Here is a 115,343-nt window from a genome sequence, read left to right as displayed (position 1 = left end):
TACCTGAAAAACGGAAACGCAAAGGGTGCTGAAGACCAGCTGAACGCTGTTTTTGAAGATTACCCAGAGGAAGCATTCTACGCGCTCATGAACTTGATGGGGTCGCATGATACACCTCGTGCAGCATTCGTGCTAGGGAACGGAACAGATTCCTATGAGCGTGCTGAACTAGATCCGAACTACAACCACGAGCTTGGCGAGAAGCGTCTGAAGCTTGCGGCAATTTTACAGATGGGTTATGCCGGAGCGCCGACCGTTTATTACGGTGATGAAGCAGGGGTAACAGGCTCTAAAGATCCAGATGACCGCAGAACATATCCGTGGGGTTCTGAAGATAAGGATCTTGTGAAGCATTACCAAGCAATCGGAAAAGTGCGTGCTGACTATCACGATCTGTTCAGCTATGGCGAACTGACTCATCTGTATGCTGAAAAAGATGTGCTGGCTTACACGCGTACGGATAAAAAGAACGCAGCGGTCGTAATCACAAACCGCGGCAGTGAAGAAAAAACAGTGGAGTTGGATGTGAAGAAGCTGATCGTAAACAACGTGAAGCTGACAGATCAGCTTGATAAAAAATACAGAGCAACCGTGAAAGACGGAAAGCTTACTGTTACGGTTCCAGCGATGACGGGACGCATGCTCGTGTCTGACAAGGGACAGAACTTAAAGAGTCCTGAAGCTGTAACGAATGTGAAGGCAACGGAAGCTAGCCATTCTGTATCTCTTTCTTGGGAAGGTGACGCTAGAAGTTATGCCGTCTATCAAACAACCATTTCTGGTGCTTTTTATGAAAAGGTAGCTGAGATAAAAGGCAACTCTATCAAAATTGATAGCTTAGATAACGGCCGCAAGTACTATTTCGCAGTAGTGGCGATCGACAAGAACAATAATGAATCTGTGAAAACAGAATCGGATGCGGCAATCCCGCATGTTGCATTAAAAGACGGTAACTATGAAATCGCGAATGTAACAGAGCTCCAAGACGGTGTGATTGATCTTTCCAAAGCACAAAATGTTTCAGCTGAAATTTTTATTAAAGGTGAAACAGAGAGTGACTCAGCAGAAGGTCTGCAAGCAGAACTTCAAGTGAAGGAACCAGGCAAGGACACATGGACTTCACATCCAGCTAGTTACACAACGCAAAATGGCGAGTTCAACAGTTTCAGCGGTACATTCCTGCCGTTTAACGAAGGAACGTACGAATACCGCTACGCGTTCTCTACTGATTTAGGAAGAACATGGGTAACGAGTGAAACGAAATCCGTAACGTTCACAAAAGGTGACGATACAACCGCTCCGGCATCTTCTGTTACACTGGAGCAGCCAGCTCAAGAATCTGGCCAAGTAAACTTGAATTGGTCAGTTGAAGGAGCGGACGAGCCATACCTGTTCACAATTGTACGTGACGGAGAAGTGATCGATCAGATCCTGGATACAAACGCAACGACGTACAAAGACATGAACGTAACAAACGGCAAAACGTATTCATACGAAGTTCATATCTACGACAAAGCGGGTAACAGTGTGAAGTCAAACGCGGTAACGGTAACACCTGACCTTGTCATGGTAAAAGTGACGATGAAAGTGAACGCACCAGCGTACACTCCACAGGGCGTGGACATTACGATGCCGGGCAGCAAGAACGGCTGGAACACAGGTGCGTGGAAGATGACGCGCGGCGGCGCGGTAACAAACGACTATGAGTACACGTTCGAAGCCCAAGAAGGTGAAGTAATCACGTATAAGTACGTGAAGAACAGCTCGTGGGATCAAGAAGGGCTTGCTGACCACACACCTGCTAACCCGAACGATGATGACGAGAGCTACTACGGCTATGGCGCACCAGGAACGGACTTGAGCTTTGTTGTCACAAACCAAGGCGGCAACGAGATGATCGTTCAAGACAAGATCCTGCGCTGGATAGACATGCCGGTAGTTGTGACATCTCATACAGATGGTCAAACTGTTACCTCTGACACCATCACGCTAAAAGGTAATGCGATTAAAGAAGGCGTGATGACGATTAACGGAGAGCCTGTTGTGATTAATGACGACATGACGTTCTCGCATACGGTGAACTTGACTGAAGGTGAGAACAAGCTAAACATCCATATTGAACCGTCAGAAGAGAATAAATCTACCATCTTTAAAAACGATGGCGGGGCAATTGGGAAGAACACGAAAGATATTACATTAACTATTAATAAAAACTAGTAAAAGAAGAGGTGCCGCTGGACTAGAGTTCCAGCGGCATCTTTTTTTATTTTTTATACCTCTCCAAAATCGACTTCGTTACCGACTCCACATTCCCATTACTCTTTTTCGCCTCAGCATACCTCTCATAATCCTCAGCAGAAACCTCCAACAAAAAGCTCTTCGGAAAGATATAAGGCTTTCCTTGATCCTGTTCGTCCAAGTTGTTCACCACTTCCAGCTCATCTTCGTTTTCACGGTTTTGATCAGGATCATAAACAAACATTTTCCCATATTCTTCTTCAACACTTTTATTAACGTTAATAAAATACTTCATTTCAGAACACTCCTGTTTTTTTGATTATGTAAATGGTATTCCCTAGACACGTAATAATCAGACATAAAATGGTTCGGAAAGGGAAAATAACTTATAAAAATTGTACAAGCAGGACTCGGCATAATTCGAACTTTGTCCCGATAAGATGTAGAGAGGGCCTGGCACGGCGGGCTTATCAAACGGAAAGGGAGTTGAAAGAAATGAAAACTGCGGGTTCCTGGTCTCATTCCTTAAAATTTCTTTTGTTCAGTGCAGTTGGTATTTTCATGTTCTTCATTCCGATTACGGTCAAAGGAAAGTCGTCCATTCCGCTCGATCACCTTGTGACCTGGGTAAGGGATAAAGCAGGTGAAGCAGTACCACTCTATGCATTGCTCGTCATTCTCCTTGGAGCGGTTTATCCCTTCTACAAGAAAACGTGGAACAAAGACCGAGTAACAACCACGTTCTCCCTGTTAAAAGTTGTGGGTTTGATCGCAGCTGTCCTACTTTATTTTGAATGGGGACCAGGCTGGCTGAGCGATCCGAACATGGGGCCGTTTTTATTCGAAAAACTCGTGATTCCGGTTGGGTTGCTCGTTCCGCTAGGAGCGGTGTTCTTAGCGTTTATCGTTGGTTATGGTCTGATGGAGTTCATCGGAGTTCTAGTACAAAAAATCATGCGGCCGATCTGGAAAACACCGGGCAGGTCAGCGGTTGATGCGGTTGCTTCATTCGTAGGCAGCTATTCGATCGGCTTGCTCATCACGAACCGTGTTTTTAAAGAAGGGAAGTATACGGTAAAAGAAGCGGCTATTATCGCGACAGGGTTTTCTACCGTTTCTGCAACGTTCATGATCGTTGTGGCAAACACGCTCGGTCTGATGGAAATGTGGAACACGTACTTCTGGACGACGCTAGTTGTGACATTCCTCGTAACTGCGATCACTGTTCGAATCCGTCCGTTAAGCAGAATGGATGATACGTATTCAGGTGGGGAAGGTCAGCCGGAGGAAGTAGTAAGCGAAAAATATCTCCAAACCGCATGGAGAAGCGCGATAGATTCATCACAAAATGCACCTGCATTTTTGACGAACATTTGGTCCAACTTAAAAGACGGCTTCGTGATGGCGATGAGCATACTGCCTTCCATTATGAGCGTCGGTCTGATCGGACTTTTATTAGCAGAATACACGCCTGTTTTTGACTGGATCGGCTACGTGTTCTATCCAATCACATGGGCGCTGCAGCTTCCGGATGCGATGCTCGCAGCAAAAGCAGCTTCAATCGGTGTTGCTGAGATGTTCCTGCCGGCATTGCTTGTTGCTGAAGCGGCACTCGTTACGAAGTTTGTAATCGGGGTCGTTTCTGTAGCTTCTATCCTGTTCTTTTCAGCAAGCATTCCGTGTGTACTGTCTACAGAAATTCCGGTGAGTTTGCCGAAGCTTGTGCTGATCTGGTTCCAGCGGACGGTGCTGGCGTTAATTTTAGCGACACCACTCGCTTATCTGCTTCTATAAAAAAATAGATTAGTAAGGGTGCTGCTGAAGTGTTTCGGCAGCACCTTTTTTATGTTGTTTAGTAAGCTAGAACTATTTTCTAAAATTATCAAAATATATCTTTATTTTTCCAGTAATTATTGTATGATAATGAAGCAGTAATTTTGAATGGAATGGGGAGAAGAAAGAGTTGAAAAGGAAATTCAGTTCATTATTTTTAATGGCAGTATTAATGTTTAGTATTTTTCCTTTTACTAGTTTTGCAAACGAAGACTATCCGATTTATGAAAGCTTATCGGTAAGTCCGCAAGAAGCGAAAATAAACGAACAAGTCTGGTTTGATCTTTACGCACTGGATTCGGCTTATTTTATGCTAGAAGCACGCCTTACGTATTTATCTCCGAATGGGGATAAGCGGGTAGTCGAACTATCTGGTCCGGATCATTGGACAGGCCATTTTACAGCTACTTCATTTGACGAAGTTGGAACGTGGCAGCTTCAAAGCATTTATTTATACGATGACAGCTACAACAGCAGTACTTTTACGCGTGAACAAATCGATCAGCCTGAGAATTATGATTTTACGATATTGAATGAAGTGAAAGAAGTAGATGTAACAGCTCCGACTGTGGATGCTATTACTTTTGAAAAAGAACAAGTTCAAGCAGGCGATTTTACAAAAATTACAGTTTCAGCGAGTGATGATACAGGAGTAGAGTGGATTACACTCGGCTTATACAATACAGCAGGACGTGGCTACGATTACGTGACTGATTTTGTGAAAACAGAAGATGGAACGTTTGAAGCCACATGGTGGGTCCCGCAATACACAGATCCAGGTGAGTGGAAAGTGGACTGGGTCTATGCAGGTGATGTTGCAGGAAATCAATATAACTGGGATGACTATATGGGTGAATACCCTGATTCCTTTGGCACTATTCAAGTTCTAAACGACAGCCCTGATACAACACCCCCAACAATTTCTGGTATACAGTTTTTAAATGAAAGTGTGAATACGGGCCAAGAAAACACAATCCTTATAAAGGCTGAAGATGATCTATCTGGTATTAACATCTTGTACGTTGGTTTAACGAACGAGTTTGGACAAACCTTTAGTGTAGATAGCAGTTATCAGAATGAAGATGGAACTTGGACAGGCAGTTTCGTTATTCCTTCGTATATAAAGAATTCAACATTTAAAGTGTTAAATGTAATTACACAAGATCATGCGGGAAATTCAGATCAATTGTTTTATGAAGAAGAATATCCTTCTGAATTTGGTACATTTAACGTTGTGAATGATAACGAAGATGCGATTCCTCCTGTTGTTCAAAGTGTTATGTTTGAAAGAGATTTAGTAATGGCTGAAGAGTCAAATGTGGTTAGAATCGAAGCGACGGATGAAAACAGCGGAGTAGAGAGTATTGAAATCTTCTTGACCAGTCCAACTGGTAAAGGAAAAACCAATTCATATCTGTATCCTGATGAAGAAGGTAATTTTGTAGGTGAGGTCTACATTCCACCATTCACAGAACCAGGTGAATGGAGAGTTTCTCAAATCATCGCAAAAGACTTTGCAGGAAATGTTTTAGATGCTGCTTATTCGGCTGAAAACTATCCTGAGTCATTTGATACATTTATGGTTGAAAATTCGGTCTTTGACGAAACACCTGCAACAATTGATAAAGTAGTTTTCCAAAAGGCTGAGGTAAAAGGGAACGAAGAAGCGCAATTAACGGTCTATGCAGAAGATACTCAAACTGTACCGGCGTTTGTTGAGGTGGAGCTTGTAAGTCCAAGCGGAGAACAAACATTGGCGGGAAGCACCGATTATTTAGATGAGAGCGGATTAATGCATATTACAATCCCGGTTCCTGATGATGCAGAGCACGGAGAATGGATAGTTAAACGGATTTGGATTTTCGATTTAGCTGGAAACGAAGCAACGTACACTTACAGCGCAGATGACTACCCAGCAGATTTCGGCAAGTTGTTAGTGAATAACGATACTGTTGCACCGAATGCACCATTTGTTGATGAAGTTAGTGATAAAGATACAATGGTAAATGGAACAGCGGAACCACTTTCAACGGTTGCTATATCTGTAAACGGTGAATGGCTGGCAGAGGGGCAAGCGGCTGAAAATGGGATTTTTACAGTTGAAATTCCAGTTCAAAAAGCTGGAACTGAACTTGAGGTAACAGCTACTGATGTTGCTGGCAACCAATCTGAAGCGACAGCTGTAACTGTAACAGACAAAACGGCTCCTGAAGCACCAGTTGTGACGAAAGTGACGAAGGAAACTGTTGCTGGAACGGCAGAGGCTGGATCAATCGTGTATATAAAAGATGCTGACGGGAATGTAGTTGCCTCCGCTGCAGCAGATAAAAAAGGGAACTTCCTAGTAAATATGGAAAAACAGAAAAATCATGCTGTTATTTATGTAAGTGCAGCTGATTTAGCTAGGAATGAAAGTGAAAAAGTTGAGATTTTTGTGAAAGAAGCACGATAAATAATAAAAAACCAGCGGGAGTGAGAGTGCTCCTGCTGGTTTTGCTTTTTTAACTAATAATAGATTATTTTTATATCCCGTACTGTTCTTTCCTTCTGATCCGCCGAGCCCTAATCTCCTCAACAGCACCAGATCCTAATAGAACCCCTGAAATGATAAGCAAAAAGCCTAATATGTGCTGAAATCCGATTTTTTCATTTAAGAATAAAGAGGCACCGACTAGTGCAAAGAATGGATTTAAGTTAATGAAGATGGATGCCTCGGATGCTCCGATTTTCCCGATTGCCTCGTTATAAAGCATGTGCCCGACGGCTGTTGCAATACAGGCAGAAGCAAAGTAAATCAGCCATAATGACACTGTTGAATTTGCAGCCACTCCTGCAAACCCTTCAGGTTCTTCGAATAAGCCGATCACAATCAAGAACAGCGAGCCAATGACCATCATGTAGCCGGTCATCAAGCGGGGATCGAGCGTGTGCGCCACACGTTTGATCAGAATGAAACTTACCGCTTGAGTAAGTACTGATAAAAGAATGTAAGCATCGCCGAACGAAATCCCTGTAACCTCACTGCCTTCAAGGACGATGAAAGCCACGCCGGTGAACCCTAGCAGGAGGCCAATTCCTCTTAGTGGCGTTAAAGGTGTACCGATAAAAAGGATAGCCAGAATCGTCGTAAGGAGCGGCGACATTCCCATGATTAATCCGCCGTTGGTCGCAGTTGTTCCTGTTAGACCGATCGACAAGTAATAGTGATGGGCAACAACATTAAAAAAGGAGGCGACAAAAACGTACCAGAATTCCTTTTTAGTCAGCCGTCGAACTTTTTTTATTAAAAAAAGAAGCAGAAATACGGTTAATCCAGCGGTTAACACACGGATTCCCGTGATGGTAACAGGCAAAAAGTTCGTAACAAGAATTTTGGTCGCCGATACGTTCAAACCCCACGCGATCATAACAAAGAATAATATCAAATACGTTCGGTATGGTTTCATCATGTCATCTTCTTTCTTCTGCTTTTACTTAACGAAGTAAAGTATTAAAATGATTTTAGTATCAATTGTACCTTATTGGAAGAATTTTTAAAGAGAAAAAGCTTGGAATTTTAAGATTAAGGCGAATTGACTAATTTTACTAAAGATAAGCAGAACGATTACCGCTATTATTCAAAAATTGATATAGTGGGAGGAATAAAATAGATTTGTCGAAAGACCTATATATTTTCATTTAGACCTAATTAGTCTCTAAGAAGACTTAATTAATTCTAAATAGACCTAATTTATTCGTATTAGACCTTATTGCACGCTAAATAGACTTAATCTACAGAAAAGCGGTGAGTTCAACGATGAAAAAAGTGAATCCATACGTACTGCTAGTGGTAGCTACTTTAATATGGGGAGGCAATTTCGTGATTGGACGGGCGATTACAAGCAGTTTGCCGCCTGTTTCACTGTCCTTTTTGCGGTGGTGCACGGCTTTCCTTATCTTTCTGCCGTTCGTGTGGCCATTGCTTAAAAAAGAATGGCCGACAGTGAAAAAGAAGTGGCCGATTGTACTCCTTATGGCGCTTACGGGGATTGCTGGGTTTAACACGCTCTTATATATTGCTCTTCATTACACGACTTCCATAAACGCATCACTTGTGAATACTTCAACACCGATTATTATCTATATACTATCCTTTTTCATGTTGGGCGAACGGTTGAACCGGAACCAGATCATCGGAACCGTGCTGTCTTTGGCGGGGCTTCTTATTATAATTTCTCAAGGTTCACTTGATGTCTTGCTGAAGTTTTCATTTAACGCAGGGGATATGATTGTGATTGCTGCTGTTATCTGCTGGAGCATTTATTCACTATTGGTAAAACAAAACGCTGGAAAATTACCAGGATATAGTACCTTTGCAGTCTCGATGGTTCTTGGTATATTTATTCTGCTTCCTTTCTTTATACAGGAGGCGAGAACGACTGAAATTGTGTGGTCTGCAGGATCCATTTTAACAATCCTTTATACAGGTGTTTTTGCCTCTATTGTTGCATTTATGTCATGGAACACGGCTGTAGAACGAGTGGGGCCAAATAAAGCCGGAATATTTCTTAACTTGATTCCGGTGTTCGCAGCGATTTTTGCGGTATTGTTTATTGATGAAAAACTCGCCTGGTACCAAGCGTTAGGCGGAGTGTTTGTCATTTTGGGTGTCTTTATATCAACTAGATTAACTAAACTAGAACAGCAGAAAAAAATGACCGCATAGGGGTGGGGGTAGGGGTCAGACCCCTACCCCCACCCCTATAATTGGGTTTATTTACAAATTTATGAAACCATTGTACGTTCATATGCGTATCTATTATTGCAGGATATGTTAGAGGGATAGGATAGGAGGAACTATGACGACACATACGCTAGAACTCAAAAATTTAACGAAAAAGATTAAGAGCAAAACGATCGTTGATGATTTATCTTTCTCTGTCAGAGAAGGCGAGATCTTTGGATTGCTCGGGCCAAACGGTGCAGGGAAGACCACTACGATTCGTATGATTGTAGGCCTGATTTCGATCACGGACGGTGATGTTTTTATAAACGGCACCAATGTCCGCGGAAACTATGAAAAAGCGATGGAGCAAGTTGGGGCGATCGTTGAAAACCCGCAGCTCTATGATTTTATGTCAGGCTACAAAAACTTGATGCAGTATGCGAGAATCATGCCTGGCGTTACGAAGGAAAGAATTGATGAAGTAATTAAGCTTGTAGACCTGGAGTATGCGATTCACGACAAAGTAAAGACGTATTCACTCGGGATGAGGCAGCGCCTTGGTGTAGCGCAGGCACTTTTACATAAGCCGAACGTGCTGATTCTGGATGAGCCAACAAATGGACTTGACCCACAAGGAATTTATGATTTGAGAAACTATTTGCGTCTGCTGGCAAACAACGGGACGTCCGTTATCGTTTCCTCTCATATGCTTGCTGAGATGCAGATGATGTGTGACCGCGTTGCCATCATTCAGCACGGTAAACTCGTTCGAATTGATGAAATCACGAACCAGGAAGATGAAGCAGATGTGAAGGTTCACTTCCAGATCGAAGGCGATGTTCATGAGGCGAAGAAGGTTCTTTCAGATATGAATCCTGAGCTGGATGTGACGGAAAGTGGAAACGAACTGATCGTTCAGGTAGCGGATTTGAAATCGATCGCCGGATTAAACAAACAGCTCGTTTTAGCGGGAGTTCTCGTTGTAGGTATCCAACGCAAAACGAAGACGCTTGAAGAGCGATTCTTAGAGATGACCAAGAAAGGGGGCGATCTGAATGAAGTGGCTGTCCCTGTTAACGAATGAGTGGATTAAGATCTTTAGCAGAATCAGAACATGGATTTTTATCGCACTTCCTATTTTAATAATTATCGGTGTCGCGGTTTACGATAAGGTGGCGACTGATACTGAAGTGAACGAAAACTGGAAGCAAGACATAACTCGGACGCTTGAAGATGACAAGAAAGCGTTGGAAGATGCTAAAAAAAATAACGAGAATGAAATTTATATCGATATGCTTGAATCCAATATCAAGCAGAACGAATATGCCATTGAGAATGACATCTCACCATATGAAAAAACCACATGGAAGTTCATGAAAGAGATGGCGCCAATCTCATCTTTAATCGGGTTGTTCGTAATCGTTGTTGCGAGTGATATCGTTTCAAGCGAGTTCTCAAAAGGAACAATTAAGATGCTGCTGATCCGTCCGTACAGCAGATGGAAGATTTTATTGTCGAAGTTTTTAGCTACTCTAGGATTTGCATTTGTGATGTGGCTTGTGGTGATTGCAACAACTTGGCTCGTCGGCGGTCTCGCCTATGGATTTGGCGGAATCGACCAAACATACCTCGTCGTAACAGACACTCAGGAAGTAAGAGAACGAACAGTTGTCGAATATGTATTTGCGAACATTGGTGTGGAATTTATTGAACTGACCGCACTTGTCGCACTGTCGTTCATGATCTCCACGCTCTTCATGAGTAACTCGGTCGCGATCGGTGTTGCAATGTTTACGATGTTTGCAGGAAACACGATCGTGATGCTGCTCGCTACAAAAGACTGGATCATCTACACGCTGTTTGCAAACATGGACCTCAGCACTCTGATTGATGGGCAAAACCAGCTTATTGAAGACTTAACTCTGCCGTTTTCCATCAGCATGCTAGCGATTTATACAGCGGTGATGCTCGCCATCACGTTCACCGTCTTCCAAAAGCGCGATGTGAAGGCGTAATAGTAAAATAGTAGGGGACAGACCCGGGTCTGTCCCCTTCAAATTTGTAAAAACCTGAAAAGGACAGGAGCCACTCGACTCCTGTCCTTTATTTATATTTCTCCTATCCACTTATTCTATCTATATAACAGGTTAGGCTTCTTGCTGTTGAAATTGATCTTCTTCTGTAGATCCTTTCAATGCTGTTGTAGATGCAGTACCACCGGAAACGAGCTGTGTTACTTCATCAAAGTAGCCTGTTCCTACTTCACGCTGGTGGCGTGTTGCTGTATAGCCATCCACTTCACTATCAAACTCCCGCTGTTGCAGCTCGGAATATGCACCCATTCCACGAGCTTTGTAGCCTTTTGCCAATTCAAACATGCTGTGGTTTAGCGCGTGGAAGCCAGCCAAAGTTACGAACTGGAACTTGTAGCCCATAGCCGCAAGCTGCTGTTGGAATGTTTCGATCGTCGCATTATCCAGCTTCTTTTTCCAATTGAAAGACGGCGAGCAGTTGTAGGCTAATAGTTTGCCAGGGAACTGTTCATGAATCGCATCTGCAAACTTTTGAGCCTGCTCCAGGTTTGGTTCAGATGTCTCGCACCAGATCAAATCTGCATATGGCGCATAAGCCAAACCGCGCGCGATCGCTTGATCCAGGCCAGCTTTAGTGCGATAAAAGCCTTCAGCTGTACGCTCGCCTGTAATAAACTCTTGATCAACCGGATCAATGTCGCTTGTAATTAAGTCAGCCGCATCAGCGTCCGTACGGGCGATCAGCACAGTCGGAACACCCATCACGTCAGCTGCCAATCTAGCAGAAATCAAATTTCGAACCGCCGTTTGCGTCGGCAGCAACACTTTTCCGCCAAGATGACCGCATTTTTTCTCAGAAGACAGCTGATCTTCAAAGTGAACAGCGGAAGCGCCTGACTCGATCATGCCTTTCATTAATTCGAACACATTCAGTTGCCCGCCAAACCCGGCTTCGGCGTCCGCTATAATTGGCAAGAAGTAATCCACTTCATTTCCGCCTTCTAGATGCTGAATCTGATCTGCGCGCTGAAGAGCAGAGTTAATGCGTTTTACCACGTGTGGCACAGAGTTCGCCGGATACAAACTTTGGTCCGGATACATGTTTCCAGAAAGGTTGGCGTCTGCTGCGACCTGCCAACCGCTTAAGTATACGGCTTTCAGACCTGCCTTTGCCTGCTGAACCGCCTGATTCCCCGTTAAAGCCCCTAAAGCGTTTACATATGTTTCATTTTGAAGCATGTTCCAGAATTTTTCGGATCCATGTTTTGCAAGGGTATGTTCAATATCGATCGATCCGCGCAAACGGATAACCTCTTCCGCTGTATAAGGGCGGCTTACCCCTTGCCAGCGCTCCTCATTTTTCCACATTTCCTTAAGCTTCTCCACACGTGAATTAATCATTAGTCCCTCTCCTTAATGGTTTTATTTTTGGCTGTTATTTAAAAGTTTGCTTACATTTTCTTCAATGACAAGTTGATTGTAGTGAAAGGTGCGAGACTCCTGCGGGATCAGTGGGACAGGTGAGCATCTTAATGGTGCATAGCGCCAAGGAGGCTCACCGCACACCCCGCGGAAAGCGAGCACCTGTAACGGAAATCAACTTCTTTCAAAAGCCACGAAGCATATGATTTATAAAATGTCATAACCTCTGTTAGTAAGAAAATCTTGAAACTCATCTTCACGTATCAGTTCATCAAACAGTCCGACTGCTTCCATAAATCGACCTTTATTGAATGAATCCTCACTCACTTGCTGCTTCAATTTTTGAACTTCTTCTAACTTTAGTTCCTCTACCAGCTCGAAAGTAACTTTACGGCCATCGCTTAGAACGCCTTTCGGATGGCGGATCCATTGCCACACTTGGGCTCTTGAGATTTCGGCCGTAGCTGCGTCTTCCATAAGGTGATTGATCGGGGCTGCGCCTTTACCTCTCAGCCATGAAGCGATGTATTGAATGCCCACACTTATGTTGACGCGCAATCCTTCTTCCGTAATCTCACCTTCTGGCACTGCCACTAAATCGTCAGCTGTTACAACGACATCCTCACGTTTGCGGTCGATCTGATTCGGCTCTGGCATGATACGGTCGAATACTTCCATCGCAACCGGTACGAGTCCCGGATGGGCAACCCATGTCCCGTCATGGCCGTCAGTTGCCTCGCGTTCTTTATCAGCACGCACTTTTTCAAAAGCAGCCGCATTTGCTTTCTCATCATTTTTTATCGGAATCTGTGCCGCCATCCCACCGATTGCAGGTGCATTCCGCTTGTGGCAAGTCTTGATCGCAAGAAGTGAATACGACCGCATGAATGGTACAGTCATCGTAACAAGCGAACGGTCAGGCAAAATTACGTGTGGCTGATTGCGGAACTTCTTAATATAGCTGAAAATATAATCCCAACGGCCGCAGTTCACGCCAGCTGAATGGTCGCGCAATTCATATAAAATCTCATCCATTTCAAACGCTGCAACAATCGTCTCGATTAGTACAGTTGCTTTAATTGTTCCTCTTGGAATGCCCAGTTGTTCCTGCGCGTAGATGAACACATCATTCCAGAGGCGTGCTTCCAAGTGGCTTTCCATTTTAGGAAGATAGAAGTAAGGGCCAGAACCGTTTTCGATCAGCGTTTTTGCATTGTGATAAAAATAAAGTCCAAAATCTACTAAACTCCCAGACATCGGTTCACCATCGACAACGATATGTTTTTCTTCTAAATGCCAGCCGCGGGGACGAACGATTAGTACAGCTGGATTTGGTCCAAGCTCGTATTTTTTCCCGTTAGCTCCTTCAAAAGAAATTGTACGGTTGACCGCGTCCTTAAGGTTAATCTGACCCTCAATTGTATTTTCCCAAGTCGGTGAGTTGGAGTCTTCTAAGTCAGCCATGAAAACTTTTGCACCGGAATTCAGAGCGTTAATGATCATCTTTCTGTCAACAGGTCCAGTAATTTCAACCCGGCGGTCTTGAAGATCCTGAGGAAGTGGAGCGATCGTCCAATTACCGTTGCGGATATGCTCTGTTTCACTCAGAAAGGCGGGGAATACCCCAGAATCAATTTCCTGTTGTTTGATCTTGCGCTTTTTCAAAAGTTCTTTTCGAGTTAAATTGAATTGCAGATGCAGTGATTTTAAAAAGAGAATTGCACCAGGTGTTAAGATCTTTTCATATTCGGGCGGGGTATTTCCTGTTACATGAAGACTTGACGTGTCAATTTTCACTTTTAGCGACATTCCTTTCTGATTATGTTATTGAACAGATGAAACAGATATTAATTGTTGTATAACAGTATGTGTAAAAAAAATTTACCTTTCGTGTTTACCGATACAGCGTTCGCACTCATAAAGATAAGATTCATGCTGCTCCTCGATTACACACCCACACTCTGTACAAGTCTTCTTTGGAATATTGAAGTGAAGCTCAAGATAGTTTTTCATTTTAAATTCCTCCTGTTTTTTTGTTTGATTTGATTATAATGCATTGTATTATAACAGATTATATTTTGCAACTACTGTTTTATAACATTTTTCGGTTTTTTCACAAAATAAGTCATCCTCCCTAGGTTTTTATTGGCTTTTATCCATATTTTTATAAAAAACAGAGCCTTTAAAACTGTTGTAGCACAGCTGGGTGCATCGGATGCTGGGAACCCTATTTGAATTTTTAGAAAATAACGCTTACAATGAATTCATTCAAAGTAAACGTGGTGATTTTATTGAAAATAGATGATATAGATCGAAAAATATTAGAGCTGCTGACTCAAGATGGAAGAATGTCTTATGCAGAAATCGGAAAAGAGCTGAACCTTTCACGGGTTTCCGTTCGTGAACGAGTAAACCAGATGAGAAAAGCAGGTGTTATTGAAAAGTTCAGCGTCGTTATAGATTCAGAAGCGGCTGGTAAAACAGTTTCAGCGTTTTTCGAAGTAGACTGTGAACCGGCATACCTCGTAAAAGTAGCTGAAAAACTTGTGAATAATCCAAGTGTGGCCAGCTGCTATCAGATGACAGGACCGAGTACTTTACATATGCACGTATTAGTAGAAGACTTTCCGTCACTGGAGAAATTCATAAACAATGAACTCTATGGAATCAAAGGGATTTCCAGAGTGGAATCGCATATTCTTTTAAGAAGATTTAAGAGCCGTTCAGGATTAAAACTATAATAAAAGAATGATAGAAAAAAGTGAGACTGCATGCTAGTAATTTTTAGCGTGCGGTCTTTTTTTATGGCTGTTGATTCTTCGGAAAGTCTATAAGTAAAGAATTACAGCTTAAAAATCAATCGCTCTGCTTTCAAACCCCTCACTGAACCCTATCAATCTCCCTCTCAACGTCTTTTATAAGCAGAAATAACTACATATTTCGTTCTGCTAGTACAAATTCCGCACACTCTATCAAAATTTGTAAGAACATAGTCGTGATTTTATTTTGTTTATAAAAACGTCTAGAAAATATTCAGAATATATTTTATAATCAGAAACAATATTAAAACCGTTTGTTAATTTAAAACTAACTTTAGGCTAACAAACGGAATGTAAACGAACGTAATACAATCGAAAGGTTGAAAAAAGGGGAGAGGTGAAGAGTAAATGGCAGGGTTGATTGTAAGGCGGGTTTTTCAGCTGGTGCTTTTATTAATAGGGATTTCATTTATCGTTTTTATGAGTATGCACATTGCACCTGGAGATCCTGCAAGTATCATAGGCGGACCAACCGCAACCCAGGAAGATGTAGAAGCAATAAGAGAAAACCTTGGTTTGAACGAACCGTTGCTTACCCAGTATTTTGATTATTTGCGAGGCATCTTTACAGGCGACTTAGGATTTTCCTATCAAACGAAACAAGCGGTGTCAGAAGCAATCATCGATCGATTTCCAAACACACTGAATCTAGCGATCGCAAGTATAATCGTTGCAATCGTAATCGGAGTAACAACAGGCATTATATCTGCACTAAAACATAACACATGGTTTGACGGATTAAGCACGGTCATCGCATTAGGGGGCATCTCCATACCTAACTTTTGGCTAGGTGCTATATTGATCCTTATTTTCGCCGTCAACCTGCAGTGGTTCCCGGTAGGGGGGCTTACCGAACCGTTCTGGACGATTGAAGGGATGAAACAGCTTGCACTTCCAGCCATCACACTTGGTACAGGATCAGCTGCAATGATCGCTCGAATGAGCCGATCCGCGATGCTCGAAGTTATTCGGGCCGATTATGTAAGAACAGCCAGAGCAAAAGGTGTTCGCGAAAAAACAGTCATCATGATGCACTGTCTAAGAAATGCCATGATACCAGTCATTACGGTAATCGGCTTAAACTTCGGCTTCCTGCTTGGAGGCACCATCATTACAGAATCTGTTTTTGCCATTAATGGAGTTGGAAGGCTCATGATTGAATCGATCGCCGCCCGAGACTTTCCGATGGTTCAAGGTTCGGTTCTTCTTGTAGCGACACTTTTTGTTTTAGTAAATCTGATTGTCGATATCGTCTATGCCTTTATCGATCCGAGGATCAGTTACGAATAAAAGGGAAGGGGGGATAACATGTCAACGGAAGTGGTTACACAGCAAATGCCCGCTCATAAGAAAAAGAAAGAATTTGCATTGTTAAAAACATGGAAACGGCTCATTAAAAACAAGATGGCAATCGTCGGCCTAGTTATTATCGCATTACAACTATTCATGGCTCTTGCAGCACCTGCCATCGTAGGGGTTGATCCGAACAAACAGAACCTGGAACTGAGTGAATTGCCGATTGGTACAGAAGGGCACTGGCTAGGAACGGATAATTACGGACGGGATATTTGGAGCAGGATCGTGTACGGCGCAAGAATCTCGCTCTTAGTCGGAATCGGCGCTGTAAGTCTAGGACTGGTCGGCGGCGTGATCCTCGGACTTCTATCAGGTTATTATAGAAGGCTAGATGGCATCATTATGAGATTTGTAGATTTAATGTTTGCGTTTCCTGGTATTCTACTAGCTATGTTAGTTATCGCCATCTTAGGGACAAGCCTTGTAAATGTCGTCATTGCGATCAGTATTTGGTCCATTCCAACTTGTGCAAGGATTGTAAGAGGAAGTGTTCTTTCTATTAAAAAACAAGAATACATCATTGCCATGAAATCTCTTGGAGCGAGCGATCTTCGCATCATGTTCAAGCATGTACTGCCGAACTGTGCAGCACCGATCATCGTTTTTGCCACTATGAGAATGGCGACAGCGATTCTATCGACCGCATCATTAAGTTTCCTAGGCTTAGGTGCACAGCCGCCCACTCCTGAATGGGGAGCGATGATCGCTGCAGGACAAGAGTATATGTGGACATCGCCTCATATGATCGTTGTTCCGGGTATAGCTATCATGCTCGTTGTATTTGCTTTTAATGTTGTGGGTGACGCTCTTCGCGACGCTTTAGATCAAGGAATGAGTTTGGATAAATAAAAGGGGGAGATTACAAATGGGAAAAAAGTGGTTTAGTAGTTTACTAGCGGTTCTTTTTGTATTGTCTTTGGCTTTAACGGGTTGCAGCAGCAGTTCTTCATCGGGCGGAAGTACTGGTGATGCTAAACAAGAGCTAACGTATGCAACAACCTCGAAAGTTGTAGGACTTTCTCCAATTCTCACAAACGATTCTGTATCCTCTACGGTTATCGAGCAAATCTATGAAACACTCTTTGTCCGCGATAACAAAGGAGAAATTGTTCCTCACCTTGCAGAATCCTATGAAAATCCTGATGAAAATACATGGGTGATCAAGCTAAAGAAAGACATCAAGTTCCATGACGGGACACCTTTTAACGCAGAATCAGTGAAATACACGTTCGATAAGCTAAAAGATCCTGCAACTGCTGCACCGCGTGCCTCTCTTTTAGCACCGGTTTCATCCATCGAAGTTCAGGACGAGCACACAGTGGTTTTAAAAACAGAAAAGCCGTACGGTCCGATGCTTGCTGCTCTAACGCACTCAAATGCTGCCATCGTTTCACCGACAGCTGACAAAAAGCAGGATCTTATGAAAGACCCTGTTGGAACAGGACCATTTAAGTTCTCTGAAAAAGTAAACGGTGATGACATTGTACTTGTAAAGAATGAAGATTACTGGCAAAAGCCTGCTAAGCTGGAGAAGATTACGTTCACGGTTGTTCCAGAGGTATCAACAGCGATCTCTATGCTACAGACTGGAAAGGTTCAATTGATTGATGCGTTAGCACCTGAACTTATGCCTCGCCTGGAAAAAATCAAGAATGTCGAAACACAAAAGGTGGACGGAACACCTGTTTATTACTTGGCATTCAACATGGAAAAAGCGCCAATGAACGATCTAAAATTCAGACAGGCAGTATCACATGCCATCAACCGTGAAGGCTATCTGAAAAAGCTAAATGGACTAGGCGTCTACTCCAACTCGTTCATCGGACCTGAAGTTTTCGGACATACGAAAGACGATAAAGGACCTAAGTTTGATCAAGAAAAAGCAAAAGAACTTGTAAAGGCGAACGGATTTGATAAAAAAGAAGTCAAGATGCTTGTTGCGAACACAGCATCATACATGAACATGGCAGAAGTTATTCAAGCTCAGTTAAAAGAAGCCGGGATTCCAGCCAAGATTGAAACGCTTGAATGGGGCACATATCTCGATGTATCCAAGACAGGTGACTTTGATATTACGATTGCCGGCTGGTCGAACGTAACAGGTGATGGAAGTGAACTATTGTTCCCGCGTCTGCATTCAGCAAACATTGATGCAACAAACTTAAGCCGCTATAAGGATGCTGAACTCGATAAGCTGATCGATCAGTCACGTTCAGTTGTTGATCAGGAACAGCGCCAGGAAATTTTAACTAAAGCGGATGAATACGTAATGACACAGCTGCCAGTACTGCCGATCTACCATGGCATCGCATCAGCTGCTTACGATAAATCTGTTAAAGGCTTTAAGATGGAACCTACAGGACAGTGGTCACTATACAGCGTTCATAGAGAGTAGGGATAACGATGAAAGATACTGTGTTAGAAGTGACAAATCTAGTAACAAAGTTTAAGTCTGCGGACGGACTTTTGCCGGCTGTCCGCGGCGCCTCTTTTTCGGTAAAAAAAGGAGAAACGCTCTGCATCGTTGGAGAATCAGGCTGTGGTAAAAGTATCACAGCCCTTTCCATCATGGGGCTTCTGCCTTCAAACGGACGTATAACAGATGGTTCAATCTCGTTTAATAATAAGAACTTAGCTTCCATGTCTCCAAAAGAAATGCAGAAGCTGCGCGGAAACGATGTTTCGATGATCTTTCAGGAACCAATGACAGCCTTAAATCCAGTATTTACAGTAGGATTTCAAATTCGTGAACCATTGATGATCCATCAGAAACTATCAAAGAAACAAGCGCATGCAAGAGGGATCGAACTTTTGAAGATGGTTGGCATTCCGTCACCAGCAGAACGGATGAACCAATTTCCGCATGAATTAAGCGGCGGGATGAGACAGCGGGTCATGATCGCGATCGCCTTATCCTGTAATCCCTCCCTGCTGATTGCAGATGAACCAACAACTGCATTGGATGTAACCATTCAGGCGCAGATTATTGATTTGCTGAACGATTTGAAAGAAAAGTTAGATATGAGCATGATCATGATCACGCATGACATGGGTGTTGTTGCTGAGATCGCCGACCGTGTCATCGTTATGTATGCAGGAGAAGTGATAGAAGAAGGACGGGTAGAAGAAATCTTTGAAAACCCGCAGCATCCTTACACAAAGGGACTTCTATCTTCTGTGCCAAATGTAGATGATCCTGATTTTGAATTGAAACCAATAGCGGGATCGATGCCGATGTTGAATGAAAAGATCAGCGGATGCCGTTTTCATCCGAGATGTCCGCATGCTTTTGACAAATGTTTCAGTGAATCACCAAAAACTTTTTCCGTAACAGATAAACAGAACGTACGATGCTGGCTGCAAGAGGAGGTAGGACAGAATGGCGGTAGACGAGCAAGTTCTCTATAGCGTAAAAAATGTAAAGAAGCATTTTCCCATAAAAGGCGGTTTGCTTCAGCGGGTAAAAAGCCATGTGAAGGCAGTCGATGGAATAACCCTCGATATTTATAAAGGAGAAACATTGGGTGTCGTTGGTGAATCGGGCTGCGGAAAATCAACACTGGGGCGAACGATCCTTGGACTTGAGTCTCTGACAGAAGGAGAACTTGTCTTTAACGGGAAAAACATCAGTAAGTATTCAGCACGCCAGTTAAAGCCGTTCAAAAAAGAGATGCAGATGATCTTTCAGGATCCGTACGCTTCACTTAACCCAAAACAGCGGATTGGCGATGCTCTAGAGGAAGCACTAATTATTCATACCCAGTTGTCAGCTCAGGCAAGACGAGAGAAAGTGATCAAGCTTTTAAATGAAGTAGGCTTAAAAGAAGAGCATTATGAGCGTTATCCGCATGAGTTCAGCGGCGGTCAGAGGCAGCGCATCGGTATCGCCCGTGCGATCTCGATCAATCCTTCTTTTATCGTATGTGATGAGCCGGTTTCTGCACTCGACGTTTCTGTTCAAGCCCAAGTTATTAAACTATTAAAAGATCTGCAGGAAAAGCATGCATTGACGTATTTGTTCGTTTCGCATGATCTGGGAGTCGTCCGGCACCTTTGTAACAGGGTGCTCGTTATGTATTTAGGACAGATGGTCGAACTCGCGCCTGTTGAGAAATTATACGAAAATCCTACCCATCCTTATACAGAAGCGTTGTTGTCCGCTATTCCAAGACCAGTTGTGGGGCGAAAAAGAGAACGGATTCGTCTAACAGGCGATCTGCCGAGTCCATCCAATCCGCCGACTGGCTGTCCGTTTCATACACGTTGTCCCATCGCAAAAGATCATTGCGCAACAGAAAAACCGGTGTGGCGTCAAATTGATGACGGCCATTTTATCGCCTGCCATGAAAGATAAATACGAGAGGTGAAGAAGATGAATCAGACGAATCAAACATTACCACATAAAAAACAAAACCTAACGTACAATGCATTGAACAACCCTTATTCTTCTCAAAGGATGACCGTTTACGCAAAAAAGGGGATGGTCGCAACGAGCCAGCCGCTAGCGGCACAAGCGGGTCTTGATATTTTGAAAAAAGGCGGGAACGCGGTTGATGCAGCGATCGCCACGGCGGCTTGCCTCACTGTTGTAGAACCGACATCAAACGGAATCGGGGGCGATGCTTTTGCACTCGTCTGGGTGAATGGTGAACTGCACGGCTTGAATTCAAGCGGTCCTGCACCAAGGGGAATTTCCATAGAAGAAGTGAAGAAGGCTGGGTTTGACACGATGCCAAAGTTTGGCTGGCTGCCCGTTACAGTTCCTGGAGCACCGGCAGCATGGGCAGAACTCTCCAGCCGGTTTGGAAAACTTTCATTAAAAGAAGTACTCGAACCCGCGATTTCATATGCAGAAGAAGGCTACCCGCTGACTCCGATTCTCGGGAAGTACTGGAAAAGAGCTTATGAAACCTACAAACGGGAATTAAAAGATAAAGAATTTGAAAACTGGTTCAAAACTTTTGCGCCTAATGGACGTGCTCCTGAAGTTGGCGAGATTTGGCGTTCGCCTGACCATGCACAGACTTTACGGGAGATCGCGGAAACAAACGGCGAATCCTTTTACAGAGGTGCTCTCGCACAAAGAATAGCCGAAGCTTCTGAAACTCAAGGCGGATTTCTGCGAAGTGAGGATCTGGCTAGGTTTTATCCAGAGTGGGTAGATCCCATTAAAGTGAACTATAGAGGATATGACGTGTGGGAGATTCCGCCGAACGGGCAAGGAATCGTGGCACTCATGGCACTCAACACGTTAAAAGGCTTTGATTTTACAGAAAAAGAATCAGCGGAAACGTACCATAAACAAATTGAAGCCATTAAACTCGGCTTTGCGGATGCTAAAAAATATGTAACCGACCGATCAAGAATGAGAGTCTCTGTTGAAGGGTTATTGTCTGAAGAGTATGCGGGAGCGAGACGTGAGCTGATTGGGGATGAAGCTCTTCAGCCGGAGCCTGGAATCCCGCCAAGCGGTGGAACGGTCTATTTAGCAACAGCAGATGACGATGGAAACATGGTCTCGTTTATCCAAAGCAATTATATGGGCTTCGGATCAGGCGTCGTTGTTCCTGGAACAGGGATCGGACTTCAGAACAGAGGCCACGATTTTTCATTAGATCCTGACCACGATAACGCACTCGAACCTGGTAAAAAAACGTATCATACGATCATTCCTGGATTTTTAACAAAAGACGGGGAAGCAGTCGGTTCGTTTGGTGTGATGGGCGGATATATGCAGCCACAAGGTCACGTACAGGTCGTGATGAACACGATAGATTTCCATTTGAATCCTCAAGCTTCACTTGATGCACCACGCTGGCAATGGATGGAGGATAAAAAAGTACTCGTTGAACGTTCATTGCCTGCTCATATTGCAGACGAATTGGCAAGAAGGGGACACGATGTACAGGTTGCGATGGATTCGGGGAACTTCGGCCGCGGCCAGATCATATGGAGAGATCCAGAAACAGGCGTGCTCGCGGGAGGTACAGAAGGAAGAACAGATGGCTCGATTGCCGCTTGGTAAAAAGACCGTCAAAAAACAACCCAGAATAAAGGACTTGATAACATGACTTATCTCAATTTGTTTCTTGCCTTTTTCCGGTCAGGCATGCTTGGATACGGGGGAGGACCTTCTTCTATTCCCTTAGTCCATAAAGAAGTAGTCGGAAAATACAAATGGATGAACGATGAAGAGTTCGGCGATGTGCTGGCGCTTGGAAATACACTGCCGGGACCGATCGCTACCAAGATGGCAGGCTATATCGGCTATCGTGTAGCGGGGTTTTTGGGTCTCGCCATCGCACTCCTGGCTACGATTCTGCCAACCATTATTCTCATGATCCTATTGTTGACCTCTTTAAGAGAATATAATGACCAGTCATGGGTTCAAGGCATGACAAAAGGCGTTATACCAGTAGTTGCTGTCATGCTGGCCGTTTTAACTTGGCAGTTCGTTGATGCTTCGAAAAAGAGCCTCGGACTAAAGATTAGCTTGATTCACATATTTGCTGGTGTCTTGCTTTTACAGTTTCTTGGTGTGCATCCAGGCATCGTAATTGGACTATTACTCGCATACGCTTTATTTGGTCCAGTTAAAGAAAAGAAGGAAAACGTCGTACGCGTGCGGGAAGGAGAAAAAACAGGATGACATACTGGCACATCTTTCTCGCGTTTTTCATACCAGGTATTTTAGGTTATGGCGGCGGCCCTGCTTCCATTCCCTTGATTGAAAATGAAGTGGTAGATCGCTACGAGTGGCTTTCTGTTACTGAATTTACAGAAGTATTAGCACTTGGCAACGCGCTTCCGGGACCGATTGCTACGAAAATGGCAGGCTATATCGGATTTCAGGAAGGTGGATGGCTCGGCGCATTAGTCGGTGTTTTTGCCACAGTTGCCCCTTCGCTATTATTGATGGTAGCCTTCCTCGGACTCGTTTATAAATTTAAAGATTCCCCAAGAGTAAAGAATATGAGTGCGTATGTGAAGCCAACAATCGCTGTACTGCTCGGCATCATGGCGTATCAATTCTTTTTCGAATCCTTTACGGGTGTCGGCTGGATGCATACACTGTTCTTGGCCGTATTGAGCTTTTTCCTGATGGAGAAAGTGAAGGTATCTCCTGTGTTCGTGATTATTGGATCACTTGGATATGGAGCAGTATTTTTAGCTTGATGGAAGGCGGAACCCGGATGTGGGTTTCGTCTTTTTTGTGTTTAGTAGTTAAAAAGATGGGCGAAGTAAAATAAATGGACAATTCAGTGGGATGATCATCCTCTACCTACTTTTTCTGTAAAAAACTCAGGTCAAAAGCCTAGTGTGAGAGGTTGGCATATAGGAAACAGTATACCTAACTATTGAAAAATCTAGGAAATAGGAGGGATGTACATGTTTGGATTTGAGGATATGTGGAAGTTTTTCTTTTCGTTTTTTCTTGTATTACCGATTGTGACCTTCATACACGAAGCAGGTCATCTCTTTTTTGGAAAAGTAACGGGCGGGAAAGTGCACATCCATATAGGAAGCGGCAACAGATTGTTTAAGATCGGCCCATGTCATATCCGAAAGCTATACTTTTGGGACGGCTGGTGTGAATATGAAAATTTGAAAAACCATACAAGAAGGCATTTGGTAGCGGTTTATCTTGGCGGTCCTTTGTTTACGATCTTAAGCATGCTGATCGTTAATGGGCTCATTCATATGGAAATCATAAAAGCTGGCATCTTCACCTATCAATTTGTGTATTTTTCCTTCTACTTTGTATTCTTTTCCTTGATTCCGATTAACCACAACGGATATCCAACAGATGGAAAAGCGGCATGGGATGTAATGAAACAGAGAACTATAGAGAAGAATCCTTTGGGTTAAAACGAGTGGAACGTTTGGATGAAAAATTCCAGGCGTTTTTTGTTGAACTCAAAGACTCTTGAGGGCATCACGTATTTTATTTTCTAACTCATTAGTTTTAGGTAAATAATTCATAAAGATTACTAGTATATTTTTGTGTTCAAGATAGATTGGAAAATGAGCAATGTCGATCAGCTGTGTTTGTTCTTCAATGAGTTTAGAACCTCGGATTCTTTCATCAGCAGTAGGAAATTCATAAATATAGATTTGGTCTTTACTAACGGAATTAAAAGCAGCCTGATTCACATTCTCTAATTTAAATTGCGAAACCATTTCTCCTGTTGTAAGTTTCATATCTTTATCAGTAAATGCTTGTTTCACTTCTGTTAAAGTGAAGGTGTTTGCCTCTGTCTTAACTTCACCTTTTAGTTTCTTGAACTGAACAGGCACTTATCAGTATGAGCAATATAGCCAAAAATATTTTTTTCATTTTGCAGCTCCTTTTATCAATTAAACAATCATTCTTCTATGGTAAAATAAATTCAACATTTTCAGGTCTGATTCCTATAGACATGATGGACAAAACAAATGAATACTTTTTAGGGAAGCGGGGGTCATCAGGATGAAACCAATATTGTTGGGAATTGCTGCCGCCTTTTTCTTTGGCGTCACATTTATATTGAACCGGTCGATGGATTTAACAGGTGGAAGCTGGCACTGGAGTGCATCGCTTCGCTTTTTTTACATGGTTCCGTTATTGTGGATCATCGTATGGATGCGCGGAAACATCAAGCCGGTTTTTCAGGAACTAAGAGCGCGATTTGGAACATGGTTTTTGTGGAGTTCAGTCGGATTTGTTCTGTTTTATGCACCGATTACCTATGCAGCAGGATTTGGAGAAGCATGGCTTGTTGCGGCAACTTGGCAGATCACGATTGTCGCGGGATCACTGCTCGTTCCGTTTTTTTATGAAAGAGAAGGAAAGAACAAAGGATCTCGGCAAAAAATTCCGTTTAAAGGTCTGGGTTTTTCTGTGCTTATTTTAGCAGGTGTCGGCCTTGTTCAAATTCAAGAAGCGGACGGGGTGAACGGAGCGGCTTGGCTGCATGTTGTTTTGCCGGTTCTCATTGCGGCAATCGCCTATCCGCTCGGAAACCGAAAGATGATGATCGTTACGAATAAAAGACTTGATGCGTTTCAGCGGGCGTTCGGTATGACCATCGCATCTCTTCCATGGTGGATTGTGCTTGCGGCAGTCGGCTGGTTTCAAGGCGGAGCACCGACAACAGACCAGCTTTGGCAAAGCTTTTTAGTCGCGATCTCATCAGGCGTTATCGCAACCGTACTCTTTTTCCAAGCAACTGATCTTTGTTCGAACAACCCTGTGAAACTAGCAGGTGTCGAAGCGACGCAATCCGCTGAAATTATTTTCGTATTGGCAGGCGAAATGTGGCTGTTGTCGATTGCGACGCCAACAATGCTGTCATTATTTGGAGTTCTCGTCATCATGCTGGGCATGTTTCTACACAGTTATTACGGAAAAACCGAAGTTGTTCAAAAAAAATCTATCAAACTTGCAAAATGATGAATAAAAAAATGTGAGTTGGGAATAGTAGTACTACCCCCCCTTTTATATAGTAACTTTTGAACAGCCGTTGCCCGTAGCAGCGGTTGTTTTTTGTGGAAAAAAGGATTTTTCTTGATACAGAGAAATCCGTTAGAATGGATACATAGATTGTCGGGTGGCTAGCAAGATTTCCAGCTATCCTTATTGGTGAAAGGAGGGTTTTGATGTGGATTCGCTTAAACGTTTGAATGATGGGATTCAGTATTTGGAGGAAAACCTAGAGTATGAGATTGATATGGGGGAAGTGGCAAAACGCGCTTGGTGCTCGGAGTACCATTTTAAGCGGATGTTTTCTTTTCTCGCAGGTGTCCCGTTATCTGAATATGTTCGCAGGAGAAGGTTGACGCTTGCGGCTTTTGAACTCGTACATGGTGATGCAAAGATTATTGATGTAGCTATAAAATTCGGGTACAGCTCACCTGATGCTTTTACAAAAGCGTTTCAGCAGCTGCATGGTGTGACGCCATCAGAAGCGAGGAAGAATGATCATTCATTAAAAGCTTATCCACGCATGACCTTCCAATTATCGATAAAAGGAGGAAGTGAAATGAACTATCGGATCGTCGAAAAAGACGCATTTCACATTGTGGGAATGAAGAAAAGAGTGCCACTGATCTATGAGGGAGTAAATCCTGAGATTGCGGCTATGTGGCAGAGTTTGAATATGGATCTGATCAACGAGTTGAAGAGTTTATCGAACGTCGAGCCAAAAGGGTTGATTAGTGCATCAACAAACTTTTCAGAGAGGCTAGCTGAGAACAGTGAGCTGGATCATTATATTGGTGCGGCGACAACGGAGGAATGTCCGGGTCATTTGGAGAAACTGGAGGTTGCAGCCTCGGATTGGGCAGTTTTTGAAGCGGTCGGACCGTTTCCTGAAACGCTGCAGAATGTATGGGGACGAATTTACTCTGAGTGGTTTCCTTCTTCGTCTTATGAACAGACGGAAGGACCGGAGATTTTATGGAACGCAGATAAAGATACCACTTCGCCAACATTTCGGAGTGAGATCTGGCTACCTGTTAAAAAGAAATAATGGATAAAAGAAAGCATCGGCATAGGGACCGATGCTTTTTGTATTTACTGCTCTACAATTTCCTTCAGCTTGCTTTGCCACTTGTCGTCATCCAAGATGATCTGAAAAGAGATGCGGCGATTCTTTTGGAGTGCATCAGCTGAATTTCCTTTTGCGATCGGCTTATATTCGCTGTAGCCTGTTGCAGCCAAGTACTGTGCATACTCTTTTTTAGCGAGTTTCGGGTTCGCTTTTCCGAGATAGTCAACGACCGCAACCGCACGTTGAGTGGAGAGCGACCAGTTATCATAAGGAACCGAGTCGGTGTGGCCTTCGATTAAGATGATGTAGAGGTACTGACTCATGTCTTTCTCTTCGATGATCGCAGCAAGCGCATCGGCTAACGGGTCGAGAACCTGCTTTCCTTTTTCAGATATATCCGCACTTCCGGTATCGAAGAGGATGTTTCCTTCGACTGAGATTGTGTTGTTCGGACCGCGTATGATCTTATCTTTACCTACGTTCTCCTCAAGCTGTTTTTGGATGAGATCAGAGATATGCTTCTTCACCTCAGCCACCTGACCGAGCTCACGCTTAATCTGCGCCTGATCATACGCGTTGTAGATGCTCTGCACATAAGCAAGTATGGCGATGAACACCATGACGAGCACCATCATCGCCATCATATCGGTAAAACTCGGCCAGAAAATTTCTTTCATCTCCTGATCGTCGCTGTTGTAGTACGATTTACGCGCCTTCATACCGGTCACCGTCTCCTAAAATTCTGCTGCGAGATCTCAGGCATCCGTTCATCATCAACGTATTCAGGCTGGCGGGGAATTCTAGTCTCATAGACGACCTGATTCGATTGATTCATGGCAGTTTGATAGATTCTCTGCATGAGGTGATACATATCAGAAAGGGTACGGTTGTTGTCAGTGATGCTGCGGTTTAGGCCCTGGTGCAGATTCTCAAGCGTACGGGCGAGTTCACGCATATCGTCATCACGGCCGTGCTGGTTTTGCGAGTTATTTAAGAGGGACGCGAGTTGGCGGCTCTGGCTATCCATGATGTTGCGGACTTGGTCTGTAAAATCTCGTTTGATATGTTCAACCGCAGAATAAAAGCTTTTTTCAAGCTGGCCGACAGATGATGCGAAGTCCGCTGAAGCTCTGCCGTATTCGCCTTGTTTTTCAGAATAGCGGTAATGCCACTCATCCTGCTTTTGAGCAAGGCGGTTTTCGAGCGCGTCATGCTGGTTTTGGTAGTGCTGAAGCTGTTCCTGCATGCCGCGAAGCATCTGTTGTGCATGTTCTTCTGCCCGGCGCTGAGCTTCCTGAAGCATTTTATCAGAACGCTGGATAAGCTGTTCGAATTTTTGCTGACCTTGTGTGTGCCGATCGTTGCTCGTTTTAAGCTGCTGCTCGAACGAGGAGATATTTTTAGCGAGCGCGTTGATACTTGTATCGACTGTCTTTTGGATCGTACCAAGCTCTTTAGTTGTTTCGTTAAAACGCTGGCCGAACTCATCAAGCTGTGTGGTGGAAGCGGCAAAACGTTCAGAATGCTTGCGCTGCGCTTCGAAAATACCGTTCACGTCTTCCATCGCTTTTTGCAGACCAGCTGTAAAATTCACCATCTGTGAAGCGAACTCTCCAAGTGTTTTATCGAATGAAGATTCCACTCTTGAGGCAAGACGGTCAAGCAGGCGCTCAACAGAATCCTGAGGCTTGTCGTTGATGAGCACACTGTTCACGTGGTGATCAAGATAGACTTCACAATCTGCTAAAAGCTTGTTTTGCATATAAGAAAGGGAAGTTCCTTGTGAAAAAAAGCCAGATTGAATCAGGTTGAGAAAAAGCGCGGCCCCAATCCCAGCGATACTCGTAAAAAAGGCAACACTCATGCCTTCAAAAGGTGCAGTGAGTGATGAGATGATTGAGTTCAAAGTAAGATTCGAATCCGCTGGCTGTGTGCCAAGCGTCATTAATGTATCTTGCATGGATAAAAGGGAGAGTGTCAGTCCGATAAAAGTCCCGAGTACACCAAGGATGATGGTGAAAGACGGAAGCTGGCTCAGCAATTTTTGAATGTTGCCGACAGGAACACGGAAAATACCGAGCAACGGAATTCGTTCGTTATATAAATGTTTTTCGATGAGCGCTTGTGTGTTGAGCTGAGGCACACCGGCGAGATGGAACTGTTTGTAATCAGTTGTGACACGCTGAATCCAATGTGAGTAAGCCTGCTGCTCTGCGTTCGTTTCTAGCTGCTGCAGTTCTTTGTTCCATTTTCGAAAATGATAGGCAGTCTGTGTATATCCAACGATACCTAGAAAAATGAGAAACCCAATGACCCCGACGACGATTAACGTAAGCTGATCCATAATGCCACCCCTTAGATGTCTTGTCTTCTTTACTGATAGATATGTCCTAGCTGCGGGAAATATTTAGGGAAATGGGGTCTGACCCCAAACAAATACAAAAAGCCCGGAATTGTCCATCTCGAATGGACAATTCCGGGGTTTTCTTAATCTAAAGTTATTATTTCTTTAAGCTACACTTCTTCACCGCTCTGTTTTTTTACTAATTCATTATAAAATGCTGCATTAGACGCACTTAGGTAAGGAGATAGCCAGATAAATCCGATTCCTAAAGTGATTAAGCTTAAGAGAATCCAGCCAATAAAACTCAGCTGCAGGAGGAAATACTTCCACTTATAGCCGTGCATCAGCTTGCGGCTTTTTGTTATCGCGGTGTTAATCCCGATATCAGGGTTATCTTTTAACACAAAATAGGTTTGTGAATAAGCAAATGCTTTAATAACACCTGGAATGATTAAAAGAAGGAACCATAAGAACATATAAACCATCATAAGAAGGTACGTTCCAAGGATTTTCAAGTACATGCTGATCTCTGAGAATGCTTGTAAGAGACCCGATAACTTAATTTTTTCTCCTGTACGAATGACAGATAAGAATGTCCATAAATATCCGATATACAATGGGAGCAGTACGAGCGTAATTACGAAAGTACTTGCGGTAGCACCGCTAGTAGCATCAGTTGATATCCAATTTTCAAAGCCGCCGCTCAAATTTATTTCAATCATCAATGGAATTACGTAATATATAGCACCGAAAAGCAGGGTGAATAACGCTGCTTGTCTCCATTGTCCTTTTAACTGCTGTTTAGCTTCTTTCTTAAACGCTTTAATTTTCATTCCTCTTCACCTTTCCTAAACTCTCAGTTGATTATACTACGATATTATAGTGAATAGTACGAATTTATGGCTACACTATAATTTTGTTTAATTACAGATTAGAAGTAAAATAGAATTAGCGATTAAATAGACTGGAGGGATACAAATGAGTGATCTTGAACGAGGATATCAGCCTGTTCTTCTCTTTGACGGAGTATGCAATCTCTGTAATTCCAGTGTGAAATTCATATTAAAAAACGAGAAGAAACACGATCTTAAGTTCGCTGCCATTCAGTCTGAAGCAGGGGAGAAACTGCTGACTCACTATAGAATTGATCCCAACGAGACAAACTCAGTCATTCTGATATCCGGTGATCATGTATATACGGCATCTGACGCCGTATTGAAAGTAACGCATCTTCTAAAGTTTCCATACAGCATAGGGAAAATTTTAGTCGTTGTACCAAAAACAATCCGTGATTTTTTTTATAAGAGGGTCGCTCAAAACCGGTACAACTGGTTTGGTAAGCGTGAGAGCTGTATGATTCCAACACCACAGCTCCGGAAAAGATTTTTAGAATAGTTTTTAATGACAAATTTCATAAAAAAACAGGCCTCTTAATAGGATAGAAGAAAAACCTAAAAGGGGTTTTTATTATGGGGCAAAAAGTCTTGTTCTTTGGGGATGTTGGAATTGATGACACCATAGCTTTGACTTACGCATATTTAAATGATGAAATCGATATAGTTGGCGTCGTTTCAGACTATGGAAATGTTTCCAGGGAGAAGACGATTGCTAATGTTCATTATATTGCTAAAATGTTCAACTTTCCTGGAGAAGTAAAAATCATTGGTGGAGCAGAGGTTCCGATGACAGGGGAACAGCCGACATTTTATCCTGAAGTACATGGAGAATACGGGTTAGGTCCGATCGAACCGGGAACGTACGAAGGAGTTATTGAAAACTTTTTCGAGATTGTAAATTTAATCAATCAATATGAAAATGAACTGATAATCGTTAACGTTGGCAGACTTACCTCTCTAGCAACGATGTTTATTTTGTTTCAATCTTTGATGAAGAAAGTGAAGGCTTACTATATTATGGGTGGAGCGTTCTGGGTCCCGGGCAACGTAACGGCTGTTTCTGAAGCGAATTTTCATGGTGATCCGATCGCGGTTAGAATTGTCCTGACTTACGCTAATAATTTAACCATCATACCTTTGAACGTGACAGACCGCGCTTTAGTCACGCCAGAGATGGTGAACTACATTGACTACAAAGGAAAAGCTCCTCTTGTAAAACCATTGCTGGAATTCTATTATAAGTTTTATAAAAATAACAACCCTCTGATTCAAGGAAGTCCAGTACACGATGCGATAACACTGATGGCGAGTATTCGAGAAGATATGTTCAGCTACAAAACACTCCCGGTACATATCGTCCTAAGAGATGAAATGATTGCTAGAGGTCAAAGTATTGCCGATATCAGGCCATATATCCAGTTCGGGGAACAAGAGAAAAAGCACCGGATTGCTTTTGACTTTAATTACAATTACTTTTTCAATGACTTTATGAGCGTGATGACAGGGGAAGAGTTTAAATAAGTGCTTAATATGTAGTTTGTTTTAAATCAATTTTCTCCTTATTAAAGAAAACCTCGATATGCTCAGGAAATGATTGTACTTGGAACTCTAGTAATAAGGTGTCCGTTACTTCAGAGTCATTAAGAGCATCTTGCTCTTTAATATGTATACGCATTTTATTGTTATTAACAGAGACCTTCGCAGTTGGAAAGCTGTATAATTGCCTATTATTGTTACGGTTAAAATAAAAATATACAGCATTTGCCGATTTATTAAGGTTATCTGGCAGAAATAGATAACTCATATTATTACTCTTTTTCGTAATGTTTATTTGGTGCTGGATATTACTAGATAAGTCAGTTACCTGCTTCTCTTTGAAGTCTATTGAGTCAGGTTTCAATATGTAAAATCCTAAATAAATAGTTGTAAAAACAGAAAGTATGATTAGTAGTTTTGCTTTCACAGTATAATCTCCACTCTGTATTTTAAAATGTTAAATATAAACGAACAATAAAAAACCGGCTTCCTATCAATGCAGACATGGACACCGGTAAAATTCGCAGTTATATTATGATGTTAATTAAGCACAATCTCTAATTTGATCAAGTTTGTTTAGTTTTTCATCTAGAATTTGACTCAACTGAACAAGCAGCGGATCTGCTAGATTGTTCACTTTTTTGCTTACCTCATACATGGTCGTGCGAATGGCGTCTATCTCTGTAGTTAAGACAAGAGCATTGCTTCGGCTCATGGTCCATTCCCCCTCAAATATAATAACCACTTCTGCTTCTGCACCATTAAAATCGGTAAATCTTGTAATAATTATATACCATATTTTGTGTCTAGTCTATTATTTTTTTACACATATAGGGGGACAGACCCCGGTCAAATACACTTTAGCCGAAAATGTCTTTCTTGAAAATACATTTCCGTTTTTTTTGTTAAATAATTTGTTACATCCTGTCGATATACTTTTTGCTGCCTAGAAAAAGTACATACATGGAGGAAGAAAATGATTAAGAAAAGTCTGCAAAGGCAAATTCTAGTGCCTTTTTTATTGTTGATAATTATGACAGGTTTAATAGTAAGCGGAGTGAGCTACTTTTTTAGTGTGAAATCAACTGTTGATAACTCGTCGGAAGATGCTTCAGCCAGAATGGACGATCTGAATGAATCACTGAATCGATTTTTAGAAGATAACGCTGATTTTGTCTCAGCTTATGCGGATTCAATGGGAATAAAACTTTTTAGAGAAGGTGATAGCCCTGATTTTATTATTTCCAAATTTGAAGACTATCATCTATCAAACGAAGCGATCATGAATAGTTATTTTATTTCCGAAACAAAAGAAGCTATCATATATCCAATACCTTCAGAACAGGTAAAGGACCAGACGCTCACATCCTGGTATAAGCAAGCTAAAAAAGATCCGAAACAAGTCATTTGGACAGATCCCTTTATTGACCCTGCAACAGACCGTCCAGTTGTCAAAGCGGTTAAAGCGGTCGAATATAACGAAACTATTATAGGGGTTGCAGCTATTGATATTGCGGTTAATGACATTCTGACACTCATGCAAAATGTGAAAATTGGAAGCACAGGATATGCAATTCTTCTTGATAACTCTGGTAATTATATGGTGCATCCTCAGGCAAAAAAGCTTGGTAAAACGGCAACGAACGAGCCCTATTATAAAAAGATTAAAGAAAACGAAGGTGTAGTGATAACAGAAATGAATGATCAGGATCGGGTCTTCAGCTACACAAAAAATGAAATGACCGGTTGGAAACTAGTGGGCACAGTTGCCTTAAGCGAATTTGAGAAAAAAGCGTCTATCATTCTCTTGCCCATCGGAATAGCTCTATTAATAACTCTAGTAGTGGCTGCAATTATCTCCATATATATATCCAGAAGAGTTACAAAACCGGTGAAACAACTCTCAAAAGCTATGCATGAAATGAAAAATGGGAATTTGCAAGCAAGTGTATCCATCGATAGAGAAGATGAGATCGGCCAATTGTCAGATAGTTTTATAGAAATGTCAGAACAAATGCGTATGTTAATAAGTGAGATGTCTCAAATTACCGAGCATGTTACAGATGCATCTCAAACTGTAGTAGCCAGTGCTGAAGAAAATTCTGCTTCAGCACAGGAAGTTTCAACGACCATGCAGCAAATTGCAGCCGGATCATCACATCAGGCAGAATTGATGGAGGGAAATGCAAAAGCCGCAAATGTTCTCGCAGATCGCATTATTCAAGTTCAAAAACAAGGAGAAGCTATAGAAAAAGCTACTGAACAAATGAATCAAGCTTCGTTATCTGGAGTTGAGAAAGTAAGCTTCCTAAAAGAAAAATCTTTACTAACAACTGAAATGACAAAAGAAATGATCACATCTATTAAAAAGCTTGATGAGTCGTCAGGGAGTGTTCAGGAAATTGTTCACACCATTAGCGATATAGCCAATCAAACAAACTTGTTGGCGTTGAACGCGGCAATCGAAGCTGCTCGCGCTGGAGAATCAGGCAGAGGATTTGCTGTTGTCGCTGACGAAGTTCGAAAACTTGCTGAGCAAACAGAAGGATCATTAAAAGAAATCAGCCATTTAATTTCTGAAATGCAAATGGTTACTCAAACTACTGTCGGACAAGTCCAAGAAGCAGCGGCACTCATTCTATCTCAAGGTGAAGCTGTGGAAGAAACAGAAAATTCCTTCTCAGCTATTTCAGATGCAGTGCGAGGTAACTCAGAAAAATTAAGAGATGTCATTGTCTCCGTTGAAGAAATGACTAAGCAAAAAGAATTACTGCTAGACAATGCATCACATATATTAGCTATTACTCAGGAAACAGCTGCAGGAACAGAGGAAGTTTCTGCATCTGCAGAGCAGCAAGCAGCCTCTATGGAGCAATTGAATCACCTTGCTGAACAACTAGAACAATATTCTGAACAAATGCGAGTTCATGTAAGAAAATTCAAGTTCTAGAGGGGGACAGACCCCAGTCAAATACACTTTTGCCGGTTTTGTCTTCGTGAGAAGAACATAACCGGCTTTTCCTTTCCATGACAGACTTTATTTTTCATAGAGATGTATAAAACGATGTTAAAGTTCTGCTACCGGTGAGGTCCTGCTTTCTACGTAATCACGATATTGAGCTTTTGAATTTTGAAATTGTTCTAGTATTATTGAGGTTTCCACGAAGGGACATACCGACTGAGTAACATAGTAACGGTAACTGCTCCACGGATATTCAAGAGGAAACATGACGAGATCTGCTGCTACCGGATTCATGTGAATGTATCGGCTCGTGTCTAAAAGATAGGAACGATCTTCAATCAACTCTGCACCATAACGGCCTTGAAATACATGACCGGTAAGCTCGTATTTTTTGTTGAAATACATGGCGTATGTTTCGTTTAATTCTTTCATGAAATCTCCGGGTGGGGACTTGCTGCACTGAATTTGAAGATGAGTGTGGTTGGACATGAGGCAATAAGAGAATAAATCAACGGAATACTTTTTTACGCAGTGACTTAAAATCTTGAGATACCGATGGAAATCCAAGTGGGAATAGAAGAGAGGCTCCCTGCGATTTCCACGTGTAGTCACATGGTAGACAGCATCAGGGTACCAAATGCGCCGGGTTCTAGGAATAGATATCACCTCCTTTCGGTTGTTCTATTATTTTACTATGAATGCTGTCAAATTGGGAAATGGGGACTGTCCCCAAACAATTTATTTCCCTTAATGTTTTCGAGTAAAACACCTAAGAGAAATAGAAATACAAACGGTACCATTTTGTTAATTATAGAATGTTAATTAATCCTTCACATTTTGTCGAGTGCTGTATTTTCTCCTCAGATTCTATCAAATTTCCCCGGAAATACTCATATTCAATTTATACTCAAGAACGATGTCTAGTGCGAATAAAGAATGTTAACGTTTATTTATGAGAAACCAAACAAGGAATCTATGTAACCTTATAGAAGTTATTAAGTCGAAAGAACTCGACAAGAGTATGTGAATTTGCCATAGTAATGGAGGAGCTTTTATTCATTTTTATGGTAAGTCCAGGAGGTTGAACGATGAAAAAAGGGAACGACTGGCGATACCGGATCTCTAATAAAGAAGCGATTATGGGTACGGTGCTGGCAATTTTGAATTTTATTTGGTGGTATGCTTTTGCGTATGGACTAGGTGGCCAGCCGGTTAAGGAGTATACATACATACTAGGTTTTCCTGCATGGTTTTTTTATAGCTGTATCGTAGGGTTTATTGTTTTTACAATTTTAGTTTTTATAATGGTGAAATTCTTCTTTAAAGAAGTTCCTTTTGACTCAGATGACAATGAAGGTGAGGGGAGCTCTCGATGAATTGGGACGTAATTCTTCCTTTAGCTTTCTTTTTAATACTAGTTTTTTTAGTTGGTATTTATACATCAAGGCATATTAAGAGCGGACCTTCTTTTTTGCAAGACTACTTTTTAGCGGGACGTGAGCTTGGCGGATTTGTTCTTGCGATGACGATGGTCGCCACATACGGAAGCGCTTCGAGTTTTATCGGGGGCCCTGGTGCAGCATACCAGCTTGGCCTTGGCTGGGTTCTTCTCGCGATGGCACAGCTTGTAACAGGTTATTTTACACTCGCTGTTTTAGGAAAAAAGTTTGCGATCGTAGCCCGAAAGATTAATGCTGTAACTCTTATTGATTTTCTTAAAGCCCGATATGAAAGCAAGTGGGTAGTAATTTTATCAGCGTTAAGCATTGTGATCTTTCTGTTTTCAGCGATGGCTGCACAATGGGTTGGCGGCGGAAGGCTGATCGAGTCGTTTACAGGTGTATCGTACACCACAGCATTGTTCATTTTCTCATGTTCTGTATTAGTGTACGTAATAGCGGGTGGATTCAGAGCGGTTGTTATTACGGATGCCATTCAAGGTGTCGTAATGGTAATAGGTACAATTATTATATTAGCCGGAACCATTGTGGCCGGTGGCGGAATTGAAAACATCATGGGTGAACTAAGAGCGGAAAATCCTAATCTAATATCGCCGTTTGGTTCCGATGAATCGCTTACACCTTTATTTGTATCGTCCTTCTGGATATTAGTCGGAGTAGGTGTAGTGGGATTACCGCAGATATCGGTACGCGCTATGAGCTATCGAAATTCGAAAGCGATGCACCGTGCCATGATCATCGGAACGTTTGTGGTGGGATTTATCATGTTAGGGATGCATTTGGCAGGGGTGTTCGGAAGAGTAATTCTGCCAGGCATTGAAGTGCCTGATAAAGTTATGCCATTACTTGCATTAGAAGTACTGCCTGGATGGTTAGCGGGTATCGTCCTTGCCGCACCACTCGCTGCGGTGATGTCTACTGTTGACTCCGTACTTTTACTCGTAAGTTCAGCAATCATTAAAGACGTTTATATCAATTACATAAAACCTGATGCTGAAGAACGTTTTGTAAAAAGATTAAGCTTTGGCATAACAGCAGTAGTAGGGTTGAGTGTATTTGCGATGGCGATCAACCCACCCGATCTATTAATCTGGTTGAACCTTTTTGCTTTCGGCGGATTAGAAGCAGCTTTCATCTGGCCGATTGTGATGGGTCTCTATTGGAAGCGAGGAAATGCAAATGGCGCAATAGCCTCTATTGTAGTCGGGGTAGGTTCATACATGTGGCTTCACCTGAATTATCCTAACCTTTGGGGAATGCACACAGTAGTCATGCCGATTGCACTTTCTTTCTTTGCATACATTGTGGGGAGTTTCACAAAGGGGGACAGTCCCCAGACAAATACATTTTAGGCGATATTGTCCACTTCGGGTGGACGATATCGCTTTTTTTTTTGCAGTATATGTTTTCACTAAGATTTGTAACCCATGTAAAAATTATTAAATATATATTTACAGTAATATCCTCTAATGGTAATTTAATATTAGAATATAATTAAATAAGTGTGGAGCATTGAAGGTCATTCTGTATGTGGGCGCTTGGAGTGATCAGAGCTAGTAGCGCAACCGACCGCTTCTTTTTTCGTTCTATTAGATTAAGGAAGGGGTATTTTTTATGGAAATCTCAAGAAAAGAAAAGTTTGGTGCAAAGAAGAAGGCAACCAAGAAATGGCCGAAAGTAGTTTTGGCAACAACGTTTGCAATGAGTATCGGAACAACTTCGGTATTTGCAGCTAAGCCAGAGCTTGCTGATGCTTTATACACAAAGATTCTAGAGTACACATTTAAAACTGAGATTGATAGTGAACTTAACAAAGAGAAAGAATCACTATTAAAAAATGTAAGTGCAACAATTAGTGGGATTATTAATAGTACTAACAAAGAGCTACAAGACAAAAAAGACAAGATTGTAAATGATAAAAAAGCAGAACTTCAACAACATTATACTGATGAAATTGCTAATGTTACGGCAAGAAAAAACGAAGCTATAGAAAAAAAGACAGCTGAGATGGAACAAGAAGCAACTAAAACAACTGGTGCAATCAAAACGGATATCACAAAGGAAATTGAACAAGAAATTAAAAATGCAGATATTAATAAAAAGTAGTTATAAAGAGCGGAACTCAAAACTCCGCTCTTTTTCTTTTTCCTATATACTAGAAGGTAGAATCTAACAATCGGAGCGGAATCTATGAAAAAAATCTTTCTATCACTTAGCATTATTTTCTTTGTATATGCAGTTGCTATGCTCGTTCAAACGACCAACATGGACATGGGTCTTGCGGTTTTCTTCTTATTAGGAGCTGTCTTTTTATTTCTTTTTTACAAATACGAAGCGGCACTCTATTTTTATAAAAAGTACAAGAAGACGACTCTGATATTTGTTATAACTCTTTTTCTCTTTGCAGCAACCTTAGAAACTCTTATTCTTGCATCTGCCAACACCGATCCACAGAAGGTTTCTGGAAAAATTGATACCATCCTTGTACTTGGAGGCGGTACGAAGAACAATCGTCCCGGTGCCGTCTTAAAGGGCAGGCTTGATCAAGCTTTAGCATACGCGGAGAAACATCCTGACGTTACTTTTATCGTAAGCGGCGGACTTGGTTTCGGGAAAACGATCAGTGAAGGCACCATTATGAAAAATTATCTGATGGAGAACGGAATACACCCCGAACGTATAACCATTGAAGAAAAAGCGACGAGTACTTACGAAAATCTTTTATATACGAAAAAAATGATTCAGTCTGACGACCAGGTGCTAATCGTGACAAGTGACTTTCATCTTTTTCGGACAAAAATGATTGCAGAGCGTGTCGGAGTTGAAGCGGAAGGGCTCGGTTCACCGCTTAGGATTTCATCTGTTCCCCAAGCTCATGTGAGAGAATATATGGCAATCATTAAAAGCTACTTCACGGACCGGTAAAAGGAAGTGACTCTTATGAAGACAAATAAGTACCATTGTTGCGCCACGTGCGTGAATTTCAAGCCTCAGAAAACGGACCAAGGAATGTATTACTATTGCACACGACTTGGGTATGAAACGAAACCGGATTATACCTTCAACTGCTGGGAGCCGAAACCGCATATAATCGAACTTATGAAAAAGGATAAAGACGTTTAGGTCGCTGTGGCGAACTAAGCGTTTTTTAATAAAATTCTACAGACTTGCCTTGAAAAAGCTTACAATGTTACATTGTGTAAGGATTTATGTAACGGAATTACTGGAAATACTGTAGATAGTGGATAGATGAAAGAAAGGATTTTTTATAATGAACCTTCAAATCCCGATTGAGATAAAAGAAAAGCTGCAGAATGAGGCGGCTCAACGAATAGAGAAATTACCGGAAGTGTATAAAGAATTGATAGGAAAGCCTGGCTACACAGCACCTGATGCGTCACTTGTAGAAGATGCGGTGATCGCACTTGCATTAGGTAAAAACGTTTTGCTGAAAGGCCCGACAGGATCAGGTAAAACAAAGCTCGCAGAGTTGCTGTCGAATTTATTCGGACAGCCGCTGCACCAGGTAAATGCTTCAGTTGACCTCGATGCTGAAGCGCTTCTCGGTCATAAAACGTTAAGCTACAAAGACGGCAAACAAGAGATTGAATTCATCCCTGGTCCTGTAACAAAAGCGGCGAACAACGGTCACTTTTTGTATATTGATGAAATCAACATCGCTAAGCCTGAAACGTTGCCGATTTTAAACGGTATGCTGGACTATCGCCGTACGATCGCAAACCCATTTACAGGAGAAGTGGTAAAAGCTGAACCTGGCTTTAATGTGATTGCTGCAATCAACGAAGGATATATCGGAACGGTGCCGTTAAATGAAGCGCTGAAAAATCGTTTCGTTGTAATCGAGGTGCCTTATATTCAGGGAGAGACGTTAAAAGAAATGCTTAAAGCTCAGTCTCAGCAAACAGACGAAACGGTGCTTGATAAGTTTGTACAGCTTTCGTCAGACCTGATCGGCCAAGCGAAAGCAGGCCATTTGTCAGAGGACGCCGCATCCATCCGTGCACTGCTGGATGCTGCTGATCTCTCCGTTTACTTGCCGGCAAAACGTGCAATTCAGCGTGCAATCGCTGATAAGCTAGAAGATGCCCGCGAACGAGTACTCGTTGCCAACGTAGCTGCGACGCTGTTTGTGTAAGCTGGGAAATGGGGTCAGACCCCCTACAATTTATTTCCCACGATGATTTTGGAGGTTTCGCCTAGATGAAATTCCTTGTTTTTGCGAATACAAAGATCGATTCTTTCATTCATATGCAGCTGATTGACCTTGCGCGCTCTCTCTCAAAGGTGGAAAAGATGGACGTTTCTTTCTCATACCATTCTAACCTCGAGAGAAAGAAGGGGATTACACATGTCAGTCAATTTTGGAACCCATACCCGCGGGAGATCCGGCTTGAAGGCTGGAAATCCGACGTTTATTTGCGAAGCTTTGGCACACAGTTTCATACCGATGATAATGTGATCTGGAACACACTCGTTGAACTGAAAGCACACCCTCACCGTGAGTTCTTAAAACAGATGCTGCTCTTTGCGGAAGACTTCCGATTGGAACAGATCTGCATAGAAAAAAGACCTGGGATGACTCATGCGTTCAAGCTCCGGAAAGACACGTTCCAAGTCCATTACAATCGTGAATATAGAAAGCATATCCAGCAAAAACGCATTCTTGACGCTTTATTTTGTCATGTTATTCTTTTAGCGAATAAACGGTTTGTTGCGGTGCCGTCTGAAACTCAAGAACTCTATCAGGAACTGCGCCCAATGCTCTCGCAGCTCACAACTGCTCAATCCACACAAGATATTGCAGCTCTCGTAATCCAAATGGCGGAGATCACAAAGCATCGCTCAGAATTCGAGGACATGAAAACAGCCTACCGCAGTTTTAGTGATAAGCCGAAAATGGATGATGCCGGAAGCGAGGATCAAACGTTCGACGACCTAACCCGCAACACGGAGACAAAAACGAAAAAAACCATCAAAAAAGACGACGATAAAGATGAGAAGAAAGATGAGCAGGAGAAAGAAGAGTATTCATCCTGGCATGATGAGACGTCTGACCCGCAGGATTCCTTTTTGCAAATGGACCTGGATCAAGGAACAAACACTGATCTATTAGGAGAAGCGGCAAGAGAAGCGGATAGTGGTGACGCCGTATTTGGATCTGTCCAAACGAGCGCGCAAACGACTGACAACAACGACTTTAACTCTCAGAACGAACATGAGGCAGAAACCGACAGCAACCAAACCGGCTCTGACTCAGCGAATCACTACCGATACGGTGAAGTGAACAAAAACGTTACAGAGCATGTCCTACCTGCTAAACCTGCAACACCTGAAGAGTTCGCTCAATACCAGCTCTTTGAACAAGAAATCGCGCCATTTGTCACACAGCTCAAACAGAATTTCCTAAAAACGATGGAGCATAAGCGAACAGCGCCAAGGGAAGACCTGCACTTTGGAAGACTAGGAAAGAAGCTTACAAGACTTGCTACAGACAAGAACCCGAGACTTTTTAGAAAAAAACAAGAGTCGCAGCATGAACTCGATACGACGTTCACGCTTCTTGTTGACTGCTCAGCGTCCATGTTCAACAAGATGGAAGAGACACAAAAAGGGATTGTTCTTTTTCATGAAACGCTAAAAGCTCTCAGAATCCCTCACTCAGTCGTAGGTTTCTGGGAAGATGCAGCCGACGCGACAACAGATGATCAGCCGAACTATTTTCATGAAGTAATCTCATACAGAAATTCGCTTCATCAGCCGGGGGCTTCGATCATGCAATTAGAACCCCAGGAAGACAACCGCGACGGCTACTCCATCCGCCGAATGGGCGAAGAACTGGCAAAACGTCCGGAACAGCAAAAAGTTCTGCTCGTTTTCTCTGACGGTGAACCTGCGGCTTTTGATTATGAATCGCATGGAGTACTCGATACACACGAAGCTGTTACCCGTACACGAAAGCTTGGAATCGAAACGATCGGCATGTTCATCGCGAACGGTGAAATAACCGAAGAAGAAGAGAGACTTATGCAGAATATCTATGGCCCGCAAAACGTTGTCGTGCCAAGCGCTGCTAAACTTGTCGACTACCTCATGCCGGTCCTTAGAAAGCTCCTTTTTAAATCTATATAAACGTTAAAACGCCCAGTGGCCATCATGACCACGGGCGTTTTCTGTATGTATGTAAGTATTAATATTCCAAAAGCTTCAACCAAGCAAAAACGACTCCCAAGAACCCTGCATAACTGAATATTTTAACAGACCACTCTGGTAAGGCTGTTCGAAGCAGGCTAGATAAAATTCCGACTACAATGAAAGCTGCGAGCAAGATGTAAATTGAAAAGATGTCAAACGGAATTCGAAAAGAAAGCCATTGTTCCATCGCCAAACCTCCCCTAATATCTTTTATATCGGTCGAAATGCCTATTCATTCAATAAACAATTGACGAAAAAACAAAATTATTGCTGCCAAAAACAATTGTAAATACAAATAGGCAAAAGCACCGTAACTAGGGCAAACGCATATTGTATTAAAAAGCAGGAGTGAAGGGGTGAATGGCTTGAACCAACGTGTGGTAGACGTCGTTTTGGAAACAGCAGAAGAAGAATTTTTGGCAAACAACAAAGATGCAACTACATTCGCAGCAGAGCTTGCCCTGTTTGCGTCAGCTCTTACCACAGTCGCAGACTTTCTTGCCACAGTAAGTGCTGCCATTGCACTTAGACAAATTTACATTGATCAAATTCAAGAACAGAAAGATCAGCAAGAACAAGAAACTCAAATGAAAGACATCCAAGATCAGCTGAACGCACTCAAAAAAGAAATCAAAGCGCTTCGGGGGAAGTGACGAACAACCTCCGGAGCGTCTTTTAGTTAATCTTATTTTTAACTCTTCAAATCAAAATTCGACACATTCTGCCGCAGTCCTTCTACATAGAACGACTATTTTTTCATAAAAAAAGCCCTCTTATAATTAAGAGGGTTGCTTCACAGAATCAAGTAAACTCTTTCGAAATGCCCAGGTATAATAACACTGCACCAAATATAGCTGTTCCGATTAAAAAGAAATACACGATCTTTTCTTCTGCTTCTTTTTCTGTTTGTTTTTTTTCTGCATCAGTAGACTGAACTTGTGTTCCATCTTCCTTACCTTGCTCATGCTTTTTCTTTTTTCCAAAACCAAACACATCAATTCCTCCGCTCTTACCTTAACCTTTTTATCAGTGTTTCAAAAAGCGGCGAATTTTAAACAAAAAGCCCCCGAAACAGTGAGTCCCGGAGGCTATAAAACATCTATTTATTGCTGAACAGCTTTTGCTGCGTTAACACGTCCGTTTTGGAACAGCGTGCCTGTACCCGTAACAGGATCAGCTGTATCTTCAAGTGCCGCTCGGATTTGTGAAGCATTTTTACCTTGAGCAGCGAGAAGCCCTGCTACACCTGCAACAACCGGTGATGCCATGGAAGTTCCAGAGAAACTCGCATATTGATTATTTGGTGTCGTAGAATAAATATCTACACCAGGTGCTGCAATATCAACCCACGTGCCGAAGTTTGAAAAAGATGCTTTCTGGTCGTTTTGATCAGTAGCAGCTACCGCGATCGAATTTGAGTAATAAGCCGGGTAGCTTGGCAGAGCAACGCCAGAGTTGCCAGCTGCTGCAACGACGACAGAACCTTTATTCCAAGCGTAGTTAACCGCATCTTGAAGTGTTTTTGATCCGATTGAACCGCCAAGACTTAAATTGATAACTTGAGCACCTTGATCAGCTGCATATCGAATTCCTTGAGCAACATCGTCTAGAGATCCGCTGCCATCAGCATCCAAAACACGAACTGCTAGAATAGAAGCTTTAGGAGCAAGACCAGCGATACCAACACCGTTATTCGTGTTAGCCGCAGCAATACCAGCGACGTGAGTACCGTGTTCGTTTTCGTCGATCGGATCGTTATCGTCATCAACAAAATCTGCACCTTTGATTACTTTGCCTGCTAAATCAGGGTGGTTGTAATCAACGCCTGTATCGATTACCGCAATTTTAATGTTGGAAGAACTTTGGGCTGTATCCCAAGCTTGTTCAGCACTTACTTTCTGAGGAGCATATTGTTTCGTTTTATAATCAGGATCATTCGGCACATAGCTTGCGTGTAAAGTAGTATTCGGTTCTGCGTATTCTACAGAATCAAGACTTTCAAACTTCTTAACAGCATCTTCTACTTTGCCGCTTACCTTTACAACAGTAAAATCTTCAGTTGTATCGACAACCTCACCAAACTTTGAAGCACCATTTTTTGCTGAAGCAACAGAAACTGAATCTTTATAATGAACGATGATTTCCTGTGGTGCAGCCTGCTGTTTAGCAGCCGATGTAAATGAAGCCTCCTGTACTTCGGGCTCAGCAGCCGAAGCCGGGAGAGCTAAAGATATCAATAGTGGTAAAGACGCGGCGCCTGCCACGAAACGCTTTAACATAAAATCACTCCTCTGATGTATTTACCAAGCAAGCTTGGCTGGGTTGCTAAAGGATTCAACAATTTTCAACAAAACCCTTTAACATTATCTAAAGATAATGATAATTTACCACGTCACAGTGATGAACGAGTCTATGTGACTATGTATAAAGCGTAACACGTAAGACTTAACTATTATCTTAAGATAGAGTTACGATAGTAAACATTACATAACACGAATGTGAAAACTATATTTGAATATTTTACAAAGCAGAAAGATAGGAAAATGAAAGATTGTATCGTAATCTAAAAACAAGAAGAAATGTATTTTAAAAGGAGGCTAAAATAATGGCACGACTGCCAGAAGTAAATGTAGAAGGTACACCTTTTAAAAAAGCTCTTGCGAATGCTCCCGAAATTCTGGATGCATTTCAGCAAATGGACAAGGCACTCAACAACATCCTTGAACCTGAGCTGATGGAAATGCTTCGTTTGCGATCCGCATCAAACAACGGCTGCGACTACTGACAAAACATGGACTACGGGACTCTGGATGAGTCTTCAAGACAAACAGCCATGAAAAAAGGAGAAGCAGAACTGTCCAAACGCCACAAATTGGCCCTGGAATTAGCCGATCACATCATGGCCTATCATGGACAGCTGCCTGATGAAATGTATAACAGATTAACGGAACACTTTACCCGTGAAGAAATCATTGCGCTCTTTTTCCAAATTGGAAGCAAGAACGGAGCCAACTGGTTTATCATCGCGATGGGGATTGAAAGTAAATAAACAGTGAGGGAGATGGCCATAAGGTTGGCCGTCTTTTTTTATGAGCTGTTTTAAAAGTAATAGAAAGGAATTATTAAAGAGTTAATTGAATATAAAACAGAAAAAACACAAAAGGGCAGTTAATATGAAAAAAACACTAATAAAGTGGATAGTTATTTGTGTACTTGTTATAGGAGTTCTATGGGCATTTCGTTATTTTAGTCATGAGGGTGAGTTTGAGAAGTATAGCCATGTCACGATCGGAAAGGAAACCCTTAAAGAAGGAAAACCAGTTTACTTAGGCTATCATTTACAGTGGGAAGGCATAGGGACTCCTGAGCTTCAAAAGGTTGAATTTATTAAAAGTGATGGAACAATTGTTGCGAAAGATGATGATCAAATGCGAATCAAATCCTATATAACTAAGGTGGATTTCGGATCATATTATGAGGAAGATGTAATAAAAGAAGGGATTGTTAACAAATTACTTCCTGTAAAGGGGTTCAAAGCCGATGATGATTTTTCTTTAGTATTACAAGTTGAACCGAACGATTTTGAGTGGGATAGCGATATAAAAACAGTCAGAGTGATGTACAAGAAGTTTGGTCAAACACAGTTCCAAAACATTTCTTTCGATGATGGCATCATTAGTAATGAATAAAAGCTTAAAGGATCAAGCTGCCACAATAGGCGGCTTTTTTAAATGTTCAAAAATGAAACTTCATCTGGAAAAAACCGTATGAAAGGATAAAGGGAGGTAGATTGATGTTTTACGAAAATCGCCCCAAATTAAAAATCCCACGAACATTTCTTGAGAACATTTTAGATATATCGGCAATTATTTTGTTTATCGCGGGTGCCACAAACTTAATCATACAGTGGAGTACAATACCCGGAACGGTACCGATTCATTTTAACGGAGCAGGAGAACCGGACGGCTGGGGAAGTAAAAATAATTTATGGATTTTATTAGTGATAGGGTTCTTGATGTGGGTGCTTTTAACGGTCCTTGAAAAATATCCACATGTGTATAACTATCTGTTTTTAACAGATGAAAATGCGGAAAGACAATATAAAAACGGACGGCTGATGCTGAATGTTATAAAAAATGAGATTCTCCTTTTCTTCGTATATATGAGCTGGGTAAGTACTGGAGTTGCAAAAGGGCAATCAGATGGACTGGGACTGTGGATCCTGCCGATTTTCATTATCGCCATAACCGCATCAATCGCATTTTTTATCGTGAGATCGATTAAACTCAAATAAAAACACTTGGGGCATTGAAGGAATCCCAAGTGTTTTTTGCAGTTTATTGATCTTGATGATTTCGAGCGCGTGCCTCATCAGGACTTTCCATTTTTGCAGCACCTGAATACTTCAAGCTTTGATCTCGGTCCGACTCAACACGTCCTGATTCTCTAAGTTTTTTCTCTTGTCTGTCTTTTCCCATTTTAACAACCTCCTTCTTACATGATTTCCCTCTAGTATGCGGAAAAATTGTCTTTTTTATGTAGAATGCGTTTCATTCTAATGAACAAAATTATGCAAGAAATTTTAGTACAGTCATTATTTACCGGCGCATTAGAACGTTTATCATTCATATAAAAGGGAAATCCGTAGTTACAAGAGATTAAATCTTAGAGGAGGAATTAACATGGCACAGCATTTAAATTCTGGAGATATGTATCAAGACGAATTTTATCAAAATGACTCAGTACGAAATGATTTATACGAAAACGGACAGAACAGCAAGCTTCTAAAGGGTATTGTCATTGGCGGGCTAGTTGGCGGAGCTTTGGCACTGATTGACTACAATACGAGAACAAAAGTAAAGAACACGGCGGTGGGCTTGAAAGATTCATCAAGCAAAATGATCACAGAGGTGAAACAAAATCCAGGTGATGTGAAAGATCAAATGATCAGCCAATTCAAAACGGCTTCAAACACACTAAAAGAAGCGATTACTGATGCGCAACAACTGTATGAACGCTTGAACAAAGATGTCTTTGGTAACATCAACACGTTAAAAGAAATATCGAATGATGTATTTGCCACAACAAAGGAAGCGAGAGGTGACCTTAATAATATTACTTCTAAGCTTAAAGATGCCGGAACGGAAATAACGGAAAACCCTATAGATACAAATAAAAGATCACAAAACGAAAGCTTGAGCAACTACAACACAGGCTTCCCATCAAAAAATGCTAATGATCCTGTTTCGTCAGGTACGAATAAATCGAGTAATTATTAAGTCCAGGATTAAAAATTCCCCATTCTTAATGAATCGGGGAATTTTTTTATATGATTTAGGCTTTGTTTTTTAAAGTATCGATATGTAATTTCCTGATTTTTTCCTCAGCTATATTTGCCTGTGCAATAAGAGCGTAACATTCTTTAATCTCATCATTTGACATTAAAGGTATAGGATTTTTTAATTTAATTATTGCTTCTTTTCTCTTAATCGTTTCAGTTAGTTCTACATCATAAATGATTAATTCTGAAGACTGGATTTTTCTATAAGATAAATCTGTCTTAAAAGTACATCTCTTCGTAAAGGAAACAATTGATACGAATGCATCTTTAAACTTAGGACCAACCAACGTTTTTATACATTCGATATGTCCATAATTTTGAACAAAGGGATTCATAAATTTAAACTTTCCATTAATAAGCCATTTTTTGTAAGCTGGAGAGCCATAGATAGTACCTTGAAAATTTTTCGTCTCAATAACAAAGATGCCATAAGGGGAAAGTACAATGTGATCGATCTGGGAGTACCCTGACTTTGCTTTTGGGTTTGGCAAAAGGATGTCATTCAACACCATATATTCTTTTGAAAGCTGTGATAATTGAATCATAATTTTGTATTCGCCAAGCTCTCCCTTCCGAACAGAGAGATGTTCATTAGCTGTGTTGTTATATGTTGCTTTGACTGGAGAAGTTTGAACGGGCTTTTTCTTTTTTGAAAAAAAATCTTGAAAAAAACATGAGTGACCTCTAATTTCTTCTTGAATTTATACTTTCTTTCTATCGTCATTTTTAAAAAAATATAAATAAAACAGCCCAATTTATTCACTGGGCTGTTTTCTGTGTATAATTTTCAGCTATTAACTACTTGTCTAATATCGTTTAATCGGACTACTTGTTTTGCATCTTCAAAATGTTCTTCGTAGTTTTCTGTTACGGAAAAGTCCACAACAGCGGTGTTGGTTAATAAAGATGTAATTTCTCCTTTTAATCCGTCAAACGTTTCAATGATATCACCGATTTTAAATTCCATGCCTTTTCCTCCAACTTCATCTTGTTTGTCCTATTTTACCATAATTGTTATAAATTTTCCTTTTATTTATGAAAAACTTCTGTTTGTTAAGCAATTATAGCGAAAACAATAAATTATTGCCATTGAAGCGCTTTTAATGTTAACTTAAAATAGATATTAGTTAACATAAATACAACGAGGTGTTTACATGAAAACAAAAGAAATGACGTATGTAGCTTTATTTGCTGCAATTATGATCGTATTAGGGTTCCTGCCTCCAATCGTTTTACCTTTTACGCCAGTTCCAATTACTGCACAAACTCTTGGTGTAATGCTTGCAGGTGTGGTGCTTGGTGCCAGACTAGGCGGATTAAGTATGATTGTTTTCTTACTAGTCATTGCAGCCGGTGTTCCAGGGTTAGCAGGTGGACGAGGCGGTGCAGGTGTTTTTGTAGGACCGAGTGCAGGCTATCTATTAAGCTGGCCGTTATCAGCGTTCTTGATCGGACTTCTTGTTGAAAAAGCGAGACAGCCACTTCAAGTGTGGAAAGTCTTTTTATATAATTTCGTTGCAGGGATTGTCTTTGTTTACCTTTGCGGCATTCCAGTTGTTGCTTTTGTAATGGACATTAGTCTGGAGACAGCGGCAGTTTCAGGATTAGCTTACTTGCCGGGCGATTTATTAAAAGCTGTTATCGCAGCAACACTTGGTGTTAAAATAAGACAAAGATTATTTAAGAATCAGACTGCTCTTACTCAAAATAGAACGATCAGCCAATAAGATTGCCCCCGGGCAGTCTTTTTCTATAGGAGGAATTCGTGTGCTTATAACCGATACAATCCAAAATAGCGCTCTTTTATATCCTGAAAAAACTGCGATTCAAATGGGTGACGAAAGAATTTCTTATCAAGAGTTGAACAAAAACGTTAAAAAAATCGCTTCTTTTTTTAGAAAGCAACCCTTTGAAGAATCTCAAGGAAAAGCAGCGTTATATCTGCCGAACGGAATTGATTTTCTACAATACTTCTTAGGAGCTATTTCTGCAGGCTGGATTTCCATTCCTCTTGATTTAAAAATGAAAGAAAGGGAACTGGAAGAAAGGCTTAAGCAAAGTAAGCCTGATTTGATTATTACGACACAAGAATTGCAAAGCAAAATAAATCATAAGGGCACAAAGTTAACTCTAGTTTCAACAATCGATGATTCAATACCAACAGAAGAATTCAAAAGTACTACTACTGATGAAACTCTGTTTTATATGGGATTTACTTCTGGTTCAACGGGGATCCCAAAATGTTTTGTACGCTCTCATCGTTCTTGGGTTAAAAGCTTTGCTTGCAGTAAAAAAGATTTTGGACTAATTGAGATTGACACAGTACTTGTGCCTGGACCACTCGTGCATTCTTTGTTTTTATATGCAGCGATCAGCACGCTTTATTTAGGTGGAACGGTTAAGCTGTTACCTAAGTTTTCAGCTGCTCAAACTTTAAAAGAGATCGAGATAGACGAGATTTCAGCTCTTTATGCTGTTCCTACTATGCTTGCTGCACTCACGAAAGAAATGGATGATCAAAATGAAACTCCAAGGCTAAAGAGAATTATATCCTCAGGTGCCAAATGGGAACCTGGACTTAAAGATAAGATTAATACTCTATTTCCTAAAACAGAGCTTTTTGAGTTTTACGGTGCGTCTGAATTGAGTTTTGTAAGTTTTATCAATCATCGCGCTGATATACAAAAGCCGTTATCTGTCGGGCGTCCTTTTCATAATGTAGAACTTTCCATTCGAAAAGATGAAAACGAAGTGGAACCAGGTGAAATCGGTACTCTCTATGTAAAAAGTGAGATGCTTTTTTCACACTACCTTAATCGGCCTGACGCGAATAAAGAAGTATGGGACGACGGCTGGCTGACAGTAGGTGACCTGGCCAAGCTAGATGAAGAAGGTGATCTCTATATCATTGGACGCAGCAACAACATGATAATTTCGGGAGGGCAAAACGTTTATCCTGAAGAAATCGAAAATGTACTCCATTCACTAGAGGGCATTGAAGAAGCCGTTGTTTTTGGGATGCCAGATTCATATTGGGGAGAAAAAATTTCAGCCGCAGTCATTGTTAATGAGAATTCAGGCCTGACAACTCGTGATATCCAGCGTTTTTGCAGAAAGCATATATCAACATTTAAAGTGCCTAAGCACATCATTTTTACGAAAGAATTTCCTTATACGTCGAGCGGAAAAATAGCACGGTCGAAGGTAAAAGAGTTTTATACCCAAGGAGTTTCGAGTTCATGAGAAAAGCTGTTATTATCGATGCAAAACGTACAGTGATCGGAAAAAAGGCGGGTTATTTTAAAGATGTTGCAGCGGAAAAACTAGCGGCTGTTGTTATACAAGAGATACTGCAAGAAAATAAAGTATCTCCTGAAATGGTGTCAGATGTGATCTTAGGGAATACAGTTGGCCCGGGTGGCAACCTAGCACGCTTATCTGCTTTAACAGCAGGTCTTCCCGTGACTGTTCCTGGTTTTACAGTTGATCGTCAATGCGGTTCTGGGCTTGAAGCGGTTAACCTCGCATGCCGGCTCGTGCAATCAGGGGCAGGGGACATTTATTTAGCAGGTGGCACTGAATCTGTGAGTACATCAACGTTTCCGAAGAGAGCCCGCTTTTCTCCAGACACTATTGGTGATCCTGACATGGGTGTTGGAGCTGAGAACGTGGCTAAAAGATACAACATAACCCGTGAGATGCAGGATGAATATGCGTTCTTAAGCTATAAGCGAACGATTGCTTCTATTGAACAAAATCGCTTTAAGAATGAACTTGTTTCCATTAACGAAATGCCTCTAATTGACGAAGGCATTAAGAGACTGTCTGTTATTGAAAGACTTATTAAAAGAGCGAAACCTGTATTTAAAGAAAACGGAACGGTTACGGCTGCAAATTCGTGTGGTTTAAATGATGGTGCATCTATCGTACTCATAATGAGTGAAGAAAAAGCGAAAGAGCTAGAGCTTGCTTCAAAACTGAAATTTATCGATGCTGTCACTGCAGGTGTCGATCCGAACTTGCCGGGAATCGGTCCGGTTCCAGCTGTAAACACTCTTTTACAGCGGATGAACCTTTCTATAAGCGATATTGATGTATTTGAGCTGAATGAGGCATTCGCATCACAAGTCGTTGCGTCTGCTCAAGAACTTGATATACCTTGGGACAAGCTGAACAAAGGCGGCGGTGCGATTGCATTCGGACATCCTTATGGGGCGTCAGGAGCAATTTTAGTTACATCACTGCTAAGGGAAATGACGTCACAGAACCGTTTTGGCATAGCCACGTTAGGCATTGGCGGCGGGCTCGGAATCGCGACACTATTTGAAAGGTGTGGGCTTTATGAATTTTAAACAGTGGGAAGAGGCAACAACACTGCCAGTTTCAATTACGGTTACTAAAGAACTCGTTAATGCTTACTATGAAGCAGCCAGCATCCCTAAAAATGATTCACATCACGTTCCGCCAGCCCTTCCGATGATTTTTTATCAAGATATAAATGTCCCGTGGTTTCAGGAGCAATCATTTATTCACAAAGACCAACTGTTTCATTACGAATATCCTATCTCGATTGGAGACACACTTCAATGTACGATTTCCTTAATTTCAGTAGAAAAAAGACGTCAATTTCTCGTTTTGCACCAAGAGCTTATTGGCAGAAACGAACATAAAAACATTGTATTTTCGGCAAAATCGACACTTCTAAAGGAGGCGGAGTAAAAAATGTTTTCTGATTCTATAAAAGCAGGTGACACACTCGAGCCTTTACATATAGAAATAACAGAACAAATGGTAAAAAAGTACGGGGAAGTGTCTGGAGACTTTAATCCGATTCATTTTGACGATAAAGCTGCAAAAGAAAAAGGCTTTCCGACTAAAATCATACATGGCATGCTTTCGATGGCGATCGCATCAAATATCGTGGAACCTTACCTGCAAAGAGGCTATTGGGTAAAATCGTACGAAATGAAATTTAAAGCGCCTGTTTTAGTTGGGGAGACCATCAGCATAATAGGAACGATCGCATCTATTGAAAAAGAGTCAGTAACAATTGATATAATCGTTTCAAGTCCAACTTATCCACAAGTAGCAAAAAGTGAAATTGTGCTTCATGTGTATAAGTAGCTCTATTTATCCACATTATCAACATTATCCACAACCACAATTAAACCGTCTCCTAACCAATTGGCTAGAAGACGGTTTTTTTCACGGTCGCTGAAGTCAATTATTTTATGAATTAACCTAGGTCGATGTCACTCACTTCACGGTCAACAATACGCGCACCTTTTTTGCTGGTATAGCTTCCGCCTGATGAAGTGAAGATGTTTTGGGCGATTACCGTGTCCATAGCAGCGTTAACAGCTACGGGATCAACCGGTTCGATTGGTGCGTCCAAACGGACTGTCACCGTTTTGTTCTCCTGATTAAGAAACTGCAATTCAAGTACTTTGGCCATCGAAATCCCTCCTTTCCTCTATATTTTCCTCACCAATCAGTTATTACTGCTGAATCGCGAAGGAATCGTTACGTCTGATACCGACTAGTGGATAATTCTGAAGTCCTGCAAGTGCAGTTGCAACAGCTTCGAGCTGGTCTGGAGTCGATGTTGTTTTTACGTGTGCAAAGTTTTTGTACTTCATCACTGGTTTGTTGTCTGCATCTAATCCTCCGTCAAACTCTAAGCGCATTGCGGAATCAATCAATGCTGCTGTAGCCATGTGCCTCACCTCCTTCCACTTCATAAGTTCCAAAGAAGAAAAGGAAAGAGCCATCCACATAAAATAATTTTTGAATCTTTATTTATCCACAATTTGGGCTCATTTACTCAATAATGTGGCTAAAATTTTTTGTTATTGAGAATATCACGCCAAAAATGTGTCGTAATTTGTCAGAAGATCTTTATTCTGTGGATAACTCAATAAACGATCTCCTAACAATATTTTTCTTCTGCTCAAAAACAGCTTTTGACTCTTTAAAAACGCAGCTTTGCTTCCATTCAAATTCAAATTTTATAGTGAAGGTACCGCGGAATTCCCCGAATGTGCGCACATTCCAAAAGGACGTATTCCCATGAAAGAAATGCGCTTTGAACAAATCGCTTCTATGTATGATCCGCTTATCAAATCTCAGATCAGGCTCTACCACTTAACTTCCCAATTCAACCAATACTATCAAGCTGGCTTACTAGGACTCTGGAAAGCTTACGAAACCTTTGATTCTGAAAAAGGACAGTTCTCCTCATATGCGTACCTGCTTGTCAGGGGCCGTATTCTTCAAGAGCTGAGAGGAGAGGCGAGACGGCAGGAGGCAGAAGAAATCCAAGATCCCCACGAATCGATGACATTCCGTACCCTCTCTCATGAAGACACCATTCCTTTTTTAGAGGATGAAACAATGAATCTATATTTGATGCACCTGACAGAAAACCAGCAGAGGTGGGTGACACAGCGCGTTTTTCATATGAAGAGTGAAGCAGAGATCGCCGAGATGTACGGGGTCACCGTTTATGCTGTGAAATCGTGGAGAAAGTCAGCAATCAAGAGGCTTCGGACGGTTTTAATTACCAATTAAAATCAGCCTTTCTTACTACGCAATTTGATGGATATAATTCTATAATTAGGGTATAGTAGAAAACTGTGGGCATAAAATTCCTTTATTACCCATCTTTGCCAGTAGAGAGATAAACTGATATTTTTTTAGAATAACAGTGTAATAAGTTGATAGGGAAAAGCTTATACATTTATTAAGAGGGGGACAACCAAACGATGGAAACTCAAGTTAATCAGAGTACAGGCAGTAAGAAACGTCCGTTGATCATTGGGCTTGCACTTATCGCGATCATAGCGATCGGAGCAACAGCTTATGCAATGTTCATCGATCTATCGCCGCGTGAACTTTATTTGAAATCAGAACTGAACACGTTCAAAGCGATGAACGAGTCATTTGAAGAGAGCTTTGGAGATGCATTAGCACTTTCAGAAAAACAAATGGAAGAAGCATATAAGTCTGAAGCACGCGTTGGTGTGGAAATGGATCCGTCCATGTTTGGAGCGGGCGGAATGGAAGCGGCAATGATCGGTTCTATTCTATCTAACAGTGAGATTAAAATGACAACACAACACGATCCTAAGAAAGAAGAAGGATCAGCTGACGTTGCACTTGTTTTGAACAACACAGATCTTGTAAAAGCTGAGTTCTACCAAAACAATAAACAAACAGCATTAAGCGTACCTGCTGCTTACGATAAGTATGTATATTTCCCGAACAACAAGTTTGGCGAAGTAATGCGCAAGTTTGATCCAGCGTATGTTGGAATGGAAAAACTACAAAACTTCTTTAAAGCGGTTGAAGGCGACTTAAGTGAAGAAGCACGTGATGAAGCGTTCGAAGAGTTTGCGAAAGTTTACGCAGACAGCGTGAAAGACGAAAACGTAACACTTAAAGAAGATGTTGACTTCAAAGGCGAGAAGCTTCGCCAGTTAACGGTTTCACTTTCTGAAAAAGAAACAAAAACACTTTTGATCAATTTTATTGAAAAAGTCGAGAAAGACGAAGAAATCATGAATGCTCTAGCTGAGCAATCAGCGTTGCAAGGCGGCTTTAACTTCGATATGACATCAACAGCTCCAATGAGCGAAGAAGATGCGAAAAAAGAAATCGAGAAAATGCTGGCAGATGCTAAAAAAGCAATCAATGAAGATCTAGAAATCCCTGGCGGCATGAAGCAAGTTGTCATTGTTGACGGCGATGATAAAGTAGTAAGCCGCGACCTTTCTATGAAAATTGGCGCTAACGGCGAAGAAGCTGTTCCAATGAACTACAAGTCTGAAAGCTGGGCGAAGGGTGATGTATCGAACTCTTCTTGGGTTCTGAACGCAGGTCCTGAAGGCGAAGCACTGCTTGTTGATGTGAAAATGGAAAGTGAGCCAAAAGGCGAAGACGGCAAGAAGCGCGACATTAAAGCGAAGTTCGAAGTGAACGAAAATGGCACTACACAAGGTATCGGATTCCACGTAAAAGGTGAAGGCACAGACAAGAAGTCGAACTGGACGGTTCAGCTTGTTCCAGCAGGTGAAGCGCCAATGGAACTTCCTGATATGACGATCGAAATCGAGCATAAAGCAGACCAAAACCTTGATAAAGATTATGCGAACCATGATTACAAAGTAACATTGATCGGAAACGATCCTTCAATGGGCGACATCAATGTTGGCTTGAACATCAAGACAAAAACAACATTCGGTGAAAAACTTACATTCCCTGAGTTATCAGAAGATAAAGCTGTTAACGTAGCAGAGATGAGTGACGCTGAAATGATGGGCATGATGTCTGAGATCCAGCGCAACATCGAACAATTTGTCGGTGAAAACGCTCAAATGTTCCAAGGAATGTAATATATAATAAGAAGGACAGAGATAACTTAAGATAAAGTTGATCTTTGTCCTTTTTTTAAAGGTTTCTACTTATTGCTAACGAACATTAGTGTTTATACTTCGTTGAATAGAAGATTGGAGCGCAAGGTGCGAGACTCCAGCGGGATGAGTGGGACAGGTGAGACTCCTAAGGGCACAAGGTGCTGAGGAGGCTCACCGCACACCCCGCGGAAAGCGAGCAGCCTGGAGCGGAAATCTTTCTTACACCTGCAACAACGGTATACTCAAAACTTCTTAAGCGAAAGGAATTATGTTATGAGGCAAACGTTACTCATTGCCCATCTGACGGTAAAATGCTGGCTGAAGCAGCCGATGCCGCTGTTTGCCATGATGCTCTTTCCGCTTTTGTTGCTCGGCATCACATATCTGGGATTGAAGCCTCTTTTAGACGAGAAAAAGTGGGTCGAGCCCTTTGCTGTCGCAATCGTGGATGAAGATAACACCTTTGAAACGAAATTATTAATGAAACAATACGAAGAATCCGAAGAGCTGCAAGCCGTTCTTTCCTTTCAAAAAACAAATGGAAAGACAGCGAGTGAAATGCTCGCGGATAATGAGATCGCTGGAATGGTGATGGTTCCAGACGGGTTTACACAAGGAATTCGCCGGGGCAAAAACATTCCTGTAACCGTAATCGGGAATCCGGAACGGCCGTTTCAAGCGGAGTTGCTGCAGCAAGTGATGGTCTCAAACGCTAACTTGATTTCTGCGGCACAAAGTGGAGCGAATGCAGCTTTTCATTATTTGCGAAAGATGGGGCTGAGTTCTGAGGAATTTGCGACTTACCGAGACGCAATTATTACTGATTTTACACTGCAGGCTCTGAACCGAAACAAGATCTATGAAACGGAAACACTGAGTGCGTTTGGAGGCATTACACCTGTTGAGTTCTACAGCCTCTCGGGTGTACTGATTCTGCTTTTAATCGGAGGTCTGTTTGGTATGAGCTTAACTGCGAGAGGAGAACAAACGGCACTGCGGGAAAGGCTTTCGTTGCAAGGGGTTAGGTCGTCCGTTTTCTTTTTCGGTAACATTATATCGGTGTTCATGCTGCTCGTAATTCAAAGTTTTGTATTAACACTGCTTTTTTATAGCGTTACGAAAACGTGGAGCTTGCTTGCAACTGCCATTCTATTAGCCTATTGTTTAGCCGTTTCTTCATTGTTTGCCCTTTGTCAGGAATTCTTCCAGCGAAACGGTGCAAAGTGGGGGGCGGGAATTCTGCTGGTAGTTGGAGTGACTGCAACGAGCGGAAGTGTATTGCCGTTATCATATTTACCGGAAATGTGGAGAAGTGTGAGCTTTTTAAATGTTCTTCATCACACACATAACGGGTTAGTAGAGACGCTGTTTTCAGGTGCGGGTGAATGGAGTTTGGCCGGCACATTAATTGGGTTCTCCGTTGTTTTCTGGGTCTTCGGAATCCTGGTTATCACAATAAAGAAGAGGTTGCCATGGTCTGGACAATTGCCTTTACACGTATAAAATTATTGCTTCAAAGTCCGTGGAGCTGGGCAGGGCTAGTTATCCCTGTGCTTTTGCTCGGCTTCTTAGATCTGTCTGTTGAAAAAACGGCAAACGCAACGAAAATCCCAGTTGTGATTGTGGACGAGGACGCATCTGATTACTCCGAGACTGTGATTGAACGTGTGAGCGATAATCCAGCAGTATCAGTTAGTATCGTTGATCAAGAACAAGCGCGAACAGAAATCGAGACACAGAAAGCTGCGATCGGATTTTTAATACCAGAAGGATTTATGGAACGCATTCAAGAAAATGATGAAGACGAACTCGTGACAATGTGGCTTTCAACTGGAACCCTGTCACACGGGTTGGTCCGCGAAATTTTTGCTAGTGAAGTGAAGCGTTTATCGAGTAATTCTTACGGTGCAAATACAGTTTTAAAAACATATGGGAAAAGCGAGAAGCTGGACGCGAAAGAACAAGTCTCCGTTTGGAAAGAGGCTTGGGCATACAGTGATAAACATTGGAACCCTGTACCACTGATGACGGTTGATTATAAGATCGGTGCTACAAAAGAAAAAGCTCAATCCGTTGATGATCAAGCAGTATCGATTTACGTACCTGGAATGCTGGTGATGCTGATGCTGTTCAGCTTTTTATGGAACAGCTGGCCGATTAAAGACCGGGATTCAGGAATGCGCTCACGGGTGCCGTATTCAGTTGGCGGATTTACGGTTTATTGGGGTGGAAATGCGCTAGGTGTACTTATTCTTCAATTCGAACTACTTGTGCTGATGGCCGGTTTTGGCTGGTGGAAAGGTGAACTGGTGGTGAATGCCTCAACGATTGTTGCATTGCTAGGATATATTCTATTTTTAAATACCTTATCACTTTTGTTTGCTTATTTTGTTCATTCCAACCGAACGTGGCAAGCTGTAACGCTCTTTGTCGTACTCGCAACATCGCTTTTAAGCGGAACTTTTTTCCCGAGTGACGAACTTTCGAGTATTTTAGAAAAAGCAGCACAATGGACGCCGCAATATTGGATCATCTCAGCTTTAAACCAAGAGACGCTTATGATTCCATTGGTGTTTGTCGGAATCAGCATCCTCTTATACGGACTTTCAACAATGAAGGCAGGTGACAACGCTTGATTACAGCAGAAAATCTATCAAAAAAGTTTGGACGTAAAGAAGTACTTAAAGATATAAACTTTTGTATCCAAAAAGGAGAAACTGTAGGCGTTGTTGGCCCAAACGGTGCTGGGAAGTCTACTCTTCTTAAAATCATCGCGACGATCATGAATGGCACAAACGGATCTATTCTGGTAGATGGAATGGATACGAAAAAAGATACGAAAAAGATACGAGAAAAAATCGGATATGTACCACAGGAGATCGCAGTGTATCACGAACTGACAGCACGCGAGAATCTTCGTTTTTTTGCAAAATTAGCGAAGAATTCATCTGAGGAAATCTGGATGAGAAGGTGTGAGGAGTGGAAGCTGGCTGAACATCTTGATAAAAAAGTAAAGCATCTGTCTGGCGGAAACCAGCGTAAACTCAACATCTTAATCGCCTTACTGCATAACCCGGAAATTCTAATTCTTGACGAACCAACAGTAGGAATCGACATTTCAGCAAAACAAGAAATCGTGAACGATCTAAGGCAGCTCGGAAGTGAAGGAAAGACGATTCTATATTCCAGCCATGACGCACAAGAACTTGAAACACTATGCACTTCCTTCTTGATTTTAAAAGAAGGTGAGCTGCTCTTTTATGGTTCAAAGCAAAAAGTGAGGCAGTTTGGATCTATTGCACAGTCGAAGAATTTTGCGGAGACGCTCGGTGAGATAGTGGGGTAATAGAGGTATGAAAGGATAACTTCAATGAGGTTATTCTTTTTTGTTTGCTCTTAAAGATGAAACGACACCTTTTGACAAGATGGACTATATGCCTATTTTTCGTAATTGAAGCGTAAAACACAACTCACTTTTTCTATAGTAGGATAATAATAGATTACTTGGAAAATAAAAGGGGTTAGGGATATATTATGAAAAAATGGATTACAACTACGGTTTTAGGATCGGCTTTATTATTATCACCAGTACAGGCTTTTGCAAATATCGGAGATCAGACGCTTCGTCCGACAATGACCCATTCAGATGTAAAAACACTTCAAACAATATTGCGCGATAAGGGTTATTTTACATATAGCGGATCGACGACTACTTATTACGGTGCTTACACAAAGAGTGCTGTTGCAAGTTTCCAGCGTGCAAAAGGCCTAACAGCTGATGGGGTCGCTGGACGCAACACGTTTAACAAACTAGGAGTCTATAACGTTAACAATTCCTACTTAGTAGATTATGCAAAGCGTTTTGTAGGAACGCCTTATAAATGGGGCGGAACTACTCCTGACGGCTTCGATTGTTCTGGATATATCAATTATGTATTTAAAAACTCTCACAGCATCTACTTGCCGCGAACTGTAAAAGATATGTGGGCGAACACAGGTTACAGAGTTTCTACACAAGCGGTCGGAGATCTAGTATTCTTTGAAACGTACGAGCCAGGCGCGTCTCATATGGGAATCTATATTGGGAACGGTAAGTTCATCCACGCAGGTTCATCAACTGGTGTAACGATCTCTGAGATGAGCAACACATACTGGAAACCGCGTTATATTGGAACAAAGCGTCTGTAACATATAAAAGGAAAAGGAGTCCGATGATTTCGGACTCCTTTTTTTTAACAGAACAAGATTCTTGCCCAAGGATCGCAGCAGCGATGACGGTTCTTCTTTCTGACCTTTTTGCACTTCAAGACTTCAGAGCTAGAAGAAGAGGAAGAGGAAGAAGATGATGAAGAAGATTCGCATTTAAAATCATGCTTTTTCTTCTTGTCATGCTTTTTCTTCTTTTCTTTCTTGAACTTGCAGTGGTCGAAATCTCCACACTTGTAACACATAAAAAATTTCACCTCACTGGAATGATACCGATTTCCTGATAACAGGCTTCGGTTTCTTTATATAGTATGTAGGTGGAGACAAGTTGCATAGACGAATGTTGGGGTTTGAAAAAAATTGGGACATATGGGGACAGACCCGGGTCTGTCCCCACACAAATACATATTGCTCTTGTTTGTTCATCCTGGGTGGACCCGGATACATAACCGATATAATCGCAAAAAAGCCACGCCATTTTTAAAATGGCGTGGCTTTCGTTTGCTTTTTAAGGTTGATTCGGTTCTTGTATAAACATCCCTTCTTTTGCAAAGGCAAAATGAATGGCATGCTTCAGGTTTCTAAAATAAGTGCTGTCACCTAGTGAATATTGATGTTTCGTCACTTCCATACTTAACTCTGGTGAGATTCCTACAAGCAGCGTTTCCATTCCAAACAAGCGGACAGAAGAAACGAGTTTATTTAACATATCAATCATCTCTGAATCAATTGATTTGATACCAGTCAAATCTAAAATCACAAACTTAGCTCGATGTTGCGGCAACGATGTAAGTGTATACTCAAGCATATCTTTAGACCGCAGCTCATTATATCTACCTATTAACGGAATAACCACTATATGATCGGTTACCGGAATAATCGGTGATGAAATTTCTCTGATTAAATCAGTAAGCTCTCTTGTGCGATTCTCAACCATCGCTTCAAGTTTCATGATTTCATTTTGTTCTTCACGCTGAACCAAATCACTTATATTATCGCTAGGTGTAATATCTGTCTCGGTAATTTTTATTTTTAATAAATCAGGTGAGGAGTTATCCTCTTGGACTTCATACCACATATGTGTTTCAAACAATCCGGTGAAAACGCCAGCCCAGTGACCAGGTAAGAAGCGTCCCATACGCTTACTTCCTTGAGCTTTTTTAACCTTTGTTTCCCAGCTGTTGGAGATTGTAATCACTGCTTCTTTCTTTTCTATATTCACATCGATAAACGTTTTACCCCAGCCGGCAGTTACATAGATATTAGGCAGGGCTTCTATCGACTTTTTAATATCGCCAATCGAATTCTTATAAAAATCACTTACAACCAATCCTGTACGATAGCCTGCCGTTTCAAAAACAAGATCAGCTGTACCTTCGCCAGTAATTTCCTCAATGGAATCCAGGAATACCTTAAACGCTGAATCGATCCAAAACAGCATGACGTCTCCACCTTCAAATTGGAAGACTCCCTTAGAAGTGTCCCATTCAAAAGAAGAACCATTTACATCTACACTTTTTTGAGTATCTAATAATTCATTCGGCGTCTTATTCATCAACAAATCCTCCATAGGCTCAAAAAATACAAACACCCTTTTCTTTTACCCTTAATAATCTTGCATGAAACAAAAGTTTTTTTGACAGGGGGACAGACCCGGGTCTGTCCCCATAAAAAGACAACCACCTTCTTTGTTCTTTCCAAAAAGACACCCTAAATTCAAAGTAAAAACCACCAGATCTCATTATCTGGTGGCTCAATTAATTTTGTTTGTTCTTCCATTTATTAAATTCAAGAAACTCTTTAAATTGTTCTTTGCTTACACCAGATCCCATGGCTTCTTTAACAAGATCTGCCCATTCCTGGTCTAGGTTTTGAGTGTCAACTTCAGGTTTTATTAAGTGATCTACAGAAATATTTAATACATCCGCAATCTTTTCAAGAAGCTGAATTGATGGGTTTTGTTGAATATTACGCTCCAAAGCACTAATGTACGATTTAGCTACACCTGCTTTATCAGCTAAAGCCGTAATGGAGAGCCTTTTTTCAGTGCGGTATTTTTTTACTCGTTCACCAATCATATCTGTTATCCCCATTTTAGTAGTAATTTGATACCATTATATCTTTCTACAACAGGGAAGTAAATAAATACATCAGATTACTTTAACTCTTATTTCTTTAATTCATACATTTTTTCTAACATAAGCTGGGGGTTTTTAAATATTTCTATTAATTCATCTTTAGTGAAACCTTGGTCTCTAGCTTCTTTAATTAGTTCAATCCACTCGTGATCCAACGCTATGTAATTTTCCACCAAAAAATCCCTCCAGAAATTATGTAGTAATTCAGGTAACCCGGCGATCTTAGCTACATAGCCTTAGACCCGTGGCTTTGCGCCCATATCTTTCGAAAATGTTTGCCCTTGTCCGAAGGTTTTAGGTCAATTCTCCTAACCTGTATTGATTATATCCAAGCTATTTAGAAAATGTTGTCAGAAAATGGCTGTAATGTAAATGTAATATTAAAAGTTTAAATTAACCCCTATAAAAGTATAAAAAGGGATTGTTAGGGCATTTGTTGAAAAAGTTAGGGTTAAAAAGTAGAGAGGATGATTTACTTTGAGTGGCAAGCTGCCTATAAAATTGTCGAATCAACTCAGTTTACCTATCATTAATGCGCCTATGTTTTTAGTATCAAGTCCTGATATGGTTATTGAAAGCTGCAGAAATGGAATTATCGGTACGTTTCCTCTATTAAATGCAAGAACATCGGAACTTCTAGAGAACTGGATGATTCGTATATCAAAAGAACTTAAACAAGTTCAAGAAGAAGACTCAACCGCTAAAATTGCTCCATGGGGAGTTAATTTAATCGTTCATCGTACGAATAAACGATTTGAGGAAGATCTAGAGTTGATAAAAAAATATGAACCGCCTGTTGTGATAACATCCTTAGGAAACCCAAATGACGTAGCTAAAATCGTTCACAGTTATGGTGGACTTGTTTTTTCAGATGTTATTTCACTCAATCATGCCCGTAAAGCTGCAAAAACCGGGATTGATGGTCTCATTCTTGTATGCAGCGGGGCAGGGGGACATGGTGGAACACTCAATCCATTTGCATTCTTAAAAGCTGTTAAAGAGTTTTGGGATGGAATTACGATACTAGCTGGTGCTATTTCAACCGGTGAAGAAATTCTTGCGGCGAAGATCCTTGGAGCCGACTTGGTGTACATGGGAACACGCTTTATCGCAACTGAAGAATCATCAGCAAGTGAGGATTACAGACAAATGCTAATTGATTCTACATTAGAAGATCTTATCTACACAGATGCTATCAGTGGAATCAAAGGAAACTATCTACTGCCTTCCTTACAAAAAGCAGGGTTTAATAAAGAAAATCTTAAGAAAAAAGAGGTTGACTTATCATTCTCAGAATCAAAAGCTAAAGCATGGAAAGACATATGGTCAGCTGGCCAAGGAGTAGGGAATATCAAAAAAGTTTCAACAATTAAAGAAATCATTGAAGATTTAAGGGCGGAATATAACATAGCTTTAACAAAAAATGAGTCATTAAAAGTATAATGTTACTAAATTCCCTCATTCAACTTTTTAGAATGAGGTTTTTTTGCGATAAAAGAGGAGTAATGTTTAATAGAGAGAAGTATAAGTAATATCTTTATGGACATAAACCATGTAAACTAAAGAGAATTATTATAACAATTAATTTAAATCTCAATGGAGGTGTTACCATGAATTTATTCTCATCAATAACGGAAGAGAGTTTTTCCTATCTTATAAGTGATTATGGATTTTCTGAACCGGTTGCAACAGATGGGAGCTGGAAGACAACCTTCTTATATGTAAATGATCAGATTGGAATTGAAATCGAACTGAACTACAGAGACATGGATACATTTATTTTCATAAGTAAATTAAAAAATGGGGAGTTTCCTCAAAATGATAACTATGTACGCAAACAATTAGAAGAAATTATTGAAGTCGAGCCATCAAGGAGTAACGGGGATAGCACAACAATTGAGCAATTTGAGAAAGGAATAGCCCGAAAATCCACTCTATTAAAAAATAATATCGGAGAGATTTTAAACACCTCTGAAAACGTGTTTGTATAGCGTATTAAAAAAGATAACCAATGAAGGTTATCTTTTTTAGTTCAAGGATCTTAGATATTCAGATTGGAACAAATGTATTTCTCTAGCTCTATTCTAATAGTCAATTATGTAAAAAATCACAAAAGTGCAAGTAAGGGTTCCAATTTTCCGAAAAATATTGTAAAATAATTTGAAAATTAGGTTTCATTTTAGCGGAATTAGGGAAGGAGAGTATATTTGGGGATGAAACATATTACATCAGGGTTTGGATTTGCGTTTATTTTTTTAGCGGCACTATTTGTATTGGGACTGTATCAAACAGTGATGGTATGGGGGAATATTAATTTGGTCATCGACCGAATTCTAGGACTGACTTCAACTTCATTTATTTCTTCCATACTCCTATTCTGGTCGATTACGAGTGCTTTTTGGATTGTAAGTTTGAAAGTATTAGACATCGCACATAAGACTAAATTGTACAGTACAAAAAATGCGATTTTTGGAATGCTGTTCTTATTTTTTGCAATTCCATTTGGCATCAGTGCTCAGGTGTTTCACGCATTAAACATGAATGCTGGCGTTACAACGATCACCACAGCACTGTTTATCATGACGATTTTATCTTTTATCGTTGGATTTGTATTTAAATTTAGAAAAACAGCCCGTTAAAGACTTAAAGAAAACATGTTAAGAATAACTTTAAAGTTATTCAGAACGTAGACAAACCCCTTTCATCTTTTTGTTGGAAATGGGGTTTGTCTTGTTTATTAGTATTATTTTTGAAAAAAAACACCTGGATTACACAGGACATGACCCTTGCCATGTCCAGTTTGCCAGTTTCTTAAGATTCATGGCAACGAAAGTAAGCATCGCGTGAGCGGGAACTTTTTTAAGTCCTCTTAGCTTCGTCCAACGCATACCATACTTTTCTTTTGCATCAGCGAAGACCCGTTCAATGGTTTCTTTTCGCTGTCATATTTTTTTTATTCTCCTCAGTATGTCTAAGGTGTTTTACTTCCTCTATATAATCCTCCCCAATTTTCTGTTGGATCATCTTTACGTGCTGTTGGCTCAGTGTACATTGGGAAAGCAACGTACAACTGTTTGCACTCTAATGGATTGGTAGCATATTGATGATAGCTCTGGCGAGTAGTCGATCTATAAGACAAAGCTTCGCCTTGCGGGCACTTGCTTAATCGTGGATTATAAAGGGATCAAAAACCATGTAATTGAAGAAATTCACGTTATAGAGAGAATCAAAACTTCTGTTAAACAATCGACATACTGGTTTTATATTAAGCTAGCCCTTATTTTTTAATTTAATAGCATTATTATTATAAAAAACCGGCGGTATCATCAAGTCAAGAGGTATCTTCTAGAATCTTCCAAGTTGAATTTGTAAGCTTAATAAACAACCCAGTTGTATTATCTTGTTTGAATCGCGGACGTCTGTGGTAAGCTTTGGTTCGAAAATATAGTGATTTGTAGAAGTTTCATGTTAAAAACATTAAAATTCTTAATGCTAATTTTCAATTTTAAATAACAATTTCAATTAGTACTTGTTAAATTATGGATAAATATTATAAAATAAACTAAATCACCGTTCTTAATTAAGAACGGTGATTTCAAAGGGGGAGAGAAAATCATGGAATTGTCAAAACAGGATACTAAGGTTTTAAAAGGAATAGCTATATTATTAATGGTTTTGCTGCATTTATTTGCGAGAAAAGATGTAAATGGTCTATATGAAACAGTTCCTATAATTAATGGGATACCATTAGTTTACTATATTGGTTTAATGGGAGATTCATGTAGACCAATATATTTATTTGTTACTGGTTATGCATTTTATATAATGATAACCAAATCTAACGGATCAATATAAAAAAAAAATCTTAAAAGAATACTGAAATTATTCATTAATTATTGGACTGTATTTTTTATTTTTATACCTATTGGATTTTTATATGGACGAGATCAAACCTTTACACCTGACTTCACGAAATTTTTTCTGAATTTCTTGGGGTTATCTAATTCGTATAATGGTGCTGGGTGGTTCTTACAGATATATATTATTCTTGTAATAATATCCCCTATTCTAATAAAAATAATAAAACATTATAATTCAATAATTTTATTCGGTTTTGCAAGTATAATTTACTTTCTTTCATACTTAATTAGAGCTTCAAATATAACAGAGTTTAGTAATAATCTATTAATAAACGAATTCATTCAATTAATAATGTTACTTGGTACATCTCTTTTCTCATTAGTTATAGGTTCTCTTTTTGCAAAAGAAAAAATTTATACGAAAATCCATTCTAAATTTAATAATATAAAATTTAAAAATCTATTTTGTATAGCTGGCTTCCTTTCTTTAATAATCTTTCATTCTATAGTCGAATCAGCAATTATTGCGCCCATAAACGGAATTATATTTATTTGATTATATTTATTAATAGATAAAAATATATTCTTTCAAAAAACATTAGATTTTATTAGCAATCACTCTATTAAATATTTGGCTAACACATATGTTTTTTTATTCTACCATTTTTCAACAAATTACTTTCAGTCCTAAATATCCAATCTTTATATTTATCTGGCTAATAGCCTTATGTATTGCAACATCTTATTTTATAAAATCTTTGATGAAACCTTTAATTAGTTTTATAGATAAAGAAAAAATAATAATAATTGATAATAAAAGACTTACCGGAAAAAGGATATCATAAACTAAATTATTATTTTGAACTAAACCATATTTTATTCACGTTTCTATTATCTATGAATATCCTATAGTAAAAGTAAAAATATATATTTTTATTTTCGCCTCTAATTTGTTGCAGACAAAATAGGGGTTTTTTAGTAAGTAAAACATAGTTAGTACAAGCAGTATGTGCGAGGAAGTGATTGATGGTGGAAAACCCAACAATAGAAAACAGTATTTGGAAGTCTGGAGATAATAATATATCAGCTTCTTATTTAATAGAATTAGAAAGATGGGGAATAAAAAATGATGGAACTGATGCAGTTAACACTACATTAGGTATTAATAATGCATTAACATGGGCTGCTCAAAATAATTTTACAGAGATCGTCTTACCAAGAGGTGAATATTTAATCGATGAAAATAATCCAATTTTGCCTAAAAGTAACATGACTTTTAATCTAGGTGGAGCTACCCTTAAAGTAAGAAGTAATAACTTAGAATCATACCAAATGGTTAAATTCTCAGAAGTTCAATATTCTCGAATAACAAACGGTAAATTAGAGGGTGACAAAGAAACTCATATTTATACAAAAGATGGTGTGGGTTCAGATACCCATGAAGGTGGAACCGGTGTAAATATATATGCATCCAAAAACATCTTAATAGATAACCTAGAAATCTACAATATGACAGGTGATGGATGTAATACCACAAATAAAGGCGGTAACATGGCATATTACTTGAGGTCTGCAACATGTGAACTTGGCAGTTTTAATCCTATTACAGGTTTAGAAGAAATTACACCTAATAAAATAAGATGGACTAATGCTTTGGATGTAACAAACTCTCTAATTACTAATATAGGTTATTTCACACTAGCAGGAACAGGCTATGGATCAATTGGGGCTGACATTTCAGCTACTCATTTTGATGTTTTTTTCTATAAATCAGACGGAACTTTTTTAGTTGCTGAAACTAAAGTCGAGTTTTTTAGTAAAGTTGAACCTCCGAAAGATGCTAAATGGGCTAAGTTTTCCTTATATCAAGGGACGATACCTGCTGATAATAAAAATAACCTAATGGTTTGGAATTTAAAATTCGCTGAAAATATCTTTTTCGAAAAATTAGACATTCATCATTGCCGTAGACAAGGGATGAGCTTGCAAGGTCAATTCATTTTTGTTCGTGATAATACTATACATCATATTGGTGGAAATACATTTCAAAATGGAACTGATCCTCAAGGCGGGATTGATATTGAGGATGGATATGACTGGAACCAACATTTCTTTATTGAACGTAATAATTTTTATAAAAACTGGGGTTACGATTTAGTCATTACGAACGGAAAGTATATGTATATAAATGGAAACAAGTTTAGTAAGGTTGGTAAATATGTTTCAGTTGCACTAAATGCACCTGTAGATAAATCAATTTTTATTAACAATAGAATTGATCAGGGACAAGTGGTAATTGCAGGAGAGCTTTTAATTAGTAATAATAATTTTTTTGGTTCAAATATTACTTTTGGTGACTCTAATACTATAAATAATTATGGTAGGAGTATAAATGTTTATAACAATATTTTTAAAAATAGTAACATTACTATAAGTCAAACAGTTCCATATACTATTGTTCTAGATGGTTGCAAATTCTTAAATGATAAATTCAAACAAATTTTCTCAAATTACTCCTTAATCCTGACATTAGAACCTCAAACTATTAGAAATAGTGTATTTGAAGGAGAAGACAATATTGGAGTTATATACAATAACAGACCTAATAAAGGATGGGTTTTTGACAATATTGTTTTTAGGAATATTACAAAACCTATAAGCTTGCCCCCTGGAAAATTTAATGAATGTAAGTTCTTAAATATAAATATCATAAACATCGCAACTTCTTCTTTAAATGATCAAGAAATCGAGTTTATTGACTGTTATATAAGAAGTACAGATCAGAACAACAATTTAATAACGATTGGAAATGCAAAAAGTTTAAAAATAGAAGGTTGTCATATTGAAAAAAAAGATAGCTCTTTATTGGTTATTCAAAATATTAAAGAGGAAGTTATTATTAAAGGAAACACATTAAAATATTTCAATCCAGTGTTCTTAAATAGACCCCCAATTTTAATTCAATCAACATTTGCTGGTATATCCTTAATCATTGATAGTAATTACTTGTATAGTCCAATAAAAAAACAATTATTTGCTAACAGTGCAAATGTTGCTCAAGTCATTGTTAAAAATAATGTTCTTAATGGATTTGAAATAAAATTCACAAATGAAATTTTGGTGAATAATATCATAAACGGCGTTCTTAATTAAATCAAAAAAATAATGATGAACCAAGCCATAAGGCGGGAAGAAGAATATATCCTGCTCTTTTTTTTGCTCTTATGAGTATCTAAGTTTATAAATCAAGTCAGTTTTAAACAAAAAATCTTTGACATTTCTAAAATGAGATGTTAATTTAAGAATAACATGTTCTTTATAACGAACAAAATAGATTTAAATATAGAACCAAATCAATTAGACTTAAGGCGGGAAGTATATGAGTGCTATTGCTGGAATTTATAGTTTTAATGAAGAACCAGTTATTCATTATGGGAATGCGATGATGGAATATTATAACAAATTTCCTGTTGATAGTTTAGATATTTACTATAAGGATAATTTATTTTTTGGCTGCCACGCTCAATGGATCATGCCAGAAGATATAAATAACAAAAAGTCATTTTATGACAATGATAAAAGATTAGCAATTACGTCTGATGCTATACTCGATAATCGAAATGAACTGTTTCAAAAATTAAATATCGACTATTCTATCCGTAATGATATTACAGATAATGAAATTATTTTACTTGCTTATTGTAAGTGGAAGGATGAAATGCCAAAACATTTAAATGGTGAGTTTGCTTTTATGATTTGGGATGAAAAAGAACAATGTCTTTTTGGAGCAAGAGATTTTTCAGGCAAAAGGTCATTTTACTTTTATAGTGATGATCAAAGAATCGCATTTTCAACTCTCTTAAATCCATTGTTAAAGTTACCGTATATTTCAAATGAATTGAATGAGTATTGGTTAGCCGAATTTCTTACAATTCCTAATATGAATGATGTAGCTGATCCTTTTATTACTGTGTATAAGAATATATCATCCGTTCCTCCTTCACACACAATAAAGGTGAAAAAGGGAAGAGTAATTCTATCGAGATATCTTGATATTGGCAATAATAAAAAACTAAAACTAAAAAACAACGAAGAATACATAGAAGCTTTTCGAGATGTCTTTCAGACTGCAGTAAAGTCTAGATTTCGAACCCATAAAAATATAGGTTCTGAATTAAGTGGAGGATTGGATTCTGGATCTGTAGTAAGCTTTGCCTCTAGAAACTTAAAGCAATTAAATAAACGGTTAAATACATATAGTGCCGTACCAATTCCGGAATTTACTGAGTGGAATTATAATCACTTAATCCCTAATGAAAGTGAATTTATTAGGTCTACTGTAGATTATGTAGGTAATATTTCAGATCGGTATTTAGATTTTAAAGGAAAAGATCCCTTTTCAGATATTGATGAGTGGTTAAACATCATGGAAATGCCTTATAAATTTTTTGAAAATTCTGTTTGGTTGAAAGGTATATATAAGCAAGCGCACTTAGATAGAATAGGGATTTTATTAAATGGTGCAAGAGGTAACTATACAATATCTTGGGGACCTGAACTGAGATATTACTCGAGTTTAATGAAAAAAATGAGATGGATTAAATTAAATAAAGAACTTAATCTTTATTCTGATTATTTAAATGTTAAAAAATCAAGAGTGTTAAAGGAAGTGAGATCTAGAGCGTTTCCTAATTATTTTCAATCAAAAGAGACCTCTTATATCCTTCCTGAAGTGATTAGTAAGGAATTGGCTGAAAGAACGAATATATATAAGAGTCTTGAGGAAAAGGGTTTATACCCGGTTGATACAACAAATCCGAATATTTACGAAATCAGGAAGCAACACTTTGGAAGACTAAATAATTGGAACATTACTGGAACCACTAGTACGAGATTATCTTTAATTAATTCACTAAGAGCGCATGATCCAACTAATGATTTACGGGTTGTCCAATTTTGTTTATCTATTCCAATCGATCAATTCATTTGTGAGGGACTCGGCAGATCACTCATACGAAGATCCACAAAAGGATACTTGCCTGACAAGGTTCGTTTAAATCAACGGACTAGAGGAATTCAGGGAGTGGATGTAATTCAACGTATGTCTTCTAAATGGCAAATGTTTATTGATGAATATGATTACATGTGTTCCGATCCTTTATCACTGGAGTTCCTGAATGTAGAAGTTTTAAGAACTGCAAAAGAAAATATGCAATCAAATTATGCACTCGATCCAAATTTTCGTGTAATGATGCGGAGTATAATTGTCTATCGATTCTTAAAAAAATTGAAGGGAGGTGAAGTTTATGAAGAAAGTTTGGCAGGAACCAATATTGGAAGTACTTGATATTAATCTAACAATGGCAGGGCCAGGAATTAAAACTCCTGATGCAGTCCAACCTGATGTTGATGAAGTAGTTCATTATAGCTAATAAAACATAATTACTTAATTTAGACCACAAAACCCTTATACATAAATCAATACAGTATAAGGGTTTTTACCTTATATAAAGGATTAAGAGGGAAGTGGGAAATTTGAATTTAACTAAACAAGTTTATCAATACAATTCTTTCGGTTTAAATATTACAAGTGAGATTTGTTTTCCCGAATTATTTGTTACAACTTTTAATGGATGTGGAGATGTTCAAATTGGGATTGGCAACTTGACTGAACTTTGGAATAAAAAAGTGACGTCAAATTCACAAGTTTTTGTGGAAAAAAACTTGGTATTATTTAAAATCCCTAATTTATCAATTTTTTGCATAAAAAATAGCAATTCAATTATTTTTTCACCGGAACTTGGTGCAGATCAGGATAAAATTAGACTTTATTTATTAGGGACATGTATGGGTACATTGCTGCTTCAGAAAAAAATATTATGTTTACATGGTAGTGCTGTTGCAATTGATGGTAAGGCTTATGCTTTTGTTGGTGATTCTGGAGCAGGTAAATCTACAATAGCTGCAGCGTTTGCGCTTAAAAACTTTCAACTAATAAGTGATGACGTGATAGCTATTAATTTCGACAATCAAGATAAACCTTTAGTTATGCCCTCATATCCACAGCAAAAACTCTGGGAAGAAAGCTTAATTTGTTTTGGAATGAATTCAATAAATTATAAACCACTATTTGAGCGAGAAACAAAGTATGCAGTACCTGTCAAAAATCCTATAATAGTTCCTATTCCACTTGCTGGAATAATTGAATTAAGTGCAATAGAAAATGAATCTTCGATTAGATATGAAAGTCTTGATGGCCTCCATAGAGTACAAACCCTCTTCCAGCATACATATCGCAGTTCTTTTATAAGACGATTAAAGCTATCAGACTGGCATTTTAGAGAGACAGTCAAGCTTATAAATAGAATACAAATGAGTAAATTAAGTCGTCCTACACAGCAGTTTACAGTCCATGAAATGGTATCAATAGTATTAAAAAATATTTGAGGAGGATTACACATGTTAAAAGTTAAAAACATTTCAAACCTATCCTTAATACAGCAAAATCAAGAAAGTATTGTGAGTGATATGGATGGGGAGACCGTTATGATGAGCATACAGAACGGAAAGTATTATAACTTAGGAACAATTGGAGGATTAATATGGAACAAGATAGCAGACCCGATTACTTTTGATGATCTCATTAAAGGTTTAGTTAAAGAATATGATATTGAAAAAATAGAATGTGAAAAACAGGTCATTTCATTTCTTGAGTCATTATATAAAGAAAAATTAATTACGTTTTTATAAGACTATCAAACTAGGTGTGAAAAGATGAGGTTAATCCATTTTTTACGGATATTTAATTCATTAAATCATGAAATGAGAGTATTAATGATTGAAGCGTACTTTGAATTATGTTTTGCTCGAATATTTAAATTCCTGCCTTTAGCTAAAACATCTAATTATTTTGGTGATTACATGGAAGAGACACCTTTTATAACAAAAAGTTCAGATGAAAAAATATTAAAAAGAATATCTGAAGCCATTCATATTATGAGTCGTCATACATTTTGGGAGAGTCAGTGTATGGTAAAAGCCATAGCTGGAATGAGAATGTTAAAAAAGCGTCAAATTGACTGCACTATATATTTCGGAACTGGTAAGGATGAATCTGGTAAAATGTGTGCACATGCTTGGTTAAGAAGTGGTTCTTATTATATATCTGGTGAAGAAGAAAAGCATAGATTTACTGTGGTTGGTAAATTTGCAAAGAATGTTCAACGATAAGGGGCATAATATGGAAAGTTTAAAAATGCTAGATTTAACTAATATCTCTAAGGAATTGAAATTGCAGTTGGAAATTCTAAAGTTAAATAATGAAGAAATCAATCAAATTGATGATAAATGGTTTACTAATATTGATTGGAATGAATTCGTGGCATTAACTATCCACCACAGAACATTCTGTACTATCTATAAAAAATTAAATCTTGCACATAAAACGTTTATCCCTGATTTTGTAGTACAAAAATTAGCCGAATTTTATAAGATTAATATTTTTAAAATGTTACAGCTATCAGCTGAGATGGACAATGTAAATAAAAAAATGAAAGAACAAGAGATTAAATTTTTACTATTAAAAGGTCCTGCACTTGCAAAAGAATTGTATGGGGATATCTCGCTAAGAACGTCAAGCGATCTTGATATCTTGATACCCATAGAAAAATTATGTGAAGTAGAACAGCTGTTACAAAATGAGGGTTATTTAAAAAATGATTATATTCGCAGTGTCTTAAATGATTGGAAGTGGCGACACCATCATGTTACTTATTTTCATCCTGTTAAAGAAGTTAAACTTGAAATTCACTGGCGTTTAAATCCTGGACCAGCAAGTGAACCTTCATTCAATGAATTATGGTCAAGAAAAAAATTAAGTAAATTAACTTCTTCTCCTCTATATTTACTAGGTAATGAGGATCTTTTCTTATTTTTAGCTTCTCATGGAACGAGACACGGATGGTCAAGGTTAAGATGGCTACTCGATATTTATCAGATAATGAAAAAAGATGAATTTGATTTTATAAAGCTAAAGGTTCTAGCAAATAAACATCAGTATACACGTGTATTAGGTCAATCCATCCGCTTAACTTTTGAAGTTTTTGATGTTCATGTGAAAAACGATCTTAAGGAACTAAACGATAATAAACGCTCAATAAAATTAGCAAAAAGTACCCTTTTTTATTTAGAGAATAAAGTAAATTTACATACTTATCCTGTACCTGAAAGCATTTCTAGTTATCATGAAAGCTATTTGTTTCAATTAAAAACACCGTTACAAAAGCTTTTATTTATTATGAGTTTCTTTTTCCCATATCCAGAAGATCAAGATATATTACCATTACCTAAACGTCTGCATTTTTTATATTTTCCCCTAAGACCGATTATATGGTTGTGGAGCAAAATGAGATTACGTGCTCAATCTTTAAATAGGGGGATATCAAAATGAGCAGCCTCTTATTTTTTGTAAAACAGCTCTATCAATTTACGGGAAAAGTAATTTATATTAACCTTTTGGGAATGGTATTGGTTAGTCTTTTAGAAGGAATCGGTATGTTACTTCTTCTCCCTATGCTTCATATGAGTAATCTGATAAATATTACAGAATCATCTGCTCTTTTTAATGTGTATACGGTCTTTAAAACTCTTCCGGAGAAGCTTGAATTAATTATAATCTTAGGAACTTATATCTTATTAGTTATAGGACACTCCATGTTAAAGCGGAATCTTACTTTAAGAAATGTGAAAATACTTGTTGGTTTTGTTAATCACATTAGATTAACAACGTATAAAGGTTTATTAGAAGCGAATTGGTTATTCTTTATGAGAAGAAGAAAATCCGACTTTATTAATGCTCTTACTGAGGATCTTAATCGTGTTGCTAGTGGTACTAACCTCCTTTTTCAGCTCTTACTATCTCTAATATTTATATTTGTTCAATTGATCATAGCTTTTTGGCTTTCAGTAAAAATCACTTTATTTGTACTATTTGCAGGTTGTATTCTAGGATTCTTCTCTAAACATTCATTAAAAATCTCTAATATTATTGGAATTCAAAAATCTGAAATAGCTAAGCAATATATTGGCGGTTTAACAGATAATTTTAATGGAATAAAGGATATAAAAAGTAATAATTTAGAGTCAACAAGTTATGTATGGTTGAAAGATTGGTGCAAAAGCTTTGAACAAGAGCAGATGGAATTCAGTAAAGTAATGAACAACTCCCAACTTTTATATAAAACAATTTCAGCCATTTTAATTGGACTATTAATTTTTTTATCCATTGTGTTGTTTAAAGCACAACCTGGAAATCTGATATTAATTATTATTATTTTCTCAAGGCTGTGGCCAAAACTTATTGCGATTCAAAATAATCTACAACAACTTGCCATAAATATTCCAGCAATGAATTCTCTTTTGAATTTACAAAGAGTCAGTAAAGAGGCAAAAGAATTACCAGATATCAGCAAAGAGATTCATGAAAAATCGATTAATATCCAACATGAAATTGAATGTAAAAATGTTTACTTCAAATATGCTAACAAATCAAAATGTGTGCTTAATAATATCAATTTGCAAATAAAAGTTAAAGAAATGACAGCAATAGTCGGGATGTCAGGTGCAGGAAAGAGTACTTTGATTGATATTTTGATGGGTCTTCTGCAACCAGAAAGAGGAGAGATTATAATAGATGGATTACCAATCTCACAAGAAAATTTGCTTTCTTTAAGATCAAAAATAGGCTACGTTCCTCAAGAACCTTTTTTATTTAATGGAAGTATTAAAGATAATCTATTAATGGTAAATCCGAATGCTACAGAAGATGACCTATGGGAGGCATTAAATTTCTCAGCTGCAGATTTTGTGAAAAAGCTACCACAAGGCCTCAATACTTTCATTGGTGATCGTGGAGTACGACTCTCTGGAGGGGAACGGCAGCGATTAGTATTAGCGAGGGCTATTTTGAAAAAGCCTTCTATTTTAATATTAGATGAAGCAACAAGTTCCTTAGATTCTGAAAATGAAGGGAAAATACAAGAAGCTTTGGAAAAGCTAAAGGGGAAGTTGACTATTATAGTAATCGCCCATCGTTTATCAACGATTCGAAATGCAGATCAAATATTTGTTTTAAAAGAAGGTAAGGTTATTCAAAATGGTAACTTTAAAATACTTGCCAATGAAAAACAAAAAACATTTAGTTATTTACTTGAAAAACAAATGGTACCTCATAGTAAATAAAAATTAAAAATATGCAAAAAATAGAGTTGACTTGTTCTTTATATAGAACTATACTTGGAGTAATTAAGATAGTTAAATACAAAATTTTGTCGATAAAAAGAGTTTTTTATAACTTTTATATTTTTTTGCTCAATTTGTTCTTTATTAAGAACAAACCGGTAATTAAGATAAGTCATATAAAATAAGGTGGTTTTTATGACGGATCAAAACAGAAAAAATTTTAATCTGAAAAAAACAACAGTAAAAGAAATCGATTTAAAAGAAATATTTAAAATTCTAAAGAGGAGAATAGGGATTATTATTTTAACAACTATAGTAATAACGATATTAGGTGTTCTATACAATAAATATACAACCACTTATTTATATCAGTCATCAACTCGTGTGTTAATAGCTGCCACTGCTGAAGAGATGAAAACTTTAGTGGTGATGATGGAAGACCCTGTAATTATGGAAAAGGTTATTCGTGAAACAGGTATAAGAACATCACCTGAGGGTCTTGCATCACAAATATCAGTAAATATAATCGGCAATTCCCAGGTAGTATTATTATCGGCAGTAGACCGTAATCCACAAATAGCAGCTTTGATAGCTAACAAAACGGCAAAGGTATTTCAGGAGGAAATTGAAAAAATTTTAAATTTTAAGCATGTAAAATTACTTAAAGAAGCAAAAGAAAATCCCAATCCTATCAATGACAATGATATACGTTTTCTAATAATATCTATTTTAATAGGTTTTGGGTTGGGTATAGGTTTAGTGTTCTTCTTAAATTCTTTAGATGAAACAGTAAAAAATGATGAAGAAATAGAGGATTTGATTGGGTTGCCGGTAATTGGAAACATTTCAAAAATAACAAAGAAAAACCTAAAGAAAGATGATAACATTCATGAAGATGTAAAAGTTAGGGGTGAAACAGTTGGGATTCAATAAAAAAAACCCTGTAGCAGCCAAAATGAGATGCTTACTATCATATACTAACCCTTACTCCAGTATAGCGGAGCAATATCGGAGTACACGTACCAATTTATACTTTTTAACAAAAAAAAGCGGTAAGAAAATATTACTGGTTACTTCTCCGAAGAAAGGGGCAGGTAAAACGACTACCCTTATTAATCTTGCTATATCGATGGTAAAAGGAAATGAGAGAGTATTGATTATTGACGCAAACTTTAGAAATCCTTCCCTTCATACGATTTTAAAACTTCAAAATAGAACGGGTCTTATAGATGTTTTGAAAGGCGATTATTCTTATGAAAATGTAGTTCAACAAACATATATCATTGGTTTAGAAGTTTTGACGAGTGGTGATACACGTACAAGTGCATTAGAAGAGCTGGGAACGAATAAGATGACCGAACTGTTGAATAGGATTTCAACAAGTTATGACACGGTATTAATAGATGCCCCTTCTGTACTTGAAGCGGCTGAAGCAAGATTTCTTGCGAGTAAAAGTGACGGTGTGATATTAATTACAAACAGGTTTGTTACGAAGATTGAAGAAATCGCTAAAACCCAAAAAGCTCTAGAAGTTGCTAAAGCCACTATCATTGGAGTCGTTTTAAATGAAAAAAATAATTCCTTTCTAGAAGAATATTTTTTTTAACGATTTGTTCTTTATTTAGAACAATAGTAATGTAAAAAGAATATGTCCGGTGATGTCTGCTTACCGATAGCAATGCAGGCACTCGATCATGCTGTGGGTAGTGATACCTTAGACGCCAGTCGTCGGTAGTGTGATGTGAGGGCGGGTTGAATGCCCATTATTATTTAAAGTTTTTAAAGATGCACACTTATATAAACGAGAGTGTATCTTTAAACACTTTAACAAAAAAAGTCACAATAACAAAAGGAAAGGGGGAGAAAGATGACATATAGACAAAGGATGTCATTATTTTTATTTATTGATTCATGTATTGTTGTGACTGCAGTATACTTTAGTCTGTTCTTGGTAAGTGCAGATTTGCATGTCATTACATCAAGTATATCTTTAAGTGCGATGACACTTATAGTTAGTCATCACTTTTTTGCTCTGCGATTAAATTTATACAAAAAAGTGTGGGAGTACGCAAGCGTTGGGGAACTGATCATTATTCTGAATGTAGTAACTTGCTCCATAATCATAACAGGCATTTTTCAACAGTTTGTACTAAAAGAAACGCAATTTCGTTTATTACTAGTTACATGGTTGCTGCATATGCTTCTTATTGGAGGATCACGCTTTTGTTGGCGGCTTTATCGAGATTCACAAAATAAAAAAATGGATCACAGAAAAAGAACTTTAATTATTGGTGCAGGATCAGCAGGAACGATGGTAGCTAGACAATTGTTAAAAAATAAAGAATCTGATTTGTTTCCAGTTGGATTTATTGATGACGACATAAAAAAACATCAGCTTGATATACTTGGTATCCCTGTTCTAGATGGGGTAAGACAAATTGAAAATATTGTTAGCGAGTTAAAAATTGAAAACATTGTGATCGCTATTCCTTCCTTAAGAAGAAAGGAATTGAATACGATATTCCAAGAATGTGCCAAAACAAAGGCGAAAACAAAAATCCTGCCAATGCTTGAGGACTTAGTCACTGGAAAAGTATCTGTAAATCAGTTTAGGGATGTTCGTGTGGAGGATCTCCTTGGAAGAGAACCTGTGGAATTAGATTTAGAAATTATATCAGATAATATTTTTGACAAAACGGTGTTGGTCACAGGTGCAGGTGGTTCAATAGGATCAGAGATATGCAGGCAGATTTCAAAGTTTAGCCCAAAACAATTAATCCTTTTAGGGCACGGTGAAAACAGTATTTATTCTATAGAAATGAATTTAAAAGAACTTTTTAAAGATAGCACTATACAGTTTATTACTGAAATAGCAGAATTGCAGGATGCTAAAAAAATGATGGATGTGATGAGTACATATCAGCCTGACGTGGTTTATCATGCAGCAGCACATAAGCATGTACCGTTAATGGAACGAAATCCTGAAGAAGCAGTCAAAAATAACATAATTGGCACTTTAAATGCAGCTACTGCTGCAAGTTGGAGTGGTGTCAAAACGTTTGTCATGATCTCATCGGATAAAGCGGTAAACCCAACGAGTGTGATGGGGGCGACAAAAAGGTTAGCTGAAATGATCATCCAGGATTTAAATAATAAAAGTGATACGAAATTTGTAGCAGTTCGTTTTGGTAATGTATTAGGCAGCAGGGGGAGCGTAATTCCACATTTTAAGACTCAAATCGAAAAGGGTGGACCTGTAACGGTTACCCATCCTGATATGGTTCGTTATTTTATGACGATTCCAGAAGCTTCTCGCCTCGTAATACAAGCAGGAGCATTAGCAAAAGGTGGAGAGATCTTTGTTTTAGATATGGGGGAACCAGTAAAAATTGTAGATCTAGCCACAAACCTTATTACATTATCAGGTTATTCAATTGAAGAAATCGGTATAGAATTTTCAGGTATCCGACCAGGTGAAAAGCTATATGAAGAATTATTAGAGAAATCAGAAATACATGAGACACAAATCTACCCCAAAATATATATTGGTAAAACTTCTAACATATATATAGAAGAAATACAGCAATTATTAGACTCGATACAAGAAATGGACAAAGATGAAATTCGAAAAAAGCTTTTAATATTGGCTAATAAACGAGGAGTTTCTGAATCGTTGATGACATTATCTGGTTAAAAAGGAGCCCTAGAGAGATGAGAGTTAAAAAAGCAATAATTCCAGCTGCAGGTCTTGGAACAAGATTTTTGCCAGCTACAAAGGCAATGCCAAAGGAAATGCTACCGATCGTCGATAAACCAACCATTCAATATATAGTGGAAGAAGCCGTTCAATCTGGTATTGAAGATATTATTATCGTAACTGGTAAAGGGAAAAGAGCGATTGAAGATCATTTTGATCATTCAATTGAACTAGAACAAAATTTACTAGAAAAAGGGAAGCTGGAATTATTGGAGGAAGTACAGAAAGCTTCTAAACTAGTTGATATTCATTATATTAGACAAAAAGAACCAAGAGGATTAGGGCACGCAATTTGGTGTGCACGTAAATTTATCGGTAATGAACCATTTGCTGTTCTACTAGGTGATGATATCGTAAAGGCTCAAAAGCCTTGTTTAGCTCAAATGATAGCACAATATGACAGGTATCGTTCTTCCATAATCGGCGTACAACAAGTGCCTGAAAACCAAGTTTCTAGATATGGTATTATCGATGGTCAAAGTTTAACGGATCGCTTGTACTCGGTCAGTCATTTAATTGAAAAACCTAAACAAATTGATGCACCTTCCAATATTGCCATAATGGGTAGATACATATTAAATCCAGGAATTTTTGATATGTTAGAAAACCAGAAGCCGGGTGCAGGTGGAGAAATTCAATTAACGGATGCAATTGCTGAGCTTAACCGGTTTGAAGCCGTTTATGCATACGACTTTGATGGAACCAGATATGATGTGGGCGAAAAGCTTGGTTTTATTCAAACAACGATAGATTTTGCTCTTCAACGTGATGAATTAAGGAATGATCTATTGGATTATTTCTCACAAATTCTAGATAAAAAGCATGCCAAAATAAAATAGATAAAAAAGCAGGTGATCATATTCACCTGCTTTTTTATTTAATATCAAAGGATTGGGATGAAGATGAAAAAAGTTCTGTTTTGTGCAACAGTAGATTCCCATTTTAAAGCGTTTCATCTACCAGTATTAAGATGGTTTAAAGAACAAGGATGGGAAGTTCATGTTGCAGCTGCAGGGTCGATAACTCTTCCATTCGTTGACCAAAAGTTTAGTATCCCGATTCAGCGTTCCCCATTTCACGAAAAGAATTTTAAAGCCTATCAATCTCTTAAATCAATCATAAATAAAAACAACTATGATTTTATACATTGTCACACTCCAATGGGTGGGGTGCTTACCAGAATAGCTGCACGAAATGCAAGAAAAATGGGAACAAAAGTTTTTTATACTGTTCATGGTTTTCATTTTTGCAAAGGTGCCCCTTTAACCAACTGGCTAATCTATTATCCAATTGAAAAAATTCTTTCAACCTACACAGACTGTTTAATAACAATTAATAGTGAGGATTATCAATTAGCTCATAATCATAAATTTTCTGCGGCGAAAATCAAACATATACATGGAGTGGGAGTTGATACTGAACGGTTTAAACCTATAAGTATCAATAAAAAACAATCCAAAAGAGAAGTATATGGCTACAAAAAAGAAGATTTCCTGTTGTTTTATGCTGCAGAATTTAATAAAAACAAAAATCAGCAATTTTTAATCCATTCTCTAGCCCTAGTTAAGGAAAGAATTCCGCAAGTAAAACTTTTATTAGCTGGAACTGGTCCCTTATTAGAAGACTGTAAAAAATTAGCAAAAGACCTTGGTGTTTTTAATTTCATTGATTTCTTAGGATATCGAAAAGATATTCATGAAATATTACCCATGTGTGATCTTGCTGTTGCATCTAGCTTACGTGAGGGATTACCCGTTAATATAATGGAAGCAATGGCTTGTGAATTGCCTGTAATTGCAACACACAATAGAGGTCATATAGAGTTGGTCCAAAATAATAAAACAGGCTGGCTAATTAAGGGCGGCGATGTGAATGATGCTGCTTCAAAAATAATAAGTTTTGCTGAAAATGGTAGTTTGAAAGAGAGAATTGGAAAAACTGGAAGGCAAATTGTTCATAATAAATATGCAATCAATAAAATTCTAGAACAGAATGTCAGCATTTATACAGCTTTCATGGAGGGAGCGGAAAACAGAGGATGGGCAGTCCCATAAGAATTTTGCATGTTGTTGTAAATATGAACCGCGGCGGTGCTGAAACGTTAATTATGAATCTTTACAGAAATATAGATCGTTCAAAAGTACAATTTGACTTTTTAACTTGTAAAATAGGTGAGTTTGATTCTGAGATTGAAAAGCTAGGAGGCAAAATTTTTAGAATTCCTTATGTTTCTGAAGTTGGTCATGTAAAATATATAGACTCTTTAGACAGCTTTTTTACATCTCATAATGAATATAAGATCGTTCATTCTCACTTGGATAAAATGAGTGGATTTGTTCTTCGTTCTGCAAATAAAGCAGGGATACCTATTAAGATTGCTCATAGTCACAGTACTAAAAGCCAGGGGAATATATTTGCCAAATTATACAAATGGTTTGCAGGTAAATATATATTAACAAATTCAACACACTTAATAGCATGTTCAGAAAAGTCTGCTCAATGGATGTTCAAAGAAAAAGCAGATCAATCAATAATTCTTAAAAATGCAGTTGACGTCAGGAAGTTTCAATATGCGGTAAATCAAAAAGATTTAATCAGAAAAAAATTAAATATTAAACCTAATACTCTAGTGATAGGTCATGTAGGAAGGTTTGATTATCCAAAGAATCACAGATTTTTAATTAAGATCTTAAATTATATAGTCAATAAAAATCAAGATACAGTTTTATTATTAATAGGTGATGGAAAATTAAAATCTACCATTGAAAAGAAAGTAAGAAAGTTGAATCTACAAGATCATGTTAAGTTTCTTGGAGTTAGAAATGATGTAGATTTACTCCTGCATGCTATGGATGTTTTTGTGTTTCCTTCAATTTATGAAGGTTTACCTGTAACACTTATTGAAGCCCAAGCAGCAGGTTTACCTTGTCTCGTTTCAGATAAAGTCACAAAAGAAGTCACAATGAATAGTAACTCCATTGAATTTCTACCTTTGAATAATATAAAAAAGTGGGTTGATTCAATAGATGATAGAAGAAATAAAGTTTTTGTTAAAACAAACGAACTTAGAATTTTTAATGAAGGTTATGAAATATCAAGTGTAGCTAACTCCACACAAGAAATGTATTTATCCGTGGCGAGGTGAACCATGAAGAAAATAACAGTTTTTACCCCTACATATAATAGAGCTTATTGTCTTCATAGATGTTATGAAAGTTTAAAAAGGCAAACGTCAAATAGTTTTACCTGGCTTATCATTGATGATGGTTCGACGGATGATACGTATGATTTGGTTTTATCATGGATTAATGAGAACCATATAGAAATAAAATATTTTTGGCAAGAAAATCAGGGTATGCATGCTGCACACAATACTGCCTACAAGTTCATAGATACCGAACTAAATGTATGTATTGATTCAGATGATTATATGCCAAAAGATGCTATAGAAAAAATCATAAACTATTGGGATAAGTATGGGAATGCAGAGGTTAGTGGAATAATTGGTCTAGATTCTGATTTTCGTGGTGGAATAATTGGTTCTTATCTTCCTACAGATATTGAGAAATCAACACTCTTTCATTTATATAATAAATATGGTGTTAAAGGAGATAAGAAACTGGTATATCGTACTGAACTAACTAAGAATTATCAATATCCTATATTTCCTGATGAAAAATATGTTGGATTAGCATATAAGTATTATAAACTAGATCAGCATTATGAAATGCTTTTAATGAACGAGGTTCTTTGCTGTGTAGAGTACTTACCAGATGGTTCGTCTATGAATATGATATCCCAATATATAAAAAACCCTAGGGGATTCGCTTTTTATAGAAAAGAACTCATGAAACTGCCATATTGTAATATTTTCTTTAAGTTTAAACAAGCTATCCATTATGTAGCGAGCAGCTGTATTTCAAAAAATAAAAAGTTTCTTATAGAAACACCATGTAAGCTATTAACGATATTAGCAACACCAATTGGCTTAACTCTTTATGGTTATATTATTACTAAATCCAAAAAAGTAAATATTAGTAGTTAGAAAGGATCCTCAAGATGACAATTCTATGGTTTAATCTTGCGGTTATTTTTTTGTTTGCATTTTTCTCAAGATACTTTTCCACAGCAAAAGTCAGTAATAACGGATTGGTCCTCATTAAACCAAATAAAATACTTATTTTTTTATTAACTTTAGTCCTCGTGTTAATCTCTGGCCTTAGAAATAACATCGGTGATACATATTTTTACATGCATGGATATAAAATTACTGATTTTACTTGGGAATATATACATAAAAGCAGGGACTTAGGTTTTAATGTATTTCAGATGATTCTAAAGTCATTATCCAATGATCCGCAAGTATTGATATTAGTTACAGCATTAATAACAAACTTGTTTATAGTAATAATCTTATATCAATACTCTCGATTAATAGAATTAAGTTTATATGTATACATTACGAGTGGTTTACACTTAGTATCTATGAACGGTATAAGACAATTCATGGCTGCTTCAATTATTTTTATCGCAACAAAATATCTACTTAATGGTGATTGGAAAAAGTATTTTCTTATCATTTTATTGGCTTCTACTATTCACCAGAGTGCACTTATCCTTCTTCCTATATATTTTTTAGTTCGGAATAAAGCGTGGTCTCGATCAACTTACTTATTATTATTATTATCCTTAATAATTGTAGCTGGATATAATCAGTTTTCCGAAATTTTGTTTGCCTCTTTGGAGGATACGCAATATGGACATTATCAAAACTTCTCAGAAGGCGGGGCAAATATTATTAGGGTATTGGTAAATGCCATTCCATTAATAATAGCTTTTATAGGTAGGGAAAAGTTAAGAGAAATTTTTCCTAAAAGTGATTACATAGTAAACATGTCACTTGTTGGACTATTATTTTTAGTTGTTTCTACACAAAATTGGATTTTCGCGAGATTTATTATTTATTTTGGATTATACCAGCTTATTTTAATTTCATGGATTGTAAAGGTATTCAGTAAACAAAGTGAAAAAGTTATATATTATTCAATTTTAATTTTCTATTTTCTATTTTATTTTTACGAATGTGTAATGGTGTTCGGAACAGAGTATCATAGTGATTATTTAACTAGTTTAAAGGAGTAGGAAAATTGATATCCAATATTAAAAATCAAAAAAAGCTGGTTATATTAGATACATTAACTTCTTTTAGATTTTTTGCAGCATTGATGGTTTATCTGTACCACGTTGGAATAGGTGCAGATTATAAAACAGGATATTTAGGAGTAAGCTTTTTCTTTATTTTATCGGGTTTTATATTAGTGTATAACTATAAAGAAAAACTAAATGAGTTTGATCCTATCCAGTTAAAAAAATTCTACATAGCCAGAGTTGCTAAGATATATCCCATTCATCTTTTTACTTTTCTTTTAGCTGTACCCTATTATTTTTTTATCCCGTTAAAACATGAATCTTTTCTATATATCTTCCAAGCTATCACTAATATTGCATTAATTCATAGTTTTATTCCTTTTGGAAACGTATCGTTTAATGGTGTGTCCTGGAGTTTATCTGACGAGATGTTTTTCTATCTATTATTCCCTTTTATTATTTATTACGGGTTTAAGCTATCATTGGTAAACTCGCTTAAATTAATTGGGGCTACATGGATCATTACACTTTTATTAGCACTTTATCTTCCAAGTGAAAGTAGTTTTTCACAATGGTTTTTTTATTTTTTTCCAGGAATAAGAATTATTGAATTTTTAGGAGGGATGTTTTTAGGAGCGATTTATTTAAAGGTTAGGAGAAGATTTTACAAATCTTTCTTATTATTTTCTTCCTTAGAAGTTATGTCGATTCTATTTTTTATTACAATGGTTTTTATATCTCCTCAGTTCACACAAAATTTACGCTACGGGTTAATTTTCATTCCTTCCATTCTATTAATTATCTTTGTTTTTGCTTTTCAAAGAGGTTTTTTGTCAAAATTGTTCTCTAATAAATTATTTGTATATTTAGGTAATATAAGCTTTTCGTTTTATATGGTACACAATTTGTTTTTATCATACATTATGTTTTTATGGAAACCTAACATTGACCAAGGTTTTGTCATATTAATATGTTTATTGTTATCTACACTTTCAAGCTCATTATTATATCATTTCCTTGAAGAACCTATGAGAAAGAAAGTAAAAGCAATTCTTGAAGAAAGATTTATCGCTAGTGGTAAGACTATAAAAGTGGGAAGTAAAGCTTTATAGGGGGGATTTTTTTGAATCAAAAAATTGAAAAAAAGATACATTATTGCTGGTTTGGTAAACAAAAAAAACCAAATATAGTGATTAGATGTCTAGAAAGCTGGGGGAAGTATTTAACGGAATATGAAATTATAGAATGGAACGAAAACAATTTTGATATTAATTGTAATACTTATGTGAAAGAGGCATATGAACAGGGCAAATTTGCTTTTGTCAGTGACTTTGTAAGAGTATATGCTTTATATCATTATGGAGGAGTGTATTTAGATACTGACGTTGAAGTATTTAAAAACTTTAATGATCTTCTTCATCATGATTCTTTTTGGGGTTTTGAACAGGAGAATTACGTTGCGACGAGCACGATAGGGGCAGCTAAAGGAAATAAATTAATTAAAATATTTTTAGATTCATATAGTAATAGACCTTTTATTAAAAAAGATGGTTCATTCGATGAAATGACAAATGTAACAACGATTACTAACCTTCTTAAAGAGCAAGGATTAGTACAGAACGGTAAATATCAAGTAATTCAAAACTTGGGAACTTTTTATCCCCAAACCTATTTCTCTCCATTTGATTATATTAATTGTAGAAAACGAATAACAAACAACACTTACGCTATGCATCATTTTTATAAAAGCTGGTTGTCACCAAAAGCAAAAGCAAAAAGTAATTTAAAAAATGGGCTTGCAAAGGTGATTGGAGGAAATGGTATTGCTTTTTTAAGAAAGCTCAAGGGTTGATAAGGGGTTGGAAAAATGATAAAAATATTAATAAAAATTGTGAAGACATTTACTAATGAAGTTCAACATAGAGGTGTCTATTTTACTTTTTTAATGATGTTTTCACATTTTGTTGGAACAGTTCGAGGTCTATATTATAAATTGATTTATATGCGTAATATACAATCGAGTATTTTTTCTATGCAATCTAATAGTAAAATTGAGATTTTTAATAAAAGAGCAAAGTTGAAGATAGGTAATTTTGTATTCATTAGAAAGAATGCAAGCATCCGCATAGACTTTAAAGGGAAATTAGAATTAAACGAAAAAGTTTTTATAAATGATAACTGTAATATAAACTGCGTTAACAAAATTATTATCGGCAAGTATACAAAGATAGCTTCAAATGTAAGTATTAATGATCATGATCATAATTATAAAAATGAAAAAGAAGGGCATTTATTGTTGGGAGAAGTGCTTATTGGAGAAAATGTTTGGATAGGTTCAAATGTAGTCATCCTTAAAAATACAGTTATAGGAGACAATTCAGTAATTGCTGCAGGAAGTGTAGTAAATGGTAATGTCCCGCCAAATACGATTTTCATGAATAAGAGAGAAAAAATAATTAAAAAGCAATTATACCAAGCTGTTAATGGTTGATAAAAAGATTTATAAGTGAAAACTTATAAGTCTTTTTTATTTTAATAAGTAGAAGGTGTGAAATTGAGGAAAAATATATTAATTACGGTATATAACATGGAAATTGGTGGAATTGAAAGAAGTTTAATTAATATGTTAGAGAGTTTCGACTATTCAAAATTCAATGTAGATTTGATGATCTTCCATCACACTGGCGAGTTTATGAAATTGATCCCAAACCAAGTAAACGTTTTACCTGAAAATAAAAAATATACGATAATCCGCAAATCTTTTAAACAGTGCTTAAAGGAAAGGTGTTATATTCCAATCGCAATTAGAACATTATGTAAATTACAGGCAAGTATACTTGCAAAATTTAGAGGTCTAGAAGAGGGATCCGGGTATATAGAAATGCAGCTTTCATCAAAGTATCTCAGTAATTTCATGCCAAAAATGGATAAAAATTATGATTTAGCTATTAGTTATGCCTGGCCACATGACATAACGGAAAAAAACGTGAATGCTCGTAGAAAAATTGCTTGGATTCATACGGATTACAGTAAGTTAGAGGTTGATATAAAGATAGATTTAGAGGTATGGGAGAAATATGATTTTATCGCTTCTATTTCAGAGGCATGTACAGAAGCATTTTTGACAAAATATCCATCATTAAAAGAAAAAATCATTTTAGTAGAGAATATTAATTCACCAGAATTTATAAAGAAGATGGCTATTCAAGATAAACAAGATGTATTTAAAGATAATTACTTCAATATTGTATCTGTAGGAAGACTTTCTTATGTAAAAGGCTTTGATAATGCAGTTAATGCATTAAAAATACTGCATGATAAAGGATTCACAAATATCAAATGGTATGTTGTTGGTTATGGGGGGTTCGAATTAGAACTTAGAAAATTAATAAAGCAATTTGGTATGGAGAATAGCTTTATTTTACTTGGGAAAAAGATTAATCCGTATGTTTTTATAAAAGCTTGTGACCTATATGTTCAGCCTTCTAGATATGAAGGGAAAGCAGTTACGGTTACGGAAGCGAAAATTTTGGGCAAACCCATTTTAATCACCAATTATCCCACTGCCGGCAGTCAAGTAATAGAAGGTAAGGAAGGGATAATATGTGACCAAAGTGTTGAGGGATTGGTAAATGGTATTCAAGAACTTTATAGAAACGAAGAGTTAAGGCAACATCTTATAAAAAATAATGATAACCATAACCATGACAATAGTAATCTATTAAATAATTTATATGAAGTTATTAGTTAATTTAAAAACTGTCTAATTATTGGAGGCAAATATGGAAAATGTTTTAATGTTAGATACTTCTGTCGGCTCACTTAACAAAGGAGACGACATCATAATGAAAAGTGTAAGACAAGAACTTTCTATTATTACAAAGAATGCATATGTATTAACTTTACCGACACATGTCTCTCCTTTTCATTGGTATCAAGTGGCTAGGAAATCAAATAGAGTCCAGCTTTACAGCGATGCGAAGTTTAAATTTGTTGGTGGGTCAAACTTGCTGACGACAGATATGTTAACCCATTTTCCTCAATGGAATATTAATATTTTTAATTATATGCCACTCAAAGGTAGTGTATTAGTAGGTGTCGGCGCTGGAAAAGGTGATTATATCAACTACTATACAAAGCACCTTTATAAGAAGGTCCTATCTCATAAATATATACATAGTGTTAGAGATGAGAGAACTAAAAGTATGCTTGAAGATATAGGTTTTAGGGCTCTTAATACAGGGTGTGCAACACTTTGGTCACTTACTCCTGAATTTTGTAAAGTGATTCCTACAACAAAATCTAATAAGGTTGTTTTTACGTTAACTCACCATTCAAAAGATCTAGTAAATGATCAATTATTAATCAATATCTTAAACAAGAATTATGAAGAAGTCTATTTCTGGATACAAGACTCAAAGGACTTGCTTTATTTTAATGAGTTAAACAATACAGAGAATATAAAAATAGTTCCACCTACATTAGATGATTATGAGAAAGTTTTAAGAACAGATGTTGATTATATCGGAACAAGACTACATGGTGGAATACATGCCATGAAACACAAAAAACGATCCATCATAATATCGATTGATGAAAGAGCCCAAGGTATGAGTGAATCATATAATTTGAACACGATTAAGAGAAATGATTTTTCCAGTCTTGAAAAAATGATAAATTCATCGTTTCAGACTGATGTAAATATTAACTTCGAAAGAGTAAATACATGGCTAAATCAATTTAAATTTTAGTAAGGTTATAGGAGTTGGAGAAATGGGCAATATAACACTTAATAAGGTTTATGTAGATAAAAACAGAGTAGATTATTTCTTTAGTGTTAGTAGTGATCTTCAGAAATATTTTAATAAAAATAATCATTTATTTTTTGAGTACAATTATGAAATCACCGATGTTCCCGAAAGTATATTAGCAATTCCTTTTGTCTCTAATGTAATCCCTTTAACCTGGCTTACAAACTCCACATTGTCGATTACGGAGTTGGATAAGTCCTTTTTTAATTGTTTGAAAGAAGTTAAAGCTGCTTATCAAGAAATGTTTCCTCATATCTTGTTATATGGCGATGTTTCTGTTAAAAAAATAGTTGAAAATAAGTATGAACCTGAAGTTGAAGCAGCTGCTTTGTTTAGTGGAGGACTTGACGCCGTAACAACTTTTATCCGGATTAAAGATAAGAAGCCTTTACTAATAACAGAGTATGGATGGCATCAAAATGACACCAATTATAGTGAAGTCTGGGAAGCTGATAAAAATAATGCGATAGAATTTGCGAATCGCTATAACCTAGAGAATGTACTTATTCAGTCAAACTACGGAACTTTTATTAAAGCTCAGATAATAGATGCTGATTTTAGTAAAAAGCTGGGAGATACTTGGTGGCATGGTCTTCATCATGGACTGGCAATTATTTCAGCACCTATTCCTATAGCTCATAAGTTGAAGGTGCAATGTATTTATATAGCTAGTTCTAACTCACCATTGCTTAAAATTAGCTGCGCTTCTGATCCAACTATAGATAATAAAATTAAATATAGTTCGGGTAACGTTTTTCATGATGGTTATGAGCTGAACCGGCAAGATAAAGTTAAGGTTTTAGTAGATTATTCTAAAAACAATTCTCCTATTAAAGTGAGGGTTTGTTTTAAGAATGAGTACAATTGTTGTAAATGTGAGAAGTGCTTAAGAACAATCTTTGGAATAATTGCTGAGGGTATGAATCCAGAAGAGTTTGGATTTCACTTGCCAAATAATCTATCTGACGACTTGAAAATCAAACTCGATAATGAGGTTAAATTTTTTACAGATACATTTATTAAAATATACTGGATCCTTATTCAATCTAAAATGAAAGAAAATCATAAAAAAGTGTTATATCCAGACTTACTAGATTGGTTTCTAAGTTACAACTTTTTAAAGGAACGGCAAAAAGCATTGCTAAAATACCGAGTAATGAATTTCTTACCTATCATAAAACGAAAAATCAGGATTAAGTTAAATAATTTACGAACTGAAGATATTTAATATGAGAGTACAGAATTCACTTAAAAATATCTTTTTCGGTTTGTCTAGTCAATTCATCAGTATCATTTTGGGTTTTATAGTTAGGACCATTTTCATTTATATGTTAGGGGTTGAGTACTTAGGGATTGATGGTTTGTTCTCAAGTATATTAATGATGTTGTCACTTGCTAATCTAGGGTTCGATACAGCTATTATTTATAGTCTTTATAAACCCTTAGCAGAAAAGAATTATTATCAAATTCAGGCATTAATGAATCTTTATAAAAAAGCATATAGAATTGTTGCTTTAGCTGTATTGGTAATAGGTATAAGCATTATGCCTTTCTTACCATCATTAATGAATGGAGAAACAACAGTAAACAATATTAATCTAATATACTTACTTTTCCTTATTAATTCAGTGCTATCCTATTTATTTATTTATAAGCAATCTATTGTAATAGCAGATCAACGTCATCATGTTATTTCTAAGATTCATACGGCATCTGTCATTTTGACTAATTTATTTCAAGTTATGCTTTTATTGCTAACCGCAAATTACATCGTGTTCCTAATCGTTCAAATAATTTGTAGAAACTTAGAAAATATATATACCGCTCATATAGCAAATAAACTCTATCCATTGTTAAAGGAAAAGAATGAATCAAAACTTACTAAAGAAGAGAAGAGATCTTTCTTTGAAAACTTGTATTCTTTGTTGTTATACAAAATAAGTGGGGTTGTGATAAACGGTACCGATAATATTGTGATTTCTTCATTTATTGGATTGAAATGGGTCGGTATATATTCAAATTATTTATTAATTATCAATACAATAAACACTTTACTTGGTTACATTTTTTATTCTGTAACTGCCAGTGTTGGTAATTTAAACACGACAGAAAATGCGGAAAAGAAATTTTTTATCTTTCGTGTTCTAAATTTAGTTAACTTTTGGATCTATGGGCTAATTTCTGTTTTTTTATGGATCCTGATAAATCCAATTATCAACTTTTGGCTTGGTCCAGAATTTTTGTTTTCAGAAGTAGTCTTGTTTTTTATTGTCCTTAATTTTTTCACAGCAGGTATGCAAAATACAACTACTATATTTAGAGAAACTACGGGTTTATTTAAGAAAGGAAAATACAGACCAATTGTTGCTGCATTAATTAATATTGCAGCATCTATATATTTAGCAAACCAGATAGGGGTAGCGGGAGTATTTTTAGGAACGGTTATTAGTAGAATGTGTACATACTTCTGGTACGATCCTTATGTCATTTATAAGTATGAGTTTAAGACGACCATTCAATCCTATTATTTCAGATACGGATTATTTACAATTTTAGTATTAGCTTCAATTTTTATTATAGAAGTTTTTTCAATGTTGTTACCAGTAAATACCGTAGCTAACTTTTCGATAAAATTCGTTCTTTGTATGATTATTCCTAATGTTATCTTTTTCATTTTGTTTAGAAAAAGTGAGGAATTTGAGTATCTAATTAGTATTTTGACTGGTATTGTTCAAAATGTTAAGCCCAAAAATTTATTCAAACGATCTTATAACACTTAAGTACACCTTATTATCGGTGTATTTTTTTATGGATAAAAGGAGGAATTCACTTGGCAATTCTAATCACTGGCGGGGCAGGGTATATCGGTAGTCATGCATGTGTAGAGTTATTAAATACTGGTTATGAGTTAGTGGTGTTAGATAACTTTTCAAACAGCAAGCCAGAAGTTCTTTCCCGAATCAAAGAAATCACAGGAAAAAACTTCACTTTTTATGAAGTCGATCTCCTTAGCAAGGAAGCTATTGATTCTATTTTTTCACGGCATGATATAAATGCTGTAATCCACTTTGCGGGATACAAAGCGGTGGGAGAATCAGTTTGTGAGCCGCTAAAGTATTATCACAATAACATCACCGGTACACTTAACCTTTGTGATGTGATGAATAAGCATGGAGTTCATGACTTAGTGTTTAGTTCCTCCGCTACTGTTTATGGCATACCCCACCAAATACCGATAACTGAAGATTTTCCTTTAGGAGCAACAAATCCCTATGGACGCACAAAACAGATGATCGAAGAAATTTTACGTGATCTGTATGTGTCTGATAAGAGGTGGAGTGTTGCTCTTTTGCGTTATTTCAACCCGATTGGTGCTCATGAAAGCGGAAGGATTGGTGAGGATCCCAACGGCATTCCAAACAATTTAATGCCATATATATCACAAGTGGCAGCTGGAAAACTTGAGCAGCTTAATGTATTTGGAGATGACTATGAGACTGTGGATGGGACTGGAGTCAGAGATTATATTCACGTTGTAGATTTAGCAAAAGGTCATCTAAAAGCTCTTGAACGTGTACTTTTAACAACCGGGGTTGATGCATACAATTTAGGAAGCGGTTTTGGCCATAGTGTTCTTGAAATGGTTGATGCGTTTGAACAGGCATCTGGACAGGAAATTCCATATGTAATAAAAGATCGACGACCTGGTGATGTTGGTATTTGCTTTGCGGATACACAAAAAGCTAATCAGAACCTAAATTGGGTTGCTGAAAAAACCTTAACAGATATGTGTAAAGATACTTGGAAATGGCAATCAAATAACCCAGCAGGATACACTAAAACGCAAGACCACGTAACAAGCATACAATTAGCACCATAAGTTTTATTTTAGAAAGAAGTGAGGGTACGAAATGAACCTGTTTGAAAAATTAACACAAGATCAATTGAAAAACATTCTAATGGACGTGCAACAAAAAGGGGAAAACCTCCAAATTCATGGTGCTCAAGAAATGATCAATGAGCTAAAAAAGCAGATTATTGGTTCTCTAAATCAAGACTATTGGGAGATTGAAAGATATGAAGAGAGCGTTTGATGTTTTTTGTGCGACGGGTTTGTTGTTTCTTTTTATCTTGATAATGGGTGTTGTTGCTATCTTAGTAAAAAGAAAATTAGGCTCTCCCGTTATCTTTAAACAACAGAGACCAGGACTTCAGGCAAAACCGTTTTATCTATATAAATTTCGAACGATGACAGAGCAACGAGATAGCTTGGGTAATCTATTACCTGATGAAGTTCGGTTAACTGCTTTTGGTCAGTTCTTAAGAAAGTATAGTCTAGATGAGCTGCCACAGCTATGGAATGTCCTGAAAGGCGATATTAGTCTTGTAGGACCACGTCCATTGTTAATGAGTTACTTGGAGCTATATACAAAAGAACAGATGAAGAGACATGATGTTAAGCCTGGTATAACTGGATGGGCACAAGTAAATGGAAGAAACACAATTTCTTGGGAAGAGAAATTTAGACTAGACGTCTGGTATGCACAAAACCACAGTTTTTTACTAGATTTAAAGATATTATTACTGACCTTTAAGAAAGTATTTAAGACTGAAGGGATAAAACATGCTAACCATGCTACAATGCCGGTTTACAAGGGGAGTTTAACAGAATATGAAAAAATGTGAAGCTAACATTTTATTTACGAGTTCGGGTCGAAGAGTGTCTTTAATTAATATGTTTAAAGACTGTATTGCTGATAATAATCTGACCGGTAAAATAATTACAGCAGATAATAAAAATAATGCACCAACTACATTTTTTAGTGATAAGCATTACATTGTTTCAAGAGTTAATAATCCGAATTATATTAACGAATTAGTCAGTATCTGTATAAATGAAAATATTAAACTCTTAATACCGTTGATTGATACAGAACTAACTGTTCTATCGAAAAACAGAAAAAGATTTGATGAGCTGGGAGTAAAAGTTCTGGTTTCAAGCAATCAGTTAAATGACATAGCCTACGATAAAGTAGAAACCTATAAATTCTTTTATGAAAATAAGATATTAACGCCAAAAGTCTATAGTGATGACGAATTGAATAATAGGGAGTTTCAATTCCCATTACTTATAAAGCCTAGGAATGGCAGTTCAAGTATTGGTGTTACGAAAGTAAATAATTTAAATGAATTAATGTTTTTCAAAAGTTATATTCAGAACGCGATGGTTCAAGAATTTGTGAAAGGCGAGGAATATACGATTGATGTAATGGTAGATATGCAGGGGAATATTAAAACAATCGTCCCACGTTTGCGAATAGAAACTAGAGCTGGAGAAGTGAGCAAAGGTATTACCAGAAAAGATTCTTCTATAATTGATGCTGTAAAAGATGTAGTGAAGAAGCTTCCGGGGGCGGTTGGGTGTATAACCTTACAATGTTTTAAAAAGGATAATGGGGAAATCACGTTCATTGAGATTAACCCTCGTTTTGGAGGTGGTGTACCTTTGGCTATAAAAGCAGGTGCTAATTTTCCAAAATGGGCAATAGATTTGATTGATGAAACTGTTTTTAATGAGACAGATCTTTCTTGGCAGGAAGGTTTAACCATGCTTAGGTATGATGAGGCTGTATTTACGGAGAAGTTTGAGTATGCCAATTAAAGCTGTAGTTTTCGATATGGATGATACTTTATTTAAAGAAACGGATTATGTTTTAAGCGGTTTTTCGGCTGTAGATAAATGGCTTGAGGAAACCATAGGACTATTCGGTTTTTATCATCATGCGATAGAGCTCTTTGGTAAAGGAGAAAAAAAGTACATTTTTAATAGGGTTTTAGATTCATTAAAGGTAAGGTACAACAAGGATTTTATATGCCAGTTAATCGATGTTTATAGAAATCACACACCCATTATATCTCTTTTAGAGGATGCAAGATACGTATTAAACAACTTGCAAGATTCGATTAAAGTAGGTCTAATAACAGACGGATATTTATCCTCTCAAAAACAAAAATTTGATGCATTAGGAATACAAGAAAAATTCGACACAGTTATCTTTACTGATGAACTAGGTAGGGATCATTGGAAACCAGATCCTCTTCCTTATGAACTTGCAAGTTTGAAGTTGAAAAGTATACCTTCTGAATGTATTTATATTGGTGATAATGTAAACAAAGATTTTGTAACCGCAAAAAAACTTGGCTGGCTTACTGTTCATATAAACAGATATGAGGGAATCTATTCACAAGCAAAAGTTTCTAATGAGTATGAAGCAGATTATCAAATTAATGACATGAAAGAACTATTTCATATAGAAAAATTAAAACATTTGTTTAAATTACAAGTTGTATAAAGGAGGTTACCACATGCCACATCATTCAACTAAGAAAAGGATTTTCCTTTCCGCGCCGCACATGAGTGGGAATGAACAGAAGTATGTTAAACAAGCGTTTAATACGAATTGGATCGCGCCACTTGGTCCAAATGTTGATGCTTTTGAAAAAGAATTATCTGCATATGTTGGAGCAAGTGAAGGTGTTGCGTTAAGTTCTGGAACCGCAGCCATTCATCTTGCTCTTTCTTTGTTAGGTGTGGGAAAAGGTGACATTGTTTTTTGTTCGAGTCTTACTTTTGTGGCAAGTGCTAACCCTATCCTTTATCAGGGTGCTGAACCTGTGTTTATAGATTCGGAACCAGATACATGGAATATGTCACTTCAAGCCCTTGAAAAAGCATTTAAAGTAGCAGCATTAAACGGAAAGCTGCCAAAAGCAGTTATTGTTGTAAATCTATATGGCCAAAGTGCAAAAATGGATGAAATCCTTGCTATTTGTAACGGATATAATGTTCCTATTATTGAGGATGCAGCAGAATCACTAGGATCCTCATATAAAGGAAAGGCAAGCGGAACTTTCGGAAAGTTTGGTATTTACTCATTTAACGGTAATAAAATTATAACGACATCTGGCGGCGGCATGCTGGTTTCTGAGGATACTGAGGCAATAAACAAAGCGCGCTTCTTATCCACACAAGCGCGGGATGAAGCCATTCATTATCAGCATAGCCAGATGGGATACAACTACCGGATGAGTAATATTCTTGCTGGAGTTGGCCGAGGTCAGCTGGAGGTTTTGGAGCAGAGGGTAATGGAAAAAAGAGATGTATTCAATTTTTATTATGAAGAGTTAGCTGAATTACCAGGTTTAAACTTCATGCCAGAACTTGAAGGAACTTACACCAATCGTTGGCTAACGGCATTAACTATAGAGGAAAAAGTTACAGGAGTTTCTGCAAATACACTGATAGAAGCTTTAGCAGAAGAAAATATTGAGGCACGTCCAGTTTGGAAACCTCTGCATCTGCAGCCTTTATTTCAAGATGCAGCATACTTCTCACACGAAAAGGACTACAGTGTTTCAGAAGCCCTTTTTAATTCAGGAATTTGTCTTCCGTCAGGTACAAATATGACAAAAGCGGACCAGCTGCGTGTTATAAGTTGCATCAAATCTGTTCTGATTATTAATCAACCATACGTGATATCAGGTTAGAGAATCTAAAGAGTAAGGCAATAAATTTGTCTTACTCTTTTTCTACATAGAAGTAAGCGTAACACCACTAAACTAAAAAGAGGTTAACACATTATGATCGGGAGAAATATTTATGAACTTCGGAAAATGAAAGGGATTACGCTCTCTGAATTGGCCGATCGATCAAAAGTATCTAAGTCTTATTTAAGTAACATTGAAAGAAAATTAAACAGGAATCCTTCCATACAAGTTATAGAAAAAATAGCTACTGTCCTAGAGGTCGATGTAAAATTTTTGCTAAGCAATCAAATGGAACATGACAATACGCATCTTGAAAAAGAGTGGGTTGAATTTGTTGTTGAACTTAAAAGTCTAGGCATTAATAAGGAAAGAATACATGAGTACCGAGAGTTGATAGAGTTTATTAAATGGAAGAAAAATGATGTAACTAACCATGAATAACTGGAGATGATGACATATTTTTAAGAAAGTTTCTTTAAGACTCTGTCTAACAATCCTTCCTTTAATCTATATGTGGTTAATTTGGCTGCAATCCAGTCACTTTAACCCAGAATCTATCTATGAATTAACTTACACGGTTGATGAAAGAATTCTTCTGATGATTGGAATGGCACTTGAGTTAGGACATTTATTTGAATTTGGAATCTTGTATTTCCTTCTAATCCTAATGATATTAAGCTATGGCAGCTTAACTATATCAAAAGAATGGCTCTGCTTTTTTATTGCCGTTAGTTATGGATTGATAGACGAGATCCATCAAATAGTAGTACCTTACCGTTCTTTTTCTCTTCTCGATCTTTTGAAGAACTTAATCGGAATCATAGTTGTATGGTATATCATCCATAGAAGTTATTTTGTTAAAAGAAACTCTAAACTAAAACAACTTTCAACCTTTTTAAATCAATGAAACTATTGCGAGTATTGTCGAAGAAATGTTCTTTAAAGTGAACAAAAATAACAATATAATGAATATAGCTTTACGATATTGTATAAAATTCACATGGATTAATGAAGGAGGTATAAGTTTTGGAGCGGACGAAAAATCCAACTGGATACCAGAAGCCAGAAGTGCTAAGTCACCAACCTGTTCGATTTGAAACAGCTCAAAGCTGGAATCCTGGTAAAGGTAATTTAAATCATCCTGGAACCGGAAATGATGGGGTGAATTGGCCGCCAAACAACCCAAATCCTACTCCAGGTGGAGCTGGAGCACCTGGAAGAGGCAGAGGGAGAGGCAGAAAAAGATAATTTGTGAGAGTCATAGATAAACTATCTTTGGCTCTTCCGAATTATTTAGGAGGGATTTTTAATATGCTAAATTTTCCTACAAAAATAGGAGATTTCATATTCGAAATACAATGTACAACAAACGTGTTCAAAGAGTTTCTTTGTACACATTTTATTACTCTTACAAAAGCACAAGTTCAAAAGCCTGATATTACAATTGTAATAAAGAATAACTATGGTGTACCGTTCGTTAACTATGATGTTTCTACTAAATCAGTTGATTGCAAAATATTTTACAAGAGAGCGGACTATCTAATTGAAGTTAATAATCTTTTTCAGCATGCCGTGATCTCTGTACATAACGAGCTAGCTTTAAAACATGCGCTAATGAACTTATTTAGTGCTTTTCTGGTTCATCACAATTGGGGGTTGTTGATACATTCTTCATGTGCGGTTGAACTTCGAGTTGCACATCTTTTTGCTGGACAATCGGGAGCTGGGAAATCAACGATTGCAAGACTCTCAGAACCACGTAAACTACTTTCTGACGAGGCTTCTATTATAAAAATTACGGAAGATGCGGTAATCGTTTACGACTCGCCATTTAGAAGTGAGCTTAAACCTCTGCATCTACAATATGCTTATCCATTAAAGAGCATTCAATTCTTAAACCAGGCATTGCAAAATGAGAGGGTTTTGATTAACAAAGCAGATTCCCTTATTCAGTTAATTGATAAAGTTTTCTATTGGCCATATCACTCAGAAGAAACCGCGCGAATCATTCAACTTTTAAATCTTCTGGTGAAACAGGTACCGATCTATAAGCTGCATTTTGAAAAAAACAATAGGTTTTGGGAGCTGATATCGTGAATGTAAAATATGTGCAGCGGGATCAATGTGAAGCGACTCAACTGGAAGATGAATGGGTCATACTCGATACTCATCTTTATACAATTACTAAATTAAACGAAGTGGGTGGATTTTGCTGGTCATTACTTACACAACCAAGATCATTAGATATGTTAGTCCAGGCTGTAACAGATAAATATAATGCCAAGAGTTCAATTGAGACAGTCCAGCAAGATGTTGAAAATTTCTTATCAGATTTAATTAGCTACGGGTTGTTAGAGCATGCAAGTTAACCAAGTAACCGTAGATTTAGTACGACGTGTTGTGAAAAAAAAGGGAAGTATTTTACTTCCAGCTCATGGTAAGAGTATGTTTCCATTCATTAGACAAGGAGACATCTGTCATTTTGATGCTTGTGATCCGAAAACCTATAAAAGAGGGGATATTGTTTTATTTACAGTGGGTACGAACCGATTAATAGCACACAGATTTATGAAAAGAATACATAAAGATAATCAAACCTATTATCTTTTTAAAGGAGATACAAATCTTCTTTTCGATGAACCGATTACACAAGAACAAATCTTAGGAAAGATGACTGCAATTGAAAGAAAAAAGAAAAAGGTGGATCTGAAGAATATAAGGAATAACCTTTGGAGTTTGTTGATCATTAACCTTCCAATGATGTCCAAACTGTTGCGTAAGTTTATTTACAGGAAGGGAGATTTCCAATACTAACTGAACGTGGAGCTGAGTGTATGATCTTAAAAATGAGATTAATATTAATTACAATAAGACCATACCTTTCCATGAGGGATGTTAGGAAAACCTTTAGGCTGCTAGCACCCTTTATCAGAAAGTATTGGAAAGCTTATATCATTCTATTTTCTTTGCTTGGAGTTGATATTGCATTAATTCTTTCGTTTGCATGGTTTTTTGGAAATATTACAGATGCGGCTATCCATTCAGATCTCGAACGAATAAAAGATCTAATCCTAATAGGTATAATTCTGACTGGACTAAGTATTGGTTCCGGTTTTGTTAGCATTTATTATGACACGGTGGCGACGAACGCTGTAAAAAAAGATCTGAAAGATAATCTTCTTCATCATATTTTACGTCTGCCTGCAAGTTCTACTTCTAAGGTACATTCAGGCGAACTTTTATCACATTTTACAAATGATATACATAGTGTTGATGGCGTAATAGGAAGTAGTTTAATCAATTTCATCAGACTTCCCTTTATTTATGTTGCGGTATTTATTTATTTGTTCCAAATTAATTGGATGCTTTGTTTGTTAAGTATGATTATTGCGCCAATTGCTGTGGCTTCTAGTATTGGTTTTGGATTTTTATTAAGACGGAATAGCAGGCAAATTCACGATTTATATGGGCAGATTAATACCGTATTAAATGAAATTTTTCAAGGGTTACCAGTGATTCGTTCTTTTCTTATGGAAAAAGGATTTTATAAAAAACATGCCACAAAGAATGAACAGCTGTATCAGTTGGAATTGCAAAATGCAAAGCTGCAGGGGTGGTTTAGTGCTGGAGGGGAATTGATTAGTTCATTATCTTATCTTATTAGTATTTCTTTAGGGGCTTACTTTGTGTCTGTGAAAATTTTGACCATAGGCGCATTGCTTACTTTTATCAACTTGGTGCATCATCTCGTTTATCCGCTAACTGATCTTGCATCTAAATGGGCAGGGTTTCAGCATTCTGTATCTGCATTGGAAAGGATTTTTAACATACTGGAGCAAAAGTCTGAATCATTAAATCTTCCGGTGTATACCCCATTGGTTAGAAGAAGTGTGGGTATTGAGTTTGAAAACGTGACCTTTGGTTATGAAAAAAATAATAGTGTTTTTAAAGACCTTTCAATTGAAATTCCTGAAAACAAAGTGGTGGCTCTGGTCGGTCCAAGTGGAGCAGGAAAGAGTACATTATTTAACCTTCTTCAAGGATTTTATCAGCCACGGTCCGGTCAAATTTTACTGAACGGAATACCCACAACCCGACTTAGTATTTCAGAACTTAGAAGTGCAATCGCTTTTGTACCTCAGGAAACCTATTTGTTTGCAGGAACCATCCGTGAAAATTTATTATTTGCTAGTCCTGGAGTAACAGAAGAAAAAATGATGAGTGCAGCAGAATCAGCTTATATTCATGAGTTCATCTGTTCGCTCCCTGAAGGATATAATACTGAGATTGGTGAGCGAGGGATTAAGTTATCAGGAGGTCAAAAGCAAAGAATAGCAATCGCAAGAGCCATTTTGAAGGATGCGCCAATTCTTTTGTTAGATGAAGCAACTTCAGCTTTAGATAATGAAACGGAACATCGTGTTCAAAAAGCATTAAATAATTTAATGAAGAATCGAACGACGATTGTTATAGCTCATCGACTATCAACCATTCAGCATGCAGATGTCATCATGGTGATGGATGAAGGAGAAATTGTACAAACAGGAACACATCAGGAACTAATAAACGTAAACGGACTATATAGAACTTTACAGGGTCTTCCTTTAAACAACCGTTTAAAAATGTACTCTTGAACGATATAAGAAAGGGGGCATTTATCTTGATAGAAACGGTCATCCAAACATTGTTTAATGAAAAAGTAAAACTTCCTAATGAAATAGAACGATTTAAAGATTGCTTAAATGACAAAGACTTTCTATCAGTTGGTGCTACTACCTACTCTCTATTAAAGAGACAGAACAAACTCCACCAAACTCCAGACTTTTTTCAAAATAAGTTACAAGAAATATATACTGATACACTCTACAAGAACATTTTTATTAAAAACCAAACCATGCTAATCCTGAATGAATTCGAAAAACAACGTATAGAAGTAATTCCATTAAAAGGTCCTCTATTTACTGAAAAGTATTTTGGTGACTTAGGTTCTCGATATTCATCTGATATTGATTTACTTGTTAAGAAAAAAGACGTAAACAAAGCAGCTGAATGTATAAAACAGTTAGGATTTCATACTGAAAAAGAAGAAATAGAATTACATTTTCATTGTGGTTTTTATAAAGAAATTACCAATTCACCTTGTCCATTGGCAGTTGAATTACATTGGGATTTGGTAAAAGAGAATACGTCGAATCTGGATATTGAAGCTTTTTGGAGTGATTCTACACGCTTTCAATCTACTTATCAATATGTAAAAGAACTCTCAGATTATCATGCGTTTTATATGATTTGCCTTCATGGCTGGAGACATAACTTGGATTCACTGAAATATTATTTAGATATTATTCAGATGATTTACAGGATTGCATTAAGTTTGAATTTTACAAGGTTAATAAATGAGGCTGAATATCATCAAACTAAGAGAAGATTAGTTAGGACGATCTCACTCGTATATAATCAGTATCCGTTTTTGACGGAGTTTAAGAATTTTCCTTATTTAGCCCAAAACAAGGGTAGGGGCAATCATCCTAAGAAGAAAGCCATTCATAAATATTTAAATTTTTTAGATTATCAGTTTCTTAGTTATGATTCTTTTGCTCATCGTTTAAGAGAACTTGTAATTTGGATCTTTCCTTCTCGAAATGAAATCATAACACAGCTTGGAAACAGACATAAAAGATTACTAATCGTGAATTATTTCGTTCTTTATAAAGAGAGATTATTAAATATGTGGAAAGTTTGGTAAGTAGACTTGTGATAATTAATAAAACAGTGTCTTTTTTTATAAATTGACCGTTCTATATATTGAACAATCGGTAATAATTTTTATTTGTTCTTGCATAACATAAGAAATAAAAAGTTCTGGGGGTAACTGTGGATTCGAAAACAATTGAAAAAGTCGATGAAGAGTGGGTTAGACTTATTCAGGAAGCAAAAGAACAGGGATTGAGTATGGAAGATGTCCGCATATTCTTTGCTGCAGAAAAAGTGGATTGGGAGGTGTAGCGTGATTCGATTAGGTGACGGAATATACCTGTGCTATTTGAATGGCCATCGCTTAAAGATCATTTATAAAGGAAATAACATATGTGAACTCTACCTGGAGAATGAATATCAAGGAACTGCACCATTTGATTACGTAAAAAAGAAACTTGGACATCTTGAAAAAAGATGGAGCACTTCAAAAATTCAAAACTATCATTTTAAAGAGTTATTATCAAAATTTGATCAATCCATATAAAAAGGACCGAAGCTAAATTATTTGGCTCCGGTCTTTTGCATTATCCATTCACAACTTTACCACCATTAATATGAATCATCTGCCCTGAAACATAGGAAGAATCATCACTTGCGAGATACACGTAAGCGGGGGCGAGTTCTTCAGGCTGTCCCGGACGCCCCATCGGTGTGTCTTTACCGAATTGTTCCACTTTATCAGCTGAAAAAGTAGATGGAATAAGCGGAGTCCAGATCGGACCTGGTGCAATACCGTTTACGCGGATTCCCTTTTTAACAAGGTTATTCGACAACGAACGGGTGAACGAAACAATTGCTCCTTTTGTTGAAGCATAATCAATCAGTTCAGGATGTCCTTGATAAGCTGTAATAGATGCAGTGTTGATAATGCTGCTTCCTTGCTTTAAATGAGGAAGAGCAGCTTTCGTTAAGTGGAACATAGAGAAAATATTCGTGCGGAACGTTTTTTCTAACTGTTCTGCAGTAATATCTTCAAAGTTCTGCTGCGGATGCTGCTCAGCAGCATTATTCACAAGAACGTCGAGTCCGCCGAATGAACCGACAACGTCACTAACGGCTTGTTCACAGAAGGATTCATCTCCAATATCTCCTCGTATAAGTAAGCACTTTACACCTTCTTGTTCAATCTGCTGCTTCGTTTCCTCTGCATCACCTGTTTCCTCTAAATAAACGATGGCAACATTTGCGCCTTCTTTAGCAAAAGCAATTGCAGCGGCTTTACCAATACCGCTGTCACCACCTGTGATCAGTGAAGATTTTCCTTCTAGTTTTCCACTTCCCTTGTAAGAGGGGCTCTCTGATTGTGGCTTTGGTGTCATTTCTGATTCTACACCAGGCTGTTGATTTTGGTGCTGAGCGGGTTGTCCTGTTGGATGACTTTGGTTAGACATGTTATACATCACTCCTTTTTAATCTCTCATAACTCCTTTCTTCCCATCTCACAAGTGAATAAACATCATTACGTGTATTCTGAAAAAATTTTTCTCATCGATGGCTCTTTTCTTTCTCTTTAAAACACTTATAGATGAGTCAATTATTAAAGGGGGAAGAAAATTGAGAGCAGGGAACATTTATCAATTCAAGCATTTTAGCAAGTTTAAAACGGTAGAGGAGTTTAACGATCATAAAGAGAGGTTTCTGCAGTATCATCCTGATTTGTTTACCCATTCAGAATTTATTGCATTTGAAGTTTTGAGTCAGTACAGTGTGGTTGTCCCGGGAGTAGCGAACGCCAAGATTGCGACACTTGTATCTGCTTGTTCTTCCAAGCAGGGAGGAATATCACGTGCAACCTTCGTAAGAATGCTTAGAAAAGCAAAAAATAAGGGGATTTTGAAGACGCACAAAACATATAGGTCGAGTGGTGGATTCAGCCATAATATTTTTGTTTTTCAACCATTTGATGTACCCATTGATATGCAAATGACACATCGAGACAAACAAGAGAATCCATGTGAGAGTAAGGGGGATGACAGTAAAATAGTTAAGGAATCTGAGAATCTCTATATAAATTTTAAATATAAAGATCTAAACATACGTCAGGGAAAAGAAGTCTCTACACAACAGGCTAAAAATGAGCCCGCTTTAAAAGAGCTCGACTATACCTAGATACCGTACCAAAAATGTTTATTCAGACAGTAAAACCTTTCTTTGATCGCGCAATAGAAATCTACACCTTCTGGCAAAAAGCAACATGGTTTATAATAAAATGGAGTTTGATACACCTCTTGAATATATAACATCTACTGTTATAGAGGCATTTAAAACAACTGTTTTTAATTATAAACAAAGAAAAATAAAAACTAGCTTTATACAGTATTTTTACGGAACACTGACGGTAATGCTGGGTGCGGCAAAGAGGAGGGAACATTATGAGAAACATATTAAGCATCGATATAACTGGTTGGATGCTTAAGCTGCTTTAACACTTCTATTACTTTGTATTTATGATGTTTCATTTTCTTCCTTTCTTTATCAATAAATAGTATGACGATGAAGGAAAGGTGCTGTCGTAGTTTTCAAGCAATTGATGAAATAGACATTCCTCTTTTATAAATATCTTTGATTATCAAAATTTGTACATTTAGAAAATCATGCTAATTTACATATAAGAAGCGTTCATTTTCCACCTGTTTATTAACTGCCACAACTAGTTTTTTAAACTATTAACCTCTAATAAATTCAAAAAAATATAATACTGTTTATTTTCAACGTTTCATTCTCTTATAGAAAAAACGGATGATCCTCTCTCAAAAAGCTCTCTTAGATATGTAGAAGTGCAGGTCGTCGAAGGAATGGAATGGTTGTTGTGGTCGGTTTGCCTAATGCATCGGTCAAGGAGTCGAAAGAGAGAGTGTTTGCTGCGCTGCGGAGAAAAGGATTACCTTTGTGACTGTTATGAAAGTAGTTATAAATCTATCGCTTGCAGAGCAAAAGAAGAAAGGTCTGTTGTTTGAGCTGGCGGTTGCGCGCGGTGTATTAAAGAACGGCAAGTTCTTGAAGAATATAATACAAGGTGATGCTGGTTTTATCGGTGCATGGTCCCTGGGTGGAACGGTTCTTCCTGTAGAAGGAATGAGATCAGACTGGCCAGGGGTTACTTTAGAAAGAGTTTATTTAATTCAATTTATGGATTAATATGGTAAAATATAGAAAAGTTCTCTTGTTGTTGGAGGTCGTTATGACGACAATGGTTACCGCACATCCTTTTACAATGTACTGAACAGGAATCGCCAAGGAACGAATAAAGCCAAGAAGAAGAAACCACCGAAGTTTTCATCTCCGAAGCTAATGAACAATCCACCATTGAGGATATAGCTAATTCAAAAGCGGAAATTCTAACAGTCGATTCATCAAGTGACAATGTGACAATAAGTAGTACAAGCTGGATCTTTTACTTTATGGTCTGGATCTTTACATTTAAGAAACGCACTCCATTTTCAGATGCGAATTTATTTTTTTCACCCATTTTGATCTTTATTCATTTTTAATTGTTACATTGAGTAGAGATACACTGCCTGATTCTAAAAAGTTGAATATATCGAAAATACCATAGCTTGCTGGGATTGCATGCTTTTTATTGAACACATGCTAGCTTTAATTAGTCATAAAGGGGGATAATTTATCATGAAAATTTCTTCATGGAATATTCGTCAAGGAGGCAGCAAGCAGCGGCTGCCCAAAATTCTTTCTTCTATTCTTAACCATAATCCGGATGTTTGTGTCTTATCCGAGTATACAGAAGGGGAAAAAGGTCATTGGTTAAAAGAGAAACTTTTTCAGCAGGGATACTTACATTCGGCAACATCCTCTCCAAATGATAAAACCTATGGATTAATTCTTTTTTCAAAGCATCCCATTTCATTACTCCAAACTCCTGATGGTCCTGCAGAAGACAGCTCGCGATGGCTATATGTTCATGTAGAAGGCTGGAATATACTCGGTGTTCATATCCCGTTAAAGAAAAGTCAAACTCCTTTTTGGCAAGCGCTTAATCGATTTGCCGCAGATAAACAAGATGAAAAACTCATCATCATCGGAGACTATAATACAGGTCTACCTGAGGATTCAGAATTTACTCCTTTTACCCATACGAAACATCTCCAATCATTAATTCAGTCAGGGTATATAGATGCCTGGAGAACCAGTTATCCAGCGCACAAAGAGTATACATGGTACAGCAACATGAAAAATGGATTTCGAATCGATCATTGTTTTGTACCAGAGAAGTTTAAGAACTATGTCCAAAATTGTTACTACTCACACCAAGAAAGAGAAGCCAAAGTTTCCGATCATAGCATGCTTCATGTGAAATTAATCAATTAAGGGTGATAATCAGATATTTTCTCCATTCTCAATGTGGAAGATAAAAATCCCAGTTTGATAAAATCTAAAGTTAATTCAGGTTTACACGTAATCTGGTGTTTACATTTAGGACTGAACTTAATGAGAATTTATCTTAGTTACTATAAAAGAAGAGACTGGATTCAAATAATTAATCTTTTTGAATCCAGTCTCTTTATTTTATATTTCTGCTAACGCATCTCTCCGCCTAAAAGCTTAGGAACACCATCTTCTAAGCCGACAACATAACTCAACTCGTAATAAGAGGTGCGATTAGATTCATTCACGTATTCCTCGGCTTCCAAAGATATATCGACTTGAAATGTGCCGTCTCCGTTATCATAAACCGTGTAATACGTAATTGTTGTATTCACTGTGTTAGCATAGCCCGCCGCAAAATCCGCAAGTGAAGGAGAGGAAGCTTTCCAGTTTCCGCCAATCAGGTTATAAGCATCTTCATAAAACCCGGCATTCACATGATTATAATAGGCGAAAACTGTAGCTGCTGCTTCATCAGATGTCAGGTTATATGGGTAAGGCTCTTCTTCTGGATACTCTTCTTCTATATCGAGCCCTGCATCGGTACCATATCCCTCATCATTGTCCTCTTCGTAATCTTCTTCATAAGAGTCCGTAATATCACCATCGTATTCAGGTAATTCAAATTCATAGTATTCCTCGTAATCTGATAGCTTCATAGGAATGTCAGACCATTTTTTTAAAGTCGGCATTACCGAATAGATCGGAATGCTGAAGCCGATGTTTTCTGTTATATATTTGACCGAGTTAATTCCTAGTACTGAGCCGTCCCTGCCGCTGACGATAGGACCTCCGCTGTTGCCTGGTGAGATAGGTGCTGTGATTTGATACATATTCTCGTATATAAAAGGATCTAGTGTGAATGACCGATCTAAACCGCTGATAATGCCAATCGTTACAGTATTTTGCAGACCAAGAGGACTTCCCAATGCAATGACGTCATCTCCGAGTTCTGCTTTTTCTTGTTTCATTTGAAGAGGAGTGATGTTCGCTAGGGCAGGGACACGAATAAGTGCTATATCTGTTTGATCACTGCGTCCAATGACTTTTCCTTGATAGGTTTGTTTGTCGCTCGTCTTGATTATGACATCTACCTCATAACCGACTACATGTGCATTTGTAACGATATCGCCTTTGTTGTTGTAGAGAAAACCGGAACCCTGACTATTTGCTGTTTCAATCTGAACCACTTTACCCTGAGTGGCTTTAATAATCTTTTTTAAACTGTTTTTTTCATTGGCTGGAACTTCTTCTTTTGTAACAATTTCTGTTTTGGCTTTTGTTTCTGCAGGTTTCGCTTGCTTTGGCGGCATAAATGTATATAAAAGAAAAGCTAACATCATTCCGAACAGGAGAACCGTCATTACCAGAAGTGCGGGTATAAGAGCTTTTTTCATTATCGAATGTTCACCTCGAGTTTTAACTACCGATGTTTTTATATCGGTTGAATTGGATTCGTTTTGTAGCCTGAGGACTTGTTGAATGTCTTCCCAATCTCATAATCATACTTGTTGAGGTTATTTCATGGTACGAGAAAAATTATAAAAATTGCTAATTATAGTAGAAAAGAGTGATTGGGGTTAGGATGAGAAGACAAGAATAACGACTGGGTAAAACTGAATGTTATAATTTTAGAGGATTATAATGAAAAGGGTGTATTTTCCTGAAGTGTACAAATCAAAACTAGTAATAGGAACTTAAGTAACAAAAAAAAGATAACCTCGATTTATGAGGTTATCTTTATAAATCAATAGTTTATGGTCTTGCTACATCAACAATACGTCCTTCTAGTACTGGATTAACTGTACCTAACTCAGCCACATAGTCACGTAAGTTCTCCCAGTCAGAAGCTCCTAAATCTGTGACGCGTCCTTGCTCATACGCGTTCTTGAATACCGTGAATCCATCTCCACCTTTAGCAGTAAACGCGTTTGTTGCGATAACATACTCTTGTGCAGGATCAATGGCAGTAAATGTTCCGTCTGCATTTTTTACTTCCATCGTTTCAACTCGGCTGCCAGCAGCTTTCGTACTGTCATACGTGAACTTCATACCTGAAACGTGAAGGAAACCTCCGTTTTCTCCTGGTGCCTGGCTAACACTATGCTCGAGTGCGTTCTTAATTTCTGCACCTGTCAGCTTCATCGTTGCAAGTGTGTTGCCAAATGGTAGAGTAGTTAAAACCTCACCATACGTAATTTCACCTTGATCAATAGAAGCGCGAATTCCGCCGCCATTTTGGAACGCCATTGATACATTTGGATTGAAGTCTCTTGCTTTATCAAGCATGCCATCAGTAATCAAATTTCCAATTGGCAATTCGTTAGCCCTTACACTGATATCACTAGTTGGTCCTAAACGGGGAGCAGCTAAGAACTCTTGTGCAAAGCCGCCAGTCGGCTTATTCTTGATCTCAGCAATTTTATCAGCATATGGCTTAAGGAGTGCTGCTGCTTCAGGATCTGCTGCTTTTTTTGCAATCTCGATTAGCTGTCCAGCATGTCCAACTACTTTACCTTGTTTGTCGAACTCAACATCAAGTGTTCCTAGGTATTCACTATATTGATAAGCTTGTACGATTACCGTAGGATCTTTCTGCACGCCGTTTTCATCAGCAGAGACTACTACAGGAGCATTCAACTGTGTATGGCTGTGGCCGCCAACGATTACATCGATGCCATCAACATATTTTGCAAGCTCTAAATCGTTGTCATACTGAGGATTATCATCGTATCCAAGGTGAGTGATTGCAACGATTTTATTAACACCGCGGTTCTCTAATTTTTTTACAGCTTTGGCTGCTGCTTTAATATAGTTTTTAAAAACAACTGCTTCTGGGCTTGAGATGTCCTTCGTTTCCTCAGTCGTCAAACCGATGAAACCAACTTTCTCTCCGTTTACTTCTTTTACAACACCTTGATAAATGTTGCTATCTTCCACTCTATCTGTGATTTGGTTATTAAATAATGGTGCTAAATTTGGATCCTCAGAAAAGTTAACATTTGTACTTACAAAAGGGAAATCTGCATTCTTAACAAATTCAGCAAGAGCTTGATGACCTTCAGGGCTTGCGCCAAGGTCGAACTCGTGGTTTCCAAAAGTCATAATATCATAATCTAATAAATTCATAAATTCAAGATCAGCTTGGCCTTTAAACTCGTTAAAATAAAGGCTGCCGGAGAATACGTCCCCTGCATCAAGCAGAAGTGCGTCTGGTTTCGCTGCACGTACTTCTTTGACAGCGGTTACACGTTTTGCCACATTATCCAAACGGGCATGTGTATCGTTAATGTGCATGAGTGACAGGTTGAATGGTTTTGGATCCTTTTTCTTAGACTGTTCATTTGGTTCAGCAAAAGAAGTCATAGCAACTTGCGATGAGATCAACCCGACCGCAAGCGAGGAAGCTAGTAATCTCTTGAACTTTGTATTAAAAGACATAACATCACGATCCTTTCAATTTGTTCATACTTATTTAATATAGCAGTTTAGAAAGGCGAATGTAGGCGAAAATTGTCGAATATAGTTAAAATATAGTTAACTTTTAATTTAATGTAAAAAAAAGCTTTTAATTTTATTTTGCTGGCATATGTAATCTAATGATAGTTATCTGCAAACTAAGAAGTAGAAGTTAACAAAGCTGACTGTTACAGCTACAGGAAAAAGGTGTAAAAATTAGAAGGTTAAATAACCCGATAAAATAGATAATGAGAAGCTGGTTCAAAGGTGCAATATTGTACTTTTTGTGAATCAGCTTTTCTCTTTTTAAAGTACTTTTATTGGCTTGAGTAATTTTTCTGAATATTAACAATCCCTTTTAAAATCCCATCAAACTATTCAAATTGACAGCTTTAGTCCGATAAATCAAAGGAGTAGTGTAGTTGAAACGGCTGTTAAATTACTTATACAAAAATAAAAAAAGTGAGATAAAAGTGGAGGATCAAAATGTCAGAGGCTCAAACAAGATATTCCCGGTTAGCCAATATAACGAAGCTGATTAATACAAAGCTTGAATTAAAAGATGTTTTAGAGCATGTGGTCTCTGCTATTTCAGAAGAGATCGTTCAGTGTGATTCTATTGGCATCTATCTGCCCCAGGATAATGGTACGTTTAGGGGATATGCAGGCAAGCCAGATGTGATAAATGGAATAACATTAGACAAGCTCATCATAGACCCTAAAGTGGATTTGTTAGCGAGGGAAGTTTTAGATACGAAAGAAGCAATCTATATTCCGGATACGTCTATGGATAACCGGCCGGATCCTGGTCCGATCCGGGCGTTCAGCATCAAGTCGCTGCTGTGCTTGCCTATTTTTAACGGTGATGAAACATATGGTTTGGTTTTCTTGTTCGATTATGGCATTCCCATGAACTTGACCGAGACTGAAATACAGACGGTTGAGGCTTATGTGAACATGGCCGCAGTCGCGATCAGAAACGCAAACCATCTAAACAGAAAAGAAGATCTGCTTGCAGAGAAACAGCTTTTGTTAGATGTAAATCGGGATCTATCGGAATGTTCGACGATGCAGGAAGTTTTAGATAAATGTTTTTTGTATGTGGGTAAGGTGCTGGGGAATTCCAATATCGGTGCGCATATCATGGACCCAATAGCCGAGAAAAAGATTCGCCCTTCAAGTTTAAGCAAAGAGAGCGACTGGACAGAGGAAGACTGGAAGAAAACACATGGGAAGATCAAGGTTGATTTTAAGAAGGATCCGCTCTTTCAGGAAGTTATCACGACAAAAAAAGCCGTATATATTCCGGATGTATTCAAAGATTCGCGGCCTAATCATGATGCTTGCCGCAGCTTTGGCATAAAGGGTTTGTATATGATGCCATTGGTAGCGATGGGGGAAGTGCTCGGAACCATTCCGGTTGTCAATCTGCACGAGGGCTATCGGAATTATTCCGAGATGGATCTTCAGCTCTCTCAATCCATTGTCGATGCTACAGCATTGGCTCTATTTAATCTCCTTATAGTCGAAAAACAGGAGATGATTATACAAGAACGCACATCTGAACTTCTGCAAAAAAATGAAGAGCTGAACGAAGCGGTAAGTAAACTGAGTCGTTTGAGCAGGGAGATCGAATTGATCCTTGACTCCGCTGGTGAAGGTATCTTTGGATTGGATCTTGATGGGAAATTTACGTTCTGTAATCCAGCTGCCGCTTCTATGCTGGGGTATGAGGCAAAGGAAGAGTTGATCGGACAGCCCTTTCATAACATTTATAAAACACTTAACTATAAAGAAGATGGCATGTTCATCATTCCCGAGAATTCCTTCCTGACAGATAAGCACTTTTTTAAAAACGACGGAACCCCGTTTCCTGTTGAATTTGTCACGTCTACCATTATAGAAGATGCAGAAATTGTGGGTTATGTGATCACCTTCAAAGACAACACGATTCGCAAAAAGATGGAAGAGAAGATCAAATATCATGCTTACTATGACAGCTCAACCAATCTTCCGAACCGTGTTATGTTCCGGGATAAGCTGAATAAAGAGCTTCTTCAAGCTGAGGTGCATAATGAACAGCTGGCCGTTATGTTTTTGGATCTTGACCGGTTTAAAACGATCAATGATACGATGGGGCATAGTTTTGGAGACGCACTTTTAAAGAAAGTAGCAGAACGTCTTGTTTCGTTCATCCCTGAAGAATGCACGGTCTCACGGCAAGGGGGGGATGAGTTCACGATTATTTTGCCAAAGGTAAAGTGTGAAGAAGAGGTAAGAATATTCTCAGAGCGGATTTTGGAATCTTTCTCGAGTTCTTTTGATTTGGATGGAAACGAGGTTTTCATCAAGACGAGCATAGGGATCAGTCTTTATCCTAAAGATGGCGCCACCTCGGACGTGTTAATCAAGAATGCCGATACAGCCATGTATAAAGCAAAAGAATCATCAGGAGGAAACTACTGCCTCTATGAAAATAGTATGGATTTTCGTTCCCTCGATAGTATAAAGCTTGAAAGTGATTTGAATAAAGCTTTGCAAAATGATGAATTTATTATCTACTATCAGCCGCAGGTAGATTTTTCGAATAATAAGATCATTGGCGTAGAAGCCTTGCTGCGCTGGAACCATCCGGTAAGAGGAATGATCTCGCCGTTAGAATTCATTCCGATTGCAGAGGAGACCGGCTTAATCGTATCAATTGGTGAATGGGTTCTTAAGACTGCCTGTATACAGATCAAAAAGTGGCATAATCAAGGGCTGCCTCCTATTTATTTGTCGGTGAACATGGCAGCACAGCAATTCAATCAAAAGAAGCTGATTCCGATGATTCATGAAATTCTTCAAGAGTCAGGCTTGTCACCGGAATTTCTCGTCCTGGAGCTTACGGAAAATGCGATTATACAAGATACAGAAGCCACGTTATGCAACATGAAACAATTAAAAGAGATGGGTATTAAGATCGCGATAGACGATTTTGGCACCGGCTATTCATCGCTCGGGTACCTTAAAAACTATCCGATCGATATCTTAAAAATTGATCAGACCTTTGTACAGGATATCGTTCAAGATAAAAACAATGCTGCCATTACAAACACGATCATCTCTCTTGCAAAGAACTTGAACTTAAACGTAATCGCTGAAGGTGTAGAGACAAAAGAACAAATCGATTTCTTATTGTCCAGTGAATGCTCTCATATGCAGGGATACTATTTTAGTCCTCCTGTTAGCGGAGAAGAAGCTGAAAAAATGTTTTATTCAACGATAAAAAAATAAAGGGGCGATTTGATTGAAGGCTGTAAAATCTGTACTTGATTTTTTAAAAATGGGTGGAGTAGAGTACATTTTTGGTATCCCTGCAGGTTCAGTCAATGCTTTTTTTGATGAACTCTATGAGATGCCTGAAATAAAACCGATTGTCACGAAACATGAAGGAGCAGCTTCCTATATGGCTGCTTCTTATGCGAAATATTCCAATTCATTAGGGGTCTGTATAGCATGCAGCGGACCTGGAGGAACGAACTTGCTGTCAGGCGCGGCAAACGCCATGAGGGAACACCTTCCTGTCCTTTTCCTGACAGGAGCTGTGCCGGTAAATACGGTGGGGCTGAACGCTTCGCAAGAGCTTGATGCGGAGCCGCTGTTCCGATCTGTCACCAAGTACAGTGTGACTGTCAAGGATGCAAGCGAGCTGTTGGATGAAGTCGCGAAGGCAGTGGAGATTGCCTTATCGGGCGTGCCTGGACCTGTTCATGTAGCCATGCCGATCGATGTACAGCTGGAATCTCTTCCTCAGATGGACATTCCAGCATTCCCGAAGAAAGAAGTCTTGCTTCCAAAAGGGGACGTCATCAAAGATGCAGCGAGGGCTTTAGCTAGAACAGATGGCGGCTATATTTTTATCGGTCAGGGAATCAGGGGTTCGGTTAAGCT

119 protein-coding genes, 1 pseudogene and 2 riboswitches (2 of these 122 only partly in view) are annotated in these 115,343 nt (G+C 38.0%); of the genes and pseudogenes, 93 read left to right on the top strand and 27 right to left on the bottom strand.

What is annotated here, in order from left to right:
• On the top strand, nucleotides 1–2,217 hold the 3' portion of the coding sequence (locus tag UN64_RS05650) for an alpha-amylase family glycosyl hydrolase (RefSeq protein WP_245801965.1). It extends 2,130 nt beyond the left edge of the window; only the last 2,217 of its 4,347 coding nucleotides appear in the window; its start codon lies beyond the left edge, outside the window; the stop codon is at nucleotides 2,215–2,217.
• Between the two features lie 46 nt (nucleotides 2,218–2,263).
• On the opposite strand, the gene UN64_RS05645 is transcribed toward UN64_RS05650, so the two are convergent.
• Entirely contained in the window at nucleotides 2,264–2,533 is a 270-nt protein-coding gene (locus tag UN64_RS05645) for a hypothetical protein (protein WP_077360535.1), read from the bottom strand.
• 200 nt (nucleotides 2,534–2,733) lie between these two features.
• On the opposite strand from UN64_RS05645, the gene UN64_RS05640 reads away from it, so the two are divergent.
• Together UN64_RS05640 and UN64_RS05635 are read left to right on the top strand one after the other, a co-directional pair.
• The gene (locus tag UN64_RS05640; protein ID WP_077360533.1) at nucleotides 2,734–4,032 is read left to right on the top strand and encodes a YjiH family protein; all 1,299 of its coding nucleotides are present in this window, start codon (nucleotides 2,734–2,736) and stop codon (nucleotides 4,030–4,032) included.
• Between the two features lie 169 nt (nucleotides 4,033–4,201).
• Nucleotides 4,202–6,523 (top strand): Ig-like domain-containing protein, encoded by a 2,322-nt coding sequence (locus UN64_RS05635; RefSeq protein WP_077360531.1) that lies wholly within the window; start codon nucleotides 4,202–4,204, stop codon nucleotides 6,521–6,523.
• Nucleotides 6,524–6,593: 70 nt separating this feature from the next.
• Here UN64_RS05635 and UN64_RS05630 read toward each other — a convergent pair whose 3' ends face one another.
• Nucleotides 6,594–7,517, bottom strand: a complete 924-nt coding sequence (locus UN64_RS05630; RefSeq protein ID WP_077360529.1) for a DMT family transporter — start codon at nucleotides 7,515–7,517, stop codon at nucleotides 6,594–6,596.
• 350 nt (nucleotides 7,518–7,867) lie between these two features.
• Between UN64_RS05630 and UN64_RS05625 the strand changes: the two genes are divergently transcribed.
• From UN64_RS05625 to UN64_RS05615, 3 genes are all read left to right on the top strand, one after another.
• Complete coding sequence (locus UN64_RS05625) at nucleotides 7,868–8,776, top strand: DMT family transporter (RefSeq protein WP_077360527.1); 909 nt, start codon at nucleotides 7,868–7,870, stop codon at nucleotides 8,774–8,776.
• Between the two features lie 133 nt (nucleotides 8,777–8,909).
• Complete coding sequence (locus UN64_RS05620) at nucleotides 8,910–9,860, top strand: ABC transporter ATP-binding protein (protein WP_077360525.1); 951 nt, start codon at nucleotides 8,910–8,912, stop codon at nucleotides 9,858–9,860.
• Entirely contained in the window at nucleotides 9,832–10,791 is a 960-nt protein-coding gene (locus UN64_RS05615; protein ID WP_077360523.1) for an ABC transporter permease, read from the top strand. The genes UN64_RS05620 and UN64_RS05615 overlap by 29 nt, the downstream gene beginning before the upstream one ends.
• Before the next feature lie 132 nt (nucleotides 10,792–10,923).
• Here the strand turns inward: UN64_RS05615 and aceA are convergent, their stop codons facing one another.
• The 3 genes from aceA to yhfH form a co-directional block, all read right to left on the bottom strand.
• Nucleotides 10,924–12,210 carry an isocitrate lyase gene (gene aceA, locus UN64_RS05610; RefSeq protein ID WP_077360521.1) on the bottom strand — a complete coding sequence of 429 codons (1,287 nt, stop codon included), beginning with the start codon at nucleotides 12,208–12,210 and terminating at the stop codon, nucleotides 10,924–10,926.
• 228 nt (nucleotides 12,211–12,438) lie between these two features.
• Nucleotides 12,439–14,028 carry a malate synthase A gene (gene aceB, locus UN64_RS05605; protein ID WP_425590090.1) on the bottom strand — a complete coding sequence of 530 codons (1,590 nt, stop codon included), beginning with the start codon at nucleotides 14,026–14,028 and terminating at the stop codon, nucleotides 12,439–12,441.
• Nucleotides 14,029–14,112: 84 nt separating this feature from the next.
• Nucleotides 14,113–14,244: a protein YhfH gene (gene yhfH / locus UN64_RS05600; RefSeq protein WP_077360517.1), complete on the bottom strand. Its 132-nt coding sequence runs from the start codon at nucleotides 14,242–14,244 to the stop codon at nucleotides 14,113–14,115.
• A 278-nt stretch (nucleotides 14,245–14,522) separates the two neighbouring features.
• Between yhfH and UN64_RS05595 the strand changes: the two genes are divergently transcribed.
• From UN64_RS05595 to UN64_RS05550, 10 genes are all read left to right on the top strand, one after another.
• Nucleotides 14,523–14,972, top strand: coding sequence for an Lrp/AsnC family transcriptional regulator (locus tag UN64_RS05595; protein WP_077360515.1), 450 nt, complete (start codon nucleotides 14,523–14,525; stop codon nucleotides 14,970–14,972).
• 426 nt (nucleotides 14,973–15,398) lie between these two features.
• Nucleotides 15,399–16,340 (top strand): nickel ABC transporter permease, encoded by a 942-nt coding sequence (nikB, locus tag UN64_RS05590; protein WP_077360513.1) that lies wholly within the window; start codon nucleotides 15,399–15,401, stop codon nucleotides 16,338–16,340.
• Nucleotides 16,341–16,385: 45 nt separating this feature from the next.
• Nucleotides 16,386–17,255: an ABC transporter permease gene (locus UN64_RS05585; RefSeq protein WP_425590096.1), complete on the top strand. Its 870-nt coding sequence runs from the start codon at nucleotides 16,386–16,388 to the stop codon at nucleotides 17,253–17,255.
• 16 nt (nucleotides 17,256–17,271) lie between these two features.
• Nucleotides 17,272–18,801 carry a glutathione ABC transporter substrate-binding protein gene (locus UN64_RS05580; protein ID WP_077360509.1) on the top strand — a complete coding sequence of 510 codons (1,530 nt, stop codon included), beginning with the start codon at nucleotides 17,272–17,274 and terminating at the stop codon, nucleotides 18,799–18,801.
• Between the two features lie 8 nt (nucleotides 18,802–18,809).
• Nucleotides 18,810–19,814: an ABC transporter ATP-binding protein gene (locus tag UN64_RS05575; protein WP_077360507.1), complete on the top strand. Its 1,005-nt coding sequence runs from the start codon at nucleotides 18,810–18,812 to the stop codon at nucleotides 19,812–19,814.
• Nucleotides 19,786–20,760 carry an ABC transporter ATP-binding protein gene (locus tag UN64_RS05570; protein ID WP_077360505.1) on the top strand — a complete coding sequence of 325 codons (975 nt, stop codon included), beginning with the start codon at nucleotides 19,786–19,788 and terminating at the stop codon, nucleotides 20,758–20,760. The genes UN64_RS05575 and UN64_RS05570 overlap by 29 nt, the downstream gene beginning before the upstream one ends.
• A gap of 18 nt (nucleotides 20,761–20,778) precedes the next feature.
• Nucleotides 20,779–22,431 carry a gamma-glutamyltransferase family protein gene (locus UN64_RS05565; protein WP_077360503.1) on the top strand — a complete coding sequence of 551 codons (1,653 nt, stop codon included), beginning with the start codon at nucleotides 20,779–20,781 and terminating at the stop codon, nucleotides 22,429–22,431.
• Nucleotides 22,432–22,473: 42 nt separating this feature from the next.
• Nucleotides 22,474–23,055, top strand: a complete 582-nt coding sequence (locus tag UN64_RS05560; RefSeq protein ID WP_077360501.1) for a chromate transporter — start codon at nucleotides 22,474–22,476, stop codon at nucleotides 23,053–23,055.
• Complete coding sequence (locus UN64_RS05555) at nucleotides 23,052–23,582, top strand: chromate transporter (protein ID WP_077360499.1); 531 nt, start codon at nucleotides 23,052–23,054, stop codon at nucleotides 23,580–23,582. Before UN64_RS05560 ends, UN64_RS05555 begins: the two co-directional genes overlap by 4 nt.
• A 213-nt stretch (nucleotides 23,583–23,795) precedes the next feature.
• Complete coding sequence (locus UN64_RS05550; protein ID WP_077360497.1) at nucleotides 23,796–24,275, top strand: hypothetical protein; 480 nt, start codon at nucleotides 23,796–23,798, stop codon at nucleotides 24,273–24,275.
• A gap of 48 nt (nucleotides 24,276–24,323) precedes the next feature.
• Here UN64_RS05550 and UN64_RS05545 read toward each other — a convergent pair whose 3' ends face one another.
• Complete coding sequence (locus tag UN64_RS05545; RefSeq protein WP_077360495.1) at nucleotides 24,324–24,704, bottom strand: hypothetical protein; 381 nt, start codon at nucleotides 24,702–24,704, stop codon at nucleotides 24,324–24,326.
• A gap of 172 nt (nucleotides 24,705–24,876) precedes the next feature.
• Between UN64_RS05545 and UN64_RS05540 the strand changes: the two genes are divergently transcribed.
• Both UN64_RS05540 and UN64_RS05535 read left to right on the top strand, forming a co-directional pair.
• A complete protein-coding gene (locus tag UN64_RS05540) occupies nucleotides 24,877–25,839 on the top strand; it encodes a DMT family transporter (RefSeq protein WP_077360493.1) in 963 nt (320 codons plus the stop codon).
• A gap of 208 nt (nucleotides 25,840–26,047) precedes the next feature.
• On the top strand, nucleotides 26,048–26,917 hold the full coding sequence (locus UN64_RS05535; protein WP_077360491.1) for an AraC family transcriptional regulator: 870 nt from the start codon (nucleotides 26,048–26,050) through the stop codon (nucleotides 26,915–26,917).
• 44 nt (nucleotides 26,918–26,961) lie between these two features.
• Here the strand turns inward: UN64_RS05535 and UN64_RS05530 are convergent, their stop codons facing one another.
• The 3 genes from UN64_RS05530 to UN64_RS05520 all read right to left on the bottom strand — a co-directional run bounded on the left by UN64_RS05530 (nucleotide 26,962) and on the right by UN64_RS05520 (nucleotide 30,115).
• The gene (locus UN64_RS05530) at nucleotides 26,962–27,657 is read right to left on the bottom strand and encodes an OmpA/MotB family protein (protein WP_077360489.1); all 696 of its coding nucleotides are present in this window, start codon (nucleotides 27,655–27,657) and stop codon (nucleotides 26,962–26,964) included.
• A gap of 5 nt (nucleotides 27,658–27,662) precedes the next feature.
• Entirely contained in the window at nucleotides 27,663–29,282 is a 1,620-nt protein-coding gene (locus UN64_RS05525; RefSeq protein WP_077360487.1) for a hypothetical protein, read from the bottom strand.
• A gap of 170 nt (nucleotides 29,283–29,452) precedes the next feature.
• A complete protein-coding gene (locus tag UN64_RS05520; RefSeq protein ID WP_077360485.1) occupies nucleotides 29,453–30,115 on the bottom strand; it encodes a DUF975 family protein in 663 nt (220 codons plus the stop codon).
• A 145-nt stretch (nucleotides 30,116–30,260) separates the two neighbouring features.
• On the opposite strand from UN64_RS05520, the gene UN64_RS05515 reads away from it, so the two are divergent.
• Both UN64_RS05515 and UN64_RS05510 read left to right on the top strand, forming a co-directional pair.
• Nucleotides 30,261–30,677, top strand: a complete 417-nt coding sequence (locus UN64_RS05515; protein ID WP_077360483.1) for a thiol-disulfide oxidoreductase DCC family protein — start codon at nucleotides 30,261–30,263, stop codon at nucleotides 30,675–30,677.
• A 74-nt stretch (nucleotides 30,678–30,751) separates the two neighbouring features.
• Entirely contained in the window at nucleotides 30,752–31,699 is a 948-nt protein-coding gene (locus UN64_RS05510; protein ID WP_077360482.1) for a nucleoside hydrolase, read from the top strand.
• A 4-nt stretch (nucleotides 31,700–31,703) separates the two neighbouring features.
• Here the strand turns inward: UN64_RS05510 and UN64_RS20785 are convergent, their stop codons facing one another.
• Together UN64_RS20785 and UN64_RS05500 are read right to left on the bottom strand one after the other, a co-directional pair.
• A complete protein-coding gene (locus UN64_RS20785; RefSeq protein ID WP_171978804.1) occupies nucleotides 31,704–31,982 on the bottom strand; it encodes a hypothetical protein in 279 nt (92 codons plus the stop codon).
• A gap of 276 nt (nucleotides 31,983–32,258) precedes the next feature.
• The gene (locus tag UN64_RS05500; RefSeq protein WP_077360478.1) at nucleotides 32,259–32,429 is read right to left on the bottom strand and encodes an aspartyl-phosphate phosphatase Spo0E family protein; all 171 of its coding nucleotides are present in this window, start codon (nucleotides 32,427–32,429) and stop codon (nucleotides 32,259–32,261) included.
• 261 nt (nucleotides 32,430–32,690) lie between these two features.
• Here UN64_RS05500 and UN64_RS05495 point away from each other — a divergent pair, with 261 nt between their 5' ends.
• Nucleotides 32,691–34,664 carry a methyl-accepting chemotaxis protein gene (locus tag UN64_RS05495; RefSeq protein WP_077360476.1) on the top strand — a complete coding sequence of 658 codons (1,974 nt, stop codon included), beginning with the start codon at nucleotides 32,691–32,693 and terminating at the stop codon, nucleotides 34,662–34,664.
• 117 nt (nucleotides 34,665–34,781) lie between these two features.
• Here UN64_RS05495 and UN64_RS05490 read toward each other — a convergent pair whose 3' ends face one another.
• The gene (locus UN64_RS05490) at nucleotides 34,782–35,288 is read right to left on the bottom strand and encodes a transposase (protein WP_171978803.1); all 507 of its coding nucleotides are present in this window, start codon (nucleotides 35,286–35,288) and stop codon (nucleotides 34,782–34,784) included.
• 476 nt (nucleotides 35,289–35,764) lie between these two features.
• Here UN64_RS05490 and UN64_RS05485 point away from each other — a divergent pair, with 476 nt between their 5' ends.
• The 6 genes from UN64_RS05485 to UN64_RS05455 all read left to right on the top strand — a co-directional run bounded on the left by UN64_RS05485 (nucleotide 35,765) and on the right by UN64_RS05455 (nucleotide 42,286).
• The gene (locus UN64_RS05485) at nucleotides 35,765–36,052 is read left to right on the top strand and encodes a YhdT family protein (protein WP_077360472.1); all 288 of its coding nucleotides are present in this window, start codon (nucleotides 35,765–35,767) and stop codon (nucleotides 36,050–36,052) included.
• Nucleotides 36,049–37,488 carry a sodium/pantothenate symporter gene (gene panF, locus UN64_RS05480; protein ID WP_077360470.1) on the top strand — a complete coding sequence of 480 codons (1,440 nt, stop codon included), beginning with the start codon at nucleotides 36,049–36,051 and terminating at the stop codon, nucleotides 37,486–37,488. Before UN64_RS05485 ends, panF begins: the two co-directional genes overlap by 4 nt.
• A gap of 145 nt (nucleotides 37,489–37,633) precedes the next feature.
• Nucleotides 37,634–37,716, top strand: a riboswitch (cyclic di-GMP riboswitch).
• Between the two features lie 34 nt (nucleotides 37,717–37,750).
• Nucleotides 37,751–38,242 (top strand): hypothetical protein, encoded by a 492-nt coding sequence (locus tag UN64_RS05475; protein ID WP_077360468.1) that lies wholly within the window; start codon nucleotides 37,751–37,753, stop codon nucleotides 38,240–38,242.
• 84 nt (nucleotides 38,243–38,326) lie between these two features.
• A complete protein-coding gene (locus UN64_RS05470; RefSeq protein ID WP_077360466.1) occupies nucleotides 38,327–39,061 on the top strand; it encodes a YdcF family protein in 735 nt (244 codons plus the stop codon).
• Nucleotides 39,062–39,407: 346 nt separating this feature from the next.
• Nucleotides 39,408–40,292 carry an ATP-binding protein gene (locus tag UN64_RS05460; RefSeq protein ID WP_077360462.1) on the top strand — a complete coding sequence of 295 codons (885 nt, stop codon included), beginning with the start codon at nucleotides 39,408–39,410 and terminating at the stop codon, nucleotides 40,290–40,292.
• A 65-nt stretch (nucleotides 40,293–40,357) separates the two neighbouring features.
• Nucleotides 40,358–42,286 carry a nitric oxide reductase activation protein NorD gene (locus UN64_RS05455; protein WP_077360460.1) on the top strand — a complete coding sequence of 643 codons (1,929 nt, stop codon included), beginning with the start codon at nucleotides 40,358–40,360 and terminating at the stop codon, nucleotides 42,284–42,286.
• Nucleotides 42,287–42,344: 58 nt separating this feature from the next.
• Here the strand turns inward: UN64_RS05455 and UN64_RS05450 are convergent, their stop codons facing one another.
• On the bottom strand, nucleotides 42,345–42,536 hold the full coding sequence (locus UN64_RS05450; RefSeq protein ID WP_077360458.1) for a hypothetical protein: 192 nt from the start codon (nucleotides 42,534–42,536) through the stop codon (nucleotides 42,345–42,347).
• Nucleotides 42,537–42,714: 178 nt separating this feature from the next.
• On the opposite strand from UN64_RS05450, the gene UN64_RS05445 reads away from it, so the two are divergent.
• The gene (locus UN64_RS05445; RefSeq protein ID WP_139343024.1) at nucleotides 42,715–43,002 is read left to right on the top strand and encodes a hypothetical protein; all 288 of its coding nucleotides are present in this window, start codon (nucleotides 42,715–42,717) and stop codon (nucleotides 43,000–43,002) included.
• A gap of 148 nt (nucleotides 43,003–43,150) precedes the next feature.
• Here UN64_RS05445 and UN64_RS05440 read toward each other — a convergent pair whose 3' ends face one another.
• Both UN64_RS05440 and UN64_RS05435 read right to left on the bottom strand, forming a co-directional pair.
• Complete coding sequence (locus tag UN64_RS05440; protein ID WP_077360454.1) at nucleotides 43,151–43,342, bottom strand: hypothetical protein; 192 nt, start codon at nucleotides 43,340–43,342, stop codon at nucleotides 43,151–43,153.
• A 110-nt stretch (nucleotides 43,343–43,452) separates the two neighbouring features.
• The gene (locus tag UN64_RS05435) at nucleotides 43,453–44,628 is read right to left on the bottom strand and encodes a S8 family peptidase (protein ID WP_077360452.1); all 1,176 of its coding nucleotides are present in this window, start codon (nucleotides 44,626–44,628) and stop codon (nucleotides 43,453–43,455) included.
• Between the two features lie 326 nt (nucleotides 44,629–44,954).
• Here UN64_RS05435 and UN64_RS05430 point away from each other — a divergent pair, with 326 nt between their 5' ends.
• The 4 genes from UN64_RS05430 to UN64_RS05415 all read left to right on the top strand — a co-directional run bounded on the left by UN64_RS05430 (nucleotide 44,955) and on the right by UN64_RS05415 (nucleotide 46,643).
• Nucleotides 44,955–45,134 (top strand): carboxymuconolactone decarboxylase family protein, encoded by a 180-nt coding sequence (locus UN64_RS05430; RefSeq protein ID WP_077360450.1) that lies wholly within the window; start codon nucleotides 44,955–44,957, stop codon nucleotides 45,132–45,134.
• A gap of 6 nt (nucleotides 45,135–45,140) precedes the next feature.
• A complete protein-coding gene (locus tag UN64_RS05425; protein ID WP_139343023.1) occupies nucleotides 45,141–45,398 on the top strand; it encodes a carboxymuconolactone decarboxylase family protein in 258 nt (85 codons plus the stop codon).
• A 124-nt stretch (nucleotides 45,399–45,522) separates the two neighbouring features.
• Nucleotides 45,523–46,038: a hypothetical protein gene (locus UN64_RS05420; RefSeq protein WP_139343022.1), complete on the top strand. Its 516-nt coding sequence runs from the start codon at nucleotides 45,523–45,525 to the stop codon at nucleotides 46,036–46,038.
• Between the two features lie 104 nt (nucleotides 46,039–46,142).
• Nucleotides 46,143–46,643, top strand: coding sequence for a DUF1648 domain-containing protein (locus UN64_RS05415; RefSeq protein WP_077360444.1), 501 nt, complete (start codon nucleotides 46,143–46,145; stop codon nucleotides 46,641–46,643).
• A gap of 43 nt (nucleotides 46,644–46,686) precedes the next feature.
• On the opposite strand, the gene UN64_RS05410 is transcribed toward UN64_RS05415, so the two are convergent.
• Nucleotides 46,687–46,827 (bottom strand): YpzI family protein, encoded by a 141-nt coding sequence (locus UN64_RS05410; protein WP_066293612.1) that lies wholly within the window; start codon nucleotides 46,825–46,827, stop codon nucleotides 46,687–46,689.
• A 204-nt stretch (nucleotides 46,828–47,031) separates the two neighbouring features.
• Between UN64_RS05410 and UN64_RS05405 the strand changes: the two genes are divergently transcribed.
• Nucleotides 47,032–47,628 carry a hypothetical protein gene (locus UN64_RS05405; protein ID WP_077360442.1) on the top strand — a complete coding sequence of 199 codons (597 nt, stop codon included), beginning with the start codon at nucleotides 47,032–47,034 and terminating at the stop codon, nucleotides 47,626–47,628.
• A gap of 55 nt (nucleotides 47,629–47,683) precedes the next feature.
• Here the strand turns inward: UN64_RS05405 and UN64_RS05400 are convergent, their stop codons facing one another.
• Both UN64_RS05400 and UN64_RS05390 read right to left on the bottom strand, forming a co-directional pair.
• Nucleotides 47,684–48,379, bottom strand: coding sequence for a nuclease-related domain-containing protein (locus UN64_RS05400; RefSeq protein WP_281249333.1), 696 nt, complete (start codon nucleotides 48,377–48,379; stop codon nucleotides 47,684–47,686).
• 98 nt (nucleotides 48,380–48,477) lie between these two features.
• Nucleotides 48,478–48,657: a DUF2187 domain-containing protein gene (locus UN64_RS05390; protein WP_077360435.1), complete on the bottom strand. Its 180-nt coding sequence runs from the start codon at nucleotides 48,655–48,657 to the stop codon at nucleotides 48,478–48,480.
• A gap of 187 nt (nucleotides 48,658–48,844) precedes the next feature.
• Here UN64_RS05390 and UN64_RS05385 point away from each other — a divergent pair, with 187 nt between their 5' ends.
• Genes UN64_RS05385 through UN64_RS05365 form a run of 5 tightly spaced genes read left to right on the top strand, consistent with a single transcriptional unit; the run spans nucleotide 48,845 to nucleotide 52,814 of the window.
• Entirely contained in the window at nucleotides 48,845–49,417 is a 573-nt protein-coding gene (locus UN64_RS05385; RefSeq protein WP_077360433.1) for a biotin transporter BioY, read from the top strand.
• A gap of 40 nt (nucleotides 49,418–49,457) precedes the next feature.
• The gene (locus UN64_RS05380) at nucleotides 49,458–50,933 is read left to right on the top strand and encodes an AMP-binding protein (RefSeq protein WP_171978802.1); all 1,476 of its coding nucleotides are present in this window, start codon (nucleotides 49,458–49,460) and stop codon (nucleotides 50,931–50,933) included.
• The gene (locus UN64_RS05375) at nucleotides 50,930–52,042 is read left to right on the top strand and encodes an acetyl-CoA C-acyltransferase (protein ID WP_077360429.1); all 1,113 of its coding nucleotides are present in this window, start codon (nucleotides 50,930–50,932) and stop codon (nucleotides 52,040–52,042) included. The genes UN64_RS05380 and UN64_RS05375 overlap by 4 nt, the downstream gene beginning before the upstream one ends.
• Entirely contained in the window at nucleotides 52,032–52,409 is a 378-nt protein-coding gene (locus tag UN64_RS05370; RefSeq protein WP_077360427.1) for a hotdog family protein, read from the top strand. Before UN64_RS05375 ends, UN64_RS05370 begins: the two co-directional genes overlap by 11 nt.
• 3 nt (nucleotides 52,410–52,412) lie before the next feature.
• Complete coding sequence (locus UN64_RS05365; RefSeq protein ID WP_077360425.1) at nucleotides 52,413–52,814, top strand: MaoC family dehydratase; 402 nt, start codon at nucleotides 52,413–52,415, stop codon at nucleotides 52,812–52,814.
• Nucleotides 52,815–52,926: 112 nt separating this feature from the next.
• Here the strand turns inward: UN64_RS05365 and UN64_RS05360 are convergent, their stop codons facing one another.
• Together UN64_RS05360 and UN64_RS05355 are read right to left on the bottom strand one after the other, a co-directional pair.
• Nucleotides 52,927–53,145 carry a DUF2922 domain-containing protein gene (locus tag UN64_RS05360; protein WP_077360423.1) on the bottom strand — a complete coding sequence of 73 codons (219 nt, stop codon included), beginning with the start codon at nucleotides 53,143–53,145 and terminating at the stop codon, nucleotides 52,927–52,929.
• Between the two features lie 43 nt (nucleotides 53,146–53,188).
• Nucleotides 53,189–53,407 carry a DUF1659 domain-containing protein gene (locus tag UN64_RS05355; protein WP_077360422.1) on the bottom strand — a complete coding sequence of 73 codons (219 nt, stop codon included), beginning with the start codon at nucleotides 53,405–53,407 and terminating at the stop codon, nucleotides 53,189–53,191.
• A 352-nt stretch (nucleotides 53,408–53,759) separates the two neighbouring features.
• Here UN64_RS05355 and UN64_RS05350 point away from each other — a divergent pair, with 352 nt between their 5' ends.
• The 6 genes from UN64_RS05350 (at nucleotide 53,760) to UN64_RS05325 (ending at nucleotide 60,292) form a co-directional block, all read left to right on the top strand.
• A complete protein-coding gene (locus UN64_RS05350; RefSeq protein WP_077360420.1) occupies nucleotides 53,760–54,260 on the top strand; it encodes a sigma-70 family RNA polymerase sigma factor in 501 nt (166 codons plus the stop codon).
• Between the two features lie 194 nt (nucleotides 54,261–54,454).
• On the top strand, nucleotides 54,455–56,083 hold the full coding sequence (locus UN64_RS05345) for a DUF6583 family protein (protein ID WP_077360418.1): 1,629 nt from the start codon (nucleotides 54,455–54,457) through the stop codon (nucleotides 56,081–56,083).
• Nucleotides 56,084–56,377: 294 nt separating this feature from the next.
• Nucleotides 56,378–57,607, top strand: a complete 1,230-nt coding sequence (locus tag UN64_RS05340) for an ABC transporter permease (RefSeq protein ID WP_077360416.1) — start codon at nucleotides 56,378–56,380, stop codon at nucleotides 57,605–57,607.
• On the top strand, nucleotides 57,577–58,740 hold the full coding sequence (locus tag UN64_RS05335) for an ABC transporter permease (RefSeq protein WP_171978801.1): 1,164 nt from the start codon (nucleotides 57,577–57,579) through the stop codon (nucleotides 58,738–58,740). Before UN64_RS05340 ends, UN64_RS05335 begins: the two co-directional genes overlap by 31 nt.
• The gene (locus UN64_RS05330) at nucleotides 58,737–59,450 is read left to right on the top strand and encodes an ABC transporter ATP-binding protein (protein ID WP_077360412.1); all 714 of its coding nucleotides are present in this window, start codon (nucleotides 58,737–58,739) and stop codon (nucleotides 59,448–59,450) included. The genes UN64_RS05335 and UN64_RS05330 overlap by 4 nt, the downstream gene beginning before the upstream one ends.
• A gap of 188 nt (nucleotides 59,451–59,638) precedes the next feature.
• Nucleotides 59,639–60,292, top strand: coding sequence for a C40 family peptidase (locus tag UN64_RS05325; protein ID WP_077360410.1), 654 nt, complete (start codon nucleotides 59,639–59,641; stop codon nucleotides 60,290–60,292).
• A gap of 526 nt (nucleotides 60,293–60,818) precedes the next feature.
• Here the strand turns inward: UN64_RS05325 and UN64_RS05320 are convergent.
• The 3 genes from UN64_RS05320 to sinI all read right to left on the bottom strand — a co-directional run bounded on the left by UN64_RS05320 (nucleotide 60,819) and on the right by sinI (nucleotide 62,621).
• Nucleotides 60,819–61,865, bottom strand: coding sequence for an STAS domain-containing protein (locus tag UN64_RS05320; RefSeq protein WP_171978800.1), 1,047 nt, complete (start codon nucleotides 61,863–61,865; stop codon nucleotides 60,819–60,821).
• A gap of 202 nt (nucleotides 61,866–62,067) precedes the next feature.
• Nucleotides 62,068–62,388: a helix-turn-helix domain-containing protein gene (locus tag UN64_RS05315; RefSeq protein ID WP_077360406.1), complete on the bottom strand. Its 321-nt coding sequence runs from the start codon at nucleotides 62,386–62,388 to the stop codon at nucleotides 62,068–62,070.
• A gap of 89 nt (nucleotides 62,389–62,477) precedes the next feature.
• Nucleotides 62,478–62,621, bottom strand: coding sequence for a DNA-binding anti-repressor SinI (gene sinI, locus UN64_RS20470; protein ID WP_245801964.1), 144 nt, complete (start codon nucleotides 62,619–62,621; stop codon nucleotides 62,478–62,480).
• Nucleotides 62,622–62,652: 31 nt separating this feature from the next.
• A riboswitch (cyclic di-GMP riboswitch) is annotated at nucleotides 62,653–62,738 on the bottom strand.
• Between the two features lie 187 nt (nucleotides 62,739–62,925).
• Between sinI and UN64_RS05310 the strand changes: the two genes are divergently transcribed.
• From UN64_RS05310 to UN64_RS05300, 3 genes are all read left to right on the top strand, one after another.
• A complete protein-coding gene (locus tag UN64_RS05310) occupies nucleotides 62,926–63,891 on the top strand; it encodes an NAD(P)H-dependent flavin oxidoreductase (RefSeq protein ID WP_245801963.1) in 966 nt (321 codons plus the stop codon).
• 167 nt (nucleotides 63,892–64,058) lie between these two features.
• Nucleotides 64,059–64,439, top strand: coding sequence for a hypothetical protein (locus tag UN64_RS05305; protein WP_077360404.1), 381 nt, complete (start codon nucleotides 64,059–64,061; stop codon nucleotides 64,437–64,439).
• Nucleotides 64,440–64,661: 222 nt separating this feature from the next.
• Complete coding sequence (locus tag UN64_RS05300; RefSeq protein WP_139343021.1) at nucleotides 64,662–65,087, top strand: hypothetical protein; 426 nt, start codon at nucleotides 64,662–64,664, stop codon at nucleotides 65,085–65,087.
• Between the two features lie 129 nt (nucleotides 65,088–65,216).
• Here the strand turns inward: UN64_RS05300 and UN64_RS21245 are convergent.
• Nucleotides 65,217–65,605, bottom strand: a pseudogene (locus tag UN64_RS21245) (transposase); the annotation flags it as partial.
• 458 nt (nucleotides 65,606–66,063) lie between these two features.
• Here UN64_RS21245 and UN64_RS05290 point away from each other — a divergent pair.
• The 41 genes from UN64_RS05290 to UN64_RS05095 all read left to right on the top strand — a co-directional run bounded on the left by UN64_RS05290 (nucleotide 66,064) and on the right by UN64_RS05095 (nucleotide 104,052).
• Nucleotides 66,064–66,303, top strand: a complete 240-nt coding sequence (locus UN64_RS05290) for a hypothetical protein (RefSeq protein ID WP_077360400.1) — start codon at nucleotides 66,064–66,066, stop codon at nucleotides 66,301–66,303.
• 18 nt (nucleotides 66,304–66,321) lie between these two features.
• The gene (locus tag UN64_RS21485) at nucleotides 66,322–66,864 is read left to right on the top strand and encodes an acyltransferase family protein (protein WP_077360398.1); all 543 of its coding nucleotides are present in this window, start codon (nucleotides 66,322–66,324) and stop codon (nucleotides 66,862–66,864) included.
• Nucleotides 66,865–67,334: 470 nt separating this feature from the next.
• Entirely contained in the window at nucleotides 67,335–69,461 is a 2,127-nt protein-coding gene (locus UN64_RS05280; protein WP_077360396.1) for a right-handed parallel beta-helix repeat-containing protein, read from the top strand.
• Between the two features lie 226 nt (nucleotides 69,462–69,687).
• On the top strand, nucleotides 69,688–71,655 hold the full coding sequence (locus tag UN64_RS05275) for an asparagine synthase-related protein (protein ID WP_077360394.1): 1,968 nt from the start codon (nucleotides 69,688–69,690) through the stop codon (nucleotides 71,653–71,655).
• The gene (locus UN64_RS20465; RefSeq protein WP_139343020.1) at nucleotides 71,615–71,740 is read left to right on the top strand and encodes a paeninodin family lasso peptide; all 126 of its coding nucleotides are present in this window, start codon (nucleotides 71,615–71,617) and stop codon (nucleotides 71,738–71,740) included. The genes UN64_RS05275 and UN64_RS20465 overlap by 41 nt, the downstream gene beginning before the upstream one ends.
• 103 nt (nucleotides 71,741–71,843) lie before the next feature.
• Nucleotides 71,844–72,755 (top strand): phosphoenolpyruvate carboxykinase (ATP), encoded by a 912-nt coding sequence (locus UN64_RS05270; protein ID WP_077360392.1) that lies wholly within the window; start codon nucleotides 71,844–71,846, stop codon nucleotides 72,753–72,755.
• Nucleotides 72,756–72,767: 12 nt separating this feature from the next.
• Entirely contained in the window at nucleotides 72,768–73,058 is a 291-nt protein-coding gene (locus UN64_RS05265) for a lasso peptide biosynthesis PqqD family chaperone (RefSeq protein WP_077360390.1), read from the top strand.
• A 24-nt stretch (nucleotides 73,059–73,082) separates the two neighbouring features.
• The gene (locus UN64_RS05260) at nucleotides 73,083–73,538 is read left to right on the top strand and encodes a lasso peptide biosynthesis B2 protein (RefSeq protein ID WP_077360388.1); all 456 of its coding nucleotides are present in this window, start codon (nucleotides 73,083–73,085) and stop codon (nucleotides 73,536–73,538) included.
• A 10-nt stretch (nucleotides 73,539–73,548) separates the two neighbouring features.
• On the top strand, nucleotides 73,549–74,757 hold the full coding sequence (locus tag UN64_RS05255) for a nucleotidyltransferase domain-containing protein (RefSeq protein WP_077360386.1): 1,209 nt from the start codon (nucleotides 73,549–73,551) through the stop codon (nucleotides 74,755–74,757).
• The gene (locus tag UN64_RS05250; RefSeq protein WP_077360384.1) at nucleotides 74,754–76,547 is read left to right on the top strand and encodes an ABC transporter ATP-binding protein; all 1,794 of its coding nucleotides are present in this window, start codon (nucleotides 74,754–74,756) and stop codon (nucleotides 76,545–76,547) included. Before UN64_RS05255 ends, UN64_RS05250 begins: the two co-directional genes overlap by 4 nt.
• Before the next feature lie 195 nt (nucleotides 76,548–76,742).
• Nucleotides 76,743–77,480 (top strand): YveK family protein, encoded by a 738-nt coding sequence (locus UN64_RS05245; protein ID WP_077360382.1) that lies wholly within the window; start codon nucleotides 76,743–76,745, stop codon nucleotides 77,478–77,480.
• Nucleotides 77,467–78,153 carry a CpsD/CapB family tyrosine-protein kinase gene (locus tag UN64_RS05240; RefSeq protein ID WP_077360380.1) on the top strand — a complete coding sequence of 229 codons (687 nt, stop codon included), beginning with the start codon at nucleotides 77,467–77,469 and terminating at the stop codon, nucleotides 78,151–78,153. Before UN64_RS05245 ends, UN64_RS05240 begins: the two co-directional genes overlap by 14 nt.
• Nucleotides 78,154–78,414: 261 nt before the next feature.
• The gene (locus UN64_RS05235) at nucleotides 78,415–80,241 is read left to right on the top strand and encodes a polysaccharide biosynthesis protein (protein WP_077360377.1); all 1,827 of its coding nucleotides are present in this window, start codon (nucleotides 78,415–78,417) and stop codon (nucleotides 80,239–80,241) included.
• Between the two features lie 17 nt (nucleotides 80,242–80,258).
• Nucleotides 80,259–81,143: a UTP--glucose-1-phosphate uridylyltransferase GalU gene (gene galU, locus UN64_RS05230; protein ID WP_077360375.1), complete on the top strand. Its 885-nt coding sequence runs from the start codon at nucleotides 80,259–80,261 to the stop codon at nucleotides 81,141–81,143.
• Nucleotides 81,144–81,200: 57 nt separating this feature from the next.
• Nucleotides 81,201–82,358 carry a glycosyltransferase family 4 protein gene (locus UN64_RS05225; RefSeq protein ID WP_077360373.1) on the top strand — a complete coding sequence of 386 codons (1,158 nt, stop codon included), beginning with the start codon at nucleotides 81,201–81,203 and terminating at the stop codon, nucleotides 82,356–82,358.
• On the top strand, nucleotides 82,343–83,449 hold the full coding sequence (locus UN64_RS05220; RefSeq protein WP_077360371.1) for a glycosyltransferase family 1 protein: 1,107 nt from the start codon (nucleotides 82,343–82,345) through the stop codon (nucleotides 83,447–83,449). Before UN64_RS05225 ends, UN64_RS05220 begins: the two co-directional genes overlap by 16 nt.
• Before the next feature lie 3 nt (nucleotides 83,450–83,452).
• Nucleotides 83,453–84,349: a glycosyltransferase family 2 protein gene (locus UN64_RS05215; RefSeq protein WP_077360369.1), complete on the top strand. Its 897-nt coding sequence runs from the start codon at nucleotides 83,453–83,455 to the stop codon at nucleotides 84,347–84,349.
• A gap of 14 nt (nucleotides 84,350–84,363) precedes the next feature.
• Nucleotides 84,364–85,446 carry an EpsG family protein gene (locus UN64_RS05210; RefSeq protein WP_077360367.1) on the top strand — a complete coding sequence of 361 codons (1,083 nt, stop codon included), beginning with the start codon at nucleotides 84,364–84,366 and terminating at the stop codon, nucleotides 85,444–85,446.
• A gap of 5 nt (nucleotides 85,447–85,451) precedes the next feature.
• Nucleotides 85,452–86,564: an acyltransferase family protein gene (locus UN64_RS05205; protein ID WP_077360365.1), complete on the top strand. Its 1,113-nt coding sequence runs from the start codon at nucleotides 85,452–85,454 to the stop codon at nucleotides 86,562–86,564.
• A gap of 11 nt (nucleotides 86,565–86,575) precedes the next feature.
• Nucleotides 86,576–87,304 (top strand): glycosyltransferase family 32 protein, encoded by a 729-nt coding sequence (locus tag UN64_RS05200; protein WP_425590089.1) that lies wholly within the window; start codon nucleotides 86,576–86,578, stop codon nucleotides 87,302–87,304.
• Nucleotides 87,305–87,319: 15 nt separating this feature from the next.
• On the top strand, nucleotides 87,320–87,943 hold the full coding sequence (locus UN64_RS05195; RefSeq protein ID WP_077360361.1) for an acyltransferase: 624 nt from the start codon (nucleotides 87,320–87,322) through the stop codon (nucleotides 87,941–87,943).
• 63 nt (nucleotides 87,944–88,006) lie between these two features.
• Entirely contained in the window at nucleotides 88,007–89,203 is a 1,197-nt protein-coding gene (locus UN64_RS05190) for a glycosyltransferase (RefSeq protein ID WP_245801962.1), read from the top strand.
• 31 nt (nucleotides 89,204–89,234) lie between these two features.
• On the top strand, nucleotides 89,235–90,203 hold the full coding sequence (locus UN64_RS05185; protein WP_077360359.1) for a polysaccharide pyruvyl transferase family protein: 969 nt from the start codon (nucleotides 89,235–89,237) through the stop codon (nucleotides 90,201–90,203).
• A gap of 22 nt (nucleotides 90,204–90,225) precedes the next feature.
• On the top strand, nucleotides 90,226–91,491 hold the full coding sequence (locus tag UN64_RS05180) for a peptidase (RefSeq protein ID WP_077360357.1): 1,266 nt from the start codon (nucleotides 90,226–90,228) through the stop codon (nucleotides 91,489–91,491).
• A 1-nt stretch (nucleotide 91,492) separates the two neighbouring features.
• Nucleotides 91,493–93,043, top strand: coding sequence for a lipopolysaccharide biosynthesis protein (locus tag UN64_RS05175; RefSeq protein ID WP_077360355.1), 1,551 nt, complete (start codon nucleotides 91,493–91,495; stop codon nucleotides 93,041–93,043).
• Nucleotides 93,044–93,093: 50 nt separating this feature from the next.
• Nucleotides 93,094–94,143: a UDP-glucose 4-epimerase GalE gene (galE, locus tag UN64_RS05170; protein ID WP_077360353.1), complete on the top strand. Its 1,050-nt coding sequence runs from the start codon at nucleotides 93,094–93,096 to the stop codon at nucleotides 94,141–94,143.
• A 31-nt stretch (nucleotides 94,144–94,174) separates the two neighbouring features.
• Nucleotides 94,175–94,357 (top strand): YwzD family small protein, encoded by a 183-nt coding sequence (locus tag UN64_RS05165; protein WP_077360351.1) that lies wholly within the window; start codon nucleotides 94,175–94,177, stop codon nucleotides 94,355–94,357.
• Nucleotides 94,341–94,949 (top strand): sugar transferase, encoded by a 609-nt coding sequence (locus UN64_RS05160; RefSeq protein WP_077360349.1) that lies wholly within the window; start codon nucleotides 94,341–94,343, stop codon nucleotides 94,947–94,949. Before UN64_RS05165 ends, UN64_RS05160 begins: the two co-directional genes overlap by 17 nt.
• Nucleotides 94,936–95,925: an ATP-grasp domain-containing protein gene (locus UN64_RS05155; protein ID WP_077360347.1), complete on the top strand. Its 990-nt coding sequence runs from the start codon at nucleotides 94,936–94,938 to the stop codon at nucleotides 95,923–95,925. The genes UN64_RS05160 and UN64_RS05155 overlap by 14 nt, the downstream gene beginning before the upstream one ends.
• The gene (locus tag UN64_RS05150) at nucleotides 95,915–96,616 is read left to right on the top strand and encodes an HAD family hydrolase (RefSeq protein WP_077360345.1); all 702 of its coding nucleotides are present in this window, start codon (nucleotides 95,915–95,917) and stop codon (nucleotides 96,614–96,616) included. The genes UN64_RS05155 and UN64_RS05150 overlap by 11 nt, the downstream gene beginning before the upstream one ends.
• 13 nt (nucleotides 96,617–96,629) lie before the next feature.
• Nucleotides 96,630–97,811, top strand: a complete 1,182-nt coding sequence (locus UN64_RS05145; RefSeq protein WP_077360343.1) for a DegT/DnrJ/EryC1/StrS family aminotransferase — start codon at nucleotides 96,630–96,632, stop codon at nucleotides 97,809–97,811.
• A gap of 93 nt (nucleotides 97,812–97,904) precedes the next feature.
• Nucleotides 97,905–98,252, top strand: a complete 348-nt coding sequence (locus UN64_RS05140; protein ID WP_077360341.1) for a helix-turn-helix domain-containing protein — start codon at nucleotides 97,905–97,907, stop codon at nucleotides 98,250–98,252.
• A gap of 70 nt (nucleotides 98,253–98,322) precedes the next feature.
• A complete protein-coding gene (locus UN64_RS05135) occupies nucleotides 98,323–98,718 on the top strand; it encodes a VanZ family protein (RefSeq protein ID WP_077360339.1) in 396 nt (131 codons plus the stop codon).
• Nucleotides 98,719–98,837: 119 nt separating this feature from the next.
• Nucleotides 98,838–99,059 carry a hypothetical protein gene (locus UN64_RS05130; RefSeq protein WP_077360337.1) on the top strand — a complete coding sequence of 74 codons (222 nt, stop codon included), beginning with the start codon at nucleotides 98,838–98,840 and terminating at the stop codon, nucleotides 99,057–99,059.
• A 63-nt stretch (nucleotides 99,060–99,122) separates the two neighbouring features.
• Nucleotides 99,123–99,908, top strand: coding sequence for a hypothetical protein (locus UN64_RS05125; protein WP_077360335.1), 786 nt, complete (start codon nucleotides 99,123–99,125; stop codon nucleotides 99,906–99,908).
• Nucleotides 99,905–100,180, top strand: a complete 276-nt coding sequence (locus UN64_RS05120; RefSeq protein WP_077360333.1) for a PqqD family protein — start codon at nucleotides 99,905–99,907, stop codon at nucleotides 100,178–100,180. The genes UN64_RS05125 and UN64_RS05120 overlap by 4 nt, the downstream gene beginning before the upstream one ends.
• Nucleotides 100,170–100,625 carry a signal peptidase I gene (locus UN64_RS05115; protein ID WP_077360331.1) on the top strand — a complete coding sequence of 152 codons (456 nt, stop codon included), beginning with the start codon at nucleotides 100,170–100,172 and terminating at the stop codon, nucleotides 100,623–100,625. The genes UN64_RS05120 and UN64_RS05115 overlap by 11 nt, the downstream gene beginning before the upstream one ends.
• A 20-nt stretch (nucleotides 100,626–100,645) precedes the next feature.
• Nucleotides 100,646–102,445: an ABC transporter ATP-binding protein gene (locus UN64_RS05110; protein ID WP_077360329.1), complete on the top strand. Its 1,800-nt coding sequence runs from the start codon at nucleotides 100,646–100,648 to the stop codon at nucleotides 102,443–102,445.
• A 26-nt stretch (nucleotides 102,446–102,471) separates the two neighbouring features.
• On the top strand, nucleotides 102,472–103,557 hold the full coding sequence (locus UN64_RS05105; protein WP_171978799.1) for a nucleotidyltransferase family protein: 1,086 nt from the start codon (nucleotides 102,472–102,474) through the stop codon (nucleotides 103,555–103,557).
• A gap of 128 nt (nucleotides 103,558–103,685) precedes the next feature.
• On the top strand, nucleotides 103,686–103,817 hold the full coding sequence (locus UN64_RS05100) for an anti-repressor SinI family protein (RefSeq protein ID WP_139343019.1): 132 nt from the start codon (nucleotides 103,686–103,688) through the stop codon (nucleotides 103,815–103,817).
• Nucleotide 103,818: 1 nt separating this feature from the next.
• Nucleotides 103,819–104,052 carry a hypothetical protein gene (locus tag UN64_RS05095; protein WP_077360323.1) on the top strand — a complete coding sequence of 78 codons (234 nt, stop codon included), beginning with the start codon at nucleotides 103,819–103,821 and terminating at the stop codon, nucleotides 104,050–104,052.
• Nucleotides 104,053–104,092: 40 nt separating this feature from the next.
• Here UN64_RS05095 and UN64_RS05090 read toward each other — a convergent pair whose 3' ends face one another.
• Nucleotides 104,093–104,959 (bottom strand): SDR family oxidoreductase, encoded by an 867-nt coding sequence (locus UN64_RS05090; RefSeq protein WP_077360321.1) that lies wholly within the window; start codon nucleotides 104,957–104,959, stop codon nucleotides 104,093–104,095.
• A 163-nt stretch (nucleotides 104,960–105,122) separates the two neighbouring features.
• Here UN64_RS05090 and UN64_RS05085 point away from each other — a divergent pair, with 163 nt between their 5' ends.
• The 3 genes from UN64_RS05085 to UN64_RS05070 all read left to right on the top strand — a co-directional run bounded on the left by UN64_RS05085 (nucleotide 105,123) and on the right by UN64_RS05070 (nucleotide 107,894).
• Complete coding sequence (locus tag UN64_RS05085) at nucleotides 105,123–105,677, top strand: hypothetical protein (protein WP_077360319.1); 555 nt, start codon at nucleotides 105,123–105,125, stop codon at nucleotides 105,675–105,677.
• A gap of 720 nt (nucleotides 105,678–106,397) precedes the next feature.
• Nucleotides 106,398–106,706, top strand: a complete 309-nt coding sequence (locus UN64_RS05075; RefSeq protein WP_077360315.1) for a magnesium chelatase domain-containing protein — start codon at nucleotides 106,398–106,400, stop codon at nucleotides 106,704–106,706.
• Between the two features lie 489 nt (nucleotides 106,707–107,195).
• Nucleotides 107,196–107,894, top strand: coding sequence for an endonuclease/exonuclease/phosphatase family protein (locus tag UN64_RS05070; protein WP_077360313.1), 699 nt, complete (start codon nucleotides 107,196–107,198; stop codon nucleotides 107,892–107,894).
• 209 nt (nucleotides 107,895–108,103) lie between these two features.
• Here the strand turns inward: UN64_RS05070 and UN64_RS05065 are convergent, their stop codons facing one another.
• Together UN64_RS05065 and UN64_RS05060 are read right to left on the bottom strand one after the other, a co-directional pair.
• A complete protein-coding gene (locus tag UN64_RS05065) occupies nucleotides 108,104–109,348 on the bottom strand; it encodes a S1C family serine protease (RefSeq protein ID WP_077360311.1) in 1,245 nt (414 codons plus the stop codon).
• A 358-nt stretch (nucleotides 109,349–109,706) separates the two neighbouring features.
• Nucleotides 109,707–111,392: a bifunctional metallophosphatase/5'-nucleotidase gene (locus UN64_RS05060; RefSeq protein ID WP_245801961.1), complete on the bottom strand. Its 1,686-nt coding sequence runs from the start codon at nucleotides 111,390–111,392 to the stop codon at nucleotides 109,707–109,709.
• Nucleotides 111,393–111,896: 504 nt separating this feature from the next.
• On the opposite strand from UN64_RS05060, the gene UN64_RS05055 reads away from it, so the two are divergent.
• On the top strand, nucleotides 111,897–114,686 hold the full coding sequence (locus UN64_RS05055; RefSeq protein WP_077360310.1) for an EAL domain-containing protein: 2,790 nt from the start codon (nucleotides 111,897–111,899) through the stop codon (nucleotides 114,684–114,686).
• 13 nt (nucleotides 114,687–114,699) lie between these two features.
• Nucleotides 114,700–115,343 carry the 5' end (the start) of a thiamine pyrophosphate-binding protein gene (locus UN64_RS05050; RefSeq protein WP_077360308.1) on the top strand. The gene runs 991 nt beyond the window's last position, so 644 of the gene's 1,635 nt are visible here — the first part of the coding sequence; it begins with the start codon at nucleotides 114,700–114,702; the stop codon falls past the right edge of the window.

The organism is Fictibacillus arsenicus (genome assembly GCF_001999465.1).
Classification (GTDB): Bacteria; Bacillota; Bacilli; order Bacillales; family Fictibacillaceae; genus Fictibacillus; species Fictibacillus arsenicus.
This window is presented reverse-complemented; position numbering and strand designations above follow the sequence as displayed.

What these genes read in the sequence shown, in the direction of transcription:
- UN64_RS05580 (WP_077360509.1), top strand. Translation starts at nt 17,272, where the DNA reads ATGGGAAAAAAGTGGTTTAGTAGTTTACTAGCGGTTCTTTTTGTATTG.
- yhfH (WP_077360517.1), bottom strand. Translation starts at nt 14,244, where the DNA reads ATGAAAAACTATCTTGAGCTTCACTTCAATATTCCAAAGAAGACTTGT.
- UN64_RS05250 (WP_077360384.1), top strand. Translation starts at nt 74,754, where the DNA reads ATGAGCAGCCTCTTATTTTTTGTAAAACAGCTCTATCAATTTACGGGA.
- UN64_RS05245 (WP_077360382.1), top strand. Translation starts at nt 76,743, where the DNA reads ATGACGGATCAAAACAGAAAAAATTTTAATCTGAAAAAAACAACAGTA.
- UN64_RS05450 (WP_077360458.1), bottom strand. Translation starts at nt 42,536, where the DNA reads ATGGAACAATGGCTTTCTTTTCGAATTCCGTTTGACATCTTTTCAATT.
- UN64_RS05055 (WP_077360310.1), top strand. Translation starts at nt 111,897, where the DNA reads ATGTCAGAGGCTCAAACAAGATATTCCCGGTTAGCCAATATAACGAAG.
- UN64_RS05185 (WP_077360359.1), top strand. Translation starts at nt 89,235, where the DNA reads ATGGAAAATGTTTTAATGTTAGATACTTCTGTCGGCTCACTTAACAAA.
- UN64_RS05345 (WP_077360418.1), top strand. Translation starts at nt 54,455, where the DNA reads ATGGAAACTCAAGTTAATCAGAGTACAGGCAGTAAGAAACGTCCGTTG.
- UN64_RS05390 (WP_077360435.1), bottom strand. Translation starts at nt 48,657, where the DNA reads ATGGAATTTAAAATCGGTGATATCATTGAAACGTTTGACGGATTAAAA.
- UN64_RS05430 (WP_077360450.1), top strand. Translation starts at nt 44,955, where the DNA reads ATGGCACGACTGCCAGAAGTAAATGTAGAAGGTACACCTTTTAAAAAA.
- UN64_RS05280 (WP_077360396.1), top strand. Translation starts at nt 67,335, where the DNA reads ATGGTGGAAAACCCAACAATAGAAAACAGTATTTGGAAGTCTGGAGAT.
- UN64_RS05225 (WP_077360373.1), top strand. Translation starts at nt 81,201, where the DNA reads ATGAAGATGAAAAAAGTTCTGTTTTGTGCAACAGTAGATTCCCATTTT.
- UN64_RS05615 (WP_077360523.1), top strand. Translation starts at nt 9,832, where the DNA reads ATGAAGTGGCTGTCCCTGTTAACGAATGAGTGGATTAAGATCTTTAGC.
- UN64_RS05425 (WP_139343023.1), top strand. Translation starts at nt 45,141, where the DNA reads ATGGACTACGGGACTCTGGATGAGTCTTCAAGACAAACAGCCATGAAA.
- UN64_RS05485 (WP_077360472.1), top strand. Translation starts at nt 35,765, where the DNA reads ATGAAAAAAGGGAACGACTGGCGATACCGGATCTCTAATAAAGAAGCG.
- UN64_RS05195 (WP_077360361.1), top strand. Translation starts at nt 87,320, where the DNA reads ATGATAAAAATATTAATAAAAATTGTGAAGACATTTACTAATGAAGTT.
- UN64_RS05255 (WP_077360386.1), top strand. Translation starts at nt 73,549, where the DNA reads ATGGAAAGTTTAAAAATGCTAGATTTAACTAATATCTCTAAGGAATTG.
- UN64_RS05350 (WP_077360420.1), top strand. Translation starts at nt 53,760, where the DNA reads ATGAAAGAAATGCGCTTTGAACAAATCGCTTCTATGTATGATCCGCTT.
- UN64_RS05420 (WP_139343022.1), top strand. Translation starts at nt 45,523, where the DNA reads ATGAAAAAAACACTAATAAAGTGGATAGTTATTTGTGTACTTGTTATA.
- UN64_RS05165 (WP_077360351.1), top strand. Translation starts at nt 94,175, where the DNA reads ATGAACCTGTTTGAAAAATTAACACAAGATCAATTGAAAAACATTCTA.
- UN64_RS05495 (WP_077360476.1), top strand. Translation starts at nt 32,691, where the DNA reads ATGATTAAGAAAAGTCTGCAAAGGCAAATTCTAGTGCCTTTTTTATTG.
- UN64_RS05265 (WP_077360390.1), top strand. Translation starts at nt 72,768, where the DNA reads ATGTTAAAAGTTAAAAACATTTCAAACCTATCCTTAATACAGCAAAAT.
- UN64_RS05160 (WP_077360349.1), top strand. Translation starts at nt 94,341, where the DNA reads ATGAAGAGAGCGTTTGATGTTTTTTGTGCGACGGGTTTGTTGTTTCTT.
- UN64_RS05135 (WP_077360339.1), top strand. Translation starts at nt 98,323, where the DNA reads ATGTGGTTAATTTGGCTGCAATCCAGTCACTTTAACCCAGAATCTATC.
- UN64_RS05455 (WP_077360460.1), top strand. Translation starts at nt 40,358, where the DNA reads ATGAAATTCCTTGTTTTTGCGAATACAAAGATCGATTCTTTCATTCAT.
- UN64_RS05145 (WP_077360343.1), top strand. Translation starts at nt 96,630, where the DNA reads ATGCCACATCATTCAACTAAGAAAAGGATTTTCCTTTCCGCGCCGCAC.
- UN64_RS05585 (WP_425590096.1), top strand. Translation starts at nt 16,386, where the DNA reads ATGCCCGCTCATAAGAAAAAGAAAGAATTTGCATTGTTAAAAACATGG.
- UN64_RS05500 (WP_077360478.1), bottom strand. Translation starts at nt 32,429, where the DNA reads ATGAGCCGAAGCAATGCTCTTGTCTTAACTACAGAGATAGACGCCATT.
- UN64_RS05060 (WP_245801961.1), bottom strand. Translation starts at nt 111,392, where the DNA reads ATGTCTTTTAATACAAAGTTCAAGAGATTACTAGCTTCCTCGCTTGCG.
- UN64_RS05365 (WP_077360425.1), top strand. Translation starts at nt 52,413, where the DNA reads ATGTTTTCTGATTCTATAAAAGCAGGTGACACACTCGAGCCTTTACAT.
- UN64_RS05370 (WP_077360427.1), top strand. Translation starts at nt 52,032, where the DNA reads ATGAATTTTAAACAGTGGGAAGAGGCAACAACACTGCCAGTTTCAATT.
- UN64_RS05155 (WP_077360347.1), top strand. Translation starts at nt 94,936, where the DNA reads ATGAAAAAATGTGAAGCTAACATTTTATTTACGAGTTCGGGTCGAAGA.
- UN64_RS05475 (WP_077360468.1), top strand. Translation starts at nt 37,751, where the DNA reads ATGGAAATCTCAAGAAAAGAAAAGTTTGGTGCAAAGAAGAAGGCAACC.
- UN64_RS05210 (WP_077360367.1), top strand. Translation starts at nt 84,364, where the DNA reads ATGACAATTCTATGGTTTAATCTTGCGGTTATTTTTTTGTTTGCATTT.
- UN64_RS05560 (WP_077360501.1), top strand. Translation starts at nt 22,474, where the DNA reads ATGACTTATCTCAATTTGTTTCTTGCCTTTTTCCGGTCAGGCATGCTT.
- UN64_RS05235 (WP_077360377.1), top strand. Translation starts at nt 78,415, where the DNA reads ATGACATATAGACAAAGGATGTCATTATTTTTATTTATTGATTCATGT.
- UN64_RS05375 (WP_077360429.1), top strand. Translation starts at nt 50,930, where the DNA reads ATGAGAAAAGCTGTTATTATCGATGCAAAACGTACAGTGATCGGAAAA.
- aceA (WP_077360521.1), bottom strand. Translation starts at nt 12,210, where the DNA reads ATGATTAATTCACGTGTGGAGAAGCTTAAGGAAATGTGGAAAAATGAG.
- UN64_RS05385 (WP_077360433.1), top strand. Translation starts at nt 48,845, where the DNA reads ATGAAAACAAAAGAAATGACGTATGTAGCTTTATTTGCTGCAATTATG.
- UN64_RS05065 (WP_077360311.1), bottom strand. Translation starts at nt 109,348, where the DNA reads ATGAAAAAAGCTCTTATACCCGCACTTCTGGTAATGACGGTTCTCCTG.
- UN64_RS05175 (WP_077360355.1), top strand. Translation starts at nt 91,493, where the DNA reads ATGAGAGTACAGAATTCACTTAAAAATATCTTTTTCGGTTTGTCTAGT.
- UN64_RS05115 (WP_077360331.1), top strand. Translation starts at nt 100,170, where the DNA reads ATGCAAGTTAACCAAGTAACCGTAGATTTAGTACGACGTGTTGTGAAA.
- UN64_RS05180 (WP_077360357.1), top strand. Translation starts at nt 90,226, where the DNA reads ATGGGCAATATAACACTTAATAAGGTTTATGTAGATAAAAACAGAGTA.
- UN64_RS20785 (WP_171978804.1), bottom strand. Translation starts at nt 31,982, where the DNA reads ATGAGTTATCTATTTCTGCCAGATAACCTTAATAAATCGGCAAATGCT.
- UN64_RS05510 (WP_077360482.1), top strand. Translation starts at nt 30,752, where the DNA reads ATGGGGCAAAAAGTCTTGTTCTTTGGGGATGTTGGAATTGATGACACC.
- UN64_RS05360 (WP_077360423.1), bottom strand. Translation starts at nt 53,145, where the DNA reads ATGGCCAAAGTACTTGAATTGCAGTTTCTTAATCAGGAGAACAAAACG.
- UN64_RS05275 (WP_077360394.1), top strand. Translation starts at nt 69,688, where the DNA reads ATGAGTGCTATTGCTGGAATTTATAGTTTTAATGAAGAACCAGTTATT.
- UN64_RS05315 (WP_077360406.1), bottom strand. Translation starts at nt 62,388, where the DNA reads ATGATTGGTGAACGAGTAAAAAAATACCGCACTGAAAAAAGGCTCTCC.
- UN64_RS05410 (WP_066293612.1), bottom strand. Translation starts at nt 46,827, where the DNA reads ATGGGAAAAGACAGACAAGAGAAAAAACTTAGAGAATCAGGACGTGTT.
- UN64_RS05520 (WP_077360485.1), bottom strand. Translation starts at nt 30,115, where the DNA reads ATGAAAATTAAAGCGTTTAAGAAAGAAGCTAAACAGCAGTTAAAAGGA.
- UN64_RS05320 (WP_171978800.1), bottom strand. Translation starts at nt 61,865, where the DNA reads ATGAATAAGACGCCGAATGAATTATTAGATACTCAAAAAAGTGTAGAT.
- UN64_RS05070 (WP_077360313.1), top strand. Translation starts at nt 107,196, where the DNA reads ATGAAAATTTCTTCATGGAATATTCGTCAAGGAGGCAGCAAGCAGCGG.
- UN64_RS05140 (WP_077360341.1), top strand. Translation starts at nt 97,905, where the DNA reads ATGATCGGGAGAAATATTTATGAACTTCGGAAAATGAAAGGGATTACG.
- UN64_RS05260 (WP_077360388.1), top strand. Translation starts at nt 73,083, where the DNA reads ATGAGGTTAATCCATTTTTTACGGATATTTAATTCATTAAATCATGAA.
- UN64_RS05640 (WP_077360533.1), top strand. Translation starts at nt 2,734, where the DNA reads ATGAAAACTGCGGGTTCCTGGTCTCATTCCTTAAAATTTCTTTTGTTC.
- UN64_RS05470 (WP_077360466.1), top strand. Translation starts at nt 38,327, where the DNA reads ATGAAAAAAATCTTTCTATCACTTAGCATTATTTTCTTTGTATATGCA.
- UN64_RS05335 (WP_171978801.1), top strand. Translation starts at nt 57,577, where the DNA reads ATGGTCTGGACAATTGCCTTTACACGTATAAAATTATTGCTTCAAAGT.
- UN64_RS05620 (WP_077360525.1), top strand. Translation starts at nt 8,910, where the DNA reads ATGACGACACATACGCTAGAACTCAAAAATTTAACGAAAAAGATTAAG.
- UN64_RS05305 (WP_077360404.1), top strand. Translation starts at nt 64,059, where the DNA reads ATGAATTTATTCTCATCAATAACGGAAGAGAGTTTTTCCTATCTTATA.
- UN64_RS05625 (WP_077360527.1), top strand. Translation starts at nt 7,868, where the DNA reads ATGAAAAAAGTGAATCCATACGTACTGCTAGTGGTAGCTACTTTAATA.
- UN64_RS20465 (WP_139343020.1), top strand. Translation starts at nt 71,615, where the DNA reads ATGAAGAAAGTTTGGCAGGAACCAATATTGGAAGTACTTGATATTAAT.
- UN64_RS05555 (WP_077360499.1), top strand. Translation starts at nt 23,052, where the DNA reads ATGACATACTGGCACATCTTTCTCGCGTTTTTCATACCAGGTATTTTA.
- UN64_RS05525 (WP_077360487.1), bottom strand. Translation starts at nt 29,282, where the DNA reads ATGGATCAGCTTACGTTAATCGTCGTCGGGGTCATTGGGTTTCTCATT.
- UN64_RS05215 (WP_077360369.1), top strand. Translation starts at nt 83,453, where the DNA reads ATGAAGAAAATAACAGTTTTTACCCCTACATATAATAGAGCTTATTGT.
- UN64_RS05575 (WP_077360507.1), top strand. Translation starts at nt 18,810, where the DNA reads ATGAAAGATACTGTGTTAGAAGTGACAAATCTAGTAACAAAGTTTAAG.
- UN64_RS05090 (WP_077360321.1), bottom strand. Translation starts at nt 104,959, where the DNA reads ATGTCTAACCAAAGTCATCCAACAGGACAACCCGCTCAGCACCAAAAT.
- UN64_RS05630 (WP_077360529.1), bottom strand. Translation starts at nt 7,517, where the DNA reads ATGAAACCATACCGAACGTATTTGATATTATTCTTTGTTATGATCGCG.
- UN64_RS05405 (WP_077360442.1), top strand. Translation starts at nt 47,032, where the DNA reads ATGGCACAGCATTTAAATTCTGGAGATATGTATCAAGACGAATTTTAT.
- UN64_RS05565 (WP_077360503.1), top strand. Translation starts at nt 20,779, where the DNA reads ATGAATCAGACGAATCAAACATTACCACATAAAAAACAAAACCTAACG.
- UN64_RS05570 (WP_077360505.1), top strand. Translation starts at nt 19,786, where the DNA reads ATGGCGGTAGACGAGCAAGTTCTCTATAGCGTAAAAAATGTAAAGAAG.
- UN64_RS05460 (WP_077360462.1), top strand. Translation starts at nt 39,408, where the DNA reads ATGAACCTTCAAATCCCGATTGAGATAAAAGAAAAGCTGCAGAATGAG.
- UN64_RS05340 (WP_077360416.1), top strand. Translation starts at nt 56,378, where the DNA reads ATGAGGCAAACGTTACTCATTGCCCATCTGACGGTAAAATGCTGGCTG.
- nikB (WP_077360513.1), top strand. Translation starts at nt 15,399, where the DNA reads ATGGCAGGGTTGATTGTAAGGCGGGTTTTTCAGCTGGTGCTTTTATTA.
- UN64_RS05300 (WP_139343021.1), top strand. Translation starts at nt 64,662, where the DNA reads ATGAAACATATTACATCAGGGTTTGGATTTGCGTTTATTTTTTTAGCG.
- UN64_RS05150 (WP_077360345.1), top strand. Translation starts at nt 95,915, where the DNA reads ATGCCAATTAAAGCTGTAGTTTTCGATATGGATGATACTTTATTTAAA.
- UN64_RS05530 (WP_077360489.1), bottom strand. Translation starts at nt 27,657, where the DNA reads ATGAAGGCGCGTAAATCGTACTACAACAGCGACGATCAGGAGATGAAA.
- UN64_RS05125 (WP_077360335.1), top strand. Translation starts at nt 99,123, where the DNA reads ATGCTAAATTTTCCTACAAAAATAGGAGATTTCATATTCGAAATACAA.
- UN64_RS05435 (WP_077360452.1), bottom strand. Translation starts at nt 44,628, where the DNA reads ATGTTAAAGCGTTTCGTGGCAGGCGCCGCGTCTTTACCACTATTGATA.
- UN64_RS05110 (WP_077360329.1), top strand. Translation starts at nt 100,646, where the DNA reads ATGATCTTAAAAATGAGATTAATATTAATTACAATAAGACCATACCTT.
- galU (WP_077360375.1), top strand. Translation starts at nt 80,259, where the DNA reads ATGAGAGTTAAAAAAGCAATAATTCCAGCTGCAGGTCTTGGAACAAGA.
- UN64_RS05355 (WP_077360422.1), bottom strand. Translation starts at nt 53,407, where the DNA reads ATGGCTACAGCAGCATTGATTGATTCCGCAATGCGCTTAGAGTTTGAC.
- UN64_RS05550 (WP_077360497.1), top strand. Translation starts at nt 23,796, where the DNA reads ATGTTTGGATTTGAGGATATGTGGAAGTTTTTCTTTTCGTTTTTTCTT.
- UN64_RS05415 (WP_077360444.1), top strand. Translation starts at nt 46,143, where the DNA reads ATGTTTTACGAAAATCGCCCCAAATTAAAAATCCCACGAACATTTCTT.
- UN64_RS05325 (WP_077360410.1), top strand. Translation starts at nt 59,639, where the DNA reads ATGAAAAAATGGATTACAACTACGGTTTTAGGATCGGCTTTATTATTA.
- panF (WP_077360470.1), top strand. Translation starts at nt 36,049, where the DNA reads ATGAATTGGGACGTAATTCTTCCTTTAGCTTTCTTTTTAATACTAGTT.
- UN64_RS05515 (WP_077360483.1), top strand. Translation starts at nt 30,261, where the DNA reads ATGAGTGATCTTGAACGAGGATATCAGCCTGTTCTTCTCTTTGACGGA.
- UN64_RS05645 (WP_077360535.1), bottom strand. Translation starts at nt 2,533, where the DNA reads ATGAAGTATTTTATTAACGTTAATAAAAGTGTTGAAGAAGAATATGGG.
- UN64_RS05540 (WP_077360493.1), top strand. Translation starts at nt 24,877, where the DNA reads ATGAAACCAATATTGTTGGGAATTGCTGCCGCCTTTTTCTTTGGCGTC.
- UN64_RS05220 (WP_077360371.1), top strand. Translation starts at nt 82,343, where the DNA reads ATGGGCAGTCCCATAAGAATTTTGCATGTTGTTGTAAATATGAACCGC.
- UN64_RS05290 (WP_077360400.1), top strand. Translation starts at nt 66,064, where the DNA reads ATGGAATTGTCAAAACAGGATACTAAGGTTTTAAAAGGAATAGCTATA.